108 protein-coding genes and 1 pseudogene (2 of these 109 running past the window's edge) are annotated in these 112266 nt (G+C 68.7%); 39 read left to right on the top strand and 70 right to left on the bottom strand.

Going from position 1 to position 112266, the window contains the following annotated elements; genetic code table 11:
* The 4 genes from AB0E69_RS01095 to AB0E69_RS01080 all read right to left on the bottom strand — a co-directional run.
* Nucleotides 1–1542 carry the 5' portion of an IlvD/Edd family dehydratase gene (locus AB0E69_RS01095; protein ID WP_360137533.1) on the bottom strand. The gene continues 312 nt to the left of window position 1, outside the view, so 1542 of the gene's 1854 nt are visible here — the first part of the coding sequence; it begins with the start codon at nt 1540–1542; its stop codon lies off the left edge, out of view.
* A complete protein-coding gene (locus AB0E69_RS01090; RefSeq protein WP_360137530.1) occupies nt 1539–2987 on the bottom strand; it encodes an aldehyde dehydrogenase (NADP(+)) in 1449 nt (482 codons plus the stop codon). The genes AB0E69_RS01095 and AB0E69_RS01090 overlap by 4 nt, the downstream gene beginning before the upstream one ends.
* A 67-nt stretch (nt 2988–3054) precedes the next feature.
* Nucleotides 3055–3948, bottom strand: coding sequence for a fumarylacetoacetate hydrolase family protein (locus AB0E69_RS01085; protein WP_360137527.1), 894 nt, complete (start codon nt 3946–3948; stop codon nt 3055–3057).
* A gap of 11 nt (nt 3949–3959) precedes the next feature.
* The gene (locus tag AB0E69_RS01080; RefSeq protein ID WP_360137524.1) at nt 3960–6674 is read right to left on the bottom strand and encodes a UxaA family hydrolase; all 2715 of its coding nucleotides are present in this window, start codon (nt 6672–6674) and stop codon (nt 3960–3962) included.
* A gap of 121 nt (nt 6675–6795) precedes the next feature.
* Between AB0E69_RS01080 and AB0E69_RS01075 the strand changes: the two genes are divergently transcribed.
* Genes AB0E69_RS01075 through AB0E69_RS01065 form a run of 3 tightly spaced genes read left to right on the top strand, consistent with a single transcriptional unit; the run spans nt 6796 to nt 8658 of the window.
* Nucleotides 6796–7566 carry a GntR family transcriptional regulator gene (locus AB0E69_RS01075; RefSeq protein ID WP_360137521.1) on the top strand — a complete coding sequence of 257 codons (771 nt, stop codon included), beginning with the start codon at nt 6796–6798 and terminating at the stop codon, nt 7564–7566.
* Between the two features lie 30 nt (nt 7567–7596).
* A complete protein-coding gene (locus tag AB0E69_RS01070) occupies nt 7597–8028 on the top strand; it encodes a hypothetical protein (protein ID WP_360137518.1) in 432 nt (143 codons plus the stop codon).
* 36 nt (nt 8029–8064) lie between these two features.
* Nucleotides 8065–8658: a hypothetical protein gene (locus AB0E69_RS01065; protein WP_360137515.1), complete on the top strand. Its 594-nt coding sequence runs from the start codon at nt 8065–8067 to the stop codon at nt 8656–8658.
* Nucleotides 8659–8726: 68 nt separating this feature from the next.
* On the opposite strand, the gene AB0E69_RS01060 is transcribed toward AB0E69_RS01065, so the two are convergent.
* From AB0E69_RS01060 to AB0E69_RS01010, 11 genes are all read right to left on the bottom strand, one after another.
* Nucleotides 8727–9923: a Gfo/Idh/MocA family oxidoreductase gene (locus tag AB0E69_RS01060; protein ID WP_360137512.1), complete on the bottom strand. Its 1197-nt coding sequence runs from the start codon at nt 9921–9923 to the stop codon at nt 8727–8729.
* A 44-nt stretch (nt 9924–9967) separates the two neighbouring features.
* Nucleotides 9968–11383 carry an MFS transporter gene (locus AB0E69_RS01055; RefSeq protein WP_360137509.1) on the bottom strand — a complete coding sequence of 472 codons (1416 nt, stop codon included), beginning with the start codon at nt 11381–11383 and terminating at the stop codon, nt 9968–9970.
* Complete coding sequence (locus AB0E69_RS01050) at nt 11361–11816, bottom strand: MarR family winged helix-turn-helix transcriptional regulator (RefSeq protein WP_360137506.1); 456 nt, start codon at nt 11814–11816, stop codon at nt 11361–11363. Before AB0E69_RS01050 ends, AB0E69_RS01055 begins: the two co-directional genes overlap by 23 nt.
* Before the next feature lie 35 nt (nt 11817–11851).
* Complete coding sequence (locus tag AB0E69_RS01045) at nt 11852–12859, bottom strand: 2-hydroxyacid dehydrogenase (protein WP_360137503.1); 1008 nt, start codon at nt 12857–12859, stop codon at nt 11852–11854.
* Nucleotides 12856–14310, bottom strand: a complete 1455-nt coding sequence (locus AB0E69_RS01040; protein WP_360137500.1) for an FGGY-family carbohydrate kinase — start codon at nt 14308–14310, stop codon at nt 12856–12858. Before AB0E69_RS01040 ends, AB0E69_RS01045 begins: the two co-directional genes overlap by 4 nt.
* Nucleotides 14311–14318: 8 nt before the next feature.
* On the bottom strand, nt 14319–15119 hold the full coding sequence (locus AB0E69_RS01035; protein ID WP_360137497.1) for a DeoR/GlpR family DNA-binding transcription regulator: 801 nt from the start codon (nt 15117–15119) through the stop codon (nt 14319–14321).
* Nucleotides 15116–15733 (bottom strand): histidine phosphatase family protein, encoded by a 618-nt coding sequence (locus AB0E69_RS01030; protein WP_360137494.1) that lies wholly within the window; start codon nt 15731–15733, stop codon nt 15116–15118. The genes AB0E69_RS01035 and AB0E69_RS01030 overlap by 4 nt, the downstream gene beginning before the upstream one ends.
* Nucleotides 15730–17073, bottom strand: coding sequence for an FGGY-family carbohydrate kinase (locus AB0E69_RS01025; protein ID WP_360137491.1), 1344 nt, complete (start codon nt 17071–17073; stop codon nt 15730–15732). Before AB0E69_RS01025 ends, AB0E69_RS01030 begins: the two co-directional genes overlap by 4 nt.
* Before the next feature lie 123 nt (nt 17074–17196).
* Complete coding sequence (locus AB0E69_RS01020; RefSeq protein WP_360137488.1) at nt 17197–17430, bottom strand: hypothetical protein; 234 nt, start codon at nt 17428–17430, stop codon at nt 17197–17199.
* A gap of 310 nt (nt 17431–17740) precedes the next feature.
* Nucleotides 17741–18361, bottom strand: coding sequence for an excalibur calcium-binding domain-containing protein (locus tag AB0E69_RS01015; protein ID WP_360137485.1), 621 nt, complete (start codon nt 18359–18361; stop codon nt 17741–17743).
* A 59-nt stretch (nt 18362–18420) separates the two neighbouring features.
* On the bottom strand, nt 18421–18648 hold the full coding sequence (locus AB0E69_RS01010) for a hypothetical protein (protein ID WP_360137482.1): 228 nt from the start codon (nt 18646–18648) through the stop codon (nt 18421–18423).
* A gap of 140 nt (nt 18649–18788) precedes the next feature.
* On the opposite strand from AB0E69_RS01010, the gene AB0E69_RS01005 reads away from it, so the two are divergent.
* A complete protein-coding gene (locus AB0E69_RS01005) occupies nt 18789–20261 on the top strand; it encodes a glycoside hydrolase family 43 protein (RefSeq protein WP_360137479.1) in 1473 nt (490 codons plus the stop codon).
* Between the two features lie 3 nt (nt 20262–20264).
* Here the strand turns inward: AB0E69_RS01005 and AB0E69_RS01000 are convergent, their stop codons facing one another.
* The 4 genes from AB0E69_RS01000 to AB0E69_RS00985 are packed head-to-tail and all read right to left on the bottom strand — an operon-like array spanning nt 20265 to nt 24045.
* Nucleotides 20265–21050 (bottom strand): hypothetical protein, encoded by a 786-nt coding sequence (locus AB0E69_RS01000; RefSeq protein WP_360137476.1) that lies wholly within the window; start codon nt 21048–21050, stop codon nt 20265–20267.
* 27 nt (nt 21051–21077) lie between these two features.
* Nucleotides 21078–21899 (bottom strand): carbohydrate ABC transporter permease, encoded by an 822-nt coding sequence (locus AB0E69_RS00995; protein ID WP_360137473.1) that lies wholly within the window; start codon nt 21897–21899, stop codon nt 21078–21080.
* Nucleotides 21896–22774, bottom strand: a complete 879-nt coding sequence (locus AB0E69_RS00990; protein WP_360137470.1) for a sugar ABC transporter permease — start codon at nt 22772–22774, stop codon at nt 21896–21898. The genes AB0E69_RS00995 and AB0E69_RS00990 overlap by 4 nt, the downstream gene beginning before the upstream one ends.
* Nucleotides 22771–24045 (bottom strand): extracellular solute-binding protein, encoded by a 1275-nt coding sequence (locus AB0E69_RS00985; RefSeq protein WP_360137467.1) that lies wholly within the window; start codon nt 24043–24045, stop codon nt 22771–22773. Before AB0E69_RS00985 ends, AB0E69_RS00990 begins: the two co-directional genes overlap by 4 nt.
* Nucleotides 24046–24284: 239 nt before the next feature.
* Between AB0E69_RS00985 and AB0E69_RS00980 the strand changes: the two genes are divergently transcribed.
* A complete protein-coding gene (locus tag AB0E69_RS00980) occupies nt 24285–24986 on the top strand; it encodes a hypothetical protein (RefSeq protein WP_360137464.1) in 702 nt (233 codons plus the stop codon).
* 94 nt (nt 24987–25080) lie between these two features.
* On the top strand, nt 25081–25809 hold the full coding sequence (locus AB0E69_RS00975; RefSeq protein WP_360137461.1) for a hypothetical protein: 729 nt from the start codon (nt 25081–25083) through the stop codon (nt 25807–25809).
* On the opposite strand, the gene AB0E69_RS00970 is transcribed toward AB0E69_RS00975, so the two are convergent.
* Entirely contained in the window at nt 25806–26534 is a 729-nt protein-coding gene (locus AB0E69_RS00970; RefSeq protein ID WP_360137458.1) for a helix-turn-helix transcriptional regulator, read from the bottom strand. The two genes, AB0E69_RS00975 and AB0E69_RS00970, sit on opposite strands and share 4 nt — an antisense overlap.
* A 65-nt stretch (nt 26535–26599) precedes the next feature.
* Here AB0E69_RS00970 and AB0E69_RS00965 point away from each other — a divergent pair, with 65 nt between their 5' ends.
* Nucleotides 26600–27736, top strand: coding sequence for an MFS transporter (locus AB0E69_RS00965; protein ID WP_360137455.1), 1137 nt, complete (start codon nt 26600–26602; stop codon nt 27734–27736).
* Here the strand turns inward: AB0E69_RS00965 and AB0E69_RS00960 are convergent.
* Together AB0E69_RS00960 and AB0E69_RS00955 are read right to left on the bottom strand one after the other, a co-directional pair.
* Nucleotides 27701–28576 (bottom strand): alpha/beta hydrolase, encoded by an 876-nt coding sequence (locus AB0E69_RS00960; RefSeq protein WP_360137452.1) that lies wholly within the window; start codon nt 28574–28576, stop codon nt 27701–27703. The genes AB0E69_RS00965 and AB0E69_RS00960 overlap by 36 nt on opposite strands.
* Before the next feature lie 151 nt (nt 28577–28727).
* Nucleotides 28728–30314 carry a serine/threonine-protein kinase gene (locus tag AB0E69_RS00955; protein ID WP_360137449.1) on the bottom strand — a complete coding sequence of 529 codons (1587 nt, stop codon included), beginning with the start codon at nt 30312–30314 and terminating at the stop codon, nt 28728–28730.
* 61 nt (nt 30315–30375) lie between these two features.
* On the opposite strand from AB0E69_RS00955, the gene AB0E69_RS00950 reads away from it, so the two are divergent.
* From AB0E69_RS00950 to ptsP, 6 genes and pseudogenes are all read left to right on the top strand, one after another.
* Complete coding sequence (locus AB0E69_RS00950) at nt 30376–30936, top strand: sigma-70 family RNA polymerase sigma factor (protein WP_360137446.1); 561 nt, start codon at nt 30376–30378, stop codon at nt 30934–30936.
* Between the two features lie 65 nt (nt 30937–31001).
* Nucleotides 31002–32231 (top strand): MFS transporter, encoded by a 1230-nt coding sequence (locus AB0E69_RS00945; protein WP_360137443.1) that lies wholly within the window; start codon nt 31002–31004, stop codon nt 32229–32231.
* 43 nt (nt 32232–32274) lie between these two features.
* On the top strand, nt 32275–33279 hold the full coding sequence (gene dhaK / locus AB0E69_RS00940; RefSeq protein ID WP_360137440.1) for a dihydroxyacetone kinase subunit DhaK: 1005 nt from the start codon (nt 32275–32277) through the stop codon (nt 33277–33279).
* A 2-nt stretch (nt 33280–33281) separates the two neighbouring features.
* Nucleotides 33282–33896 carry a dihydroxyacetone kinase subunit DhaL gene (dhaL, locus tag AB0E69_RS00935; RefSeq protein WP_360140348.1) on the top strand — a complete coding sequence of 205 codons (615 nt, stop codon included), beginning with the start codon at nt 33282–33284 and terminating at the stop codon, nt 33894–33896.
* Nucleotides 33893–34267, top strand: a pseudogene (gene dhaM / locus AB0E69_RS00930) (dihydroxyacetone kinase phosphoryl donor subunit DhaM); the annotation flags it as partial. The gene dhaL and the pseudogene dhaM, both read left to right, overlap by 4 nt.
* Before the next feature lie 72 nt (nt 34268–34339).
* Nucleotides 34340–36274: a phosphoenolpyruvate--protein phosphotransferase gene (ptsP, locus tag AB0E69_RS00925; RefSeq protein WP_360140345.1), complete on the top strand. Its 1935-nt coding sequence runs from the start codon at nt 34340–34342 to the stop codon at nt 36272–36274.
* Here ptsP and AB0E69_RS00920 read toward each other — a convergent pair.
* Genes AB0E69_RS00920 through AB0E69_RS00905 form a run of 4 tightly spaced genes read right to left on the bottom strand, consistent with a single transcriptional unit; the run spans nt 36253 to nt 39924 of the window.
* On the bottom strand, nt 36253–36909 hold the full coding sequence (locus tag AB0E69_RS00920; protein WP_360137437.1) for a hypothetical protein: 657 nt from the start codon (nt 36907–36909) through the stop codon (nt 36253–36255). The genes ptsP and AB0E69_RS00920 overlap by 22 nt on opposite strands.
* Entirely contained in the window at nt 36906–37448 is a 543-nt protein-coding gene (locus tag AB0E69_RS00915) for a GNAT family N-acetyltransferase (RefSeq protein WP_360137434.1), read from the bottom strand. Before AB0E69_RS00915 ends, AB0E69_RS00920 begins: the two co-directional genes overlap by 4 nt.
* 42 nt (nt 37449–37490) lie before the next feature.
* Entirely contained in the window at nt 37491–39056 is a 1566-nt protein-coding gene (locus AB0E69_RS00910; RefSeq protein WP_360137431.1) for a beta-L-arabinofuranosidase domain-containing protein, read from the bottom strand.
* Nucleotides 38974–39924, bottom strand: a complete 951-nt coding sequence (locus AB0E69_RS00905) for a beta-L-arabinofuranosidase domain-containing protein (protein WP_360137428.1) — start codon at nt 39922–39924, stop codon at nt 38974–38976. Before AB0E69_RS00905 ends, AB0E69_RS00910 begins: the two co-directional genes overlap by 83 nt.
* A 174-nt stretch (nt 39925–40098) precedes the next feature.
* Between AB0E69_RS00905 and AB0E69_RS00900 the strand changes: the two genes are divergently transcribed.
* Together AB0E69_RS00900 and AB0E69_RS00895 are read left to right on the top strand one after the other, a co-directional pair.
* On the top strand, nt 40099–41061 hold the full coding sequence (locus AB0E69_RS00900; RefSeq protein ID WP_360137425.1) for a LacI family DNA-binding transcriptional regulator: 963 nt from the start codon (nt 40099–40101) through the stop codon (nt 41059–41061).
* 46 nt (nt 41062–41107) lie between these two features.
* Nucleotides 41108–41788 (top strand): SDR family oxidoreductase, encoded by a 681-nt coding sequence (locus AB0E69_RS00895; protein ID WP_360137422.1) that lies wholly within the window; start codon nt 41108–41110, stop codon nt 41786–41788.
* On the opposite strand, the gene AB0E69_RS00890 is transcribed toward AB0E69_RS00895, so the two are convergent.
* The 6 genes from AB0E69_RS00890 to purS are packed head-to-tail and all read right to left on the bottom strand — an operon-like array spanning nt 41785 to nt 51604.
* Entirely contained in the window at nt 41785–42261 is a 477-nt protein-coding gene (locus AB0E69_RS00890; protein ID WP_360140342.1) for a DUF1707 domain-containing protein, read from the bottom strand. The genes AB0E69_RS00895 and AB0E69_RS00890 overlap by 4 nt on opposite strands.
* Before the next feature lie 10 nt (nt 42262–42271).
* The gene (locus tag AB0E69_RS00885; protein ID WP_360137419.1) at nt 42272–46336 is read right to left on the bottom strand and encodes a hypothetical protein; all 4065 of its coding nucleotides are present in this window, start codon (nt 46334–46336) and stop codon (nt 42272–42274) included.
* A 55-nt stretch (nt 46337–46391) separates the two neighbouring features.
* Nucleotides 46392–48665, bottom strand: coding sequence for a phosphoribosylformylglycinamidine synthase subunit PurL (gene purL / locus AB0E69_RS00880; RefSeq protein ID WP_360137416.1), 2274 nt, complete (start codon nt 48663–48665; stop codon nt 46392–46394).
* Between the two features lies 1 nt (nt 48666).
* Nucleotides 48667–50640 (bottom strand): hypothetical protein, encoded by a 1974-nt coding sequence (locus tag AB0E69_RS00875; protein WP_360137413.1) that lies wholly within the window; start codon nt 50638–50640, stop codon nt 48667–48669.
* Nucleotides 50641–50684: 44 nt separating this feature from the next.
* A complete protein-coding gene (purQ, locus tag AB0E69_RS00870) occupies nt 50685–51356 on the bottom strand; it encodes a phosphoribosylformylglycinamidine synthase subunit PurQ (RefSeq protein WP_360137410.1) in 672 nt (223 codons plus the stop codon).
* Nucleotides 51353–51604 (bottom strand): phosphoribosylformylglycinamidine synthase subunit PurS, encoded by a 252-nt coding sequence (purS, locus tag AB0E69_RS00865; protein ID WP_360137407.1) that lies wholly within the window; start codon nt 51602–51604, stop codon nt 51353–51355. The genes purQ and purS overlap by 4 nt, the downstream gene beginning before the upstream one ends.
* Nucleotides 51605–51768: 164 nt before the next feature.
* Between purS and AB0E69_RS00860 the strand changes: the two genes are divergently transcribed.
* The gene (locus tag AB0E69_RS00860) at nt 51769–52257 is read left to right on the top strand and encodes a hypothetical protein (protein WP_360137404.1); all 489 of its coding nucleotides are present in this window, start codon (nt 51769–51771) and stop codon (nt 52255–52257) included.
* Here AB0E69_RS00860 and AB0E69_RS00855 read toward each other — a convergent pair.
* Together AB0E69_RS00855 and AB0E69_RS00850 are read right to left on the bottom strand one after the other, a co-directional pair.
* On the bottom strand, nt 52254–53129 hold the full coding sequence (locus AB0E69_RS00855; RefSeq protein ID WP_360137401.1) for a phosphoribosylaminoimidazolesuccinocarboxamide synthase: 876 nt from the start codon (nt 53127–53129) through the stop codon (nt 52254–52256). The two genes, AB0E69_RS00860 and AB0E69_RS00855, sit on opposite strands and share 4 nt — an antisense overlap.
* Nucleotides 53104–54210, bottom strand: coding sequence for an FAD-dependent monooxygenase (locus tag AB0E69_RS00850; RefSeq protein WP_360137398.1), 1107 nt, complete (start codon nt 54208–54210; stop codon nt 53104–53106). Before AB0E69_RS00850 ends, AB0E69_RS00855 begins: the two co-directional genes overlap by 26 nt.
* A 52-nt stretch (nt 54211–54262) precedes the next feature.
* On the opposite strand from AB0E69_RS00850, the gene AB0E69_RS00845 reads away from it, so the two are divergent.
* The gene (locus tag AB0E69_RS00845) at nt 54263–54880 is read left to right on the top strand and encodes a TetR family transcriptional regulator C-terminal domain-containing protein (protein ID WP_360137395.1); all 618 of its coding nucleotides are present in this window, start codon (nt 54263–54265) and stop codon (nt 54878–54880) included.
* Here the strand turns inward: AB0E69_RS00845 and AB0E69_RS00840 are convergent.
* The 10 genes from AB0E69_RS00840 to AB0E69_RS00795 all read right to left on the bottom strand — a co-directional run bounded on the left by AB0E69_RS00840 (nt 54844) and on the right by AB0E69_RS00795 (nt 63776).
* Complete coding sequence (locus AB0E69_RS00840) at nt 54844–55266, bottom strand: hypothetical protein (RefSeq protein WP_360137392.1); 423 nt, start codon at nt 55264–55266, stop codon at nt 54844–54846. The two genes, AB0E69_RS00845 and AB0E69_RS00840, sit on opposite strands and share 37 nt — an antisense overlap.
* A 515-nt stretch (nt 55267–55781) precedes the next feature.
* Nucleotides 55782–57773, bottom strand: a complete 1992-nt coding sequence (locus AB0E69_RS00835; protein ID WP_360137389.1) for a glycosyltransferase family 39 protein — start codon at nt 57771–57773, stop codon at nt 55782–55784.
* A gap of 1 nt (nt 57774) precedes the next feature.
* Nucleotides 57775–58995 (bottom strand): bifunctional glycosyltransferase family 2/GtrA family protein, encoded by a 1221-nt coding sequence (locus AB0E69_RS00830; RefSeq protein WP_360137386.1) that lies wholly within the window; start codon nt 58993–58995, stop codon nt 57775–57777.
* A 75-nt stretch (nt 58996–59070) separates the two neighbouring features.
* Complete coding sequence (locus AB0E69_RS00825; RefSeq protein WP_360137383.1) at nt 59071–59475, bottom strand: hypothetical protein; 405 nt, start codon at nt 59473–59475, stop codon at nt 59071–59073.
* A 1-nt stretch (nt 59476) separates the two neighbouring features.
* Nucleotides 59477–59833 (bottom strand): hypothetical protein, encoded by a 357-nt coding sequence (locus tag AB0E69_RS00820; RefSeq protein ID WP_360137380.1) that lies wholly within the window; start codon nt 59831–59833, stop codon nt 59477–59479.
* Between the two features lie 13 nt (nt 59834–59846).
* The gene (locus tag AB0E69_RS00815; RefSeq protein ID WP_360137377.1) at nt 59847–60755 is read right to left on the bottom strand and encodes an LLM class flavin-dependent oxidoreductase; all 909 of its coding nucleotides are present in this window, start codon (nt 60753–60755) and stop codon (nt 59847–59849) included.
* Nucleotides 60756–60825: 70 nt separating this feature from the next.
* On the bottom strand, nt 60826–62256 hold the full coding sequence (gene purB / locus AB0E69_RS00810; RefSeq protein ID WP_360137374.1) for an adenylosuccinate lyase: 1431 nt from the start codon (nt 62254–62256) through the stop codon (nt 60826–60828).
* Nucleotides 62257–62274: 18 nt separating this feature from the next.
* Nucleotides 62275–62829 (bottom strand): hypothetical protein, encoded by a 555-nt coding sequence (locus AB0E69_RS00805; protein WP_360137372.1) that lies wholly within the window; start codon nt 62827–62829, stop codon nt 62275–62277.
* The gene (locus tag AB0E69_RS00800) at nt 62822–63304 is read right to left on the bottom strand and encodes a SigE family RNA polymerase sigma factor (protein WP_360137369.1); all 483 of its coding nucleotides are present in this window, start codon (nt 63302–63304) and stop codon (nt 62822–62824) included. Before AB0E69_RS00800 ends, AB0E69_RS00805 begins: the two co-directional genes overlap by 8 nt.
* A gap of 52 nt (nt 63305–63356) precedes the next feature.
* A complete protein-coding gene (locus AB0E69_RS00795) occupies nt 63357–63776 on the bottom strand; it encodes a glutaredoxin domain-containing protein (RefSeq protein WP_360137366.1) in 420 nt (139 codons plus the stop codon).
* A 39-nt stretch (nt 63777–63815) separates the two neighbouring features.
* On the opposite strand from AB0E69_RS00795, the gene AB0E69_RS00790 reads away from it, so the two are divergent.
* A complete protein-coding gene (locus tag AB0E69_RS00790) occupies nt 63816–64361 on the top strand; it encodes a TIGR04222 domain-containing membrane protein (RefSeq protein WP_360137363.1) in 546 nt (181 codons plus the stop codon).
* On the opposite strand, the gene purD is transcribed toward AB0E69_RS00790, so the two are convergent.
* Together purD and AB0E69_RS00780 are read right to left on the bottom strand one after the other, a co-directional pair.
* Complete coding sequence (gene purD, locus AB0E69_RS00785) at nt 64362–65645, bottom strand: phosphoribosylamine--glycine ligase (RefSeq protein ID WP_360137360.1); 1284 nt, start codon at nt 65643–65645, stop codon at nt 64362–64364. It abuts the gene before it with no gap.
* Between the two features lie 27 nt (nt 65646–65672).
* Nucleotides 65673–66470 (bottom strand): hypothetical protein, encoded by a 798-nt coding sequence (locus AB0E69_RS00780; protein ID WP_360137357.1) that lies wholly within the window; start codon nt 66468–66470, stop codon nt 65673–65675.
* Between the two features lie 169 nt (nt 66471–66639).
* Between AB0E69_RS00780 and AB0E69_RS00775 the strand changes: the two genes are divergently transcribed.
* The 5 genes from AB0E69_RS00775 to AB0E69_RS00755 all read left to right on the top strand — a co-directional run bounded on the left by AB0E69_RS00775 (nt 66640) and on the right by AB0E69_RS00755 (nt 71530).
* The gene (locus tag AB0E69_RS00775; RefSeq protein ID WP_360137354.1) at nt 66640–67503 is read left to right on the top strand and encodes an alpha/beta hydrolase; all 864 of its coding nucleotides are present in this window, start codon (nt 66640–66642) and stop codon (nt 67501–67503) included.
* Nucleotides 67504–67987: 484 nt separating this feature from the next.
* Complete coding sequence (locus AB0E69_RS00770) at nt 67988–68836, top strand: GNAT family N-acetyltransferase (protein WP_360137351.1); 849 nt, start codon at nt 67988–67990, stop codon at nt 68834–68836.
* Nucleotides 68837–69444: 608 nt separating this feature from the next.
* A complete protein-coding gene (locus AB0E69_RS00765; protein WP_360137348.1) occupies nt 69445–69816 on the top strand; it encodes an FKBP-type peptidyl-prolyl cis-trans isomerase in 372 nt (123 codons plus the stop codon).
* 419 nt (nt 69817–70235) lie between these two features.
* Entirely contained in the window at nt 70236–70859 is a 624-nt protein-coding gene (locus AB0E69_RS00760; RefSeq protein ID WP_360137345.1) for a hypothetical protein, read from the top strand.
* A gap of 329 nt (nt 70860–71188) precedes the next feature.
* Nucleotides 71189–71530, top strand: a complete 342-nt coding sequence (locus AB0E69_RS00755) for a hypothetical protein (RefSeq protein ID WP_360137342.1) — start codon at nt 71189–71191, stop codon at nt 71528–71530.
* A gap of 32 nt (nt 71531–71562) precedes the next feature.
* Here the strand turns inward: AB0E69_RS00755 and AB0E69_RS00750 are convergent, their stop codons facing one another.
* From AB0E69_RS00750 to AB0E69_RS00730, 5 genes are all read right to left on the bottom strand, one after another.
* Entirely contained in the window at nt 71563–76557 is a 4995-nt protein-coding gene (locus AB0E69_RS00750; RefSeq protein ID WP_360137339.1) for an AAA domain-containing protein, read from the bottom strand.
* Nucleotides 76547–77692: a M48 family metalloprotease gene (locus AB0E69_RS00745; RefSeq protein ID WP_360137336.1), complete on the bottom strand. Its 1146-nt coding sequence runs from the start codon at nt 77690–77692 to the stop codon at nt 76547–76549. The genes AB0E69_RS00750 and AB0E69_RS00745 overlap by 11 nt, the downstream gene beginning before the upstream one ends.
* A gap of 66 nt (nt 77693–77758) precedes the next feature.
* Nucleotides 77759–78637: an ABC transporter ATP-binding protein gene (locus tag AB0E69_RS00740; protein ID WP_360137333.1), complete on the bottom strand. Its 879-nt coding sequence runs from the start codon at nt 78635–78637 to the stop codon at nt 77759–77761.
* Nucleotides 78638–78640: 3 nt separating this feature from the next.
* Nucleotides 78641–79684 (bottom strand): iron chelate uptake ABC transporter family permease subunit, encoded by a 1044-nt coding sequence (locus tag AB0E69_RS00735; RefSeq protein ID WP_360137330.1) that lies wholly within the window; start codon nt 79682–79684, stop codon nt 78641–78643.
* Entirely contained in the window at nt 79681–80754 is a 1074-nt protein-coding gene (locus AB0E69_RS00730) for an iron chelate uptake ABC transporter family permease subunit (RefSeq protein ID WP_360137327.1), read from the bottom strand. The genes AB0E69_RS00735 and AB0E69_RS00730 overlap by 4 nt, the downstream gene beginning before the upstream one ends.
* A 115-nt stretch (nt 80755–80869) precedes the next feature.
* Here AB0E69_RS00730 and AB0E69_RS00725 point away from each other — a divergent pair, with 115 nt between their 5' ends.
* The gene (locus tag AB0E69_RS00725) at nt 80870–81670 is read left to right on the top strand and encodes a siderophore-interacting protein (RefSeq protein WP_360137324.1); all 801 of its coding nucleotides are present in this window, start codon (nt 80870–80872) and stop codon (nt 81668–81670) included.
* 47 nt (nt 81671–81717) lie between these two features.
* Here the strand turns inward: AB0E69_RS00725 and AB0E69_RS00720 are convergent, their stop codons facing one another.
* From AB0E69_RS00720 to AB0E69_RS00710, 3 genes are all read right to left on the bottom strand, one after another.
* On the bottom strand, nt 81718–82917 hold the full coding sequence (locus AB0E69_RS00720) for an alginate lyase family protein (RefSeq protein WP_360137321.1): 1200 nt from the start codon (nt 82915–82917) through the stop codon (nt 81718–81720).
* 247 nt (nt 82918–83164) lie between these two features.
* Nucleotides 83165–83560, bottom strand: a complete 396-nt coding sequence (locus AB0E69_RS00715) for a PPOX class F420-dependent oxidoreductase (RefSeq protein ID WP_360137318.1) — start codon at nt 83558–83560, stop codon at nt 83165–83167.
* A gap of 16 nt (nt 83561–83576) precedes the next feature.
* Entirely contained in the window at nt 83577–84161 is a 585-nt protein-coding gene (locus AB0E69_RS00710; RefSeq protein ID WP_360137315.1) for a TetR/AcrR family transcriptional regulator, read from the bottom strand.
* Between the two features lie 88 nt (nt 84162–84249).
* On the opposite strand from AB0E69_RS00710, the gene AB0E69_RS00705 reads away from it, so the two are divergent.
* On the top strand, nt 84250–84954 hold the full coding sequence (locus AB0E69_RS00705) for an SDR family oxidoreductase (protein WP_360137312.1): 705 nt from the start codon (nt 84250–84252) through the stop codon (nt 84952–84954).
* On the opposite strand, the gene AB0E69_RS00700 is transcribed toward AB0E69_RS00705, so the two are convergent.
* Nucleotides 84930–85532, bottom strand: a complete 603-nt coding sequence (locus tag AB0E69_RS00700) for a DJ-1/PfpI family protein (RefSeq protein WP_360137309.1) — start codon at nt 85530–85532, stop codon at nt 84930–84932. The two genes, AB0E69_RS00705 and AB0E69_RS00700, sit on opposite strands and share 25 nt — an antisense overlap.
* Before the next feature lie 127 nt (nt 85533–85659).
* Between AB0E69_RS00700 and AB0E69_RS00695 the strand changes: the two genes are divergently transcribed.
* Nucleotides 85660–87528: a protein kinase gene (locus AB0E69_RS00695; protein ID WP_360137306.1), complete on the top strand. Its 1869-nt coding sequence runs from the start codon at nt 85660–85662 to the stop codon at nt 87526–87528.
* A gap of 30 nt (nt 87529–87558) precedes the next feature.
* On the opposite strand, the gene AB0E69_RS00690 is transcribed toward AB0E69_RS00695, so the two are convergent.
* Complete coding sequence (locus AB0E69_RS00690; protein ID WP_360137303.1) at nt 87559–88839, bottom strand: adenylosuccinate synthase; 1281 nt, start codon at nt 88837–88839, stop codon at nt 87559–87561.
* 310 nt (nt 88840–89149) lie between these two features.
* The gene (locus AB0E69_RS00685) at nt 89150–89518 is read right to left on the bottom strand and encodes a VOC family protein (RefSeq protein ID WP_360137300.1); all 369 of its coding nucleotides are present in this window, start codon (nt 89516–89518) and stop codon (nt 89150–89152) included.
* 175 nt (nt 89519–89693) lie between these two features.
* Here AB0E69_RS00685 and AB0E69_RS00680 point away from each other — a divergent pair, with 175 nt between their 5' ends.
* Entirely contained in the window at nt 89694–90512 is an 819-nt protein-coding gene (locus AB0E69_RS00680; protein WP_360137297.1) for a helix-turn-helix transcriptional regulator, read from the top strand.
* Here the strand turns inward: AB0E69_RS00680 and AB0E69_RS00675 are convergent.
* The 3 genes from AB0E69_RS00675 to AB0E69_RS00665 form a co-directional block, all read right to left on the bottom strand.
* On the bottom strand, nt 90499–91701 hold the full coding sequence (locus AB0E69_RS00675; protein ID WP_360137294.1) for an MFS transporter: 1203 nt from the start codon (nt 91699–91701) through the stop codon (nt 90499–90501). The genes AB0E69_RS00680 and AB0E69_RS00675 overlap by 14 nt on opposite strands.
* 150 nt (nt 91702–91851) lie before the next feature.
* On the bottom strand, nt 91852–92583 hold the full coding sequence (locus AB0E69_RS00670; RefSeq protein ID WP_360137291.1) for a 2-phosphosulfolactate phosphatase: 732 nt from the start codon (nt 92581–92583) through the stop codon (nt 91852–91854).
* Between the two features lie 42 nt (nt 92584–92625).
* Complete coding sequence (locus AB0E69_RS00665) at nt 92626–93033, bottom strand: DUF3151 domain-containing protein (protein ID WP_360137288.1); 408 nt, start codon at nt 93031–93033, stop codon at nt 92626–92628.
* 143 nt (nt 93034–93176) lie between these two features.
* Between AB0E69_RS00665 and AB0E69_RS00660 the strand changes: the two genes are divergently transcribed.
* From AB0E69_RS00660 to AB0E69_RS00650, 3 genes are read left to right on the top strand one after another with little or no spacing between them, the layout of a single operon-like run.
* The gene (locus tag AB0E69_RS00660) at nt 93177–93626 is read left to right on the top strand and encodes an HNH endonuclease (protein WP_360137286.1); all 450 of its coding nucleotides are present in this window, start codon (nt 93177–93179) and stop codon (nt 93624–93626) included.
* A gap of 12 nt (nt 93627–93638) precedes the next feature.
* A complete protein-coding gene (locus AB0E69_RS00655; RefSeq protein ID WP_360137283.1) occupies nt 93639–94406 on the top strand; it encodes an N-acetyltransferase in 768 nt (255 codons plus the stop codon).
* A 45-nt stretch (nt 94407–94451) separates the two neighbouring features.
* Complete coding sequence (locus AB0E69_RS00650; RefSeq protein WP_360137280.1) at nt 94452–95429, top strand: type IV toxin-antitoxin system AbiEi family antitoxin domain-containing protein; 978 nt, start codon at nt 94452–94454, stop codon at nt 95427–95429.
* A gap of 61 nt (nt 95430–95490) precedes the next feature.
* Here AB0E69_RS00650 and fbaA read toward each other — a convergent pair whose 3' ends face one another.
* Both fbaA and AB0E69_RS00640 read right to left on the bottom strand, forming a co-directional pair.
* Nucleotides 95491–96516 (bottom strand): class II fructose-bisphosphate aldolase, encoded by a 1026-nt coding sequence (gene fbaA / locus AB0E69_RS00645; RefSeq protein ID WP_360137277.1) that lies wholly within the window; start codon nt 96514–96516, stop codon nt 95491–95493.
* A 213-nt stretch (nt 96517–96729) separates the two neighbouring features.
* Complete coding sequence (locus tag AB0E69_RS00640) at nt 96730–97449, bottom strand: GntR family transcriptional regulator (RefSeq protein ID WP_360137274.1); 720 nt, start codon at nt 97447–97449, stop codon at nt 96730–96732.
* Nucleotides 97450–97588: 139 nt separating this feature from the next.
* Here AB0E69_RS00640 and AB0E69_RS00635 point away from each other — a divergent pair, with 139 nt between their 5' ends.
* Nucleotides 97589–98608 carry an SIS domain-containing protein gene (locus AB0E69_RS00635; RefSeq protein ID WP_360137271.1) on the top strand — a complete coding sequence of 340 codons (1020 nt, stop codon included), beginning with the start codon at nt 97589–97591 and terminating at the stop codon, nt 98606–98608.
* A 5-nt stretch (nt 98609–98613) separates the two neighbouring features.
* Here the strand turns inward: AB0E69_RS00635 and AB0E69_RS00630 are convergent, their stop codons facing one another.
* Nucleotides 98614–99123, bottom strand: a complete 510-nt coding sequence (locus AB0E69_RS00630; protein ID WP_360137268.1) for a hypothetical protein — start codon at nt 99121–99123, stop codon at nt 98614–98616.
* A gap of 74 nt (nt 99124–99197) precedes the next feature.
* On the opposite strand from AB0E69_RS00630, the gene AB0E69_RS00625 reads away from it, so the two are divergent.
* Together AB0E69_RS00625 and AB0E69_RS00620 are read left to right on the top strand one after the other, a co-directional pair.
* On the top strand, nt 99198–99683 hold the full coding sequence (locus tag AB0E69_RS00625) for a VOC family protein (protein ID WP_360137265.1): 486 nt from the start codon (nt 99198–99200) through the stop codon (nt 99681–99683).
* 41 nt (nt 99684–99724) lie between these two features.
* Nucleotides 99725–100360, top strand: coding sequence for a hypothetical protein (locus AB0E69_RS00620; protein WP_360137262.1), 636 nt, complete (start codon nt 99725–99727; stop codon nt 100358–100360).
* A gap of 36 nt (nt 100361–100396) precedes the next feature.
* Here AB0E69_RS00620 and AB0E69_RS00615 read toward each other — a convergent pair whose 3' ends face one another.
* On the bottom strand, nt 100397–101179 hold the full coding sequence (locus AB0E69_RS00615; protein WP_360137259.1) for an IclR family transcriptional regulator C-terminal domain-containing protein: 783 nt from the start codon (nt 101177–101179) through the stop codon (nt 100397–100399).
* 122 nt (nt 101180–101301) lie between these two features.
* On the opposite strand from AB0E69_RS00615, the gene AB0E69_RS00610 reads away from it, so the two are divergent.
* From AB0E69_RS00610 to AB0E69_RS00600, 3 genes are read left to right on the top strand one after another with little or no spacing between them, the layout of a single operon-like run.
* Nucleotides 101302–102351, top strand: coding sequence for a maleylacetate reductase (locus AB0E69_RS00610; protein ID WP_360137256.1), 1050 nt, complete (start codon nt 101302–101304; stop codon nt 102349–102351).
* A gap of 33 nt (nt 102352–102384) precedes the next feature.
* Nucleotides 102385–103257: an intradiol ring-cleavage dioxygenase gene (locus AB0E69_RS00605; RefSeq protein ID WP_360137253.1), complete on the top strand. Its 873-nt coding sequence runs from the start codon at nt 102385–102387 to the stop codon at nt 103255–103257.
* The gene (locus AB0E69_RS00600; RefSeq protein ID WP_360137250.1) at nt 103254–104984 is read left to right on the top strand and encodes an FAD-dependent monooxygenase; all 1731 of its coding nucleotides are present in this window, start codon (nt 103254–103256) and stop codon (nt 104982–104984) included. Before AB0E69_RS00605 ends, AB0E69_RS00600 begins: the two co-directional genes overlap by 4 nt.
* Here AB0E69_RS00600 and AB0E69_RS00595 read toward each other — a convergent pair.
* From AB0E69_RS00595 to AB0E69_RS00585, 3 genes are all read right to left on the bottom strand, one after another.
* A complete protein-coding gene (locus AB0E69_RS00595; protein ID WP_360137247.1) occupies nt 104973–105161 on the bottom strand; it encodes a hypothetical protein in 189 nt (62 codons plus the stop codon). The genes AB0E69_RS00600 and AB0E69_RS00595 overlap by 12 nt on opposite strands.
* 620 nt (nt 105162–105781) lie before the next feature.
* Nucleotides 105782–106981 (bottom strand): alpha-amylase family protein, encoded by a 1200-nt coding sequence (locus tag AB0E69_RS00590; RefSeq protein WP_360137244.1) that lies wholly within the window; start codon nt 106979–106981, stop codon nt 105782–105784.
* Nucleotides 106971–107972, bottom strand: coding sequence for an FUSC family protein (locus AB0E69_RS00585; protein ID WP_360137241.1), 1002 nt, complete (start codon nt 107970–107972; stop codon nt 106971–106973). Before AB0E69_RS00585 ends, AB0E69_RS00590 begins: the two co-directional genes overlap by 11 nt.
* A 49-nt stretch (nt 107973–108021) precedes the next feature.
* Between AB0E69_RS00585 and AB0E69_RS00580 the strand changes: the two genes are divergently transcribed.
* Complete coding sequence (locus AB0E69_RS00580) at nt 108022–108444, top strand: MarR family transcriptional regulator (RefSeq protein ID WP_360137238.1); 423 nt, start codon at nt 108022–108024, stop codon at nt 108442–108444.
* 18 nt (nt 108445–108462) lie between these two features.
* On the opposite strand, the gene AB0E69_RS00575 is transcribed toward AB0E69_RS00580, so the two are convergent.
* Nucleotides 108463–109122: a TrmH family RNA methyltransferase gene (locus AB0E69_RS00575; protein ID WP_360137235.1), complete on the bottom strand. Its 660-nt coding sequence runs from the start codon at nt 109120–109122 to the stop codon at nt 108463–108465.
* A gap of 24 nt (nt 109123–109146) precedes the next feature.
* On the opposite strand from AB0E69_RS00575, the gene AB0E69_RS00570 reads away from it, so the two are divergent.
* Together AB0E69_RS00570 and AB0E69_RS00565 are read left to right on the top strand one after the other, a co-directional pair.
* Nucleotides 109147–109842: a DedA family protein gene (locus AB0E69_RS00570; protein WP_360137232.1), complete on the top strand. Its 696-nt coding sequence runs from the start codon at nt 109147–109149 to the stop codon at nt 109840–109842.
* 4 nt (nt 109843–109846) lie between these two features.
* The gene (locus AB0E69_RS00565) at nt 109847–110593 is read left to right on the top strand and encodes a nucleoside phosphorylase (RefSeq protein ID WP_360137229.1); all 747 of its coding nucleotides are present in this window, start codon (nt 109847–109849) and stop codon (nt 110591–110593) included.
* A gap of 13 nt (nt 110594–110606) precedes the next feature.
* Here AB0E69_RS00565 and AB0E69_RS00560 read toward each other — a convergent pair whose 3' ends face one another.
* Together AB0E69_RS00560 and AB0E69_RS00555 are read right to left on the bottom strand one after the other, a co-directional pair.
* Nucleotides 110607–111017, bottom strand: a complete 411-nt coding sequence (locus AB0E69_RS00560) for a hypothetical protein (RefSeq protein WP_360137226.1) — start codon at nt 111015–111017, stop codon at nt 110607–110609.
* A gap of 93 nt (nt 111018–111110) precedes the next feature.
* Nucleotides 111111–112266 carry the end of a BTAD domain-containing putative transcriptional regulator gene (locus AB0E69_RS00555; protein WP_360137223.1) on the bottom strand. It continues 1826 nt past the right edge of the window, so 1156 of the gene's 2982 nt are visible here — the last part of the coding sequence; the start codon falls outside the window, past its right edge; it ends in the stop codon at nt 111111–111113.

The following is a 112266-nucleotide window of genomic DNA, read 5'->3' as shown; positions in this document are numbered from 1 at the left end:
GTCCGAGATCCGTACCATGTCGTCGACGCCGATCTCCGCCAGCTTGCGCGGGATCGTCATGTTGCCGACCTCCGGCATCCCCGGGTACCCGCGCGGCCCCGAGTTCTGCAGCACGAGCACCGTGTCCTCGTCGACATCCAGGTCCGGATCGTCGACCGCCTTGTCATACTCCTCGATGCTGCTGAAGACCAGCGCCTTCCCGCGGTGCTGCATGAAACGTTCCGATGCCGCCGACTGCTTGATCACAGCGCCGTCCGGCGCCAGGTTCCCCTTCAGGACCGCCGTACCCGCGCCGCTCCCCAGCGGGTCGCCAACCGGTCGAATCACCGCAGCACCCGGCTCGTCTTCCCGGCCGCGCCAGTCGGTCCGCTCCGCGCGCGCGACGTTCTCGCCGATGGTCTTGCCTGTGACGGTGATCGCGTCAGCCTTCAGCAGAGGCAGGATCTCGCGAAGCACCGCCGGCAGACCACCCGCGTAGTAGAAGTCCTCCATCAGGTACCGACCGGACGGCTGCAGGTCGACCAGCCACGGTACGCCGCGCGCCCACTCGTCCATGTCGTCCAGCGTGAGCTCGACCCCGACCCGGCCGGCAATCGCGAGCAGGTGGATGACAGCGTTGGTCGACCCACCGATCGCCGCGTTGGCCCGCACCGCGTTGGCGAACGCGTCGCGGGTGAGGATGTCGCTCGGCTTCAAGTCTTCGTGAACCATCTGCACGATCCGCTGCCCGGCCTGCTGCGCGATCGAGTACCGCCGCGAGTCGACGGCAGGAATGGCCGCCGATCCCGTCAGCTGAAGCCCCAGCGCCTCGGCCATGCAGGCCATCGTCGACGCCGTACCCATCGTCATGCAGTGCCCGTTGCTCCGGGACATGCCGGACTCGGCGGCCGCGTAATCCTCCTCGGACATCCGCCCGGCGTTGCGGTCCTGGGTGAACCGCCAGACCGCCGTACCGGATCCGATGTCGCAGCCGCGGAACTTCCCGTTCAGCATCGGCCCGCCGGTCACCACTAGCGTCGGCAGGTCAACGCTCGCGGCGCCCATGATCGAGCCGGGCGTGGTCTTGTCGCAACCGGTCAGCAGTACGGCGCCGTCGATCGGGTTGCCGCGCAGCGACTCCTCGACGTCCATGCTGAGCAGGTTGCGGAACAGCATTGCCGTCGGCCGCAGCATCGTTTCACCGAGTGACATCACCGGGAACTCGAGCGGGAACCCGCCGGCCTGCCACACCCCGCGCTTGACCGACTCGGCCAGCCGCCGCAGGTGGGCGTTGCACGGGGTGAGCTCGGACCAGGTGTTGCAGATGCCGATCACCGGCCGCCCGTCGAACACCTCCTCGGTGAATCCCTGCGCCCGCATCCAGGACCGGTGGATGAATCCGTTCCGGTCCTTCTCGCCGAACCAGTGGTCGAAGCTGCGCCGCCCGATCGGCGCCTCGGGGCGACCGCTACCGGTGGTCTTCTCCGGCGTCGGCTCGCCTGTCGACGGCGGTACGTCGAGATCTGCGTCGACCGGGTCGTTGGTCGGCGGTAGGTCAGTCATCGCGACACCTCACCTGTGGTCACGGTCCCGTTCACCCGGCGGCTGATACCGGCCGGGTTCGAATCCTTGAGTACGTCGGGCAGCACCGCGTCGGGCGTGTCCTGATACGCGACCGGGCGCTGGAACCGGCGGGCCGCGGTCACCCCGACGCTGGTATGAATCGATCCAACGGTCGACGGGAACGGGCCGCCGTGGTGCTGGGCCCAGGAGACAGCGACTCCGGTCGGCCAGCCGTTCCACAGCACTCGGCCTGCCCGCGCGGTCAGCAGCGGCAGCAGCTCCCGCGCCAACGGAGCGTCCGTCTGCTCCGCGTGCAGCGTCGCGGTCAGGTTGCCCTCGAAGGCTTCGACGGCCTGTACGAGCTGCTCGATACCGTCGTACTCGACCACGATGGAGACCGGGCCGAAGCACTCCTCGAGGATCTCGTCGCGGCGGGCGAGCAACTCACGGACCGACGTCTGCAGCAGCGTCGCGCCGCCGGACGACCAGACGCGGAGGCCTTCGACCTTCTCCAGCCGGTCGAGACCGGAGCTGAAGCCTTGCTTGATCCGGTCGTTGAGCATCGGGGCTTCGGCGACACCGCCGACCGCCTCGATCAGCTGCTCCCGCAGGCCGTGTCCCACCGGCAGGAAGAGCAGGCCGGGCTTGGTACAGAACTGGCCGACGCCGAGTGTGAACGAGCCGACGTACCCGCTCGCGATCTCCTTGCCGCGGGCATCGACCGCGGCCTGCGTGACGAACACTGGGTTGAGGCTGCCGAGCTCGCCGTAGAACGGGATCGGCTCCGGACGCGTGACCGCGATCTCGTGCAGCGCCTTTCCGGCCGGCACCGATCCGGTGAAGCCGGCGGCGGTGATCCGCGGGTCTTTCAGCGCGGTCACACCGACATCGAAGCCAGTGATCAGCCCGAACGATCCAGCTGGGGCGCCCGCCGCTTGTAACGCTTCAATCATGATCGAGGCCGTCCGCTCGGACAGCTCCGGGTGACCTGGGTGAGCCTTGACGATCACCGGGCACCCGACCGCGAGCGCGGACGCCGAGTCACCGCCGCACACGCTGAAGGCGAACGGGAAGTTGCTCGCGGCGAACACCAGCACCGGTCCGAGCGGGACGAGCACGCGCCGGAGGTCCGGCCGGGGCACCGGCTTGGCCTGGGCGTCGGCAGTGTCGATCACGACCTCGAGCAACGAACCCTCTTCGAGGACGTCGGCGAACATCCGAAGCTGTCCGGTACTGCGGGCAACCTCGCCGCGCAGCCGTGGTTCCGGGAGCGACGTCTCGCGTATCGCGATCGGCACCAGCTCGTCCGCGGCCGCGTCCAGCGCATCGGCGACCGCCCGGATCCACCCGGCCCGGACCGCGGGCTCGGCGGCCCCCAGCGCCGGAGCGGCCGCCGTCGCGGCGGCGAGCGCCTGCTCGAGCTGGGCGGGCGTGGTGTCGGTCATCGCGTGTCCTCCAGGTTGTCAGCGGCGAGAAAGGCGAACGGCTCCCGGCCGGAGCCGGTGTCCGGAGTCATCGCTTCCCCTCCAGGTTGTCGTCGGCGAGGAACGCAAACGGTTCCCGGCCGGTGGCGACGGTATTCGTCAGGGTTCCGACCTCTTCGATGGTGATCGTGATGACGTCACCCTCCGCGAGCGCGAAGTCCAGCTCCGGCACGATCCCGGTGCCGGTCGCGAGGATCACGCCGTCGGGGAAGTCGTTCGGCAGGAACAGCACGTCGATCAGGTCCTGGAGCTCGCGCACCAGCTTCGCGGTCGACGTCGTACCGGTGAAGACCTCGTCGCCGCCGCGGCGGATGACCAGGTCGATGTTCAGGTCCTTCGGATCCGCGACCTCCCAGACCGGACGGATCCCGGCGGCGAGCGCGCAGCCGCCGACGAAGAGTTTGGCCTGCGGGACGTACAGCGGGTTGACGCCCTCGATCGAGCGCGAGCTCATGTCGTTGCAGACTGTGAACCCGACGATCTCACCGTGGCTGTTGGCGACGACCGCGAGCTCGGGCTCGGGTACGTCGTGGCCCGAGTCGGACCGGATGCCGACCGGCTCGCCGTCGACCACGACCCGCCAGGCGGGCGCCTTCTGGAACAGCTCCGGTCGCGCGGCCGAGTAGACCTTGTCGTAAACGGACTGCTCGGTGCTCTCCTCCATCCGCGCACCCCGCGACCGCTCGTAGGTGACGCCCGCGCACCAGACCTCGCCACGGCCGTCGAGCGGCGGCAGGTACTTGAGATCCGCGGCCACTTCCTCCTCGCCGACCTTGCTGACGGCCTCCTGCAGCTCGCTGAGGGGCAGCCGGAGCAGCTCGGCGAAGGTGTTGATGCCGGCGAGTGGGGCCACCGTATCGCCGCTGCGAACGCCGGGAACCGGTCGACCGTCGATCGGAGAGATGTAGCGAACCAGGTGCATCTTGGAACCTTTCACATCGAGGTGCCGAGCAGACCGCGGGTGATCTGGAAACCTACGTTGCCAGAAGCAACTGCCTTGGGGACGAGCTGGCGACTGGCGACGGCCGCGATGGTGTCGATCCCGGTCCGCGCCTGGTCGGCCGCGTCGCCGGTGGCGACCGCGTCGAGGTCGTCGCCGTACGTCGCGACCGTCTCGGGATCGTTGCTGAACTCAACGACCGGGACGAATCGTTGGGCCGACAAAGTGCCACCGGCAACATGCGCGAGGATCTGCTGTACGCCGGACGCCCCGAACCCGGTCGCCGTCTCCATCCAGTCGGTCCCCGGCATCCGCATCACGTGCCAGCCCGGCGCCTCGAACCGCTGCCCGTGCGCGATCGTCGGTCCGACCTCGGCTGCCGATCCGAAGGCCGCCGTACGGAAGCCGTCGTGCTGGAGCAGCGCGCCCCGCGAGGAGAGTACGACGGAGCCACCGGAGCCGACGATCTCCCGACCGACCAGGCCAAGCGCCTCGGCGGTCTGGTTGCTCAACCGGCCGCGCGCTTCGAGGCCGACGGTGAGCGCGCCGAGGTTGCCGCGCTGCTCGACCGGGGTCTTCAGGTCGAAGCTGCTGAACCAGTCCTTGACCCTGCCGCCGACGGCCTCCAGACCGCCATCCGCCTGGATGCTGGCCCAACCGAACCGGGCCGGATCCGCGCCGGCCTCGACCAGCCGCGAGCGGAAGTAGTCGTTGTGGGTCTTCTCGCAGCCGTGCTCGAGGAGGAGCGCCATCCGCGTGTTCGGGTGCAGGAGGTAGCCGAGCATGATCCGGGCGAAGGTCTCCTCGGACGCGCCGCCGCTGCTGCCGCAGCCTTCGGTGTGCGGGAGGGCGACCATTCGGGTGACCGCGTCACCGGCCCATTTCTCCACCTCGGCCTGGGCCGCGAGCCGCAGCGCGATCTGGCCCGAGCACAGGCTGGTCGGCAGGATCAGCCCGACCGCCTCGGGTACCTGCCGGCCGTCGACGCCGAGCAGACGCGCCGCTGTCCGGGTGTCGGAGGTGAGACCCGGAAGCGGTTGGCCGTCGAGCGGAGCGTCGCGGTCCTCGGCCGGGAGGTCGGTGAGCCGGCGGCTCATCCGGCCGTCGGTGGCGATCGAGATGCCCTCGCGTGGTCCGACCTGCTTCCAGTTCCGCCAGATCGAGACCTGGCTGTGGCCGGCGCGCTCGCCCGCGGTGCGTTCGCCGGACGCCACCCGGACGGTCAGCTGGAACGTTTCAGCGGTGAGCTCGGCCATCGGTGTACCGGTCAGGTACTTCCCGGCGTCGACGTCCATCTCGGCGTGCAACCTTTCAAACCGCGCGCTCGTCGTGACGAACTTGAGCGTCGGCACGAACGGGAAGTTGGTGATCGAGCCGTTCCCGGTGGTGAAGAAGATCAGGTTGCAGCCGCTGCCGATCTGGCCGGCCACGGACTCGAGGTCGTTGCCGGGGCTGTCCATGAAGACGTAGCCGGTGCCGGGCAGCGGTTCGCCGTACTCGATGACGTGGTCGAGACGGACCTCGCGCGGGAGCTTGCGGGCCGCGCCGATCGACTTGAGCACGATGTTGTAGAGACCGCGGTACACGTTGCCGCCGGACGGGTTGCCTTCGGCCGTGTGCCCGTGCCAGCCGACGCGCTCTTTGAACGATTTAATGACGCTGAGGAAGCGCTTGGCCGTGGCGAGGTCGCGGACGTTGTTCAGGACGTACGGCTCGGCGCCGATCAGCTCGTCGGTCTCGGCGAGTACTGCGGTGCCGCCGTGGCGGATCAGCTCGGCGCTAACCTGACCGGCGAGCGGATTGGCGGAGATCCCGGAGAACGCGTCCGAGCCGCCGCACTGCAGGGCGATCCGGAGATCGGCGAGCGGAACCTCTTCGCGTTGCTGGGCGTCGACGATCGGCAACCACGGCTCGACCAGGGCGCCGGCCGTGGTCAGGTCGTGCTCGAAACCGGCCGAACGGGTGAAGAACGCGTGCGGGACCGTGATCGACGGGTAGTCGTGCTCGGCCATGAAGTCCTGGATCGCCCGGCCGGAGACGACATCGCCGTCGGTGTCGACGATCAGGACCGCGCCGACGTTCGGGTTCAGGGTGAAGCCGGCCAGGGTGGCGAGCAGGAAGTGCAGGTTGTTCGGGACCTCGTCCTCGCCGCCCTCGGTGTGCGCGACGGGTACGACGCCATCGCCGGCAGCCGCGCCGTCGAAGCGGCGGGCGAGCTCGGTGACGAAGCCGGAGCTGCGCGAACTGGTGGCCATCAGGACGACGTGGTTGCGGGTGCCGGCCGGGCCTTGTTCGCGGGGGTAGCCGAGGAAGGTGCCGGGCTGCTCGACGCCGGCGACCTGCTGGCCGAAGTGCAGCGCGTTCTCGTCGAGCTCGTACGGATCGAGGGGCTCGTTGGTCGCAGACGGCTCGGTCGGGAGACCTTCGACTCCGCGGGCGGTGACCGCGGCGAGGCTGGTCGGCGTACAAACGTAGTCGCCGGGTTCGAGATCGCGAGAGGCGCGGGCGAACGGGGTGTTCCAGGAGGTCAGGGCGGCGCCGGTCGGGATCGGGGTGACCACGAAGCGGTGCCCTTCGAGCACGGTGTGGGGCAGCGTGATCGTCGTACCGTCGAGCTCGAGTTCGGTGCCGGCCTCGAGCCGGCGGGAGGCGATCGCGACGTTGTCGCCGGGCTCCGGCCGGACCCCGATCTGTTCGAACCTCACCATCGTTCGCGCCTTCCCATAGCTAGCTCGGGCGGAAATCGTGCATGATGCATGATTACCAGTGTCACCCTGCCGAAACCAGACCGGTGGGGTCAAGGGCGCGACCGGATCCGGAGACGATGCGATGGGTGAGCCGACAGCGGAGGTCGGTACCGCGACGGGGGAGGTCGGCGCGGCGATGGAGGTCGGCACGGCGGCGGAGGTCGGCGCGGCGGGGGTGGTCGGCGCGGCGGGGGTGGAACGGCGGGTGTTGCGGCGGCAGATGCTTGCTGATGACGTCTATGAGGCGATCAAGACCGAGCTGATGGACCACGTCATCCGGCCGGGGGCGCGGATTTCGATCGACGGGCTGGCGCGGGAGTTTCAGGTGTCGTCGACGCCGGTCCGGGAGGCGCTCGCGCGGCTGGAGTCGGAAGGGCTGGCGGTCAAGGAGCCGCTCAAGGGGTACCGCGCGACGCCGCTGTTGACGCTGGCGGAGTTCGACGACTTGTACCGTTTCAGGCTGTTGCTCGAACCGTGGGCCGCGCGTCGCGCCGCCGAGCGGATCTCCGATGACGGTCGTGCGAGGTTGCGCTCCGAGCTGGCCACCGCCGTCGAGCCGACGTCGGCCGACTACGCGGGCTACAAGTCACTCACCGCGCACGACAACCGCTTCCACACGCTGATCGCTGCACTCTCCGGCAGCGAACAGGTCCGTCTGGCCTTCGAACGCACCCACTGTCACCTGCACATCTTCCGCCTACACTACGACCGCGACATCGGCCCCGAAGTCCTCACCGAACACCGCTTCCTGGTCCAGGCCATCACCTCCGGCGACCCCGCCGCCGCCGAAGCCGCAATGACCCGCCACATCGAAAACTCCATGAACCTCCGCCTCCGCCACGTCTACGAATGACCCGTCGCCACGAATGACCCGCCGCTACGAATGACCCGCCGCCCCTTCCCGCTGGCAGATCTCGTCCCACCCGCACTTAAGCCGTACCTGCTCGACTTCCACTGGGATGTCGGCCTACTCCACTCGCTGGAGCTGCCAACGGTCGAGCTGCACGTCAGCGAGCTGGCTCACCACCTCGACCTGCCGTTCTGGGCGTACGCCGGCCGGCCGTTTCAGGTCACGCCGCGTCAGGTCGCGGCAGATCCGGCTCGCTACGCGGATCAGTGGGCGCGGACGCTGGCCGCTGACCTCCGGCACTCGCTGGACGTCGTACGCCGGCCGGATCAACGGATCACCGTGCTCGACGGGGTGCACCGGCTACTGCGGGCCGAGCTGGAAGGGCATTGGAGCGTTTCAGTGCGGATTCTGGCGTGGGAGGAGCTCGACCGGATTGCGGTTCGTGGGGCTGGGCACCGGGCGTGAATGGACCTGGTGGAGCCTCGGCCGGTGGTTTGGCCGTTGCGGGGGCTTGAGTCGGCGTCGGTCTGTACTTCGTCGGACGACAGCCGGACGCTGGTGACCATCGCGCACGCGCCGCTCGAGCAGGTGACACCGGAGATGCTCGCGTGGTGGTACACGCACGTGTCGGGGACGATGTCGTACGCCGGCAGGACCTGGCCGCGGTACCTCGTCTGGCATCCGCTGGACCACATCGCGTACGACGTGACGTCACCGGGTGAGGTCAGCGCGGGGACCCGGCTGCACGTGACCGAGGCGCTCGGCCGGGACCCGGAGATGCTGCTGGATCTGCACCTCACCGTGGAGACAGTCGACGACGAGGCCGCGATCTTCACCAAGCGGGTGCTCGGCAGCTCGGTCGTGCGGCTCGTGTACGAGTTCACCGCCATCCGGGCCGGCTGCCAGTACACGACCCATCTCACCATCGGCGACACGAAGCCGCTGGGTCAGCTGTTCCTCAACAGCCACGCGCACCGAAAGCTGTTCCCGCCCGCTAAGCTCGCCGCCTGGATCCGCCACCACGTCGAGGAGATCGGCAACCTGGAGAACTTCCTCCCGGACCTCTTCACGTACCGCGCCCCCCACGAGCCCTAGCCGCCCAGAGCACGGCCAGCACCAACCCCGACGATCCCCGTCAACCGTTCCTCGAAGGCGCTCCTGACTCAGGCCGGGGCGTCGCCGTGGTCGGGGATTTCTAGTTGGACGCCGCCTTGGAGGGCGGACTGGTGGGCGTAGATGCCGGGGAGGGTGTAGCGGGCGGCGACCCAGGCGTTGATGGGTGGCAGGGTCTTGTCGGCAACGGCCCGGGCGAAATCGTCGGCGAGGAAGTGGTGGGAGCCTTCGTGGCCGTTGTGGAGGCCGGCGAACTCGGCGGGCAGGCGGGTGCGGTCGTGGACCGGGGACAGGCCGGACATGAAGGCGTCGCGGAGGGCCGGGTCGACGTTCGCGAGGTCGTCGGACTCGAGGGAGCCGCTGGGCTCGGTGCGCATCAGGTCGGTGATGTCCTCCACGCCCTCCTTCGTCTGCCAGAGCGTGGTCGTGGCGAGCTGCTCGAAGCTGCCTTCGGTACCGAAGACGCGCAGGCGCGACTCGCGGATGTGCGACGGATACCCGACGCGACGCATCTCGTTGGTCCGCATCACTCCGCCGTCGGCGAGCTTGAACAGCGCCGTCGCGTTCGAGAAGTCGTTGTCGAACTGGCTGATCTCCTTGTCGAAGACCCCGTCGCCGCGGTCGTCCGCGACCCCGATGCAGGACACGTGCGTGGCGTGCTGCCCGGTCACCGAGAGAACGTTGCCCACGGCATGCGTCGGGTACAGCATCGGCGGGAAGGACGCGGTCTTCTTCCAGTCGTCGCCACCGGAGTACTGGTACGCCGCGTAGAACCCGAGATCCATGTCGTGGACGTAGTCGCCCTCGCAGTAGAACACCCGGCCGAAGTCACCGGCGGCGAGGCGCTGCCGGCAGTACACCGACGACGGGTAGTAGAAGCTGGTCTCGCCCATCATGTAGGTGAGCCCGGTCTCCTTGACCAGCTCGATGATGCGCGCGATCTGGTCCGCTTCGATCGCCATCGGCACGGTCGAGTACACGTGCTTGCCGGCCTCGAGCGCCTTGATCGCCATCTCGCCGTGCAGCCAGCGCTGGGTGAAGATCGCGACCGCGTCGACGTCCGACTCGAGCATCTCCTCGAACGACGCCGGCGTGACCGCGATCCCGTGCTTCGCCGCGAGCTCGGCGGTCCGCTCGGGGCGGACGTCGGTCAGCCGCACCTCCGAGACGTCCGGATGCGCGGACCACAGCCGCAGGAACGAGGGGGCGAACTGGCCCGCGCCGACCATACCGATGCTGATTCCCATGCGGGCTAGGCAATCACACATTTATGTTCTACGGAAGAACAAATTCAGACGTTGGAACGTGAGCGGTCCCGCCGCGGTGCCAGCACGTCGACCAGCAGCACCACCGCGATCCCCGCGACCAGCAGCCCGAGCCGGTGCAGGCCCAGGTCCGTCGCCGGGCCGGCGAAAACCAGCGCGATCGCGGCGGCGGCGAGGTTGGCTCCGACGTACTGCGAGGTCCGGAACAGCCCGGCCGCGGCGCCGGCGACCTCGGGCGGGGCGGCGCTGTAGACGGCGAGCTGGTTGCCGAGCCCGTTGAAGCCGTTCGGTACGCCGAGCAACGCGCTGATCAGGACGAGTACGACGATCGGCGTACCGGCGTGGACTCCGAACGCCAGCGCGGAACCGCCCGCAAGGAGACCACAGGATCCAATCACGAGCAGCAGGCGATGGCCGTGGCGGCGGGCGAGGCGGGTGGCGAGGGCGACGGTGATCGCGCCGAGGGTGGCGATCGGGAGTACGACGAGGCCGACCTCGGTGGGGTGGAGGCCGCGGCCCTGTTCGAGCCAGCCGGGGAGGCCGTAGAAGATCGCGTAGAAGGCGACGTACGTGAGCATCGTGCGGAGGTAGCCGAGCGAGAGCGGCGCGCTGCGGGCGAGGAGGCGTACGTCGACGAACGGAGTGGCGGTACGGCGCTCCCAGGCGATGAACGCGATGGCGAGTGGGACCGCCACGGTGAGCAGCCACCAGGCCGGGTGGTCGGCGAGCGACAGCAGGATCAACATCAGCGCGGTCATCGCGAGGGTGAACAGGACGAGTCCAGGCAGGTCGATCTCCTGCAGGAGCCGCCGACCGTCGGCTGGACGAGGCGGGTCTTTCGGCACGAGCCGCAGTACGCAGATCCCCGCGATCAAGGAGACCGGGAGGTTGACGAGGAAGATCGCCTGCCAGCCGAAGCTGCCCACGAGGAACCCGCCGACGCTCGGACCGAGGGCCGCGGAGGTCTGCGCGAAGACGGAGAGCAGCCCGAGCGCGCCGACCGCGGAGGCCTTCCGGTGGTCCGCGATCCGGCGGATCATCGCGACGCCGGACGGGAACTGCGCGCCGGTGCCGATCCCGAGCAGCACCCGCGCGACGATCAGCCAGCCGAGGCCGGGCGCGAACGGCGCCGCGACCGAAACGATCGCCACCAGCATCAGCCCGGCCAGGAACACCCGGCGCGCACCGAGCAGATCCGCTAGCCGTCCGGCGGTCGGCGCTGACACCGCAGTCGCCAGGTAGAGCCCGGAGACCAGCCACTGCGTCTCGGTCCCGGAGTGAAAGTCCGCCGCGATCGCCACCAGCGCGACCGCGATCATCGACGAGTTGAGCGGCTGCAGCAGCGTGCCGAGCCCTACGGACGCGGCGTACCGGGCCCGCAATCCGGGCAGCCCAGGCAGTACGTCCTGTCGTTCCTTCTCAGCGGTTGTCGTCGGACCCACCTACTTCCGCGAGTTTGTTCATCAGGCCCGCGGTGAGGCGGAGGAGTTCTTGTTCGGTGGGGGTCAGGGTGGTCGTCATCGCTTGGGCCAGGAAGGTGTCTCGGCGGCGGCGGTCGTCGCGGACCAGCGTGGTGCCGGTGGGCGTGATCTCCAGAAGGATCTGGCGGCGGTCGGCCGGATTATCAGCCTTGCTGATGAACCCGGCAGCGACCAGGTCGGCGGTGGCGCGCATCATCGTCTGCGGGGTGACGCGTTCGGCGGCGGCCAGGTCGGCGTTGGTCATGGAGCCTTCACGTTCCAGCCAGCCCAGGACATTCAGCTGGGAGTAGCTGAGCTCGCCCTCAGGGCGCTCCTGCCGCAGCCGGCGGACCAGCCGGAAGAGCGCAGTCCGGATCTCGTGTGCGGCGTCATCGGCCGGGGAAGAGTTCGTCACACCATCAGCTTAGCTGATGATCGCGATCTCCGCTATCAGCGCGCGACCAGGCCCGCCGGCTCCTTCCCGGCGAGGAACGCAGCGACCGCTTCGGCCGCGAGCGACGCGGCTCGATGCGCGGTCTGCCTGGTAGCGCCCGCGAGGTGTGGCGTCATCACGACGTTCGGCGCGGTCAACAGCCGCGCCTCCGCCGGCAGTGGCTCGGCCGGAAAGACATCGAAGGCGGCCGCACCCAACTGACCCGACTCCAGCGCATCGACGGTCGCCTCGTAGTCGAGCAGCCCGCCACGCGCCGTGTTCACCAGTACGGCGCCACGTGGCATCAGCGCGAGCTGCGCGGCCCCGATCATCCCCCGCGTGTCCTCGGTCAGCCGCGCATGCAGACTGACCACGTCCGACCGCCGCAGCAACTCGTCGAGCGAGACCAGCTCGATCCCCGATGGCGCCTTGTCGACAAAAGGATCCGCGACCAGTACCCGCGCCCCGAAGGCGAGCATCACCCGCGCGACCCGTTGCCCGATCGCGCCGTACCCGACCAGCCCGACCGTTGACCCGTCCAGCTCCACCCCGCACTCGTCGTACGCGTAGAGGTCCGAGCGCCACTCGCCGTCCTCGAGCGTTCGTTGCAGCCGCGGAAGGTTGCGCAAGGCCCCCATCGTCAACGCGATCGCGTGCTCGGCCGCGGCGACCGCGTTCCGACCCGGTGTCGACGCGACCTGTACACCCCGTTTGATGGCCTCACCAACGTTGACGTTCACCGGTCCGCCACGACAGACGACGAGGTAGCGAAGCTCCGGCGCCGCCTCCAGCACGCGGGATGTGAACGGCCCCATCTGCGTGACCGCCAGCTCCACTCCGGACAGCGCCGAGATCAGCTCGTCCTCGACGTCCGACGCCTCGTCGACCTCCGCGACCCGCCCGTACGGCGTCAGCGGCCACGGCAAGGTCAGCTCGCGGAACTCGAAGTCGAAGGGCAGCGCGCTCAAGGCCGCGGCGAGCAACTCGTTGCGGACGAAGTGATCGCCGGCGAGCAAGGTCTTCATCGAACTCCCGTGCTGAAGGTCGGCGCCGGGTCGGACCACCGCGCCCGGGCGGCCTCGATCCGGCGCAGGTAGTGGTCGTACCCCTCGGCATAGAACGCGACGCGCCCCGGATCCGGATCGACCTGCCGGGTCTCCGCGATCCACTCCGGTCCTACGCTCGAAGCATCGGAGGCCCGCCGGGCGCAGATGACCGCACCGCGCGCGGCGACCTGCTCAGCCTCGGCCGTGTGCAGCGGCGCGTTCAGTACGTCGGCGAGGATCTGCGTCCATTCGGTACTGCGAGCGCCGCCGCCGCAGACCGTCACGCGCCCGGTCCACCCAGCCGCCTCGAGACAGTGCCGCGCCGCATAAGCGATCCCCTCACAGGTCGCGCGGACGAGGTCGCCGGTGGTCGTGGCGAGCGAGATCCCGTCGAAGGTCCCACGGGCCGCGGTGTCGACAAAGGGTGCGCGCTCGCCTGCTTCCGAAAGGTAAGGAAGTAAGGTCACGCCGCTCGAACCTGGTGGAGAGTCCGCGAGCAAGGCCGGTAGCCGGGCGACGTCGGCACCGACCAGGGCGAGCACGTGGTCGAGGGCCGCGGTACCGACCATCGCGGGCATCGCGCGCAGCCAAACGCCAGGCGTCCACGTACCCAGGAAGAGTCCAGCGGGTTCGCCGTCGACGGGCAACTCGCGGGTCACCACCTGGCAGGCCAACGTGGTCCCGACCGTCAGCAGCGCGTCGCCGACCTCGGTCACGCCGGCACCGGCGGCCGCCGCGGGGAGGTCGTAAGGCCCCGCAGACACTCGAATCCCCCGTCGCAGCCCAGTCGAGTCGGCACGCAACTCCCCCACCGGCCCAGCTGCAGCAACCGGCGCCAGCAACTCACGCAACTCGGTCAGCCCGGTCGCCGCCAACGCAACGTCGTCATACGACCCAGTCCTGGGATCGAGGAAGGGTGCCGAGGCATCGGAGACATCCGTCGCGCGTACTCCGGTCAACGCCTGCATCACCACGTCCTTGCAGTAGGCCGCCGTACCAGCCTGCTCAAGAGTCAAGGGCTCCTCGGCAAGAACAGCCGCCAGCAGCGGACCTGACGCGCCGGGGAACATCCGGTTGCCCGAGCGCCGGAAGACCTGCTCGGCAACCCCCGACTCGGTCCACTCCGCCAGAACCCCACTGCTCCGGGCATCAAGCCACGAGATCGCAGGCCGGACCGGCGTACCGGCGTCGTCAAGGAGCCACAGGCCGTCGCCCTGAGCGGTGATCGCGAGGACACCGACGTCGTCCACCCCGAGCTCACGCACTACCTCGACGGCCGAATCGACGATCTCAGCAGTCTCGTGTTCGAAACGTCCAGGTCCGGGTCGCAACAAGCGGGTCGGCCGCGAAGCCTCCGCCACAGCAACGCCGTGGGAGTCGAACAGAACTGCCTTGGTGACGGTGGTGCCTACGTCGACGCCGATGTCCAACGCCCCTCCTAGAGTTTGGCGACCTCCACGGTCGCGCCGTGGTCGCGCAAGGGCTGGATCAGGTCTTCGGGGGTCTTCTCGTCGACCACCACGACGTCGAAGTCGGACAGTGGCGCGAGCCGGTGCAGCGCGGTGCGCTGGAGCTTGGCGTGGTCGACGAGCAGGACCTTGGTCCGGGCCGCGCGGAGCATCGCGCGCTTCACCAGCACGATCTCCTCCTCCTGGTGGAACGCGTGCGTCGGCGACACCGCGGACACCGAGCAGAACAGCAGGTCGGTGTGCAGCGCCTCGACCGCCTCGGCGCACGGCATACCGCCGAACGAGTCGTGCGTCGCGGAGTAGATCCCGCCGAGCGCGAGCAGCGTGATGTCGCGCAGCTGGGTCAGCTTGCCGATCGCCGGCAGGAAGTTCGTTGCCACGGTCAACGGGGTGATGTCCTCGAACAGGTCGATCAGCGCCAGCGCGCTGGTCGAGTCGTCGAGCATCACCGACATGCCCGGCTCGATCATCGCCCGCGCGTGCCGGGCGATCGCGGCCTTCTCGGCCTGCGCGGTGTTCAGCCGGTAGGCGACGTTGCTCTCGAACACGCTGGTCGGCTGCGCGCTGACGCCGCCGCGGTACTTGCGCACCACGCCCTGCCGCTCGAGCTCGTCGAGGTCGCGGTGCACCGTCATCACGCTGACGCCGAACGCCTCGACCAGGTCGTTGGCCGAGACCGAGCCGTGCTCGACGACGTACGCCGCGATCTCGGCCTGCCGGCGCGCGGGCCGGCTCAGTTCGGTGGTGTCACCATCGACATCCGATGTCATGCCAGGGTCTCCAAAGGTAGTGCCGGAACGTTGTACGCCTCGAGACCCACTGTGCCGTCCTGCCACCGGAAGCGCACGAGCGCCGCGGGTCCGAGCGCAGGTAGCAGTCTGCGGTAGTCGTTCAGGCGGAGACCCAGCACCCTGCACACGAGCAGCCGGATGAGTGTGTTGTGCGCGACGACGAGCACCTTCCGTCCGCGGCCGGCGGCAGCGATCGCCAGGAAGGCTTCGTGCACCCGGTCGGCCGCGGCGGCAGGGTCCTCGCCACGTGGGAAGTGGTCGCGGACCGGGTCCAGCTCGAACGCCTTCGCCACGGCGTCCGGCAGTTCGCTGAGCATCTTGCCCTCGGCCGAGCCGAAGTCGACCTCACGCAACCGGGCGTCGATGGTCGGCTCGAGCCCAAGCGCTGTCGCGGTCGGCTGGATAGTCTGCCGGGCCCGCAGCATCGGCGACGACCACAGCACGTCCGGTGCGTACTCCGTCGCCCACCGGCGAAGCTGCTCCGCCTGCTGTACGCCGACCTCGTCGATCGGGAGGTCCGTCGAGCCGGTGTACCGGTTGCCGTGGTGCCAGGCGGTCCGGCCGTGCCGGGCGAACACGATCGTGGTCCTCATCCGCGGTACCCCCGGCGGTCCAGCTCGGCGACGAACTCGCCGTACAACTCGTCGAGGCAGTGTTGCCGCGGTTCGAGGACCGTCTGCACCCGAACCATTCTCAGCGCCGCGGCCGTCAGTTCGCCCTCGGCTGCCGCGAGGACGGCCATCCCGAACGCCGGATCGGGTACGGCGGGAAGCTCGACCGGTACGCCGAGGACGTCGGCGCGGAGCTGGTTCCAGTACTGGCTGCGGGTCGCGCCGCCGGTGAGCGAGACCGAGCGGACCGGTTCGGCGCCGAGCGACTCGAGATGCTCGAAGGCGAGGCGCTCGATGAACGCGACGCCTTGCAGAACAGCGACGTACACGTCCAGGTCGTCGGAGGTATCGCCGAGCGTGAAGCGCTCGGCCTGCGGCGCGACGAAGGGGAAGCGCTCGCCGGTCTTCGTCAGCGGATAGGTGACGGCGTTGACCGGGTGGGCTGCGTGGTCGAGGGCATCGAGATCCGATGTCGGGAGCAGCTCGGTCAGCAGGCCGGCGCCGGTGCTGGAGGCGCCGCCTGGGAGCCAGCCGCCGTCGGGGTGGCGGTGGCTGTAGACCGCGCCGGTCGGGTCGTCGAGGAGGTGTTCGCTGACGCCTTTCAGGACGAGGGTCGTGCCGAGGACCGAGTTCCAGGCGCCGGGGGTGAGGGCGCCGGCGGCGATCTGGGCGGCGCAGCCGTCGGTCATGCCGGCGTACACCGGGGTGCCTGCGGGTGTACGGCCGAGCTCGGTGCCGGGGAGGACGACGTCGGGGAAGGCTTGGAGCGGGAGGCCAAGGCCGGCGAACGCGGCCGGCCAGCGCTCGGCGACGAGGTCGTAGCCGGTCTTGAGGGCGTGGCTGGTGTCGGTCGCGACCGGGTGGCCGACGAGGTGCGCGGCCACGAAGTCGGCGCTGTGGACGACGCGATGCTTGGTCAGGTCATAACCGTCCGCGACCAGGTCGAGGATCTTCGGCAGGGCCCAGGTGGGTTGCATGCTGGTCGCCCAGCGGACCGGGTCGGCGTCCACGATGTGGACTCGGCGGAAGGCGGCGCGGGCGTCGTCGTACATCAACGCGGGGGTGACCGGGTGTCCGTCGAGGTCGGTCAGAAGGAACGTGCCGGAGGTCGAGCAGATCGCGATGCCGTCCGCGACGGGCTGGTCGAGCTCGGCGAGTACGGCGTCGACCGCGTCGAGCCACTGCTGCGGGTCCTGCTCGTGGCGGACGCCCGAACGGTGACTGGTGAGCGGGCGGGACGCCTGGGCGAGGACGTGGCCGGAGGCATCGGCGGCGAGGGCGCGCACGCTCTGCGTACCGAGGTCGAGACCGATCCAGGCCACGGCGTACTCCTCCAGGGAATGTTATCTAGGTTGATAACATAACACTCTGGAGCGATAAGAGGCAGCTATGCGTCGGCTCCCGCCAGCCGGTCAGCAGGACGGGAGCCGGGCTCAAGACAGTGGTCAGGCGTGCATCAGCACCAGGGCCGGGTCGGCGGTCGCGAGCTCGAGGCGACCGGCGTCGACGGCGCCGTACGCTCCGATCGGGCCGATGCTGCGGCGGCCGTTGCGGTTCACCCAGAAACCCCAGCCGGCCGGGGCGTCGGGCCAGGCGGGATCGGGCTCCCAGCCCAGCGGTGGGCGCCAGGTGTCACTCGGTGGTTCGGGCCAATCAGGCGGCGGGTTGAATCTGTGCACGAGCGGGCTCCTCCGGATTCCCCAGCGATCCGCTGATCGCGAACTGTCTGACAGATCAACGATCTGACGCGCCGGATGTCACGGATAAATCTTCGTAAAGTTTCACCCAGCACACGGTCACCTATCGAAGCACCGGAGCTCCGGCACAGCAACCGTGCTCTCACTCCCCGGACTGCATGTGCATCGGCACCCGCATTGGTTGCCCAATCCACAGCTGATCCCCCGGTTGTCCACAGCAACCGCTCCACGATCCACAGCTCGACCCACTTATCCACAGGCATTTCTGTGGACACACACTGTTGCGATCGCGTCACTCGCAGGCCACGCCGTCGTGATCCCGGTCGAGCTTGGACGAGTAGCCGGGTTCGCCCGCGTACAAAGGTGCGGCACCCGCGGCCCGCGCCTCGGCACAGCTGGCGTAGTAGACCGCTGTCGGCGCTTCGGTGGTCCTGGTCGCCGACGGCTTGGTCGACTTTGTGGACTGGGCGAACGGGCCCGGCGCGGTCGTCCGAGTGGTTGCCTGTGGCGCCTTGGCCGTGACGGTCACCGCCGGCAACGGTGCCGCGGTAACAGTTGCCGTCGGCCCAGGAATTGTGACGGTCGGTCCACCGACAGTCACCGTCGGGCCGGCCACCGTCACCGTCGCAGCAGGCGTGGACGATGCGGCCGGCGCGCTGTTGCTGCCACCGATCGCGGCCAGCAGGACGATGAACGCAACTCCGCCGGCCACCCATCCCGCGACCAGCTTCGTCGGCGGCTCAGCGCCGTACAGCCCGTTCGGCCCTCGAGCTCGCAGCCCGCGAGCGTTCAGCCAGAACGCCCAGCCGGGCGGCGCCGGCGGCCAGGACGGGTCCGGCTTCCAGCCGGCTTGTGGTCTCCAGTCGGGCGTCGGTGGTTCCGGCCAGCCTGGTGGTGAATTGAATGTCGCCATGGTGAGTCCCCCCTCGGGGGTTACATCCCGTCACCGTGACGCAGTGTTACAGCGGATCGCTAGGCAACCTGGGTGCGGATCTCGCTGAGGCGGCACGGAGGTGCGCCGGCGGCCGCCGCTTGATCGAAGGCGGCGAGCTGGGCGCAGGCCTGGGCGAGGGCCTCGGCGTGCGTGCGACAGCCGGCGACGTACCAGAACGGGTCGTCGGGCTGGCGGTCGTCGGCGTCGTCGATGTCGGCGTACCAGCAGTCGGGGTGGTAGTGGACGACGCGGACCTTGAGCTTCATGTGCGGTTCGACGCCGGCCGGGGGCAGAAGGTTCCGGACCGGAGTTGCACCGTGGTGTAAAGGGTTTACAACGTTGGAAGCCTGGATTAGAACAAAAGACGAGACCGGTCCGCCCCCCACAAGGTTTCGAGGAGTGTGCCATGAGGTTCGTCCGACCCGCGCTCGGCGCGACGCTCGCCGTACTGCTCACCGGGCTGCTGGCCGGGCCCGCGCCCGCCGCCCAACCCCAGGCCGCCCGGTCCCAGGCCGCCCAACCTCAGGCCGCCCGATCTCAGGCCGCCCGGTCTCAGGAGCGAGCGACGATGTCGCAGACCTTCCGCAACCCGCTGAACGCCTCGGCCGACCCGTCGCTGATGTTCTACAACGGCAAGTACTACGTCGCGACCACCCGGGGTGACCGGATCGGCATCTGGTCGTCGTCCAGCCTCGCGACGCTGCTGGTCCAGCCCGAGCAGGTCGTCTGGCGCGACACCGACACCAGCCGCAACACGCAGATGTGGGCGCCCGCGTTCCGCCACGTCGGCAGCCGTTGGTACATCTACTACACGGCCTCCGACGGCGTCGACGCCAACCACCGGATGTACGTCCTCGAGTCGTCCGGCAACGACCCGCTCGGCCCGTACCGCTTCAAGGCGAAGATCGCCGACTTCGGTGAGTACGCGATCGACGGCGAGCCGATCACGGTCAGCGGCCGGCAGTACTTCGTCTGGACCGGCCCGGGCCGCGGTCAGGGCGGACCCGCGCAGCTCTACATCGTCCGGATGAGCAACGCCTGGACCGCGACCGGCGCCCGGGTCGCGATCCCGGCCGACGGTGGCTGCGCCGAAGTACGCGAGGGTCCGACCCCGCTGTACGGCCCCACCCGTACCTTCCTCACCTACTCGACCTGCGACACCGGCAAGCCGGACTACCAACTGTGGATGAAGAGCATCGCGAACTACGCCGACCCGATGGTCGCCTCGAACTGGCAGCAGCACCCCGGCCCGATCTTCTCCCGCAACGACGAGACCGGCGTCTGGGGCCCCGGCCACCACTCGTTCTTCAAGTCGCCGGACGGCTCCGAGGACTGGATCGCCTACCACGGCAAGAACACCAGCACCTACACGTACGCGTTCCGCACCACCCGCGCGCAGAAGATCAGCTGGAACGCGGACGGTACGCCGAACCTCGGCCGCCCGCTCGCCGCCGGCGCGACCCAGAGCCTGCCCTCCGGTGACCCCGGCTCGTCGAACTACTGGATCAACGACACCGGCACTGCGGTCACGTACGCCGGGAACTGGAGCTCCGGATCCGGCTGCGGCAACCAGTGCTTCTGGGGCAACGACCACTGGAGCGGTGAGACCGACGCGAGCGCGACCATCAGCTTCACCGGTACTCGCGCGGCCCTGCTCAGCGTCGCCGACACCGGCAACGGGATCGCCGCGATCTCGGTCGACGGCGGGCCGGAGCAGCTGATCGACTACTACAGCTCGATCCGGGTCGGCGAGCAGCTGATGTACATCAGCCCGGCCCTCCCGGCCGGTGCCCACACCCTGAAGGTGCGGGTCACCGGCGACAAGAACCCGGCCTCGTCGAGCTCGGTCATCAGCCTCGACCGGATCGAGGTCTACTGACGGTCAGTGGAACTTCTTCACGACGGTCTTCCCGTTGATCAGCAGGAAACTGCCGTCGTCGCGGACCTGCGCGACCGTGCCCGGCCGCCAGGTGTCGAAGATCCAGGTCTCGTCGTTGGACTCGTTGTAGGTGTTGAGGGAGCCGTTCTGCCGAATCACTGCCCACGACTTCGGGAAACCGGTCTTGCCGGTGCTCCACAGCACGGTCCTGCTGTTCTTCAGCAGGACGAGGTTGCCGGTGTCCAGCACCTGGAGCGTGTACACGTGCGAAACGGAGTACAGGATCACTTCCCGGCCCGGCGCCACGTTCGGCGCGACCAGACGGACGCCCGGTGTCAGCGTGCCGATCACCATGTGCCGGTTCCAGACGGCCTTGCCGCGGGTGTTGTACGTCGCCAGCAGCCCGGTGTTCGGCAGCACGAGCTTGGCACCGGCGCTCGCAGCCCCGATCGCCAAGATCTGGGTCCGGCCGTAGATGATCCGCAGCATCCCGTCCTGGCCCATCACCAGCACCGCCCCGGGCCGGTAGGTCTCGGTCTGCCAGAGCGGCTGCCTGTCGCCGCGCTGCAGCAGCGTGACGACGCCGCTGCGCTGCATCGTGAGCGTGAACACGCCACTCTTCGACTTGATCGACTGCAGCGCCATCAGCTTCTGCCCCGGCAGCAACGTGTCCGACACCGCAACCGACGCCGCGACCGGCTGCGCGCCGGCCGGAGTACTCCCCAGGACCGCCATCCCGCCGGCCAGCGACGTGGCGGCCAGTAGCCCAGCCCAGATCCTTCGCAGCATTCCACTCCCCTTTGTTGTTCGGAGTGGTCATCCTTTCAGGCCGGAGGCGAAACCGCGGATGACATAGCGTTGCAGGAAGAGGAAAAGCAGCAGGATCGGGAGCGCGGCGAGGATCAGCCCGGCGGCGACCAAACCGTAGTTCGAGGTGTACTGGTTCACGAACGCGAACACCCGCACCGGCACGGTCTCGTGGCCCGAGCCGCCGAGGTACAGCAGCGGTGTGAAGAAGTCGTTCCAGATCTGTACCGCGTTGAGGATCAGCACCGTGCCCGTGATCGGGCGGAGCAGCGGGAAGATCACGTGTGTGAACGCCTGCAGGTGTGACGCGCCGTCGATCAGGGCCGCGCTGGTGTAGTCCGACGGCAGCGAGCGGATGAAGCCGGTGTAGAGGAAGACTGTGAACGGCAGCTGGATCCCGGTGTAGAAGAGGATCATCCCCTGGTACGTCCCGAGCAGGCCGAGCTGGTCGACGAGCCGGTACAGCGGGATCATCCCGAGCTGGAACGGCAGGATGATCCCGACCAGAAACAGGATGTAGAGGCTGTAGCTCAGCCGGGTCGCCGTACGGGCCAGGAAGTACGCCGCGAGCGAGCCGATCGCGATCAGCAGCAGCACACTGACCACGGTGATCACGGTGCTGTTGATCAGCGCCGAGCCGAGGCCGCCGGCCCGCCACGCTTCGCCGAAGCTCCCGAAGGTGGGCGGCGAGGGGAACGACAGCGGATGGTTGGCGACCTGTTGCGGATCCTTGAAGGCCAGCGTCACCAGCGCGTACACGGGGAAGAGGAACGCGACGGCCGCCGCGATCATCACGAGCTCGAGCACGAAGGTGCGTGGGCGGTACTTCATGCCGTGGTCTCCCGGGAGCGCAGGTACCCGATCTGCAGGAACGACACCGCCGCGACGAACAGCGCGAGGACGAGCGCGACCGCCGTGCTGTATCCGAACTTGCCGTACACGAAGGCCTGTTTGTAGAGCACCGTCGACAAGGTGTCCGTCGCGTACCCCGGGCCGCCGTTCGTCATCGCGATGATCTGGGTGAACAGCGTCAGACCGCCCACGGTCGACAGCATCACGTTGATCGTCACGGCCGGCGCCAGCAACGGCCAGGTGATGTGCCGGAACCGCGCCACCGTCCCGGCGCCGTCCATCACCGCAGCCTCGCTCAGCTCGGCCGGCACGCCCTGCAATCCGGCGAGAAAGATCACCATCGAATACCCGGCGCACTGCCAGATCACCGTGAAGGCCACCGACCAGATCGCCAGCGACGGGTTCCCGAGCCAGTCCTGCCGCAAGGCACCGAGCCCGACCGCACCCAGCGCCGCGTTGAGCCCGGCGTCCGGCGCCGGGTTGTACACGTACTTCCACAGGAACGACACCATCACCGGGCTCACCACGACCGGCGCGAAGAAGATCAACCGGAGCAGGAGCCGGCTCTTGATCTGCGTGTGGACGCCGAGCGCGAGCAACAACCCGAGCACGTTCTGTACGACGACGATCGCGACCGTCAGCAGCAACGTGTTGCGCAGCGCGCCGAGCGCCTGGTCGTCGTGCAGCAGCTGCGTGAAGTTGTCGACCCCGACGAAGGTTCGCGCCGCCCCCACGCCGGACCAGTCGGTGAACGCGGAGCCGGCGCCGGCGATCGCCGGGTAGAGCACAATCACCGAGTAGACAGCCACCGCGGGCGCCGCGAACCACCACGGCGGTCGGTTGGCGATCCTCATGCGCCCTTCCGGTAGGCCTCGTCCATCTTCTTCAGCGCGGCGTCGACCGTGGTCTTCCCGCCCAGCAACTGCTGGACGACGGCGAAGTGCGTCGGCTGTACCTCGGCGTTCGGCCAGCGCTGGTCCATGAACGGGACCGCCTTGTTCGCCTTGAGCGCCGGCAGGAACGACGACAGCACGGGATCGACCTTGCCGTCGCCGTACAGCGGGACGCACGAGACGGCCTCGGCCCAGGTGTTGAGGTTCTCCTGCTGACCGCAGTACTCCAGGAAGCTCTTGGCCTGGTCGGCCTTCTTGCTCTTCGCACTCACCGCAATACCGACCACGACTCCGGCCGGGATCCAGTTGTCGGCGGCAACATCCGTCGACGGGAACGGGAACATGCTCAGGTCGTCGGGCGACGGCGCGGCGGCCCGGAACGCGGACAGCACCGCGGACACCTGGACCGCCATCCCGGCCTTGCCGGTGGCAACCATCGAGGTGGCCTGCTCGTACGTCGTCCCGTTCGGGTTGTCGTTGAAGAATCCGCGCTTCTGCAGCTCGAGGTACTTCGTCATCGCGTCGGCCCAGCCGGAGTCCGCGAAGGACGCCGTACCGGCCTGCATCTTGTCGTCGAAGTCCGGGGTCTTGGCGTAGACCGTGCCGGGAACCAGCGCGTACGGGATCAGCTGGGTGATCCATGGCGTCTGCGCGCCGAGCGCGATCGGGACGATGCCCTTCGCCTTCAGCTTCGTGCAGACGGCCAGCAACTCCGACCAGGTTGTCGGCGGCTCGACGCCCGCGGTCGCGAAGGCCTTCTTGTTGTAGATCGCGCCGAGCATGCTGCTCCCCGGCGAGAAGATGTACGTCTTGCCGTCGCTCTGGAATGCGCCCTTGAAGCCGGACGGAATCTTCTGCGTCCAGGACTGTGCGTTGAGGTCGGTGAGCAGGTTGGCCTTGGCCAGCTGGGCCATCGACATCGCACTGCCGTTGCCCGGGTAGACCACGTGCACGTCCGGCGCGTTGCCGCCGCCGAGCTGGGTGCGGAGCGCGGTCTGCACCTGGTCGGCGGGCGCGAACGACAGGTTGAAGTCGAAGTCCGAGTGGGCCTTCTTGTAGGCGTCGAGCACCTTCCGCAGGCCGGCCTCCTGGTCGCCGACGCCGATCACCTTGAGGGTGCCGCCGGAGGACGAGCCGTTGCCACCACCGCAGGCGGCCAGTGTGCCCGCGACCGCAGTACCTCCGATCAGCTGCAGGAGCCGCCGCCGGCTGACGGACCGTTCGAGTGCCATGGTTCCTCCTGCGTGCCGAGATATCGCTGATGCGTGTGAAGTAACCGCAATATTCTGTTACTTCTGTCACGCGGGACGCTACGGATGGCCGCAGAAGGTGTCAAGGGGTCATTGAAAGGATTCAGAGCGGCCGGTCCGAAAACGCTTCCACCACCGTTTGGGCCGGTGCCCGCCTGGCCTGAGAAGATGGCGCCGTGCTCGCGACCATCACCCTGCTGACCACCGGACCGGTGTGACGGGTGAGACGTGTCCTTCTGGTCGGTGCCGTACTGCTGGCCCTCGCACTGGGCGTCGCCGGTGGCTACTACACCGGCGACCGGCTGGAGTCGCCCGAGCCCCGCGCGTCGGGTGACGCGGAGCCGCTCGGCACGCCGACGACACCGACCACTCCGACGCCGTCACTGCCGGTGAAGACCCCCAAGCCGGACGACACGCCGAAGCTCCAGCCCGGACTGGTCTACCAGAAGCACATCTTCACCGTGCACCCCGGCGGCCAGACCGTCCAGCTGTCGATCAAGGTGCCCGCGGACTGGCAGCTGACCCGGCAGAACGACCGTCCTCAGGAGGTCAAGTACCTCGACCCGCTGCACGAACGCGGCGTCCGGGTGGAGGCGGTCCGGCCGGTCGCGAAGACCCCGTCGGAAGCGCGCAAGCAGCTGGTCATCGACCTGCAGAAGAGCCAGCCACCGGAGAACGACCTGAAGATCCTCAGGCAGGACGACCAGCAGCTCGTGAGCGACGACGGAACGGCCCGGCCGGTCTCGACCCTCTTCTACACCTACATCCCGGGCGACACCCGCCGGTACGTGATGGTGCGTTGGGTGGCGACGGAGGGGGAGCTCGCCGATGTGGCGATGAGCATCACCGGTCTGCCCCAGGACACGGAGGGACTGCTCGAGGTCCTGGCCGCGGCGACCAAGACCGTGCACGAGATCGGTTGACCGGCGCTTTCACGGAATTGTTACCTGGGGGATGCAACCTTCCTGAGGGCTGGGCGGTCTCTTGATAAGTAAAACCTGGGGAGGAGGGGCAGGCGTGGCTAGTCGGGGGACGGTAAGCACCTTGCTGGGGTCCGGGCTGGTCGTGATCACCGCGCTCGGCGGCGTCGGCGGGTACGGCGTTGGCCTGCTCACCACCAACGAGTCCGCAGCGGCCAGTGGTACGGCGGCTCCGCTCGGTGCGCTCAACACGTCGCCGACGACGCCTGTGAGCACGCCGTCGCAGTCGGCTCCGCCGCCCAAGGTCAGGTACGACACATCGCCGGCGCTGAACGTCGACGACCTCTACTACAAGACCCGCACGCTGACGGTGAAGGGCACGTACCGCTCGGTCGTGACAGTCCGGGTGCCGTCGGGCTGGAACCTCACCCAACCGGACCCGCCGAAGACCGGCCGGTACACCGATCCGACCAGCAAGCGCTGGATCCGGATCGAGTCCGGCTTCAGCATCACCCGGCCGCCCGCCGAATCGATGCGGCTCCGGATCCTCCAGCTGCGCGAGCAGGTGCCGGCCGACCAGGCGCTGACGATCATCTCGCAGAAGGTGGACAAGGCCTACGCGACGCTGGCCTATACCTACGTGCCGCCGAAGGAGCAGTCGCCGGAGCAGTTCCTCCGGTACGTCATCGTGCGGTGGGTCGCCGACGACAGCGGCAACTGCGCGGTAGAGATGAGTTCGACGGGTCTGCCGCAGGACAAGGACGCGCTGATGGACGTCCTCGACCACGCCAGCTCTAGCGTCGAGCGGCGGGACAGCCCGCTCTAGAGCAGCTCTGCCAATGCTTCTTGGCCGGCTTCGGTCAGGTCTACAGCCCGTTGGCGCGGGCGTCGGCGTACCCAGCCGCGGTCCAGCAGGCTGTTGGCGACCGATGCGCCGAGCTGGCCGGCCAGGTGGTGCCGTTGCTCACTCCAGTCAACACAGAACCGCAGGAGCTTCCGTCGCGAGGTCTGCTCGGCCAGGTCGACACCGAGGTCGGCGAACACCTCTGTGGCCTTGGATCCCAATACATACGGGCCGTCCGGCAGTTGCTGGGCCAGCGGGTCGTCCGGTCGACGCTCTGCGCCGCTGCCGCCGTCCGTGCGCTTCAGAGCGTCCCGTCGTACCAGGCCTTCGAGGAGACTCACACCGAGGCGGCCGGCCAGGTGGTCGTAGCAGGTGCGGGCCTCGCGGAGTGCCGCAGCTCGCGTGCTCTGCCGGAGCGACTTGATCGGTTGGGGTTTCGCTATCCGCGCTATTGCCTCCACGGCCTCGGCTACCTCGGGTCCAGCAAGCCTGTAGTACCTGTGGCGGCCAGAGCGTTCTACTGCGAGCAGTCCACCGGCCAGGAGCTTGTGCAGGTGCGCGCTGACCGTCTGGGCTGACACCCCGGCCTCGTCGGCGAGCAGGGACGCAGGTAGCGCTCTGCCGTCGGCCAGTGCGATCAGTACCTTCGCGCGGGCGGGCTCGGCCAGCAGGGCGGCCGCCCGTGCGACATCGGCGTCTCCGTCCATGTCTCCATGGTTGCACCGGCATGCTTCGGGCTGCGTCGAAGTGTCGCGGTGACAGCGTAGGAGACATGCTGCTCGCTTTGCTGTGCGTTGGAATCTTCCTGGTCCAGCTGGACGTCACCGTGGTCAACGTGGCGCTGCCGACGATCCGGACCGGTCTCGACACGTCGGCTGCTGGGCAGCAGTGGGTCATCAGCAGCTACATGATCGTGCTGGCCGCGCTGCTGCTGGTTGGTGGCGCACTGGGCGACCGAATCGGCCACCGGCGGATCGTGCTGGCCGGGCTGACGGTCTTCGGCCTTGCGTCGTTGGCGTGTGGGGTCGCGCCGAGCATCTCCGTGCTCATCGCGGCCCGCGCAGCCCAAGGAGTCGGCGCAGCGCTACTCCTGCCGGGCACCCTGGCCGTCATCACGGACCAGTACGTCGACAAAGCCGCGCGCGCCCGGGCGGTGGGCATCTGGGCGGGAGCTGGTGCATTGGCACTGGTTGCCGGCCCGCTGCTCGGTGGCGTGTTGGTCAGTGGACTCGGATGGCGTGCGGTGTTCCTCATCAACCTGCCGATCGTCGCCGTAGTCCTAGCGCTGAGCTGGCGGGCTGTCCCGCGGCATCAGAACGCCCAACGGGACAAGGGCGTCCGCCTCCGGATCGGTGCAGACTTCGTCGGAGCCAACGTGGTGGCCGGCCTGATGAACTTCGTCGGCCTGGGGACCCTGCTGGTGCTCACGCTCTACCTCCAGGAGCACCTGCACCACAGCGCCTTGCGCGCCGGTCTGGAGATCATCCCGGCCATGCTGCCGCTGGCGGTTCTCGGCCCGGTCTCCGGCCGGGTGACGGCCCGCTACGGCCACCGGGTGCCGATGACGTTCGGCCTGGTGCTGGGCGCGATCGGCTCGCTCTGCCTGCTCTCCGTCGACCAGGACAGCGGCTACCTGGCGATCCTCCCGCTGGAGCTCTGCCTGGGCATCGGCATGGGATCGCTGACCGCTGCCGTCGTACATGCAGCCATCGCCGCACTACCGCCGGACCGGGCCGGTCTGGCCAGTGGTGTCAACAACACCTCCCGGCAGGCCGTCGGCGCACTGGGCGTCAGCACGTACGGCGCGATCGTCAGTCACACCGGGATCATCCACGGCCTCCACAGTGTCGGCTGGCTGGGCGCTGCGCTGTGGCTAGCGGCTGTCGCGATCACCTGGCTCACCACGTAGGAAGGGGACCAGCCACTCGAGCGTCTCGGTCGGCGCCTCCTCCGGGGCGAAGTGACCGGCCGGGATCGTGCCGCCGGTGACGTCGTCGGCCCACTGCCGCCAGAGGGCGAGCGGATCGCCGTACCACTGGGCCACGGCGCCGGACGGGTCCCAGAGGGCCAGCAGTGGGCAGCTGATCCGTCGTACGCCGCGGTCGGCCGCGTCGTGGTCGCAGTCCGTCGTGGCGGCGGCGCGGTACTCCTCGCAGATGGCGTGGACCGTGTCCGGGTCGCGGAAGTGGCGGACGTACTCGGCGCGGATGTGCGGCGGGAAGGCGTCCGAGTCGGCCCAGGTGTCGATGAGATGGTTGACGAACTCGTCGGGCGCCCTGCCGATGAGCGTCTCCGCGATCGGCGCGGTCAGGAACGACCAGACCCAGTAGCCGAGCGCAAAGTCCTTGTCCGCCCGGTCGAACGCGTCGCCGGTCGGTACGACGTCCAGTACAGCGAGCCTGGTGACGACATCCGGGTGGTCCAGGGCCATGCGGTACGCGCACCGCGCCCCACGATCGTGGCCGACGACAGCGATGTCGTCGTACCCGAGGTGGTGCATCGCCTGCACCTGGTGCCGGGCGAGCGCGCGCATCGACTGGTCGCCGGAGGAGGTGCTGTCACCGAAGCCGCTGAGGTCAGTGGCGACAACGGTGAACTCCTGCGCGAGCTGTGGGGCGACCCGGTGCCACATGACGTGGGACTCCGGGAAACCGTGCAGCAGCAGGACCGGTGGGCCGGTACCGCCGCGGCGCCCGTGGATGGTTGCGTCTGGCACCGGTACGTCGAACTCTTCGAAGTCGTCGATCACGACGTACTCCGTACCCCGTGGGGCGCTGGTTCAGTCGATCGGCCAGATGGTCCGGAAGATCGTGCTGCGGAGGCGGTAGAAGCGGCGGCGGGCAGACTGCAGGAAAGCCGGGGACGGCCGCAGTCGCTCGGTCGGAAATGCCATGAGCGTCCTAGCTGGAGGGGTAGGTCACCGAGTTGGCGATCTCGCCGGCGCGGTTCTGCTCGTCACGCGGCACGATCACCTGCACTAGCAACGAGCCGGCGTCCCCACGATCGACGACTCGTTCGAAGAGCACCATATCCGTACTCCCGCAGCCCATCGAAAGACGGTCTGTGGTCGGGAGGTTCCCTACCCTGTTCGCCGACGGGCTGCCCTCGTCGCAGCCGAACTGCTTGCTGTCCGGAAGCATCAGCTTGGTCCCGGCGACGCCGACGAACACTCCTGGGGTGGTTGCGGACCAGACGGGCTCCTTGCTGACCCGGAAGGCCGGCGACGGCTCCGTGCTGCCCGGCACGAGCCAGTCAGATTGGGCCTTCGAGTGGGCCCAGCCACGGGGCAGGGACACCGAGAAGCCGCCCTGCTGCACCACAACCGTCTGACGGTTCGCCAGGTACCACTGGCCCGCGTAGCCGCCACCGCCGCCGATGAGCAGCGCCAGCACTGCAGCAACGACCCAGCGGCCCCGCCGCCGCTTGCGTGGCGCTGCTGGAGCCGCCGACGCGACCGGTGCGGTCTCTGCCTCCGCACGCGTCTCCTTGACAGCTACCGTCTCTGCGGAAGCTTCACCAGGCTCTGTGGCCTCTGTTGTCTGGGTCGACTCGGTCGGCTCGACCGGCTTCAGGATGGTCGGCTTGTTCTCGTCGCTGAACGCAGTGTTCTCGCCGTCGTCGTCGGCCGGAAGCACCGTGACCGTCGGCTTGATGGACAGCGGGAAGTCGTGCGTGGTCTCGTCCAGCGCACCGACCAGCTCCCGGGTGAACGAGGCCACGTCCGGCCACCGCTTCTCCCGGTCCGGGTCCAGCGCGCGCACGATCGCAGCGTCGACCTGGTCCGGCAGCTCGAAGCCGAGCGAGCTCGGCGGCGCCGGGGCCTCGACCCGTCCGGCCGCGCCCAGCCCGTCGACCTGGTGCGGCGAACGTCCGGTCAGAGCGGCGTACGCGACCGCGCCCAGCGAGTACTGGTCCGCGCGCTGGTCCAGCCGCTCCCCCATCGCCTGCTCGGGAGCGACGTACGACGGAGTACCGCCGGGCATTGTGATTCGCGACACCTCGTCGAGCGACTTGCCCAGACCGAGGTCGGACAGGACCGCCCGCTCGCCGTCGTCCGTACTGCGGAACAGGACGTTGGCCGGTTTCACGTCGCGGTGCAGCAGACCGCGCCGGTGCAGCGCCTGCAGGCCACGGCCGACCTGGACGATCACGTCGACGGCCACCGGCAGCGCCAGCGGCTCCTTCTTCAGGCGGTCGGCCAGCGTGCCGCGGTCGGCGTACGTCAGCACCAGGAACGGGCGGCCGTCCTCCAGCTCACCGACGTCGTGCACCTGGACCACATGCTCCGACTCCACCCGGCGCAGGAACCGGCCCTCCTCGAGGAACCGCTGCCGGACCGAGTCGTCGTGACCCCAGTTGTCCGCGAGCACCTTGATCGCCACTTCGGCGTCCAGCTGCTCGTCGTGGGCCAGCCAGACCGTGGCGAAACCGCCAGAGCCCAGGCGTCGGCGCACGACGTACCTGCCAAGCCTGGTCGGGACCCCCATAGGAGGCATTATGTAATACCGGGAGTCCCATGCCGGGGGCCGACTGAGAGCAAAGGCGCAGATGACCGAGAGCACGAGCCCGACCGACGACCTCGCCACGCTCGCGGAGCAGGCTCAGGCGGGCGACAAGAACGCGATGGACGACCTGTTGCGTCAGGTCTATCCGCGCGTCCTGCGGATCTGCCGCAGCGTCCTGCCGTACTCCGCCGACGCGGAGGACGCCGCCCAGGAGGCGTTGCTGAACATCGCCACCAAGATCGGCACGTACTCCGGCCGCAGCAGCTTCTCCACCTGGGTCCACTCGGTCGCGGCCAACTCCGCGCGCTCGACGTACCGCAAGCTGAAGCGCTCCGCGCAGGCCGCGCACAACCCCGAGCAGATGGAGAAGCCGGACCCGCGGACCACCTCGGTCATCGCCGGCACCCGCCTGGACCTGCTGGAGGCCCTCGAGACGCTCGAGCGCGACCGCCCGCAGATGGTCACCCCGCTGGTGCTGCGCGACGTCTACGGCCTGTCCTACGAGGAGATCGCGGCCGAGGTCGGCGCACCGCTCGGCACGGTCAAGTCCCGCATCCACGACGCCCGCGAGGTCGTCCGGCCGCTGCTGCGACCCAAGGACTGAGATTGCAACAAGCTGCAATGCACTGCGCCTGAGATGTGGCCTCGGGCAGGCATACTCTCGCGGTTATGTCTGCTCGGGGGTTGCTGCACAACGCTGACTACCTGAAGCTGCTCACCGGGCAGACGGTCAGCTCGCTCGGCTCCGCGATGAGCTCGTTCGTGTTCACCCTGCTGGGCCTGGCTATCACCGGCTCCCCGGTGCAGGCCGGCCTGGTCGGTACGGCGGGCGCGCTCGGCACGATCCTCGCCGCGCTGCCCGGTGGGGCACTGGCGGACCGCTGGAGCCGCCGCCGGATCCTGATCGGCTACAGCTTCCTGGGCTCTGTCCTGTTCGGCTCGGTCGCCGTCACCGGCTGGCTCGGCCACCTGACCCTCCCGCACCTGATGGCCGTCGCCCTGGTCAACGGCGCTGGGTACGCCCTGTTCATGCCGGCCGAGTCCGGCGCGCTCCGAGAGATCGTGGAGCCTCAGGACATCGGTACTGCGCTCGCCGCCGCCCACGGCCGGGAGAACCTGGCCGGCCTGGCCGGGGCGCCGCTCGGCGGCCTGCTGTACTCGATCGGACGCGCCATCCCGATCGCCGCGGACGCGGTCTCGTACCTGGTGATGGCGGTCATGCTCACCACGATCAAGCACCCGCTGCCCGCCGCGAAGCCCGAGGGCGACGCGCACGAGCCGATGCTGAAGGCGATCCGGTCCGGGCTGACGTGGCTGCTGCGGCAGCGCGACCTGCGCACGATCGCCGTCTGCGCGACGCTGCTCAACTTCGCCGCGAACGGGACCATCCTGGTGCTGATCCTGAGCATGCAGCAGCGCGGTGTCCGGCCGTCGGTGATCGGCCTGCTGGAGACCGCGATGGGGATCGGCGGTCTGGCCGGCGCGTTCGCGGCGCCCCGGCTGCTCGCGAAGTACAGCGCCGGCAGGATCACGATCACCGGGGCCTGGGTAGTCACCGTCGCGTTCGCGTCGACGGCCTTGAGCACGCGCCCCGCCGTACTGATCGTCGTGCCCGCGCTCGCGGTCTTCCTGCTGCCGGCGCTGAACTCCGGCCTGTTCGGCTACCAGATGCTGATCACGCCGAACCACCTGCAAGGGCGGGCGCAGAGCGCGTTCATGTTCATGGCGAACACCGCGGCGCCGCTGGCGCCGTTCCTCGGTGGCGTGTTCCTGGGGACGCTGGGGGCGCGGACCGCGCTGCTGCTGTTCGGCGCGCTGCTCGCCGTCGGTGCTGTCCTGCTCACGGTCAGCCGGTCGATCCGGTCGATCCCGCTCCTGTCCGACGTCGAAGCGGCCTGACTGAGGGCTCCCGTTCCGGGCGGCCGTGTGCTCAGATGGGGGCATGAAGAAGCTCATCAACGACCCTGCTGATGTTGTGAGTGAAGCGCTGCAAGGGATGGCGGCAGCGCACCCGGACCGGCTCCGCGTGGACCTGGAGAACCGGATCGTCTACCGCAAGGACGCACCGCGCCAGGGGAAGGTCGGCCTGATCTCCGGCGGCGGCTCCGGGCACGAACCGATGCACGGCGGGTTCGTCGGGCTCGGGATGCTGGACGCCGCCTGCGCGGGCGAGGTGTTCACCTCGCCGGTCCCGGACCAGATGATGGCCGCGACCAAGGCGGTCGACGCCGGCGCCGGCGTTCTGCACATCGTGAAGAACTACACCGGCGACGTGATGAACTTCGAGATGGCTGCCGAACTGGCCGCCGCGGACGCCGGCACCGAGGTGCTGTCGGTCGTCACCAACGACGACGTCGCCGTCCAGGACAGCCTGTACACGGCCGGTCGTCGCGGTGTCGGCGTGACCGTGTTGCTGGAGAAGATCGTCGGAGCCGCCGCCGAGGAGGGCCGGTCGCTGCAGGAGGTCGCCGACCTGGCTCGCACCGTGAACGACAACGGCCGCAGCATGGGGATGGCGCTGACTTCGTGCACGGTCCCGGCCGCGGGCAAGCCGACGTTCGAGCTGGCCGAGAACGAGATGGAGGTCGGTATCGGCATCCACGGCGAGCCCGGCCGCCAGCGGTTGCCGTTGGCACCGGCCCGCGACATTGCCGCGATGCTCGTCGATCCGGTCGTCTCCGACCTGCCGTACAACTCGGGCGACTCGGTGATCGCGTTCGTGAACGGCATGGGTGGTACGCCGCTGATCGAGCTCTACCTGATGTACAACGAGGTCGCGCAGCTGCTCGATCGCGCCGGCATCACTGTCGCGCGCTCGCTGGTCGGCAACTACATCACCTCGCTGGAGATGGCCGGCTGCTCGGTCACGCTACTCAAGGCGGACGACGAACTGGTACGTCTCTGGGACGCACCGGTCAACACCCCCGGCCTACGCTGGGGCGCGTGAGCATGGATGTCGATTCCTTCGTCAAGTGGCTTCGCGACGCCGCGGCGGTCTTCCACGAGAACGCGGCGTACCTGACCGAGCTGGACTCCGCGATCGGGGACGCGGATCACGGCGCCAACCTCGACCGCGGGTTCCACGCCATCGTGGAGGTGCTGGACTCGTCGTCGTTCACCTCGGTGGACGAGCTGCTGAAGAAGGCGGGGATGACGCTGGTCAGCAAGGTCGGCGGGGCGAGCGGGCCGCTGTACGGCACGTTCTTCCTGCGGTTCGGGGCGGCGCTGGCCGGGGCCACGCTCGATGCTCCGGCGCTCGGGAAGGCGCTGCACGCCGGGGTCGAGGGCGTGCTCGCGCGCGGGAAGGCCGAGCTCGGGGACAAGACGATGTACGACGCCTGGGCGCCGGCGCTGGAGGCGTACGACGCTGCCGTGGATGGCGGGGTTGCCGCTGCTTTGAAGGCCGCTGCTGAGGCGGCAGCGAAGGGGCGGGACGCTACCGTGCCGCTGGTCGCGCGGAAGGGGCGGGCGAGCTATCTGGGTGAGCGGAGCGCTGGTCACCAGGATCCGGGCGCTACGAGCACGACGCTGCTGCTGGAGTCAGCTGCCCGAACTCTCGCATGATCGGGATCGTGGTGGTGTCGCACAGCCGTGCGCTGGCTGAGGCGGCGGTCGGCCTTGCGTCGGAGATGGTTGCTGATGGCAACTTGCCGGTGATCGCGGTGGCGGCGGGGTTGGATGCTACGACGTTCGGGACGGATGCGGTGGCGGTCTCGGAGGCGCTTACCGCCGCGGACAGTCCGGATGGTGTCCTTGTTCTGCTGGACCTGGGGAGCGCGATTCTGTCGGCCGAGATGGCGTTGGAGTTTGTCTCGCCTGCTGGTCAGGTGAAGATTTCCAGTGCGCCGTTGGTGGAGGGGTTGGTCGCTGCTGTAGTCACTGCATCGACCGGCGCCTCGCTTGACGCTGTTGCGGCCGAGGCTGAGCGTGGGCTGCTTGGTAAGCAGGACCATCTTGGTGAGCCTCCGACTGGTGAGGCTGCGCCGGCGGTTGCAGCTGATCAGTTCGTGGATGTTGTTGTGAGCAACGAGCATGGGTTGCATGCGCGGCCTGCTGCTCGGCTCGTTGGGTTGGTCAACGGGTTTGATGCGGCGGTGACGCTGACGGATCTGGACACGGGGCGGGGGCCGGTGGATGCCGGCAGTCTCAGTATGGTCGCGACGCTGAATGCTGTGCAGGGTCATCGGCTCCGGGTAGGTGCCAGTGGTGTGCAAGCCGCTGAGGTGCTGGCTGCCATCGAATCACTCGCAGCCGACAACTTCGGTGACAGCACAGGACTGAGGGACGGGATCGGGGCCGATGCGTCAGGGGCCGGGGAGCCTGGAGCTGGTGGGACTGGGGGCGGTGGGCCTGCGGCTGGTGGGACTGGGGCTGGTGGGTCTGGGTTGGATGTGGCGATTGGGTCGGCGGTGGTGGCTGGTGGGCCGGTGGAGTTGGGAGGTTATGTTGCTGGTGACAACGAATCTGAGCGCCTGCAGATCGCCCTCGCCAAGGCAACCGCAGACCTGACCCAGCTCCGGAGCACGAGCCCGGAGCACGCAGACATCTTCGCTGCGCATCTTGCATTCCTGGGGGATCGAAAGCTCCTCGCTGAGGTAGATGATTCGATTGCCCAGGGGTCGACAGCACCAGAGGCTTGGAAGAGTGCGTACGACCGGCTGGCGGGGGCCTTTGAAGAGCTTGAGGATGACTATCAGCGGGAGCGAGCGCAAGACGTTCGTGCGGTGCGGGATCGCGTGCTGCGGGCGCTGACGGGAGTTGAAGAAGATGCGCCGGCGGACGGGATTCTCGTCGTACCGGAGTTGGATGCTGCGACCGCGGCGACGATCGACGCCGGCCGGATCGCGGGCATCGCGGTGCGGGCGGCGGGGACGACCGGGCACGGGGTGATTGTTGCGCGGTCGCGCGGGATTCCGCTGATCACGGGGATCGGGGACGTCGAGGTACCTGCCGGGGTGACGGTGGCCTTTGACGCGCGCGCCGGATCGTTCGAGGTGCGCCCGGACGCGGCCGCAGTACGTGCGACGATCGCCGCCCGGCAGAGCGAGCGCGATGACGCGCTGGCAAAGGCTGACGAACCGGCGACCACCCGCGACGGCCAGACGGTCGACGTGCTGGTGAACGTCGGCGGGGTGCAGGACGCCCGGGACGCGCGAGGAGCCGACGGGTCCGGGCTGGTGCGGACCGAGGTGTTGTTCGGGGACCGGCGTACTGCGCCGAGCGTCGACGAGCAGGTGGAGACGTTCCGCGCGATCGCGCAAGCGCTGAAGGGTAAGCCGATCACGATCCGGACCTGGGACATCGGCGGCGACAAGCCGTTGCCCTTCCTCTCGCAGGCCAAGGAAGCAAACCCGTTCCTCGGCGAACGCGGGCTGCGGGTGTTCCGGCGGCGTCCGGAGCTGCTCCTCGACCAACTGCAAGCGGTACGGCGAGTCGCTGCTGAGACACCGGTCCACGTCATGTTCCCGATGGTGACGACCGCCGACGAGGTGACCTGGGCACTCGACCAGCTCGGCGCACGCGATGGCCTGGAGGTCGGCATCATGGTCGAGGTGCCGGCCGCCGCGCTGCGCATCGGTAGCCTCACCACTGACCTCGACTTCGTCAGCATCGGCACGAACGACCTCACGCAGTACACAACCGCCGCGGACCGCACCAACGCAGCAGTGGCCCCGCTTGCAGACGGCCTGGACCCCGCGGTGCTTCAGCTGATCGACCACGTCGTCCGCAACGCGCACGTGCGGGTCGCCGTGTGCGGCGACCTGGCCAGCGACCCACAAGCCGCAGTACTGCTCGCTGCACTCGGTGTGACTGAGCTAAGCGCCGTCGGACCGCAGGTACCGCTGGTGAAAGCACGACTGCGGCAGGCCGACCTCAGTCAGGTCAACACTGCCGCAGTGCTTGCCGCAAGGGACGCGGATCAGGTGCGCGGGTTGCTGTAGTACCGCAGCTCGACCAGGTTGAAGCCGGACGTCCGCTCCGGCTTGGCCGGCAGCGTGTAGGACTCGCCGGGCTCCAGGTACGTCACGTCGCGGTTGTCCAGGTCCAGGTCGACCACGAGCGCTGGATACGCACCGGTGTGCCACGTGTAGGACTCGCCGGCCTCTGGTGTCACGTGCTGCACGCGTACATCGTCCTCGTCGACCACGACCTTTGCCGGGATCTCCCCGGCCTCCTCGAAGCCGGCATCGGCGGGGATGCCCGCGACGGCGAAGTACGGGTCGCCGGACGCCTCCTCGCCCAGGTCGAGCACCTCGATCAGCCGGTTGAGGTAGAGCGCGTCGCCGTCGTTGGTGAGCATGTGCACCGGGGAGACCGGCCGGTAGACCGATCCGCCGACCGTCTCGTTCAGCTGCCGCGCCGGGCTACCGTCGAGCCAGTCCATGTGGCATGGGGACGTCGAGAGGCACAGGACGACGTAGGGGTTGTGATGCAGGTGCCAGCCCTGGGCCTCACCGGCCTGCAGCTCCACCTCCCAGACCCGGACGCGGGAGTTCTTCAGCAGCACCCGGGTGCCGATCTCACCGAGAACAACCTCGGTCCCGTCCGGTGCGGTCACAGTGGTGCCTGCAGTCATGCCTTCTCCTCGATTGCTCGTTCCATGGCGACGCCGGCCAGCATGACACCGTCCGGCATCGGCAGCTCGGCCGTCCCCACTTGAGTGAAGCCAAAAGCCTTATAAAGCGGCACGCCGGGCAGCGTGGCCATCAGTGCGAGCCGCGTGAACCCCTCTGCCCGCGCTGCCTCCGTGCAGGCGTTGAGAATCGCTCGTCCGAGTCCGCGGCGGGTCCAGTCGGCCCGCACGAACATGGCGCGGATCCGGGCCGGCTCGGTCGCCGGGTCCAGCAGCCGCGCGTCGGCTCCCGCCGTACTCGCGTTGAACAGCTTGTTACGCCTGCTCCAGCCACCACACGCGACGATCTCCCCTCCCGCCTCGTGCACGTAGTAGGTCCCGTCGTCGATCAGCGCGGTGTCCAGCTCTGTGAGGTGCTCGGCAGCACTGGCCGTCTCCCGAGCCCCGTAGTACGCCGGAAACAGCGCCAGGACCGACCCGCGAGCCAGCTCAGCCACCGCAGGCCCGTCATCAGCCACCGCCACCCGCAACACAGCCTCCACGCCCCGACACTACTTCGCCCGAGGCCCTTGCCGAGGGTTCGTTTACCCCGGTCCGGAGAAGTACACCTGCAGCAGGCCTCCGGAGTACGTCGGACGCAGTACGGCCTCCACCCGGACGAGCTGCGCCCGTACCGGGGTGAATGTGGTGGTGTTGACCCGGTCGAGACTCACGTCGTACGGCGTGCTGTTCTCGACCGCTCGCCACGTCTCGCCGTCTAGCCACAGCACCCGCCACGACGCCGGCACGCGGCACTGCCCGGAGCCGGTGTCGTCGAACCAGTACGCCGATACCTGTGAGACCTCCCGCGGCGCCCGGAGGTCGTACTCGATCCACTCGGTCGTCCCGCGCCGGTCCCACCAGGTGAAGCGCGGGATCGACATGTCCGCAGAGGATGCGGGCACCCGGCCAGAGTCAGGCGCCTCGAGCGAGTCGCCGTCATTGACGTGTGACGCGGTGATGCGGGTCCGATAGCGCCACTGCTTCCCGCGCGGCGACACCTGCGGGAAGGCGGCGATCCGCAGCCGCGCTGCGCCCATCGGGATCAGGGTGACCGTCTCGACGGGCTCCGACGAGCGAGCTGGGCTTGGCTGCAGCAGTCCGACCACGTCCTCGGTGTCGGTCTCCCACTCCGGGATGCGTCGAGCTTGTGTCGTCAGCGCGAGCGGTGTCCCCTCCGGTGTGAACGGGTTGGCGCCGGCGTCCCGCCGTACGACGTCGAAGCCGGCACCGGCGACCAGGCCGTAGTTCCAGGGGGACTCGGGGTAGACAGCGAGCTCGGGCCAGTCGTCGGTGCCACCGATGCGCTCGTCGCGCTCGTCGATCTGCAGCGAGTAGCTCAGCGGGCCACGGTTGACTGCCATCGAGTTCTGGTTGTCCGCATAGGTGAGGGTCCTCGTCTGCATCGGCAGTACGAGCTCTACGCGGTCACCGGACCGCCAGGTGCGGTCGAGCTTGATCCACTCGCCTCTGGCGGGCGCCGGCTGACCGTTCACGCGCAGCTGCACCTCATGTGCCCAGCCTGGACGCCTTAGGTACAAGGGGAATCGCACACTATGCGGAGTCTGCACGGTGAAGCGGATGGTCTCGCTGAACGGATAGTCGGTGTCCTGCACGATGCTGACGGTCTCGCCAGCAGCTACCCGAGCGGTGACCTTGCTGGCCGCGTACATGGACGCGGCGAGGCCGTTGTCGGTGGTGGCCAGCCAGAGCTCCTGTGCGTAGTACGGCCAGCCCATGCCGTAGTTGTGCGGGCAGCACCGGTACTGATGCACGCCGTACTTGTAGGCCTGCATAGCAAAGGGGTTCTGGAACTGTCCGTGCTTGCGATGGTCGTCCAACTGCACGCTGTTGGCACAGGTGATGTAGTGCATGACCTTCTGCTGCGCGTCGTACGACGCCGGCAGCGAGTTGAACGCCAGCTCCTCACACCTGTCCGTCCACGACCTGTCCCCGGTGAAGCGCGTCAGAAGCTCGCAGCTGTGCATCAGCTCGACGATGCCGCACGTCTCGAACCCCTGCCGCGGGTCACCGAACCCAGGCCGCGAGTTCTCGTCGCCGGCGAACCCCCCCGCCGGGAAACTGGCCGTAGAGACCCATGACCGTCGCATAGTTCCGGTACGTCGCTGCGCGGTGCGCGTCGTCACCGGACAGCAGCCAGTACTGCAGTGGCTCGCGGAACCCCTGCGCCAGGTTGACGTTGTGCCAAGTAGGGATGCCGTTGACGTAGTCCGCCGACCCGCTGTGCATCTTCTGCACCAGGTCGAGCAGCCACGCGTCACCAGTCCGGTTGTAGAGCCAGTACGCGCTGTCGATGTTGTCGCCCCACCGGAACGCACCCCATGAGCGGTTGAACACCTCAGGCGGCCGAGCATTCTGGAACTGCAGGTACTTCGTCATGAACGGGACGACCCGCTCGTCTCCGGAGTACTCGTACCACGACCGGAAGGCGGCCAACAACGGCATCCCCGGCCAGAAGTCCGGACCCTGCTCCAGCGACGTGCGCAGCCGCTCCGGACCGAACCAGCCGTCGGCTGCCTGCGTCTGGATGATCCCGCTCAGCCAGCGCTCGGTCCGGGTGAGTACTCCGGTGTCGCCGGTGACGTAGCCGAGGTCGCCGAGGCCGCGCAGCCAGTACGGCAACTCCTCCCAGGCATCCTTGGCTGCATCGACCCAGCCGTTGTTCTCGTAGACGAGGAAGTCGGAGATCTCGTCGTACCGGCCACAGAGTCCGTCGACCTGCAGCTGGAGCTGTTGCGCCAGCCAGCCACGAGGCTCGATCGCACCGGGTGGAAGCTTCTGGAACGGCACCGGCCTCAGCGGCGCTCGCTGCGGAACGTACTGGCCACCGCGGGTAGCAGGTGGTCCCGACTGCGGCGCAGCGTCGGCCCGTGCCGGGTCGAGGGCCGTCACGGCAGCAGCCGCCGCGAGGGAGACACCAAGGAAGTCACGTCGGGGCATTCCTTCGGAGGAGGGCATGGCAAGACCTTTCGGGTGACGGGGGCGGGCATCACGCCAGACGGAAATTCCGCACACGTTTTCCGTCCCTGACAACGTAGGACCGCCGGACGCCTCGGTCAAGATCAAAGCGCAGGTCAGCTAGGTCCTGATGAGATCCTGATACGCTGCCCGCGGCGAGCAGGAGGAAACGCGATGAAGGTGCGGATCACGGACGTCGCGGCCCTGGCCGGCGTCTCCGCCGGTACGGCGTCCAAGGCGCTGAACAACACCGGTCAGCTCAGCCAGGCGACCCGCGACCGGGTACGGCGGGCCGCCGCACAGCTGGGCTTCACTCCGGACAGCCGCGGCCGTGCGCTCTCGTCCGGGCGGACGTACACGGTGGCGCTGCTGACCACTGACAGCTCGGGCCGGTTCAGCATCCCGATCATGCGCGGGGTCGAGGACGTGCTGAGCGCAGGTGAGCTGTCGACGGTCCTCTGCGACACCAGGGAGGATCCGCTGCGCGAGCGGACGTACCTGCGGTCGCTGGTCGCTCGTGGCGTCGACGGGATTGTGGTGACTGGCCGCCGTACCGAGCCGCGCGCGCCGATCGACGTACCGCTGCCTGTGGTCTACGCACTGGCGGCGTCAACGGATCCGGCGGACGCGTCGGTCATCGTCGACGACTCAGCCGGGGCTGCTGCAGCTGTTGCGCATCTGCGCGGCCTGGGGCGGACCCGGATCGCCCACATCACCGGTCCGGCCCACCACCGGTCCGCGGTCGAGCGCGCTGAGGCCGTGGCGGACCACCTCTGCACCGAGCCACTCTTCGGCGAGTGGAGCGAACGCTGGGGCCGCCAGGCCACCGATCTGGTACTGCGTGAGCACCCGGACGCGATCAGCTGTGGCAGCGACCAGATCGCCCGCGGCGTGTGCGACCGGCTCCGCGAGCTCGGGCGCGACGTACCAACTGACATCGCGGTGACCGGCTACGACAACTGGCTGGTGATGGCGCTGGCGAGCCGGCCGCCGTTGACGACGGTCGACCTTCGGCTCGAGGACCTCGGACGACGGGCCGCTCACCTGCTGCTGGACGCGATCGGCGGCTCGCCGCATCACGGCGTACTCGAGCTGCCTGCGCAGCTGGTCACCCGGGAATCAACGCTTGGGGCGTGATGTTGACGCCCACTGTCTGATTCACCCTGGTTGCGAGGAGATCGTTGTGTCGTCTGTGCTGGTCGTCGGTGGAAGTGGTGGCCTGGGCCGGGAGATCGCCCGGTTCTATGCCCAGCGTGACGACGACGTGGTGGTGACCAGTCGGTCGGCCGAGCGGGCGGAGGAAGTGGCGTCCGAGCTCGGGGCGCGCGGGCTGGCCGTCGATCTCGCCGCGCCGGAGACGATCGAGAAGGCGCTCACGGACATCGGTGAGCTGGACTACCTCGTGATCACGGCGATCGAGCAGTCCGGCCAGACGGTCAAGTCCTTCAGCATCGCGGACGCGGTGAAGGCGTCGACGGTGAAGCTGGTCGGCTACACCGAGGTCGCGCGGGTCCTGCACGACCGGTTCCGGCCCGGTGCCGGGATCGTGCTGTTCGGTGGGCTCGGGAAGGTTCGGCCGTACCCGGGCTCGACGATGATCACCGCGACCAACAGCGCGGTGTCCGGTGTCATGCGCACGCTGGCCGTCGAGCTCGCTCCGGTTCGCGTGAACGCGCTGCACCCGGGCGTCATCGGCGACAGCCCCGCCTGGCAGGACCGTGACATCTCCCCGATCGAGACCCGTACTCCGATCGGCCGCACGGCCACGACCGCCGAGGTCGTCGACGCGACCGACTTCCTGCTCCGCAACGGCGCCGCGAACGCGATCGACCTGCACCTCGACGGCGGCGTCCGGGTCGTCTAGCTGCCGGCTTGCCCGCGTTTGGCCCAGCGGTAGGTGAAGAACACCCAGGCCAGCGCGGGCAATCCGAAGATCGCGGCGGCAATCTCACGCCCGAACACCAGCAACATCAGCCCGGTCAGCGCGAACGGCAACGCCAGCCACACGGCGCCCACGAACGCCGCCCACCGCCACCTACCCGGCTTCCGCGGCTCGACCTTGTAGAGCGAGGGCGCCGGCAACCCAGCGAAGATCGGCTGCAGGTCTCCATGGGTCACCGCATCGTTCAGCCGATCCACCCGCCGATGCAGCTCGGCCTCGTCCAACCGGCCGACGGCAAACTGCTCGGCGAGGTCATCGGTGGCGATCCGTCGCTCCTCATCGGTCAGCCGCAACGCAGCCATCCGCCGCCGCGCAGCAACCTGGCGAGCCTCCTGCCCGGCCGCAGCCGCCATCCCCACCCACTCAGAAGCCTTGACCGGCCGCCGCTCCACCATCCGCCTCACCTCACTCTCCTCCGAGTGTGCCAGACCCCCGTTCACGGGTACGGCTCTCAACCAGGCCGATCACCAGGTCAGCGAACTCGCGGAACTGCTCGTGGTCCACCTGAGCCATCGCGGCCACCGGCTCGTACCAGTTCCCCTCGACAAACGCCTGCGCGAGGAGCCGGCGCGCCCGCGGTGGATCCGCGACGTCGGCGATGCGGGTCAGGGACCGGGCCCGGTTCTCGGCCGTTCGCTCGCGGTCGACGGCTTCCTCGGCCCGCTCGAACCACACCGGTTGAGCCGGCTCGCCCGCGGTACGGATCAACACGCTCCACAGCTCGACCTGGTCACTCGCCGGAATCCGGCGGTCGATGACCGCCTCGGCAAACGCGAAGTCTCCCGCTCTGACTGCTGCTTCGACAATCGGACCCAGCACGTAGCGATTGGTGTCGCCGTTCGTCAGCTCGAGAGCCCGCCGGTACTCACCACGGCGAGCGAGCTCGGCCGCCAGTGGCTGACCGGTCCAGCGATTCTCCTCCGGGTCCACCAGCACCTCGATCAGCCGCTCGACGAGCGTCGTGTCCCCGGCCTCCACCGCGGCTCGCGCCAGCAGTGGCATTGCCTCGGAGCGGTCGAGGCCTGCTGCCATCTCCCGATAGGTCAGTTCCGCGTCGTCCCAGCGGCCCAGCTCGAGATAGAGCGAAACCAGCAGCCCCCGAGCACGATCGCGCCCGTCCGACGGCCAGCTCTCGGCCACGTCGTGCTCGGAGACGAGCGCGGCCAGTGTCCGCTCGAGGCGGTCGACGACCTCATGCACGCGGGTCTCAAGCCCGGCCGCGATCGCCGCCTCCCCCACCTGTCCCCAAGCGGTCATCCGGCTGCCTGCGGTGTCCAACGCATCGGCACTGTCGAGAGCCAGAGCAGCCAGCTCGTCGGCGCGATCCCGTTCGCCGCGACCAGCTGCGGTCGACATCATGGCGGTCAGCACCGATGGCTGCATGATCGGCGCAAGGTGCTCGAACAGGCTGATCGCCAGGTCGTCACGACCTGCTTCGGCCGCCAGCCGACAGACCTCGGCCAGCGCGCGCCGGCGCAGGCCAGGATCCAGGATGCGGCCGCCCAGCTCCGCGGCTGCTTCGAAGTCACCGCCGCTCGCCAGCGCATCGACTGCCCGCGTTCGCTTCACGGGCTGGTACACATCGGCACTCTCGTTGCTCGAGACCAGCGGCTGACAGAGCTCTTCGGCCAGCGTCCGGCCGTCCAGGCCGCTTCGGGTGCGGGCCTCGACCAGCTCCACCAGCAGACCGAGCTGGGTCTCGGCGTCGGCGGTACGACGGGCGACGGCTTCAGCCAGCTGGTCGTCACCGGCCTCCACGAGGCGCCGTACCACGTCAGTCAGCAGCGAACGGCGTACGTCGTCCGCGGACAGCCTGGGCAGGATCACCGCTGCACGCGCCGCCTCCCCGGCCTCCGAGAGCGCCCTGGCCAGCGTCCGCAAGCCGTCGCCGGACGGATGCTCCACCATGCCGGCCGCGCTCCGCTGAACCAGGTTCGCCAGGTCGGCTGCGTCATCCGTTCGTCCGAGCTCGACGCACACGTCCGCCAACCGAACCATCGACTCGTACACGACGCGGTCGGCGAACCGTCCTGTCAGCGTTGGGCCCTCCAGCACCCTGTCGGCGACCCGCCGGCCCTCCTCGACGACGCCATGCGCACCGGCCTCGTCCCCCGCCCGCAACAGCGCTCGCGCCAGCTCTGGGGACGCCGCCAGCCGGTGCTCGTCCTCCACCAATCGAGTCATCAGGGCCCGAGCACGGGGCAGATCCCCGTGCTGCGCCACCCGCTCTGTCAGGTCGGCCAGGACTTGCTGACTGATCTTGTCGTCGTCGAGGCGGTTCAGGAACTCCTCGGCAGCCGCAGTGTGGCTTTTCCACGCCAAGGCGAGGGCAAGCGACCCGACTTGCCGGGCCAGGTCCCGGTTGGCCGATTGTCGCGTCGCCAGCTCCCAGAGCCGGTCGAGATCCGTTGGCTGAGCAACCAGCTCGTCCACCTCGCGCGCGTACGGATCCTCGTCGTCACGTTGCTTCAGCCGAGCCTCGCTCGCTCCTGGGTCCTCCGCTCGTGGGTGCAGTTCGGTCAACAGGTTGCCGAGCCAGTAGCCCTGGAGGAGCTCGACCACCGAATCGGCCTCCCGGGTGAGGCGTGCGACCAACGCATCGTCGCCGCGGGCGCGGGCCGCCTCGACCCGGCCCACGGCGGCGACCAGCTTCAGGTACGGGCTGTCGATCGCGTCCTGCACCGGCGCCGCCAGGGTGTCGTCGACGGCCGCGAGCGTTGTTGCCAGCGGTCGCAGCTCCAGCTCATCCGTTGCCATAGGCACCCATCTCAGCGCGTCCGCGGCGAGCCGGTCGACCCGGGTCCGGTCGCCGGCCGCGGCGGCGTCGCCCAGGAACCGGCGGAGTACCCGGAGAATCTGGTCGGCGTCGTCCGCGGAACGTACGAACCACTCGAGGCGGCGCTCGTCGCCGGTCTCCAGCAGAGCTGCTGTCAGGGCCTGCATCGCGCTCCGCCGGTCGTGCTCGGAGCTCAGGCCGCGGGCGAGGGCAAGAGCCCGGTCGTCGTCGCCGAGCCGCACCCAGAGGGCGGGGAGCTGTGTGGGGAGGTGGGAGTTCCGTGCGTCGACGTACTCGCGGTGGAGAGCCACCTGGGCGAGCAGGGAGAGGTTCGGCCGTTCCGCGGCGACCAGGGCTTGAGAGAGTTCAGCGATCTCCAGGCGGGCTACGTGGTCGCCGCCGGTCGTGGCGAGCATCCGTTCCCGGCGTACGTCGTCCGTGACCAGGGCGACCGCGTCGGCGAGGTCACCGGCCTCGATGAGTTGGCTGAGGTGGCCGCGGAGAAGGTACTCCGGAGTTGTGGCGGGCCAGCCGTCGGCCGCGATCTCGTCGGACCAAGTCTGCAGGGACGCGCGGTGGTTGGCGAGCTCGCTGGGGTCCAGGGTGCGCAGAGTTTCCTGGCGGAGCTCTTCGTGGGCCAGTCCGAGAGTGTGCTGGTCGGCGTGCCAGCGGGCTGGGCGAGTGATGAAGGTACGGCCGGCCAAGGACTCGATCAGGCGGCTGACCTGGTCGCGGGGGTGCTGAGTGAGGGTCGCGAGGTCGGTGGCGGTGAGACCACCGCCAGCTGCGACCAGGAGGCCCAGCACTCGACGGCCGAGTGGGTCGTCGAGGAGGCGGCGAAGCTCGCGCTGGGCGGTTGCCTCGTTCGCTTGGGCGTGGCGTGACGCCGGCAACTGGTGGACAGCGTGCCGGAGCGGATGGCTTGGACCGATCTCGGCGGGGAGCGGTGGGTGCGGGCGGCCGGCGACGATGATCTTCAGGCCGGGGACAGGTTCCGCGGGCAGCAGGGACGCGATGGTGTAGGTCTCGGCGTCCACTACGGTGCCACGGTCCTCGTCCAGGCCGTCGACAACCAGGATCAGGTGGCGGCCGGCGGCGCGGCTGTGTTCGGCGGCCTCGGCCAACCGCGCCTGGAGATGACGAGTCCGGATCGGCGCGCGGTCGTCGTACGCCGGTCTCGAGCCGAGGAGCGCATCGAGTTGCTCGGTCACCGCCTCGATGAACGCGTCGCGGTTGTTGTGCGGGTTGAAGCGGGTCGTGATGAAGAAGGACACGACATCGCAGTCAGCCGGCGGGTGCAGCACGAACCAGGCGAGCAGCGCGGTCTTCCCGGACCACGCGTCCGCCACCCAGCGCCAATAGGACTCCGACGAAGCACAGAACTCGGCCAGCTGAGCCAGCTCGGCTTCACGGTCGAGCAGCACGGGCGGCTTCAGTTGTCGCACGTCCTCGAGGTACGCCGTACCTCGCACCGGCTCCACCAGCTGCTCCGGCTCGACAGGTGACGCAGTACGCCGACGGAACAGCGGGCCGAGCAGCACCGCGACAGCGACCAGCAGGCTGAGCGCGCTGGCCAGCTTGTCCGCCTTGTCGAGGCCGACGGCGTACAGGTAGGTCGCCACGCCCGCGAGGACCAGCACCGCGGCGGCGCGCACCAGCCAGATGCCGATACCGACGCGACGTCGAGCCGTCAACCTGCCTCCCGGATAGCCTGGCATCGCAGACTATCCGAGCCGGCAGGCCGACGAGCTAGTTGAGAACCGACGGCAGCGTCTGCGTCCAAGCGCTGCGCAGCTCGCTCAGCGAGACCTCGAACTGGTCCTGGACGTCCAGGGTCTCGCCGGTGATCACACCGATCTTCGCGTGCGGGAAGCGGCGGGCGGTGCACATGTCCGTGAACCGCACCTCCTCGGTGCGCGGTACGGCGACCACCGCGCGCCCGGCCGACTCCGCGAACAGGAACAGGAACGGGTCGATACCTTCCGGCGCCCACACCCGCGCGCCGACGCCGCCGCGCAGCGCCGACTCGACCAGGGTCTGCGCGACGCCGCCGTCGCTGACGTCGTGCGCCGCGTCGATCAGACCGTCGCGGGACGCGTTGATGAGGATGTCAGCGAGCTGCTTCTCCGCCTCGAGGTCGACCGCCGGCGGCCGCCCGCCGAGGTGACCGTGGACGACGTGCGCCCACTCGGAGCCGGACAGCTCCTCCTCGGTCTCGCCGAGCAGGTAGAGCTGGTGGCCCTCCATCTCGCCGGTGAAGCCGATCGGGGTACGGCGGGTGACGTCGTCGATGACGCCCAGCACACCGACGACGGGCGTCGGCAGGATCGGGGTCTCACCGGTCTGGTTGTAGAACGACACGTTGCCGCCGGTGACCGGGATGCCGAGCTCCTTGCACCCGTCGACCAGGCCCCGAATCGCCTCCGCGAACTGCCACATCACCGCCGGGTCCTCGGGCGAGCCGAAGTTCAGGCAGTCGGTGACCGCAGCCGGGCGGGCGCCCGTGGTCGCGACGTTCCGGTAGGACTCGGCCAGCGCCAGCTTCGCACCGGTGTACGGGTCGAGCTTGGCGAACCGCCCGTTGCAGTCGGTCGACACCGCGACGCCGAGGCCGCTGGTCTCGTCGACCCGGATCATCCCGCTGTCCTCGGGCTGCGCGAGCACCGAGTTGCCGAGCACGTACCGGTCGTACTGGTCCGTCACCCAGGACTTGTCACACAGGTTGGGCGAGGCAACGAGCTTCAGCAGCGTGTCCCGCAGCTCCAGCCCACTGCTTGCCCGCGGCAACTTCTCGGCGCCGTCCGCCTGCAGCTCGTCCTGCCAGGCAGGCCGCGCGTACGGACGCTCGTACACCGGGCCCTCGTGCGCGACGGTCCGCGGCGGTACGTCGACCACGCGCTCACCGTGCCAGTCGATCTCCAGCCGGCCGGTGTCCGTGACCTCGCCGATCACGTCCGCCTGCACGTCCCACTTGGCGCAGATCTTCAGGAACGCCTCGACGTTGTCCGGCGTGACGACCGCCATCATCCGTTCCTGCGACTCGCTCATCAGGATCTCTTCCGGCGCGAGCGACGCGTCCCGGAGCGGCACCTTGTCGAGCGAGACGTGCATACCGCCGTCACCCGCGCTGGCCAGCTCCGAGGTCGCGCAGGACAGCCCGGCGCCGCCGAGGTCCTGGATGCCCTCGACAACCTTCGCCTGGAACAGCTCGAGCGTGCACTCGATCAGCAGCTTCTCCATGAACGGGTCGCCGACCTGGACCGCCGGCCGCTTGGTCGGGCCGCCGTCCGCGAACGTCTCGCTCGCCAGTACGGAGACCCCGCCGATCCCGTCGCCGCCGGTCTTGGCGCCGTACAGGATGATCAGGTTGCCGACGCCGCGAGCGTTCGCGAGGTGCAGGTCCTCATGCCGCATGACCCCGACGCAGAGCGCGTTGACCAGCGGGTTCCCGGCGTACGTCGGGTCGAAGACGACCTCGCCGCCGATGTTCGGCAGGCCGAGGCTGTTGCCGTAGCCGCCGACCCCGGACACGATCCCGGGCAGCACCCGCTTCGTGTCCGGCGCGTCCAGCGGTCCGAACCGCAGCGGGTCCATCACCGCGACCGGCCGGGCGCCCATCGCGAGGATGTCGCGGACGATGCCGCCGACCCCGGTCGCCGCGCCCTGGTACGGCTCGACGTACGACGGGTGGTTGTGCGACTCGACCTTGAACGTGACGGCGTACCCCTCGCCGATGTCGATCACGCCGGCGTTCTCGCCGATCCCGGCCAGCATCTTCCCGGCCGGCGTCTCCTGCGGGATCTCACCGAACCGCTTCAGGTGCACCTTGGACGACTTGTACGAGCAGTGCTCGCTCCACATCACGGAGTACATCGCCAGCTCGCAGCTGGTCGGGCGGCGGCCGAGGATGTCGCGGATCCGCTGGTACTCGTCCGGCTTCAGACCGAGCTCGGCCCAGGGCTGCTCGGTCTCGGGCGTGTTCGTGGCGTTGCTGACGGTGTCGGCATGCGTTTGCGGGGACACTTCAGGACTCCTGCATCAGAGGGGACTCAGGTGAAACGGTAGCGGGCTGCTGGGAAGCGACGAGATGAGCCACCAGCAGCGGGAAGGTGAAGCCGCCCATGATGGCGGGCAGCGCGACGCCGGCGTCGTTCAGGAGCATGCCGACCAGACCACAGGTCGACAGTGCGAGCAGAGTCGGCCGGACCATCGGCAGACTGGTGTAGAAGGTGCGGTACGCCGCGAACGGGACGCGCTCCGGCAGCACAGTCGCCAGCATGGCGAGCACCACCCCGACGAGCAAGGCCCAGCCTGCCGGACCGGTGAACCACTGAACAGCCATCTGCAGCTTGCGGATCAGTACGTCGCCGACCTCGCCGTCGAGCAGACGAGCGACAAAGGTACCGAAGTGGCTGCGCTGCTCCGGTGGACGCAGGTAGTCGAGGAACGCGACCGCAGAGACAGCCAGTACGCCGGCCACGCCCACGCCGATCAGTGCCCGCAGTGAGATGCTGCCGCGCCAGGTCAGCCAGGCCATGAGGAGCACGGCCGGAGTCAGCGCGACGATGCCGCCGAAGTCGGTCCCCCAGCCCGGCTTGCCGTCGACCACGATCGCAGCACCACCGATGACGAGCACGGCGAGCGCAGCCTGCACCCTGCTCTTGGCGATGAGCTTCTGCGCGACCCATCCGGCAGTGACGAGCGCACCGACCGCCAGCGTGGCGAAGGTCGAGTTACCGAAGCCGTAGAAGCGTCCGCCGATCACAGGTCCGTCAGTGAACATGCTGCCGAACTGCAACGGCGTACCGAGCACGCCGTCGACGAGCAAGATCAGGTACGCCGCCAGCGCGAACGCCAGGAACGCGTAGCGCTTCAGGAACACGTACGCCGCGACCGCCGCCAGCACGCTGATGCCAAGCACGACGAAGAACAAGGACACGCCTGGCGATGGCCAGCGCCACCACATCGTCGCCGTGGACAGGAAGACAGCGATGAAGAACCCCGCCTGGGTGAGCAGACCGAGGACGGCAGCATGTCGCGAGACAGGGCTCCTGCGGATCGCGAACCAGACGAGGGGCAGCACGGCCAGAGCTGCGATCAGCACACCGACCACCTTGAGCACCGGACGTGGCTGCTCGAACCGCTGGTTGGTGTCCAGCCGGTCGTCGATCACCGCATTCGCATCGGTGTGCCGGTCGCCAGTGAAGTGGATCTCGTTCCCGTCCAGCGGCCCAGCGGCTGCGTCGCCGGCCGGGTCGACCCGCTTGGCGTCACCGCGCAGGACAGTGGCCGTCACGTCGGTCAGCTGGATCAGACCGGGTCGCCTGGTCGAGTCACTGGTCAGCCACCGCGGCCCGTTGTCCGGCGGCAGCTGCATGGCAACCAGCGGCTCATGATGTTCGCCTGCGGTCTGCTGACTCACGCCAACCAGCAACACCCAGCCACCTGCGTCCCGCGCCTGGGCAACCAGCTCAGCGACCTGGGACAGCTGGACACCACCAGCATCGACGATCGCATCACCACACGTCGCCAGCTTCAAGCGGTCGAAGGAAGGCATCCAGTCGGCGACCGAACCATCTGTCGTCGCGATGGCAACCGCCGCTCCGGGACCGAACCCACACACGTTGTCCCGACTCACGCCAAGCCGGCCGATCGGTGCGCCGGTGTGGTGCTCGGCCTGGCGATCGATGTAGGTCTGCCAGCCTGCCACCTTGCCGTCGACAACGGCCGGCAGGTCACCGCACGCCTCGTCGGGGACGCTCCCCCACGCGCGGGTCCCCGCACTGATCGTCAGCCACCCGTCAATCGGACAGGTGTGCGGCCCAGCCGTCTTGACCGTGATCGACCCCACATGCGACTGGTTCACCAGGGCGGTCAGCTCCGGCGACGACTTCACGTCGTTCCAGCTCAGTCCTGGGACGCCGATGACGACGACCTTGGCCAGCAGGTCCGTCGGCTGCGCCACCGCAGTACCCGAGAAACCCACCACGGCAGCCACCCCGAGCAGAAGGGTGCGAAGTACCCGCACCCCGGAGGACTTCATCAGGAGGCGACGACGGCCTTCAGCACCGAGGTGAAGAAGCCCAGGCCGTCCGTGGTCGGGCCGGTGAGGGTCTCGACGCAGTGCTCGGGGTGCGGCATCAGGCCGACCACGTTGCCGCGCTCGTTGGTGATCCCCGCGATGTCGCGGTACGAGCCGTTCGGGTTCTCGCCCAGGTACCGGGCGACCACCCGGCCCTCGCCCTCCAGCCGGTCCAGCGTCGCCTCGTCCGCGACGAACGACCCGTCCTGGTTCTTCAGGACGATGGTGATGTCGTGGTTGGCGTCGTAGTCGCTGGTCCAGGCGGTGCGGTTGTTCTCGATCCGCAGCGGCTGGTCCTTGCAGACGAACTTGCGGTGGTGGTTCTTGATCAGCGCACCGGGCAGCAGGTGCGACTCGCAGAGCACCTGGAAGCCGTTGCAGATCCCGAGCACCGGGAGGCCTTCGGCGGCCTTCTTGATGATGGTGTCCATCACCGGCGCGAACCGGGAGATCGCACCGGCGCGCAGGTAGTCGCCGTACGAGAAGCCGCCGGGCAGGACGACCGCGTCCACACCCTTCAGGTCGGCGTCGCCGTGCCAGAGCGCGACCGGCTCGGCGCCGGCGACGGCGGCCGCGCGGCGGGCGTCGACGTCGTCGAGCGAACCCGGGAAGGTGACGACCCCGATCTTCACCGGCCGTCCTCGACGTGCAGCGTGTAGTCCTCGATCACCGGGTTGGCCAGCAGAGTGTCCGCGGCCTTGCGGATCTCCGCGACCCGCTCCTCGGTGGCCTCACCGTCCAGGGTGATCTCGAACCGCTTCCCCTGCCGGACGTCGGCCACGCCGTCGAAGCCGAGCCGGCCGAACGCGCCGTGCACCGCCTTGCCCTGCGGGTCGAGAATCTCGGGCTTGAGCATGACGTCGACGACAACGCGAGCCACTGACTACTCCAGGTTAGTTCCGGGGTGACGAGCGAATTCTACCGGCTGACCGCGACCGCTCCTGTCAAGGGGGTGAAGGAGCGGGTCCGGTGTGACCCTGATTGCGCCCCGGAGTGGTGCTGCCTTCCCCGTCAGAAGCTGCCGCCACACATACCCTCGGTGACATGTGGGTGTGGCAGCTCGTGCTGGCGGTCGGGATCGGCATCGGGTCCGCCGTCATCCCGGTCGTGAACGCGGAGGCCTACGTCCTGGGCGTCGGCGCCACGCACGCGCTGGACCCGGTCGTGGCCGCGATCGGCGTGGGCGTCGGGCAGACGCTCGGCAAGGTCGCGATGTTCCTCGCCGTCCGCTACCGGCCGGGGTACGCCGCCCGCAAGACCAAGGAGCCGAAGCCGGCCAACCTGGAGACCCGGTGGGGCCGGTTCGTGCAGTGGAACCGCGACGTCAGCAAGCGCTTGCTGGCAGCGATGAGCGACGCCCGCTGGGGCATCCCGGTCACCCTGCTCAGCTCGTTCGTCGGCATCCCACCGCTGTACGCCGTGGCGCTGATCGGCGGCGCCTCCCGGATGCGGGTCGTGGTCTTCTCACTGTCCGTCCTCGCCGGCCGGGTCGGGCGCTTCGTGCTGCTGGCGCTAGGTGTCGGCCTGTTCTAGGCCGAGAACTTCCGCCCGGTGAGCTGCTCGTACGCCCCGACGTACGCCGACCGCGTGCGCTCGACCACCTCGTCCGACAGCGGCGGCGGCGCCTCGCCGGAGGTCCGGTCCCACCCGGACTCGAACTGGAGCCAGTCGCGAACGATCTGCTTGTCGTACGACGGCTGCTGTTTGCCCGGCGCCCACTCCGCAGCCGGCCAGAACCGGCTCGAGTCCGGCGTCAGCACCTCGTCCGCGAGCACGATCGTCCCGTCCGCCCGGGTCCCGAACTCGAACTTCGTGTCGGCCAGGATGATCCCGCGCTCCTCTGCCATCCGCCACGCCTGCGTGTAAATCGCGAGCGTGGTGTCGCGGAGTGCGGCCGCCGTCTCCGCGCCGACGGTCCGCACGACCGCGTCGTACGACACGTTCTCGTCGTGCTCGCCGATGTCGGCCTTGGTCGCCGGCGTGAAGATCGGCTCGTCCAGGCGCGAGCCCTCAACCAGGCCGGGCGGCAGCGGGATGCCGCAGACCGCGCCGGTGGCGTTGTAGTCGAGCAGGCCGGAGCCGCTCAGGTACCCGCGGGCCACGCACTCCACCGGGAGCATCGTCAGCTTCTCGCACACCACAGCCCGACCCGCGACCTCGGCCGGGACGTCGGTAGAGATGATGTGGTTCGGTACGCCGAGCTGCTCGAACCACCACAGGCTCATCGCGGTCAGGACCTTGCCCTTGTCCGGGATCAGCGATTCAAGGATCCAGTCGAACGCGCTCATCCGGTCGCTCGCGACCATCAACAGCTCGCCGGACTCCAGCTCATACAGGTCGCGCACCTTGCCGGAGTGGACGTGCTTCGCACCGGGAATCTCAGGGGCCTGCGGGGGTGTGGTCACGCCGCGATTGTTCCACCTGCCCCTTCCGGCCCCGCAGAGCCACCAGCTTCCCGCCCAGTCCGAAGGCGCCGTCGCGAACGGCCCGCAGTACCGGGCTCTCGGTCTGCGCCAGGCGCCCGAGAGTTCGCGAGCGCCTGACCAGCTTGGTCGTGATCGGCCGCCGCTCGGCGTCGTACGCCGTCAGCGCCTGGGTGAGGTCGCTGGTCGCGGTGAGGTGGCGGGCGAGCGCACCGGCGTCCTCGATCGCCGAGCATGCGCCGCGGCCGAGGTTCGGCGTCATCGCGTAGGCTGCGTCACCGAGCAGGGCGATGCGGCCCTGGGCGAACGGGACCAGCGGGAGCGTCAGGTCGTAGATGTCGTTCTGCAGCACGGAGTCCGAGCCGGCGATCAGCCGCGGAATCGGGTCGTGCCAGGTCGCGAACTCCGTCGGCTCGCTCCGCTGACCGGGCGGCCGGTTTACGGTGGCGTACCAGTAGTACCGCCCGTCGATCAGCTGGACGAACCCGAACAGTTGCCCCCGGCCCCAGGTCTCACCGCCGCCGTCGTCGAGCTCCAGGTCCGCGATCCCCCGGTACGCCGAGAACCCGGAGTACCGCGGGCCCTGGTACTGCGGGTAAAGCGTGCCGCGGACCACGCTCCGGATCCCGTCGGCCGCGACGAGCAGGTCGGCCCGGAGGTCGTCGTTGACCGTGACGCCGTCCGGATCCTGGGCGAGCTTTGTCACCTCGTAGCCGGTCCGGACGGCGATGGCCGGTCCGAACTCGGATCGGATCAGCTCGTGCAACCGGGCCCGGTGGATCATCACCGGCAGCTCCAGACCCAGCTCGGCCGCCGCGACCACCCAACGTCCGTCCGGGCGGCGCATCCCGGCCGGTTTCGAGGGCTGGGACGACTTCTCCACCCCTTGGACGCCGAGCTCCGCGAGTACGGCGACCGCGGACGGCCAGAGCGAGATCCCGGCCCCTACCTCACCCAGCTCCGGAGCCCGCTCCAGAACCGTGACGCGCCACCCGCAGCGCTGTAGCGCGACGGCGGCGGTGACCCCACCGATACCTGCTCCGACCACGATCGCCGTACCCATGACTGCGACTCTACATCTGTAGAGTGCGGCTGGGAAGTGCGAAACTGACCGCGTGACGAAGCAGGTCCCGCTCGGGGCGGATCGCCGGGACGCGATCGCGGACGCCGCCATCCACCTGGTGGCGACCCGCGGGCTGCGCGGGCTGACGCACCGCGCGGTGGACGCTGAGGCGGGACTGCCGCCGGGGTCGACGTCGTACTACCTGCGGACGCGGAGCGCCCTGCTCACCGCCTGTGTTGAGCGGATGCTGTCGAAGGACGTCGGCGGGATGCCTACGGACGCGGCTGACCTACCGCCGGTCGACTTGCTGGCGTCGTTCGCGATTGGTCTGACCCGCGATCGCCGGGACGACCTGGTCGCTCGCTACGAGCTGTCGCTCGAGGCGGCTCGTCAGCCCGAGCTGCGAGCCGCTATTGACACAGGCGGTCGCCGGCTCCGCCTGATGCTGGCTCAGCTGCTCGAGCTGATCGGCGTACCCGATGCTGAAGCGGCGGCGTGGCCGGTGGCGGCGATGATGGACGGGCTGATGTACGACCGGGTCGCCGGGGCCGGGGCAACGCTCTCACCAGAAGCGTTCGAGACCGCCGTACGACGCTCGCTCACCGCCCTGCTCGACGGTCTGCTCGACAGGGGTCAGAGGCGCTCCGTCAACGTGACGAAGGTGAAGTAGCAGACACCGAGCAGCATGCCGACGTGGCCCAGGACGGACAGCCCGGCGCCGGAGCCCCAGGAGTCGCCCTGCCCGTCGTCGGAGTGTTTGCCGCCGCTGGGCAACCAGCGGGACAGCAGCAACAACCCGACGATCGTCAGCAGCCACCAGCCGGCCAGCATGACGACGGCGATCTCGCGCCGACCGGTGACGAGGGCAACGACCCAGCCGATCAGCGTGATCACCCCGATCACGGTATGCAGACGGAGCAGGACAGCTGAGTACCCGTGCCGCCCGGCGCCGTGACCGGTGCCGTCCACAACGGTTCCGCCGAGGCGGACGCGCGTGAGCAGTACAACAACCGCTCCGAGCGCGGTCAGGAACCAAGTGACGTTCGACCATTCCACGCACCGATCCTTACCCCACTGGCCCAGTGGGTGAACCATTCCGCGTGTCGTCTCGTCTCTGGACAGTCGTCCAGTACCGCGCCCGGCGGGCCAAGTGTCCGCTCGGACCCGCCGGGCTGCTCAGCTAATTACCCTGCGCCTGTCCCGGAACCTGCTGCTGACCAGGCAATTGCTGGTTGCCCGGTTGCTGCTGCTGGTTGCCCGGCTGTTGCTGCTGCCCTTGGAAGCCGGGGAACCCCCCACCACCTGGACCCCCGAATTGGTTCTGCTGACCACCGGATCCGTCCCACGAATGCCCTACCGCCATCCCACCCAAAAACGCAAGCACAGCAAGCAAAGAAGCCGCACCCGCCAACATCAGGTTGTTCGGCCGACCACTAACCTGAGGTGCGGCACCGGCTTGGGGTGTAAAGCCGGCGTGAGGTGTGGTAGTGGACTGGGGGGCTGGGCCGTTTTGCGGTTCTGGATGGGCGGTGCGGGCTGCTTGGTACTGGGATTCGGCTTGGTTCGGCATATCAGGCTCCTGTTCCGGTGGAGAGGTCGTAGATGGTGGTGTTGCCTACGTTCTGGGACTGGAAGTTCTGGGCAACCCAGGTAGCGATCTCGGACGAGGTCCCACCGCGGTTGCCGCCGAACCCACCCCCACCACTCCCGACGAAGTAGTGGATCTTGCCCTGAGCAACCAGTTCCTTGAACTGCGCCAACGTCGGCGCGGAGTCCGTCCCGTTGAACCCACCGATCGCCATCACCGGCTCCCCGGACGCGATCTGCAGCGGCGCAGCTCCGTTCGCGGTCACCGCCGCAGCAGCCCAGGTGTACCCCTTCGCCCCGTTCTGCAGCAGCTGCACCAACTCACTCGAGACCCCACTGGTTCCACCACCACCGAGGAACCCACCACCGCCACCGCGCATCCCGGTCGCACCCTGACCAGCCGTGCCCTGCCCCGGCGTACCGGTGCCGGTCTGTCCAGGCGGCATACCCATCCGTCCACCACCAAACCTGCCGCCCATCCCACCCATGCCAGTGGAAGGTCCAGCAGTAGGAATCGCCCCAGCATGCGCCGTAGCGATCGTGTCCACCGCGTACGCCGCCGGCCCGGCCAACGCACTGATCGCCAGCGCCACAGCCGCAACCATCCCGCCCCGCCGAGCCGCCGTACGACGCAACTGCAACTCAGGCAGCAGCATGATCAACCCAGCAGCAGCGACCCCGGCGATCAGCACCATCCACCGCAGCCACGGGTGCCACGTCGGGCTGTCGTTCAACAGCGAGAAGCTCCACCCAGCCGTCAGCAGCGCTCCACCGGCCAAAGTTGCCCGCGGCAACCACGCCGCCCGCCGCCGCCAGAGCACCATCATCGCCGCACCGATCACAGCACCGATCGCCGGCGCCAAGGCGACCATGTAGTACGGATGGATGATCCCCTGCATGTAGCTGAACACCAGCCCGGTCACGACCAGCCAGCCACCCCACAGCAACGCAAACGCCCGCGTCTTGTCCGTCCGCGGCGCCTTGCCCGCAGCAACCACCAGTACGACGGTCGATAGCAAGGCCGCCGGCAGCAACCAAGCGATCTGCGAGCCGAACTCCCCGCCGAACAACCGCTGCAACCCGGTCGCGCCACCCCAGCCGGGGTTTCCGACGCCACCGCCGACGGACCCACTCTCGTTCCCGCTCAACCGCCCGAGACCGTTGTACCCGAGCGTCAGCTGAAGAATGCTGTTCGTCGACGACCCACCGATGTACGGCCGCGCCGACGCCGGCACCAGTTCGACGATCGCGACCCACCAGCCGGCGCTCACGATCAGCGAGGCCGTTGCCAGCAAGAGATGCAGTAGCCGCTTCCCGAGTGCCGGCTTCCCGGCGACCAGGTACGCGATCCCGAACGCCGGCAGGATCAGGAACGCCTGCAGCATCTTCGTCAGGAACCCGAAGCCAACCAACGCGCCGGCCAGCATCATCCATCGCGCGGCATGCGCCGTCGAGTCGATGGCCCGAGTAACCGCCCACGCACCAGCGCACAGCAGCAGGATCAGCAACGCGTCAGGGTTGTTGAACCGGAACATCAGTACCGCGACCGGCGTCAGCGCGAGGATCGCACCCGCCAGCAGACCGGCGTTCGCCGAGAACCAACGCCGTACTGCGACGTAGACGAAACCGACGCTCGCTACGCCCATCAGCGCCTGCGGGACCAGCATGCTCCACGAGTTGAAGCCGAAGATCCGCGCCGACAGGCCCATCACCCACAGCGACCCCGGCGTCTTGTCCACGGTGATGAAGCTGGACGAGTCAAAGGATCCGAAGAACCAGGCCTTCCAGCTCGTCGACCCGGCCTGCACCGCGGCCGCGTAGTACTCGTTGGCGTAACCGTTCTTCGACAGCCCCCACAGGTACGCGATCGCGGTCAGCGCCAGGAGGCCGCCGTACAGGATCTTGTCCCGGCTGAGGGTGTACGCCGTCGTCAGCGTGCGTTCGCGAGCGGTGACCGGATCGGTCAACGTGGCCATGTCAGTTGCTCCGGGTGTGATCGAGAACCGGCTGTGGTTCGAAGGCGGGCAGGGTGGGCGCGTCGTCGTCGAACACCCAGGTCTGGAAGAGGCTGAACCGGACCACGGTCGCGGCCAGGTTCGCGATGGTCAGGACGGTGATTTCCACGGCTTGGTGCGGCGCGGAGACAGCCGTGTGCAGCAGCCACAGCGACGCGGCGGTGAGGCTCCAGCCGATGCCGAAGGTGACGAGGCCACGGAGCTGATGCCGCCAGCGGCCCTCGATCCCCCGGACACCGAAGGTGATCCGCCGGTTGAGCGTGGTGTTCGCAACCGCGGTGATCAGCAGCGCGAGCAGGTTCGCGACCTGAGCCGGCATCTCCTGGCGCAGTACGAGGTAGAGCAGCGCGTACGCCGCCGTACTCAGCACGCCGACGGCGCAGAACCGCAGTACCCGAGCCGCCAGGGCCGTCCGGGGATCGAGGATCCGCGGCCGCCCGTACTTCTGCCGGATCGGCTCCAGGTCGGTCCGGCTCCGCATCAGTCGAGCGATCCCCCGCAGATCCTCGCCGACCGTCTTCGCGATCGCGACCCGCGAGTCCAGGTCGTCGACCCAGTCCACCGGTACTTCGTGGATCCGCAGCCCGGCCTTCTCGGCCAGGATCAGCAGCTCGGTGTCGAAGAACCAGCTGGTGTCCTCGACCAGCGGCAGCAGCTCGCGGGCGACGTCGGCGCGAATCGCCTTGAACCCGCATTGCGCGTCCGAGAAATGCGCACTCAAGGTTGCCCGCAGCAACAGGTTGTACGAGCGCGAGATGAACTCCCGCTTCGGCCGCCGGACCACCCGGGAGCCGTTCGACAACCGCGTGCCGATGGCAACGTCGCTGTGTCCGGCCAGCAGTGGTGCGACCAACGGCAGCAGTGCGTTCAGATTGGTGGACAGGTCGACGTCCATGTACGCGAGCACCTCGGCGGGGCTCTCGGACCAGACCTGCTTCAGCGCCCGGCCACGTCCCGACTGCTCGAGCCGGACGACCCGGACCCCGGCCAGCTCGGTGGCCAGCAACATACCGATCTCATAGGTCGCGTCCGTACTTCCGTTGTCCGCGATGCAGACCTCGGCCGGAAACGGGAAGGCGGCGTCGAGAAACGCGCGCAGCCGCCGGATGTTCGGACCGAGGTCGTGTTCCTCGTTCTTGACGGGTACGACGATCTCGACCCGCGGATGCCCTGGAATCTCCATGCATCCGATGCTGTCCGGCGAACCTGTGCCGGCCCCTGCACGCGGCTGGCAGTTCGCTGGGAACTAGGACAGGTGCTAGCGGGTGCGGCGCAGCCAGAGCAGACCGAGCACCGGCAGGACCAGCGGCACGTAGCCGTAGCCCTGGCCGAAGTGCGACCACACGGTCTGGTCCGGGAAGTCGTCCGGCGCGGCGTAGCTGAAGATGCCGATGCCGATCACGCCGACCAGCTCGATGGCGATCGCCGCGGTCGCGACCTTCCGCGACACGGTCGTTGCCTTCGCCAACGCGAACGTGGCCGCGATGTAGATGACCGCGGCCAGGGCCGACAGCAGATATGCGATCGGTGCGTCGTGGAACTTGGTGGCGATCTGCACGCCGGCGCGGGCGGTCGCGGCCAGCGCGAAGACGCCGTACACCGCGATCAGGATCCGCCCCGGGCCATGCTTGGTGCGTGCCGGATCGTGTGCGGACTCGGTCATCTCAAGCCGTCCAGATGTCATACAGCCGGAGCTCAACGATCGGGATCACGACGCACGCGATTGCCAGCGCGCCCGCACCCCAGCGGCTGCTCTCGGCGAGCGCCCAGAACGCACCGATCGGCAGGATCAGCAGCGAGCCGATCAGGTAGCCGAAGAAGAACGGCCCGGACACGTCGCGCGTGGTGTGGGTGAAGTGGACGATCCCGGTGCCGAGCTGCGCGAGCAGCCCGAGCTCGATCACCCCGAGCAGCCCCAGCAGGGTCCAGTTGATCCGCTTGTCCCGCGCGGCCAGCACGACAGCGAAGACCGTCGCAGCCAGCGAGAGCGCGACCAGCACCCAGGTGAGCGGTTCCAACACGACGTAGAGAATGTCACAGGCGTGGCAGCACCTCGGAGGCAACCCGCTCGATCTGTTGGGTCAGCCGTTCCGGCGGAAACAACCACAGCCCAAGGGAGTCGGCCCCTGCCGCTCTGAGCGCCCGCAACCGCTCAGTTACGTGCTCTGGCGTCCCCGCGGCCGCATACTCGTCGATCCAGTGATCGGGCACCACACCGTCAGCTATCTCATCGGCGTACCGCGACTGCGTCACCAGCGCCGAGTGCCGCTCTGCCCGCAGGAAGAACCCGACCGCGTCCCGCACAGCATCGCGCGCAACGGCCGGGTCGTCGTCCACAGCGGTCAGCACGTACGCCGTCTTCGGCAGGGCCGTCAGCGACGAGGCCCAGCGGAGGTAGCTCTCTCCAGCCAGCACAGACAGCAGTACGCCGTCAGCAAACTCGCTGCTGGCCTTCAGAGCCTTCTCGTTGACCGCACCGACCCAGATCTCCGGCACCTCGGCCGGCGGCAGGTCCAGTGCGATCCCGTGGAACTCATGCGCCACGGTTGCCCGGTCCACGGTCTTCCCGCCGAGCAGGTCGCGCAGGACGCCCACGGTCTCCCGGACAGCAGTCAACGGCTTCGAAGGCATCAGGCCCATCTGCCGCACCCACGACTCGCTCCCGAGCCCCACGGCGACCCGCAACCGTCCTGGATGCATCCGCGCGAGGCCTGCGATCTCCATCGCCAGCACCGCCGGATGCCGAGCCACCACGCTGACCAGCCCGAGCCCTGCCTTCACGTCCGCTGTCGACGCCAGCAACTGCGCGACGCCGGACAGCCCACCACTGAAGAAGCAGTCCTCCGAGAACCACTGCTCGGTGAAGCCCGCCTGCTCAGCCGCCCGAGCCCCGGCCGCCAGCTCCTCCGCCGGCGTCAGACTCCCGAACACCACACCCACCATCTGCCCACACCTCACTAACCGGACTGTAGTTCCAGTTAAAGGTAGTGGACTACGGTCCGGTTAGCAACGGTCAGAGAATGTCTCCCGGGGTATAGGCGGCCGCCTCCGGGTGGCGCTTGGCCAGGGTGTCGATCTTCGCGACGACAGCGGCGACCTGGTCGACCGCAGCGCCGGTGAAGGACAGCGGCTCGCCGACGATGCCAACGATCTCGTCCTCGGTCAGGCCGAGGCGGCCATCGACGCCGAGGCGGTGGAAGAGGTCGTTGACGGTGAGGCCCTGGCGCAGGTCGAGTGCGGTCGCGACCGCATGCTCCTTGATCACCTCGTGCGCGGTCTCGCGGCCGACGCCCTTCTTCACCGCGGCCATCAGCACCTTGGTCGTGGTCAGGAACGGCAGGTACCGCTCCAGCTCACGCGCCACGACCGCGGGGTACACCCCGAACTCGTCCAGCACGGTCAGGAACGTCTCGAACAGCCCTTCCAGTGCGAAGAACGCGTCCGGCAGCGCGACCCGCCGTACGACGGAGCAGAAGACGTCGCCCTCGTTCCACTGGTTGCCGGCCAGCTCGCCCGCCATCGACGCGTAGCCGCGGAGGATCACCGCGAGACCGTTGACCCGCTCGCAGGACCGGGTGTTCATCTTGTGCGGCATCGCCGAGGAACCGACCTGGCCCTCCTTGAAGCCTTCAGTGACCAGCTCGTGCCCCGCCATCAGCCGGATCGTGGTCGCCAGGCTCGACGGACCGGCGGCGAGCTGGACCAGCGCGGAGACGACCTCGTAGTCCAGCGACCGCGGGTACACCTGCCCGACGCTGGTCAGCGTGTCGGTGAAGCCGAGGTGCTGGGCGATCGTGGTCTCCAGCGTCGCCAGCTTCGCCGCGTCGCCACCGAACAGGTCGAGCATGTCCTGCGACGTCCCGACCGGGCCTTTGATGCCACGCAGCGGGTACCGCTCGATCAGCTCCTCGATCCGCGCGATCGCGACCAGCAGCTCGTCCGCGGCGGAGGCGAATCGCTTGCCCAGCGTGGTCGCCTGCGCAGCGACGTTGTGCGAGCGGCCGGTCATCACCAGCGCGGCATGGTCGGCGGCCAGCTGGCCCAGCCGTACTGCGGTTGCCACCGCGCGGTCCCGGACCAGCTCCAGGCCGGCCCGGATCTGCAGCTGCTCGACGTTCTCGGTGAGGTCGCGACTCGTCATGCCCTTGTGGATGTGCTCGTGCCCGGCGAGCGCGCTGAACTCCTCGATCCGCGCCTTCACGTCGTGCCGCGTGACCCGCTCCCGTGCCGCGATCGACTCCAGGTCGACCTGGTCGATCACCCGCTCGTAGTCCTCGACCACCCCGTCCGGCACCGCGACGCCGAGCTCCTGCTGCGCCCGCAGTACCGCCACCCACAGCTTCCGCTCGAGCACGATCTTGTACTCCGGCGACCACAACTGAGCCATCGGGACACTCGCGTACCGCGCGGCAAGAACATTCGGGATCCGGGGTTTACTCACCACCCCATTCTCCCAGACCGCTCACCGTGCCACGGTCAGCAGTCCACAGACCTGTGGACGAGCGTTCGCCGTACACAACCGGTACCGCCCGTCCGCGATCGTCTCCGGCACGACCACTCGGTCCGGCCCGGGCCCGTTGATCCCGACGTCAGGCCAACCGAACCCATCAGCCGGTTTTGCCCAGGTGGGCCGGTGCCCGGCAGGCGGCTGACCCCAGTCCGAGCTGAGGTAGTACAGCACCGTGCTCGACTCACTCTCCTTCGCCAGCTGGAAGGCGACGCCTCGCGGGCTGGACCGCGGGAACGTCAGAGCGACTATTTGCCCGGGCTTGGCGGTCTCCGGCGTCACGACAATGGGGTCCTGAGGTCTTACGGCCGGTTGCGGCACGGCCGTGTGCCGTGGCGCGACGGTCGCGACTACACCGACCGCGACGGCAGCGGCCGCTACCGCAACCCAACTGCCGGTACGTCGGCGCCGCCGGGAGCTGGCCGTAGCGACGACGGCGTCGAAGTCGCCTGTCGACTCAGTGGCTTGCCGGTCCGCCAGTGACTGCAGGGCTTCCTTCAGGTCAGGCATGGTCGTCGCTCCTCAACCTCGTGGACAGCACTTCCCTTGCCCGCGACAAGCGCGATTTCACGGTGCCCTCGGCGATCCCGAGGGTCTCTGCGACCTGTGCGACGCTCAGGTCGCACACGTAGTGCAGGACGACGACCTGCCGCGTCGGCATCGGCAGCGCTGCCAGCGCGTGCTCAAGATCACCGCCGTACCCCTCCGCCGGGTCGGGCGCGGACTGAGCGGGCAGCCGGCGGAAGAGCTGCGCCAACCGGTTCCGGTCCCGGTGGCGGTTCGCAGCCAGCCGCACGGCCACCAGCCGTACCCAGGCCTCCGGGGCGTCGTACCGCGAGACCTTCTTCCATCGCGGCACCAGCCGGACGAACGCCTCCTGCACGATGTCCTCGGCCTCGGCCCGGGACCCGGTCAGCAGCGAGATGACACCGACCAACCGGGGCTGGCTGGCGGCGTAGAACTCACGCAGGCCGATCGTCTCCATGCTCGTACACACCCCCGACCCGCTGATCCGGTTCCATGACAGCGGAACCCGGCTAGCGGCGGCCCAACTGCTCCCGGACCCACCGCGGCGCCGGGTTCACGCGGGCTTCGCTGCCCGACACGACGGTAGGCACCGTCTCGTTACCGTCCGCGATCGCACGGACGGCCGCTGCCGCCTCGGGATCGGTCCAGATGTTCACCCAGGAGGCTTGGCCGGCTGAGCCCCGTAGTGCGACGCGTAGGCGCAGGCAGAACTGACACCCCGGCCGCCAGTAGACGATCGGCCTCCCGGCCTGCGAAGCCTCGGCCGCAGTCACTGACCGTGGAAAGGCCAGCGGCGAGAACACCAGACCGAGGACCACGCAGACGACGAGCTCGACAACCGCCGCTCCGCGCGACCCGTGTGCTGACGACCAGGCTGCGAACGCCAGACCCATCCCGGTGAAGAGGAGGGCGAACTTCCAGCTGCGCAACACATCTCCATCCAAGCAGACATGCGACCGTTACATTCCGTGACCTCATTGGTCGTCACCATGGAGGGCATGGACAAGCTGACGCCGTACGAGACCGCCTGGCTGGTCGGGGGTGCCGACCGGGTCGCGCTGGTTGTTTTCGTGGCCCTGGCTACCGACGGGCGGCTGGAGGTCGCGACAAAGCGGCAGCGGGTGAAGCTGGCGCGCGACGAGGCGGCGTACCCAGTCGAAGCGGCTGCGCTGGCCCTGGTGCCGGAGAGTGGGCTCGCTGTTCCCGAGTTCCTCCGGCAGCTCGCGGCGACTGATGAGGTGGCCGCGTTCGAGGCAGCTCTTCGCTCGAAGGGGCAGTTGCGCATCCTCCGCTGGTTCAGCCCGACCTACCGCGACCTGCTCGAGCACCCAGGCACGGGCCTCCGCCGGGTCGCCGCGCTAGGCGCAGCCGGAGTCGAGGACGCCGAGCTGCGCAAGATCCTCGAGCACCCGCTGCCACAGATGCCGAAGATCGACCCGATGCTGCCGGTCCGCGACAACACCTTCGACGGCTCGATCGGCCCGTCGCAGGGCACGTTCACCGCCGGGCCCTGATCAGCTCGAGACAGCGACCTCGCCGCGCGCGGCCTTGAGCGCGATGTCGGTACGGTGCTGGGAGCCCTTGATCCGGATCTGACCGACGCCGGCGTACGCACGCTGCCGGGCTTCGTCCAGGTCCTTGCCTACAGCGCTGACGGCGAGGACCCGGCCGCCGGCGGTGACGATCTCGTCGCCGTCGAGCGCAGTACCGGCGTGGAAGACCCGGACCGTGTCGCTCTCCGCCTGCTCGAGGCCGCTGATCACGTCACCCTTGCGCGGACTGGCCGGGTACTTCTTCGCGGCCACCACGACCGCGACCGACGCAGCGTCCCGCCAGCACAGCTCGCCGTGGTCGGCCAGCTTGCCGGTCGCGGCGGCGTACAGCAGGCCACCCAGCGGGTTCTTCAGCAGCGGCAGCAGGGCCTGCGTCTCCGGGTCGCCGAAGCGGCAGTTGAACTCGATCACCCGGACACCACGCGAAGTCAGCGCGAGACCGGCGTACAGCAGGCCGCTGAACGGCGTACCGCGGTGGCGCATCTCGTCGACCGTCGGCTGCAGCACCTTCTCGGTGATCTCGGCGACCAGATCATCCGGTGCCCAGGGCAACGGTGTGTAGGCGCCCATGCCGCCGGTGTTGGGGCCTTCGTCGTCGTCGCCGAGCCGCTTGAAGTCCTGCGCCGGCTGCATCGGCAGCACCGTCGTCCCGTCGGTGATCGCGAACAGCGACACCTCGGGCCCGTCCAGGAACTCCTCGACCAGCACCTGCTCGCACCCGGCCGCGTGCGCGAGCGCCGCCTCGCGGTCCGAGGTGACGACGACTCCCTTGCCCGCGGCGAGTCCGTCGTCCTTCACGACGTACGGCGCTCCGAACGCGTCGATCGCCGCCGCTGCCTGCTCGGGCGTCGTGCACACGTAGGCGCGACCGGTCGGCACGCTCGCCGCCGCCATCACATCCTTCGCGAACGCCTTCGAACCCTCGAGCTGAGCGGCTTCACCAGACGGCCCGAACACCGCGATCCCGGCGTCCCGCAACGGATCCGCCAGTCCGGCGACCAACGGCGCTTCGGGGCCGACGACAACCAGGTCGGAGCCGAGCTCCTGCGCCAGGGCGACGACCGCGTCGTGGTCCGAGATGTCCACAGCACGGCAAACGATCGTTTGCTCGTCGTGCGCCGGGCGCAGCGCGGCGATGCCAGGGTTGCCCGGAGCCGCCACCACCTGCTCGACGTCGGGGTCCTGGGCCAGAGCCCAGGCCAGAGCATGCTCGCGGCCACCTGAGCCGATCACCAAGACCTTCACAGGCGCTCAGCCTAGCGTGCCCCGCATTCAGTAGTGCCAGTAGTAGCGGCCGTCGGCGTTCCAGTTGACGGGGACTGTGGTGCGGTTGGTGAACGCAGGGCCCAGTCCCTTGGCGATTTCGAGGGTGCGGGAAAGTTGGAGCGAGTAGGGGTGCTGGTTGTCGTCCCACCACTGCTCGAACTGGGTGATGCAGGTCCGGCCGGAGACGTACTGGTTGGAGCAGGGGTGTGGTGGCAGCCACTTCTGCAGGTGGCGGAAGTGGACGGTGGTCGAGCCGTTGGGTGGCTTGATGGTGCCGGTGGCGTCCAGGCAGTAGCCCGCCGCCGGGATGTTCCACTTCACGTAGTGCTGGCGGCCTCCGCTGGAGGGGATGGTCTGCCGGTTGTTGCAGTTTGCATCGCCCTGGGTTTCGCTGGTGACGCGTTGGATCTGAGTGAGCGGGCGGCCGGCGCCGTTGTTGTAGCCGTCGAGCAGGACCCAGGCGCCGTCGTGGATGAAGTGCTCGGCGGACTTCGGCGGCCAGGTCTTCGGGTCGCCCCAGGAGATGTCGGACTCGGTGGCGTTGAGCGGGGTCCAGGCCCACTGGCCGGCCGCCGTACCGCCGGCGAAGTACTGCCCGGCGGCCTTCTCGAACATCAACGAGTACTGACCGTAGGTCTGCGTCGTCTGGATCGCACCGTCGGCAGCAGCCGGGTCGCTCGGCTGTGCCGCGGCCGAGGCGCTCGGCTGTGCGGCGTCCGCGTCCGCGACGCGCGGCGCGACGAGACCAACGACGCCCACCGCCAGTGCGACCAGGCCGATCACGACACCACGTTTCTTCACCACAGAGAGTGAGGCTAGCCCGGGGAGGGTCCAGCTGTGTGCTTGGGAACGGGCCGGAAAAGTGCTGATCGAGTTCCGGTTCGGTTCCTGGTCCGGGTGCGGCGGGCCGGTCTAGGCTCACGAACACGGACAGCCCAACCGGCGGGGATGGGCCGAAACTGAGGGAGTCTCCATGCCAGAGCCTGTGACCCAGACGCTCGACGTACCGGGCGCGACACTGACCTACGACGTGCGCGGTGACCTCACCAATCGGCCGGTGCTGCTGATGATCGGCTCACCGATGGCAGCGAGCGGATTCCCCACCCTGGCATCGCATTTCGCCGACCGGACCGTGGTGACGTACGACCCGCGCGGGGTCGAACGCAGCGTCCGCCACGGCGAGTTGAGCGAGCTTTCGCCGGAGGACCACGCTGCCGACCTGGCCGCGCTCATCGAGCATCTCGATGCCGGACCGGTGGACATCTTCGCCAGCAGCGGCGGGGCGGTGAACGCGCTTGCCCTCACCGCTCGGCGTCCGGACCTCATCAACACCCTCGTCGCCCACGAGCCACCGCTGGCCGCGATCCTGCCGGACAGCGAGAACGCCTTGGGCGCGGTGGCGGACATGTACGAGACCTACCAGCGCGACGGCATGGGCGCCGGGATGGCGAAGTTCATCGCGCTCGTCGGGTTCGACGGCGAGATCCCCGACGACTACACCCAGCAGCCGGCCCCGGACCCGGCGATGTTCGGCCTACCGACCGAGGACGACGGTTCGCGCAACGACGCCCTGCTCGGGCAGAACCTCCGCGGCTGTACGTCGTACCAGCCCGACTTCGACGCCCTGGCCAAGGCCAAGGACCGCATCATCATCGGCGTCGGCGAAGAGTCCACCAACCAACTAGCCGGCCGCGGCGGCCACGCAACAGCAGCCCGCCTAGGCCTCACCCCAGTAACCTTCCCCAGCGGCCACGGCGGCTTCCTAGGCAACGAATACGGCCAACCCGGCAAACCAGCAGAATTCGCCACCACCCTCCGCGCGGCCCTCACCCACTGACATGCCCCGCCTGGTAACCCCCACCCTCCCCCCAGGCACCCTCAACCACCTCCCCCAACCAGTCCTCCCCCTCCACAAACCCCGACCCAAGGGCTCAGGTTCAGAGCGGTGGCCGGGCTCAGGTCCAGAGCCGAGGCCGGGCTCAGGTCCGGAGCCGAGGCCGGGCTCAGGTTCACAGTCGAGACCAGTTTCAGGTCCGGAGCCAAGGCCGGGCTCAGGTTCACAGTCGAGACCAGTTTCAGGTCCGGAGCCAAGGCCGGGCTCAGGTCCGGAGCCGAGGCCGGGCTCAGGTCCGGAGCCGAGGCCGGGCTCAGGTCCGGAGCCGAGGCCGGGCTCAGGTCCGGAGCCGAGGCCGGGCTCAGGTCCGGAATCGGAGTCGAGGTCGGGCTCAGGTTCGGAGTCGGGCTCAGGTTCGGAGTCGTGGTCGTGGTCGGAGTCGGAGTCGATCGGCAGCTTGCGCCCGTGGCGGCTATCGGATGCGTCGGTGGTGTTGGAAGCGTTCAGCGACCCCGACATCCAGCACTGGCACGTCCGCCGCATCGACACCCTCCGCGAGGCCGAGGACTGGCTCACCCAATGGCCAACCCACTGGGCCACAGAACAAGCAACCAGCTGGGCCATCACCCAATCCCCACCACACCCCCCACCACACCCCCCAACCACCGCCCAACACCCCACCGCCGCAACCATCAGCCACCGCCCAGCCCCAGCAAACGCCCCTAGCACCGCATCCGACCTGACCGCAGGCCAGACCGGCCCGCCCGCCACTGACCTGACCGCGAAGCAGGCTCGTTTGCTCAGAACGGACCTGGCCTCGCTGGGGCGGATCGGCCCGCTCGGCACAGACCCGACCGCGGCCCATGCCGGCCCGCTCGGCACAGACCCGACCGCGGCCCAAGCCGGCCCGCTCGGCACTGACCTGACCGCGGCCCAAGCCGGCCCGCTCGGCACTGACCTGACCGCGAAGCAAGCCCGTTCGCTCGAGACAGACCTGGCCGTGCGGCAGACCGATTCGCTCGGTGCTGATCTGGCTGTGGGACAGATTGGTTTACGGGCGATTGATCTGGCCGACGGCACGGTCAGTCTTTCCTACTGGCTGCTCCCAGCAGCCCGTGGACGAGGGCTAGCCACCTCCGCCGTGGCTGCCTTGGAGACCTGGTGCTTTGCCCTCGGCTTTCAACGGCTGGTCATCCAGCACAGCACCCTCAACCACGCCTCCTGCCGCCTCGCCACGTCCTGCGGCTACCCCCTAGAAGGCACCCTACAAAACGCCTGGCTCCAAACCGACGGCCGCCACAACGTCCACCTCCACGCCAAAACCACCCAGACATAACCCTCACCCTCAGCCCCCTCCAACCAAGACCCTCCAACCGGCTCTGAGACGGGCCTCCTCTCCTGCCGCCGACGGCCGACTTCTTGAGATCCACTCCTCAGGTCGCGCCTCCAACCGCCCCGGAGATGGGCTCCTCCCCGCAACCCTCGGATGGGCTTCCACCCGCGCCGCCACGGCTGCGACTAGCCCATGAAGGCATCCACCAGAACGCCTGGCCCCAAACCGACGGCCGCCACGATCTCCACCTACACGCCAAAACCACCGAGACGTAGCCCTCGACCTCATCCGCGCCGACCACAACCCCTTCCGGGGACTTTCAGGTGGGCGCCTCCGGGCGACTCCGGCTAGCTTCGGCTTGGGGCGGCTCCGGGCAGCTTCGGGTTCGGGCGACTCCGGGCAGCTTCGACTCCCGGCGACTCCGGGCGACTCCGGGCAGCTTCAGCTTCGGCCGACTCCGGGCGACTCCGGCTTCGGGTGGCTTGGGGTGGGGCTTGCTGGTGACCGCCTGGCGGGACGGCCAGGCGTCATCGGCCCGGGGCGGGGTTGTGTTGTGGGGGAAGGGGTGGGCTGTGGGGAGTGGGGTGGGAGGGGTCTGCTTAGCTGTGGGTATGACTGAGAAGCCAGAGATCGACTTTCCGGACGGTCCGCCGCCGGCGGATCTCGAGATCACCGACATCACCGTGGGCGACGGCGACGAGGCCAAGGCCGGGTCGCGGGTGAACGTGCACTACGTGGGCGTGGCGCACTCCACCGGTGAAGAGTTCGACGCGTCGTACAACCGCGGCGCCCCGCTGGCCTTCCAGCTCGGCGTCGGCCAGGTCATCCAGGGCTGGGACACGGGCGTGCAGGGCATGAAGGTCGGCGGCCGCCGCAAGCTCGTCATCCCCCCGCACCTCGGGTACGGCGACCGCGGCGCCGGCGGCGCCATCAAGCCCGGCGAAACCCTGATCTTCGTCGTCGACCTGATCAGCGTCGCCTGACCCTCAACTCCACCCCGCCGGCCACCTGCCACCCGCCCACCCAGCATCACGCAGGCACCAGCCGACACACACCACCGAGAACCCCCGCACTCGTCCCAGACGAACCCGCCGGGGGTTCTCGCACATCCGCACCCCACCCACGGCGGTTCGCCTCCCCCGCCGTGGCGCTCATCTTTCCCCCACAACCTGCCTCGCATGGATGGGGCGGGAACGGGTGTCGGCCGGTCGGCCGGCGTGTCGGCGAGTCCGTGGACCGGCGGGCCGTTCGACCGGTGGGCCGAGGGGCTGGTGTCAAGGGCAGGGCGGTGGGTGGGGTTTGGTGGTTGGACCCTTGGGGTCGGTCACAATGACGGGAACGCCGGGGGCTTCGCGTAGTTGTACTCGTTCGCGGGGGGTGGCGGGGCGGTTTACTGGGAGGTATGGGGACGATGGGTGTGGCCGCGGTGCCGGGTGGGCGGGCTGGGTGGGTGCGGTATGGGGCGGTTGGTGCGAAGGTGGTGCTTTTTGGGTTGTTGCTGTCGGCATTGGTTTGGCCGGATTTGAGTGGGATCAAGGGGAAGGCGTCGACGGCTCGGCTGGTGGTTTATCCGCTGGGTGCGATGGTGTTGCCGCTGTGGTGGTGGGTGTACGGGCATGCGCGGAGCAAGTTGCACAGTCGGTTTCCGTGGCACGCTGATCTGCTGATGACGTTGCCTTGGTTGATCGATCTGATCGGGAACCGGCTCAATCTGTTCGACACGGTCGACTGGTGGGACGACGCGATGCACTTTGTCCTCTGGGGGTTTCTGACCGCCGGGGTCATGCTTGCGTTCGCGCCGCGCAACCTCTCCCGCGGCCTGACCGCCTTCGTGGCACTCGGGTTCGGCGCAACCGCGGCGGTCGTCTGGGAGCTCGGCGAGTACGTCGCCTTCGTCCGTAACTCCCCCGAACTCCAGACCGCGTATACCGACACCCTCGGCGACCTCGCACTCGGCACCCTAGGCGCCCTCCTAGCCGGCCTGATCATCTACCAAACCCGCCCCCGCCAGTCGCCCACCAGCTGACCCAGCGGACAGTTCGCCGACTGGCGGGATTGGCCGCAAAGTTTGCCTTCGACCAACTAGTCCCCAGCTATGACGAGTAGTCCCCAGCTATGAGAGGACGACGAGTGAACTCAAGTACACGACTGCCGATCGGAGGTAGGCCCGGCCTCGCCGGGGCCGTGGGGATCGCGGCGGTCCTGGTATCACTCGCAGGATGTGGCGGTTCTGAGCCAGACAGCGCGCCGCCCAAAACGGTGACAGTCTCAGCACAGCCAACGAGGACGAGCGCGACAACGCCATCAGTAACACCAAAGCCCGCGGTTCAGAACGCTGGACAGGTAGCAAACAAGATGAAGGCCGCCGTCAATGCCAAAGCGGTGAAGGTCTGGACGGCAGAGAACGACCCGAACAAGCTTCTGGGCAGGCCCGGGCAGTACACGAGTTCAGCCACCCTGATTGATAAGAGCCTGCCCTGTCACGACCCAGGTGTTGACTGCGGAGCAACCATCGAAGTGTTCGCAACAGCCGCTGAAACAACAAAGCGGGCTGCCTACATCGCGTCGCTGAGAACCGGGGGCATGTTGGGAACGGAATACCACACCATCGTTGGATCTACCCTCTTGCGGGTAACAGGAGAGCTGACTCCCAAGGTGAATGCCAAGTATGCCGCCGCCTTCAAAGCGTCTACCTGAGACAGCAACGGGTCGGAGATGGGTGGCGTGGGTTAGTTGTCGGTCGGGCGGTGGAGTGCCTCGAGGAGGTGTGCGAGGACCGTTTCCGGGGCGCGGGTCCAGTCGGTGGTGAGGACGTGGTGGACCTGCCAGCCGGTGGTCGTGAGGGCTCTGGGATGAGTGGTGAGGCGTTCCAGGAGGGTGTCGGCGGCCAGTCGGCCCGGGGTGTCGACGAGGACTGCCAGGCGGTGGCCGGTGTCTTCGGGGAGTTTGAGGGCCAGGTCGCACCGGAAGACCGATTCGCCGACGGTGGCGTCGACTTCTACACCGTGGGCTCTCAAAGCCGCGGCCAGTTGTTCGATGACCGGAGTGGTCTGCGCAGACCTGCTGGTCGGCACAGCGAACGGTCTGAGGGCGGACTTGGCGAGCGAGTAGTCGCCGCGGGACGTGGCGGATGCATAGGTGAGGAAACGGCGGAGGGTGTTGGCGCCGTCGTTGTAGGTGTTGGTGATGGCCTCGGGTTCGATGCTGGCGACAACGACCATGTGTTCCCGGGCCCGGCTGAAGATCACGTTCAAGCGTTTCTCGCCGCCTGACGTGTTGATCGGACCGAAGTTCATCAGCATCCGCCCGTCCGGGCCGGCGGCGTAGCAGACGCTCATGAGGACGATGTCGCGCTCGTCGCCCTGCACGTTCTCCAGGTTCTTCACGAACAATCCGGCGTCCTGCTCGCCCCGCGTCCGCACCTGCTCGGCTTCGTACAACGCCGCGAACTCCGCGTCGTCCTCCGCGAGCTCGTCCAGCGCCCGCTCGATCTCGCCCTGCTGCGCCTCGGAGAACGCGACGATCCCCAGGCTCTTCCCGGTCTGCCGCAACAGCAGTTCTCGCACCAGGGCGGCGATCCAGTGCGCCTCGGCCGGATTGGTACGCCGTACGTAGACGCCGTCGACCAGTCGTACCGACGTGATGCTTCCGGCCAGTACGCCGTCGCAGATCTCGTCGACCGGTGAGTCGGAGCGGACCGTCCACGGTGGCGCGGCGTGTGGCGGCATCCGGTCCGGCACCGTCGCCAGCCGCCCTTGATAGAACGCCGCGTTGCTGAACGAGATCAACGCCTCCGACCGACTCCGGTAGTGCCAGGTCAGCATCGTCGACGCGAGCCGCAACGCGCTGATCGACAAGAAGCTGTCCTCGGTCAACGCGATCCCGACCTGCTCGGCGGCAGCCTCGTCCTCGAGAGTCTCGGGCCCGAACTCCGCGTCCTGCCGCACCCGGAAGTACTGCGTCGGCGGCAGCTGCATCTGGTCACCGACCACGATCACCTGCGGCGCCCGATGCAACGCCGGAATCGCTTCCTCCACAGGGATCTGGCTGGCCTCGTCGTACACGACGACATCGAAGGAAGTGGTCAAAGGCAACGTGTCCGACACCGATGACGGACTCATCAGCCACACCGGTCGTAGCACCGACACAACCGCACCAGGAGCACCCGACGCCAGGTCACGGATCGACCGGTACCGCATCACCTTCCCGAACTCGTGCTCCAGCTCCCGGCGCCCGGCCGCGAACGCCTTCTTCCGCTCACGGTCCTCCGCGGACATCCCGGTCACGCTCTGCTCCGAGTGCGCGACCTCGGCGAGGAACCGGCGCCGCACCTGCGCCACTACGACCTCGGCGTTCAGCGACGTCAGGTCGTCGTACACCAGGCTCAGCTCGCCGACGATCGAGTCCACCCGCGCGGACGACAACTGCAGCGGTACGGCGGAACGCGCGCGCTCCCACTCCGCCGCGCACACGGCGTATTCGAGCTGATCAGGCGTCGAGTCCAACCGACGTACTGCGTCCACCACCGAAGCCGGCGCCTTCTCCAGGTCGCGCAACTGCGGGCCGAGCGTGTGTATGGCGGGAGCGGCCGAGGCCAGCCGATCCGCGAGCGCACGTAGTTCGTCGACGGTCAACCCAGCCCAATGCGGAGCGAGCAAGCGGTTCGACAACGCCTCGGCCCGGTCCAGAGCATCGGCCAGACGCGTCAGCTTGGCCGGCGCCTCGTCGTCGCTGAGTACGAACTGCCAGTCCGGTAGGTCCGGATCCTTGCGAAGCTCAGCCAGTCGATCGGCCAGTGAGCGCGGGTCATCGACGCCCCAGTCGTGGCGGGTCTGTTCGGTGTGCTCCGCCACGGCGGCCGAGGCGGACTGGGCGGCGACCAGGTCGGTCAGGATGTCGACCACCGATGGCTGAACCGCGCGAGCCGAGCCGTCGTACTGCGCACGGACCAGATTCTTCACCCGGCGCCAGTCACCGCTGAGAAAGGAAAGCACGCCGCCTTCCTTGCTCTGGGCAATCTTCAGCGCACTTCGGGCGTCGGCCGGGGCCAACGGCTGACGCCACCCGGCCGCTTCCTGCCAGGCAGCTCGCTCCGCGGCGACGAGGCGCTTGCGCTCGGCTCCGGCGGCCGACAGTTCCCGCGCGTCCGCCGACCGGGGCGCGAGAGCCTCGACCCGATCGCGACGAGCCAGCACCTCCACCACGCGCCCCAACCGCGCCAATGCACGGACCTGCGAGACAGAACGATCCGGATCCAGCGCCGACCAGGCGGCATGGAGAGTCCGAGCCTCGGCCGTCGGATCGGCGGTGGTGGTCCAGGCTGCAGGTTTGATGAAGGCAAGCGGACTGCGGGCCAGGGCGCCGCCCGTCGAAGGATCAGCCGCAGCTAGACCAGTAGCGAGGTCATGGACAGCGGTTCGACCGACCCACCAGTCAGCCGCGGTTGGTAGGACCGGCGTAGGTGCAGTCCACGAGTGATTCTGAAGCTCAGCCAGCCGCGTGACCAGCTCGCGGAGCGGCGGCGTGCCCACGGTCAGGTGCTGCTCGAAGGACGCGACGGTAGCCAGCAGGGTGTCGACGCGAGCGACCAACGACTCTCGGCGGGTGGTCAAGGCATCCAGATCATCCGAGGCGTCCAGCCACGACTCATAGGTGTCCCGCAGGCCGTGGACGAAAGCCTTCTTGTCGGACTGTGAGTCGTGAATCAAAGCGCACAACCCGTCAAGCCGACGACTCGCCAGGCGAGCGTGGACCACATCCAGCGCCGCACGCTTCTGGCAGACGAAGAGCACACGCTGACCGCGGGCCACGAAGTCCGCGATCAGGTTCGTGATCGTCTGCGACTTCCCGGTCCCCGGCGGCCCCTGGATGACAAAGCTCTCGCCCCGCCGAGCCCGAGCGATCGCCGAGACCTGCGACCCGTCCGCCGGCACGACCAGATGCCGGTCACCGACAGGAAGCTCCGGCGGTGCGCTCACCAACGGCCGCGGCCGATCCGAGAACAGCTGATCGAATGAGGGACACGATTCCCCGGACGTCAGCAACTCGTCGTAGTCACGCACCAGCCCGAGCGTCCGGTAGTTGAAGTTCGCCAGCGAGACCGCGCACAGGTCCACGTCCCACGAGTACGGACCGCCCTCGGTGTCCAACGAGTAGAGGTCAGTCTCGAGGGCTCCCGGCCGCCGCGGCTCCTCCCCCAACGCGATCCCCAGCGGCAGGCCCTGCTGAGCGATCTGCGTCCGGAAGATCTGCACCCCCAGCGGCTGGTAGTCACTGCGCCGGTACGAGTACGCGTACTGCTTCCCGCCGAACCCGTCCGCGACCACCCCACGCCGACGTCGCTGGTAGGTCCGCAGCCGGACCATCGCCCGCTGCCGCACCAGATCGATCCGCGGCTTCGACCGCAGGTGCAGCTGCAGCCCCGGCTCCGAAGCCTGGAGCTCCTTCAGCAACCGCTCGTGCAAGCCCTGCAACGCACCGGGCTCCGAGAGATCGATCGTCTCCGGCAAGGTGATCCCGTACAGCTGCCGCAGATGGTGCCGCAGCGTCGGATTGATCTCCGCGATCGGATCGGTCACCCGCAACGTGTACGAGTCGCGCACACCGCGCTTCTTCGTCAGCTCCACCTTTGCCAGCACCAGCGGCGACGCCAGCCGGGTATCTCGATCGTTCTTCAGGTCGTGCCACCGTAAGAACGCCGGCACCAGCCGCAGCTGGTCCTGCCCGTAGTCGGCTCGGTCCCGCCGCGCGGTCGAGATCAGCTTGTCCAACGTGTTCGCCGCGTACGGCGCTTCGTCGTACCGAATCCACTTCCCGAGCGGTTGCGCCTTCTGCAGCAGGGCTCCCGCCAGGTCGTCGCGCCACGTGAACAACTGCTCGGAGCGGATCGTCCGCACGTCGAGCATCAGCGGCACCGAGACCTCGGTGAGGTTCAGCGTCTGCCCGGTCGGGCGGAAGTTGATCAACCGGTTCCGCCGGGACAGGTCGAACAACCGGTCCCGGAGCGCGCCGAGCACCGCCGTACGCCGGTCGGCCGCGCCGCGAACGATCGCCGAGACGTCGAAGTCCAGCGGCTGGTCGCGGTAGTTCTCGAGCTGCTCGATCAACGAGTGCAGGTCCTGCGCCCGCCGATGCCGGTCCGGGTCGGCCATCTGAGCGGCGACCGAGACGATCACCGGATGCAGGTCCGGGTCCAATCGATAAAGGTTGCCCCGAGCATCGATGAGCGTGGCGACATCCGCAGTACGGGAGAAGTCGAGCCCGCACCCCAGCGCGAGCAGCAACTGTCCGAGGCTGAAGATGTCCGTGAGCTGGTCGTGGTGCCCGACCACGTGCTCCCAGCTCTGCCACCCCGCGACGTAAACCGGCGCAGTGATCTCAGCCGCCACCGGCGACGGTACGACGATGGTCTCCTGGCCGCCACCTTCGCCGAGGTCCAGCGAAGCCTGCCGGTGTGCGACCACTTCGACCGCCGTCGGCCGCGATCCCTGCCGGGCGTCAACCTCAACCGAAGCGAGCGTCGGCCGCGCGGCGTCCTCCGCCGCGAACCCGAGCCGGTTCTGCTCGTCAACCACGAGCAGGTCCAGCCCGCGCAGCGGCGCCACCAGCCCGCGCTCGTGCACTGCGGCCGTCTCGTGGAACAAGGGCAGGACAGCTGCCAGCAGTGCGTCGTTCCCGAGGCCGCCCTGGGAGACGGCCAGCGCGACGAGATCCTCAGCGCTCATCGGCCCTCCCGACCAGTCGGGCTCGCTCGCGAGGGCTCCACCCGAGCTCGTCGTCCGCCACGTCGACGTACTCGGGCAAGCCGACCCGGCTGGCAAGCGCCAGCGACGCCGCCAGCCCGTCGTCGCCTGTCTCTGGATCAGCCGTCGCCAGGTCGAGCAGCAGGTAGCAGAGGTACCGCTTGGTCGCCGCAGCGATCGGCCGTGGACGCGGCAACGGCGCCCCGTCCACTGGGCGAACCGTCAGCGGCTCGTCGAACCGCACCGCTCCACCGGGCACACCCAGAGGACCAGGCGGGTCAGCAAACCCCGCAGCAGCCGTCGCCACCGCATCAGTCGGTAAGGTCTGCGCAACCAGCGCAGCGAAGTCGCGGCTCACCTCCCGCAGCAACACTGCGTCGAGCACGTCGGGTGAGTCCACGTCGAGTGGACCGGTGACCAAGACCTCGACGTCCTCACCGGCCATCCAGTTCTGCAACGCCCACGCCCGGCCGACCGCCTCCGGGTGCGTCGTCCCGCGGCTGCCCGACCTGAGGTCCAGCGACTCCGCCTGGCGCAGGTACGCCGCGGCGTCGACCGAACTCAGCCCGGTCTCCAGCTTCAGCAACGCGCGGACCGCCGTACTGAGATCACCACAGGCCGTTAACGCACCACGGTCCGCGAAGAGTTCCGTCGCGAGCGACCACCGCCGGTGAGTCTCCAGGTACTGCGAGGGGGTCCGCGCGTCACCCGCCGCCGCATCGAGCAGCCGGTCCACCGCCAGGAACCCGCCGTCCTCGGCCTCCCACAACAGCCGGTGCGCCAACTCGTGCCCGATCACCGCAGCCAGCTCGTCCGCATCGAGCCGATCGAGCAGCGGCCCCTGGAAGACGATGACCGCCTTGCCGGCCTGATGCACGTACCCAGCGTTGGGCTCGCCACCAACCTGGTAGTAGTCGACCTCGCCGGAGACACCGAGAGCCGAGGCCGCCCGCCGACCCGCCTCGTGCACCTCTGGATGCCCCGCCGGCTCCAGCCGGTACGCGTTCTGCAGCGGTACGTCGTCGACCGGTCCGCCCAGCAAGGCCGTCCAGGCACGCTCGTCCACCCGGCGGACGTGCGCCAGGACCGAGCGGTGATAGGCCAGGACGGACAACATGCCGGCCACCATAACCACCCCGACCGACGAAATTCGACGCCGATCGGCCGGCCTGTGGACAAACGGTCAGCGATCGAGCGGCCGGCAGATCCCGTTCGCGGCGGCGGAAGCGGCCAAGGCCGCGACAGCAGGCGAGTCGGTACGCGTCGAGTGGCGCCCGATCGGCACCACCATCGGCGTCCCGGCGACCGGGTCCGGCACGACCTTCACGGCCAGCCCGAACACGTCCTGCACGACCGCCTCGGAGATCACCTCGGACGGGTTGCCCTCAGCAACGATTGCTCCGTCCTTCATCGCGATCAGGTGGTCGCCGAACCGGCAGGCCTGGTTGAGGTCGTGCAGCACCAGCACGATGGTTCGGTCCTCGGACTTGTTCAGATCGACCAGGAGGTCGAGCACCTCGAACTGGTGGGTCAGATCGAGGAAGGTGGTCGGCTCGTCCAGCAGCAGGATGTCCGTCTCCTGCGCCAGCGCCATCGCGATCCACACGCGCTGCCGCTGACCACCGGAGAGCTCGTCGATCGGCCGGTCCGCGATCGACAACACGTCGGTCGACGTCATGGCCTCCGCCACGGCCTCGTCGTCGGCCTTGGACCACTGCCGGATCCACCGGGTCCGTGGGTACCGCCCACGACCCACCAGGTCCGCAACAGTGATCCCCTCCGGCGCTGTAGGCGACTGAGGCAGCAGACCGAGCTTCGTCGCCACCTCACGCGTCGGAATCGACTGGATGCTCTTGCCGTCCAGCAGCACCGACCCACGCGACGGCTTCAGCAACCGGGCCAGGGTCTTGAGCAGCGTCGACTTGCCACACGCGTTCGCACCGACGATCACCGTGATCTTGCCGGTCGGGATGCGCACCGACAGGTCGTGGATGATCTCTCGCTGGTCATACCCGACGGCCAGCCCGGAAGCAGCCAACCTGTGTTCCACAGAGCTCTCCATCTCTCAGCCACCACTCCCGACTCGGTTGGCGCGCGCCAGCACGAACATGAGGTACGGCGCACCGACCACACCCGTCACCACACCCACTGGCAGCTGCGTGTCACCAAACAAGTGCTGCGCAATCAGGTCCGACACCGACACCACCAGCGCCCCCAGCAGAGCCGACGTGATCATGGCCGGCCCTGGTGAGCGCGTCAGTCGCCGTGCGATCGGCGGTGCGACGAATGCGACGAACCCGATCGGTCCAGCAGCCGCAGTAGCCACCGCCGCCAGCAGTACGGCGATCACGATCAACCCCAGCCGCGACCTCTCGACCCGCAGCCCCAGCCCGTACGCCGTCTCGTCACCAAGCTGCAGGATTCGCAGCTGATGCACCAGAAACACCAGGAAGGGCAGCAGGACCACCAACGTGACCGCCAGCGACCGTACGTTCGACCAGTCCCGGCCGTTGAGGCTCCCGGTCAGCCAGATCAGCGCCTGCTGGGCGATCTCAACCCGCGCCTTGGTCAGCAGGTACGACGTGAGGCTGGTAGCCATCGCACCGATGCCGATACCGATCAGGATGAGCCGGTAGCTGGACACACCGTGCCGCCAGGCGAGCACGTACATCAGGAAGGCCGTCAGCACCGCACCGACGATCGCCAGCCCCGACACCCACGCACCGGTCAGCCCCAGCGTCACGATGGCGAACACGGCGAACGCACTGGCCCCGTAGGTCACGCCAATGATGTCCGGCGAGGCCAGCGGGTTGCGGGCGATGCTCTGGAAGATCGCTCCGGACAGGCCGAGCGCAGTACCGACCAACAGACCGGTGAGAGCCCTAGGCAGCCGCAGGCGGTTGACGATGAACTCCGTCGCCCGGTCGCCACCACCGAAGAGCGTCTTCACCACGTCGATCACCGGGATCTTGAAGTCACCCAGCGACAACGAGACGCAGAAGGCCGCGAACACGAGCACCGCGAGTACGGCGATGACCGCGGCCGTCCGCGCCTGTCGTGCGGCCCGGGCGCGGGCGATGACGTGGACTGCCTCCGCTGTCGCCGTCACAGGTCCGCCAGCTTGCGTCGGCGTATCAGGACGATGAAGAAGGGCGCGCCGATCACAGCAGTCACGATGCCGACCTGCAGCTCACCCGGCAGGGCCACTACTCGACCGATGACATCCGAGCCGAGCAGGAGGATCGGTGCGAGCAGCATTGAGTACGGCAGGATCCACCGGTAGTCCGGTCCGGTCACCAGCCGCGCCACGTGCGGGATGGTGAGCCCGATGAAGCCGATCGGCCCGGCCGCCGCGGTCGCCGCACCGCACAGCAGTACGACGACCACGGCGACGAACAGGCGAGCCAGTCCGACCCGCTGACCGAGCGACTTCGCCACGTCGTCCCCGAGCGACAACGCGTTCAGCACTCGCCCGGACAGCAGCGCCAGCACGATCCCTACCAGGATGAACGGCGCCACCTGTGCGGCCACGTCCGGACCGCGGCCCGCGAACGATCCGACCGACCAGAACCGGAACTGGTCGAACGTGTCGACGTCACCGATCAGCAGCGCGGTCGTCAGCGACCCCAGCATCGCTGTCAGCGCCGCACCGGCCAGCGCGAGCTTCACCGGTGTCGCGCCCTCCCGTCCGAGCGACCCCAGCAGGTACACCGCGACCGATGCAGCGGCCGCACCGGCAAAGGCCAGCCAGACGTACGCCGTCAACGTCGACAGCCCGAGCCAGTAGATGCCGCCGACAACGAACAGGGCGGCACCACCGTTCACGCCGAGGATGCCCGGGTCGGCCAGCGGGTTCCTGGTCACGCCCTGCATCAGTGCGCCGGAGAGACCGAGCGCTGCGCCGACCATGAGTCCGATGAGGGTCCGCGGTACTCGCAGGGACCGCACGATCACGTGGTCGGTGTCGGCCTCGTTGTAGTGGCGCAGGGCATCGATGACGGTGGCCAACGGGATCTGCTTCGACCCGATCGCGATGCTGAGCAGGCAGACGAGGCACAGCAGAACCAGGCAGCCGACCAGCCCGAGAACGAGGGTCGACCGCCGTGTCCGCCGCCGCGGACGCGCGGGAACGGACGCCAGGTCGGGGTCGGCAGAAGCGACGGCGCTGGGCGGGGGCATTGGACTTTGGAGATCCTCTTAGGTAAGGCTAACCTCTAGACGCCTCAGAATAACCCGGCCGTCCGCGGGTCCGCACCTGAGACTCCCCCTGCCAAGTTGATGGAGAAACCACAGCATGACGACTGTGCTCGAGCGGCCGATCGTTTTCGACTCGCTGATGGCGACCGTGGCGGCCGTGGACGACCTCAGCCCGCACCTGCGCCGCGTGACCTTCGTCGCACCCCGGATCGCCGAGTCGGTGACGGCCGGACCGGACCAGCGGATCAAGGTGCTGCTCGCACCGCCCAACGGCACCAAGCTGGACCTGCCCTCCGGCCCGGAGTGGTACGCCGAGTGGTGCGCCCAGCCGGCCGACGAGCGTTTCGTCATGCGCACGTACACCGTCCGCGCATTGCGTCCGGAGGTGGCGGAGCTGGACGTCGAGTTCGTGCTGCACGGCATCAACGGACCGGCGTCCGCCTGGGTCAGCGAGGCGCAGCTGGGTGACGAGGTGGGGCTGCTCCTGCCGTTCGCGGTCGACACGACCAGCACCAAGGGCCTGCTGCACTCCGGTGTCGACTACGTGCCGCCGGCGACGAGCGTGGAGCGGGTCTTGGTCGCGGACGAGACCGCTCTGCCCGCGCTGGCCGGCATCCTGGAGCAGCTACCGGCCGGAGTACGCGCCACGGTGTTCGTCGCCGTACCGGATGCGGCTGACATCCGGCCGCTGCAGGGTGCTGCCGACGTCACCTGGGTGACTGAGGGGTCGCTGCTGGACGCGGTGAAGTCCAAGACGCTCGCCCCGGACTACGCGTGGGTCGCGGGCGAGTCCTCCATGATCAAGGCGGTCCGGCGGCACCTGGTCGACGTGGTCGGGATGCCGAAGGCGTCGATCTCGTTCCAGGGCTACTGGAAGCGCGGCGAAGCGCACTGCTGAAGTGATCCGGGAGGGCTGGAGGGCAGAAGTTCCAGCCCTCCCGGACGTCAGCTAGGACGGGTTCTCTGCGTGGTCAGGGTCTCCCAGGCCACGAAGAGGTTGTTGGACCCCGCCGGCCGGCGGGACTCGGTCAGCGCCTGGGTGTTCGCCATCGCGATCCCCAGCCGGGTGTGCAGTGCGTTGTAGCCGACCTCGGTGATCGGGCCGAGGCCGCGGTTGAGCGTGCCGTTGCAGAGCCATGACGGCACCGGCTCCAGATTGCGCTCCCAGCGGGACTGGAAGCCGAGGGCCTGGCGCAGCCGCTCACCGAACTCGGGGTACATGTCGATGCCCTGGATCCGGGCGGTCTCCAGCACGTGCGAGATCGACGAGATGCCGTAGCCGGTGTGGGTGAGGTCGCGGCAGGTCTCCTGAGTCACGCCTGTCACGAACGTCCCCTGGCCCTGCCAGTAGCCGACGATCTTGTCGCGGGTGTTGAGGTTCTGGCTCGGCACTGTCTTCGGCAGTGCACCGTCCGACTCCAGGTATACGTACGCCGGGACGCGCAGCCGGTACAGCGAGATGGCCTTGTCGTAGACGGTCTTGTCCTCCAGGAACACGCCGATGCCCTGCAGGGCCTCGGTCATGCTCAGCTCCCAGTTGCCGTTGGAGTTGGAGCCGTTGATGATCTTCGGCACGTAGACGTTGCGGAGCATGGTCGCGAAGCGGCCCGAGTTCGGCCAGTTCCCGTAGAGGTACTTGATGATCTCCGCGGCCTTCGGCCACGACGAGCCGGACCACGCGGTCTGCAGCGGCGCGTTGCTGTTGGTGTGGTCCGTGATGGTGGCGGACCACGCATCCATCAGCTGGATCGACTTCTGCGCGTAGGCGGTGTTGCCGGTGAGGTACCAGAGCAGCGCGTCGGTGTACGCCGCGATCGCGTCCTCACGCTCGTCGGTGCAGCCGTAGTTCGGGTTCGAGTACGGGCCGCACTCCACTACCGAGCGCGGCTTCGGCGTCCGGGACAGGGAGGCGTAGGCACTGCTCTTGGCTTGGTTGAACGCATTCGTCCAGGGCTGGGCACCCGCTTGCACCTTCGCCTTGACGAAGTCGAGCTGGGCCCGGCTCACACCGACACCAGGGTGGGTGAACGTGGCCGGCGCGTCGACCGCGGCAGGTGCGTCGGAGGATGCGGCGGCAGGACTGCTGAGTGTCCCGGTGACCAGTGCGGCGCAGGCCGCGGCCAGGACCAGGGGTTGTTTTCGCATGGGGCGGTGTCCTGTTCTTCGGGGGCGGTGGACACTGCGCTCCCCCGCGTGCCCAGGGCACTAGCGCAGGGTCTTTGCGAAAGTTTGACGACGGACGGTGAGCGCGTCAATATCCCAGTGGTCATGGAACTGGCACGCCGGTTTTCCCAGCTCAATGGAACAAAGTGAGAATCTGTCCCATTCGTGACACCAGTTGCCGAATCGTCGGTCACTACCCTCAGTCAACGCACACCGAAGTTGCGGAAGCCTAGTGACCGAGCTGGCTGGTGATGCGCTCGACGATGACGCTGGTCGTGTAGCGGACGGTGCCTGCCGGCTCCACGTCGCTCCAGTCGCCGGTGTACTTCCGGGCGATCGCCTGCTCCAGCGCCAGCTCCGGATCGGGTACCAGGTCGTCGATCCGGCCGCGCAGCTCGACGTAGTACGTCGGGCGGGCCGGGTCGACGACCACCAGCGAAATCAACGGGTTGCGCTGCAGGTTCCGCAGCTTCTGCCGTCCGTCGACGAGGCTGATGCGCACACGCTCGCCGTCCCAGAGGAACCACAGCGGCGTCACCTGCGGCTCGCCGCGCCGGCCGATCGTCCCTACCATGGCGACCGCCTTGGACGACAGCAGGTCGTGAAACTCCACCGGTATCTCCACCGTCGGAGGATAGGGCTCAGTGCAGGGCAAGCTCTCCCGCGTGAACGCCGGCCGCGTCCAGCAGGGCAGCTGCCGTGGCGGCACCGATGCCCCCGAGCGGCTGCGCCCGTACGACGGCCCGGGCGGCCGCGCCGTCGAAGATCATCGTCAGCTGGATCGCCAGCGTGGACGGGTCGTCCGCTCCGGCCTTCACCAACTCGCGGTGGAAGAAGTCGGTGAGCTGCTGCTTGAAGTGACGGGCCACCACCGACCCCGGGTGCTCCGGGTTCTTCAGCTCGACCGCGGTGGCGACGTACGGGCAACCGAGGTAGTTGCCGCCGGCCACGACGGCGTCCTGCCGCTCGAACACGTTGAGGATCCGGTCGCGGGCCGGCCGGTCGTCCTCCGGTCCCGGCTGCAGCAGCGCCTGGTACGCCGCACCGCGGCTGGCGAGGCTCTCGGCGATCAGCTCGTCCTTGGAGCGGAACAGCTGGTACATCGACTTCTTCGACACCCCGGCGGCCTTGCAGAGCGCGTCCACTCCGATGTTGACGCCGTCGCGGTAGAAGAGCTCGCCCGCGGCGTCGAGCAGTCGCTCGCGGGGGGTCGAAGAGGTGGTCATGAGACGAGGGTACCGGCTGAATTTGATTTCGGAAACCGATCGGTTTACAGTCGGCGAAACAGATCGGTTTCCACTAAGGAGTTTCCAGATGACCTCACTCGAAGGCGCCGTCGTCCTCGTCACCGGCGGACAGCGCGGCATCGGCAAGGCACTCGTCGACGACCTGCTCACCCGCGGCGTCGCGAAGGTGTACGCGACCGCCCGGAAGCCGCAACCGAGCACGGACCCGCGGGTCGTCCCGCTGTCGCTGGAGGTCACCGACCAAGCGTCGATCGACGCTCTGGCCGCGGCCGCGCCGGACGTCACCGTCCTGATCAACAACGCCGGGGCCAGCTCGCCGCAGACCTACCTGGACGCTCCGGCCGAGGCGGTCCGGGCGGTCTTCGACGCGAACTTCTTCGGCCCGCTCGAGCTCACCCGCGCGTTCGTCCCGATCATCGAGAAGAACGGCGGCGGCCACATCCTGAACGCCCACTCGGCGCTGTCCTGGGTCGCCCGGCACGGCGCGTACTCCGCGACCAAGGCCGCGTTCTGGCTGCAGACCAACGCGATCCGGCTCGAGGTGCTCGACCGCGGCATCGGCGTCACCGGCCTGCACATGGGGTACGTCGACACCGAGATGACCAGCGCGGTGACCGGGCCGAAGTCCCGGCCCGAGGACATCGCGAAGGCGGCCCTGGACGGTGTCGAGTCCGGCGCGTTCGAGGTCCTGGCCGACGACACCGCCCGCGGCGCCAAGGCCGCCCTGTCCGGCGACCTGACGAACTTCTACCCGGAGCTCGTGGCCAAGTAGACGTCCCGGTCACGGGTGTACTCCATCGAGGCGGCGATCCCGTCGGCCGGCTCCGCGCCGTACTCACGTTCGACAACGTGCAGCGCGAGGTCGATGCCGGCGGTGATACCGCCAGCGGTGACCAGGCTGCCGTCGTCCACCACCCGGTTGGTCCTGACGTCGGCGCCGTACTCCGCGAGCTCGGCCCAGGCGTTGCGGTTCGTGGTGGCCGGGCGACCCTTCACCAGCCCGGCCGCGGCGAGCAGCATCGACCCGGTGCAGACGGACCCGATCCACTGCAGCGCCGGTGCCAGCTCTGCGATGCGGGCGGTCATGACGCCGCGCTGAGCCTCGGCCCAGCTGCCCTTCTCGGCCCGGTTCATCCAGCCGCCACCGGGGACGAAGAGCGCGTCCGGCGTACCCAGCGCTTCGGTGGCGCGGAACTGCAGGCCGTTCATGCCGGTCACCTCAGTGGAGCCGTCGAGTCCGACCAGGGCCAGCTCCGTGTCGGTCCGGTTGGCTGCTCGCGTCCAGACCGCGTACGGACCCATCACGTCCATCTCGTCCACACCGTCGAACACCAGGATCTCGATTCGCATACCTCTACTCAACCGTGGTCACCTGACGTGTGCGAGTGGGCACGAGGGCGCTGTTCGCAAGGTTCTGGCCAGTGGAGGCAGACCAGCGGGGCGGTGGTTGGTCTGGTGCCGACGTACCGTAGATGGCATGTCAGTCTCAGGGGGGCCGCCTTCTTCACCTGTCGAGGAGGTGGAGGAGCGGGTTGGGCCGTACCGGTTGATCCGGCGGCTCGGGCAGGGCGGTATGGGTGTCGTCTACCTTGCCGAAGGGCCGGAGCACCAGGAGGTCGCGCTCAAGGTACTGCGTGCGCACGTGGCGCACGACGAGACCGCACGGGCCCGGTTGCAGCGTGAAGCGTCCACACTGCAGAAGGTGGACCACCCTGGAGTAGCAGGGATCCTGGACCACGACTTCTCGGGTGAACGGCCCTACCTGGTCACCCGCTTCGTGCCGGGCCGTCCGCTGGACGAGCAGGTCGACGAAAGAGGACCTCTGACCCCCCGCAAGTGGCTGCCGCTGGCCGGCTGCCTGGCGGAGTCGTTGCAGGCGATCCACGCGGCCGGAGTGATCCACCGCGACCTGAAGCCTGGCAACGTGATGATGTTCAACGGCAAGCCGGTGATGATCGACTTCGGTATCGCCCAGGCTGCTGACGACCTGCGCCTCACCCAGACCGGTCTGGTGATCGGTACGCCGGGTTACCTCGCCCCGGAGCTGATCGAGGGCGAGATGGTGTCCGAATCGGCGGACTGGTGGGGCTGGGCCGCCACTGCGGCGTTTGCTGCCACCGGACGCCGCCCATTCGGCAAGGGGCCCTTCGAGGTCGTGCTGGCGCGGGTGCACTCGGGTCAGGCCGACCTGGAGGGACTGGACCCGCGGCTGAAGCCGTTGCTCGCCGCGGCGTTGTCGCCGAAGAAGGGTGACCGGCCGACGCAGGACGAGATCATGACCGGTCTCAGCCGGTACGCCGAGGGCCGCGACGCGCTGCCGCACCGGGAGAGCCCGACGGTGGCCGCCGTACCGCAGACTCGGTTGCTGACGAAGACGCTGCCGGTCGAAGAGCCTAGTGGGCCCACACCGACTCAGGTGGCCGAACTGGTCCCGCAAGTGATTCCGCCGTTGTCGGCGTTCGCGCCGATCCGGGACAAGCTCCGGGAGGCGGCAGCTGCGAAGAAGGCCACCGCGCCGGTGCATCCGGCGACGTACAGCCCGGCACCGAACGCGGCCGCACCGGCGGCGATGCCCCTGCCGTACCAGGGCAACCCAGTAGCGGCTGCGCCCGGCGCTGTCATGCCCTACCAAGGCGCGCCGGCGCCCTATCAGAACGCGCCGGTACCGCAACAGCAGCCGAAGCCGGAGAAGGCCCCGCCGACTGGACGACGTACTGCGGTCGTAGTCGGCGCCATGGTCGCCTTGACCGGAGCCATCGCGCTCTACCCGGTCGCCGGATCGATTGCCGCCATACTGCTCCTCGTCCTGGCCCGCACAGTCGACCGGTCGAGCACCGCACTCATGCGCCGTCGCCAGATCCGAGGCCGGTCCGGCAAGTCGGACGGTGTAGTGGCCGCGGCTTCCAGCCCGATTCAGCTGGTCGTTGCAGGGCTGATCACCCTGCCCTGTCTGATCCTGCCGCTCATCATGGGCACGATCGTCGGCGGCGTCGTCACAGCCACCGCCGCGACGGCTTACGACCTGAGCTGGCGACCGTTGTCGGCTGTCGGCTTTGGCAGCGCAGCCCTGACCGCGCTGTTCACCGCATGGTGGGGACCAGGCGGCAGCTCGCTGCGCCGCGGCGCACACATCGCGGCCCGCAACACGTTCCGCTCGCATGCCCTGTCCGCGGCTGTCGCCGTGGTCCTGCTGGCGATCGGCATCTTCGGCTTCTACAAGGCCACGCAAGGCGCAGGCTCGGACTGGGCCCGCAAGACGATCGAGACCCCGCACATCGAGAGCCCGTCGCTCGGCGACCTCCGCCAGGCCCCGTTCATCCGGGACCTCCCCATCATCGGCAACTGACGGGGAGGCTGCCCGAAACCAGAGCTGGATTCAGAGCTGGACGATCTGGGAGCGCTCCGGGCCGACTCCGATGGCCGAGATGGGCGCTCCGCTGAGGGACTCGACCGCGCGGACGTAGCTCTGCGCCTGCTTTGGCAGGTCGTCGAAGGTCCGGCAGGTGGAGATGTCCTCGGTCCAGCCGTCGAACTCCTCGTAGACCGGGACCGCATGGTGGAAGTCGGTCTGGGTCATCGGCATCTCCTCGTGCCGGACACCGTGCACGTCGTACGCGACGCAGACCGGGATCTTCTCCCGGCCGGTGAGCACGTCCAGCTTGGTGAGGACGAAGTCGGAGACACCGTTGACGCGAGCGGCGTACCGCGCGATCACCGCGTCGTACCAGCCGCAGCGGCGCGGCCGGCCGGTGGTGACGCCGAATTCGGCGCCCTGCGACTGCAGCCACTCACCGTCGGCGTCCAGCAGCTCGGTCGGGAACGGCCCCTCGCCCACCCGGGTCGTGTAGGCCTTGACGACCGCCATCACCCGGTCGATCCGGGTCGGTGGGATGCCGGTGCCGGTGCAGGCGCCCGCAGAGATCGCGTTGGACGACGTGACGAACGGGTAGGTGCCGTGGTCGACGTCCAGCAGGGTCGCCTGACCCGCCTCCATCAGGACCGTCTTGCCGTCGTCCAGTGCCTTGTTGAGCAGCAGGCTGGTGTCGGCCACCATCGGCTTGAGCCGGTCGGCGTACCCGAGCAGCTCGTCCAGCACCTCGCGGATCTCCACCGCGCGCCGGTTGTACACCTTCACCAGCAGCTGGTTCTTCTGCTCCAGCGCGCCGGTGACCTTCTGCTCGAGGATCTTCTCGTCGTACAGGTCCTGGATCCGGATCCCGACCCGGTTCATCTTGTCGGCGTACGTCGGCCCGATCCCGCGGCCGGTGGTCCCGATCTTGCGGCTGCCGAGGAACCGCTCGGCGACCTTGTCGAGCGTCCGGTTGTACGGCGGGATCACGTGCGCGCTCGCGCTCACGACCAGGCGGGACGTGTCCATCCCGCGGGCCTCCAGCGCCTCGATCTCCTCGAACAGCACGCCGATGTCGACGACGACACCGTTGCCGATCACCGGGGTCACGCCCGGGGTCAGGATGCCGCTCGGCAGCAGGTGCAGCGCGTACTTCTCGCAGCCGATGACGACCGTGTGGCCGGCGTTGTTGCCGCCGTTGAACTTCACCACGTAGTCGATCACCTCGCCCGTGTTGCCGAGCAGATCGGTGGCCTTGCCTTTGCCCTCATCGCCCCACTGGGCGCCGACGAGCACGATTGCGGGCATCTCAGCCCTCCTCATTCACGCGCCGGCACTCACACCCCGTAGCGACCGGCACTGGAAACGGTGAAGCCCGGAGACGTTCACCGGACATTCATCCGGCAACGCATCCAGGCTCTTGCGACCAAAGCCTACCGGACCGGAGCCCAGGCGTTTCGGCCCTGTCCAGAACGCCGAAACGCCTATTTGAAGTGTCTGTTTCATCAGGTGACGGGTTGCCAAGCAGCGTGATCACGTGCACACTCTTAGTCAGCGGCCCGCCGAAACTGCCGCAGGGGACGGTTCCGGCGGGCCGCTGTCTTGCGTCTGGGCCCTGCTACTGCAGGTCTTCCGGGTTCGAGGCCAGCCACTCCTTCACCCTGCGGTCGGCCTCCTCGCGGGACACGTCCTCGACCTTCGTCAGGATCGCCCAGCGGTGGCCGAACGGGTCGATGACCGTGCCGAACCGGTCTCCGGTCATGAAGGTCTGCACCTCCTCCACCGGCTTCGCTCCCGCCGCGACCGCCTTCGCGTACGTCGCGTCCACGTCCGGCACGTAGTGCACCAGCGAGGAGTGCACCCACTCGCCATTCGGTGCCTGCAGCCCCAACTGCGGCATCTGGTCGCTGAGCTGCAGCATCGAGTCGCCGAACTTCAGCTCGGCCTGACCCACCCGCCCGTCCGGCAGGTCCTGCCGGCTGATCACCTCCGCCCCCGAACACCGACGTGTAGAACTCGATCGCCTTCGCGCCGTCGGCCACGGCGAGGTACGGGGTGAGCGAGTGATAACCGTCGGGGATGGGGTTTACCGTGTTCGTCGTCATGACTCTTAGTCAACCGACCGGCGGCCGGCCGGTCTTGTAAGAAAGCGACAGGGCACGTTGACCCAGCCTCCGGACAGTGAGAAGGGCATCCTGTACCCCCGCGAGCAGGCCCGGCACCGCTCGCTGCACCGGCTCGCGCCCGGCCCTTCCGCGGCGCGGTTCGTGGAGTGGTACTGGATCGTCGAGTGGGACCTGGAGACGCCGTACACGGCCGAGGTCCTGCCGTTCCCGAGCGTGAACGTGACGTTCGAGCAGCCGGGTGGTGCATTCGTGAACGGCGTGTCCACAGTGAAGTTCTCGCGCGAGCTCAGGGGTCGTGGACGGGTCTTCGGAGTGAAGTTCTGGGCCGGTGGGTTCGGGGCGATCACCGGCCTCGACGTGGGCTCGTTCCGGGACGAGGTGCTGCCGCTGACGGCGATCTTCCCAGACGGGGACAAGCTGTCCGACCTCATGTTCGAGGCACCCTCCGACGAGCGGCGCCGGGCGGTCTTCGAGGCCTTCCTGCGCGACCACCTGGTGCCGGTGGACCCGTCGTACGAGCTGGTCCGGGAGATCGTCACCACGATGGCGACCGACCGCTCGCTGGCCCGTGTGGACGAGATCACCTCGCGTTTCGACGTACCTGTGCGCACGCTGCAGCGCCTCTTCCGCCGGTACGTCGGCGTCGGCCCGAAGTGGGTCCTGCGCCGCTACCGCCTCCACGACGGCGCCGAACTCCTCGCCCAAGGCGAAGTAGCCGAGCTAGCAGAACTCTCCGCATCCCTCGGCTACTTCGACCAGGCCCACTTCTCCAAGGAGTTCAAGCAACAAATCGGCCTGACCCCGCTGGAGTACGCAACCCGCGCCGCGGCCGAACGTCAGATCACCTACCGCTGAGCTTGACCGCGACGGCTCCGGCTGTGGCTAATGCTGCGGCGGCTAGGGCTACTACGAAGCCGTAGTGGGCGGTGTGCGTGTCGACGAGGCGGCCGGCGAAGGCTGCGCCTAGGGCTATGCCCGCGGCACCGCCAGAGTTCAGCCAGGTGAAGGCTTGGGTTAGCACGGCAGGCTCGACCGTTGACTCAGCGAGCACGGCCGAGAGGGTCTGGAAGGGTGCGATCGCCAAGCCTGGAAGGGCCAGGGCGATACCAGCTGCCAGTGGAGACTGCACCGCGAGCAGCGGTACGCAGCTGACGGTCAGGCCGACCAGGACGAGGACGAACTGCGTCGGCGGGGCGGTGCGCCAGTGTCGGGCGCCGTACCCGAGGCCGGCGAACAGACTGACCAGGCTGGTGATGCTGTAGAGCGGACCGCCGAGCTCGGGTCGACCGCTTGCTCCGGCGAAGGCCGTGACCGACACCTGCATGCTGCCGAAGAACAGGCCGATGCCGATGTTCGTACCGACCAGTCCGACGAACCGCTTGTGCAGCAGGTGTTTGGCGCTCTGGTGCTCATGGCGCGCTGCTGGCGGAGCAGTGTGATGTTGTGCGGCCAGCAGCAGACCGCCGGCGAGCGCCAGGCTCGTGGCGAGCACCGAGCCGGCTACCGGACTGCCCAGCGAGCTGACGATGCCGACGACGCCCGGTCCGACCATGAAGGCGATGCCGATGCTGAGGGCCTCGAGGGCGAACGCTGACGAGAGCAGCGTGGTACCTCGGAGCGCGTATGACCACCGGGCCGCCGTCTGTGCGCCAACCTGCGGGAGCGTGCCGCCGGCCAGAACGCCGACGGCGACCAGGCCCCACAGTGGAGTCCCAGAGACGGTCAGCGTGATCAGCAGAGCGATCGCCGCAGCGTGGGCGAAGAGGGTGATCGGCAACATCCGGGTCTGACCGAAACGATCGATGAGTCGGCCGACCTGGGGTCCGGCGACCGCCTCGGCGACGGCGAACCCGCCCGTGACCGTTCCGGCGGCGCCGTACGAGCCGGTCGATCCGTGCACCAGGAAGACGATGCCGAGGCCGGTCATCGCGATCCCGATCCGGGCCGGCGCCGCCGCCAGGTAGAACTTCCAGGCGCCCGGAGTGCGCAGTACCGCTGCGTAGGTGTTTCTGGACGTGTCGATCCGTCCGGTGAGAGCCGGCACGGTAGTACCTTCCGCTGCCCGGAGGGGCGGGGCCTCGACCGTGGGCGTCCAGCTTCGCCGGTCTCGTCGATCCGCCTAGAACCGTCCATGTTCGACAAGAAGCGGGGACGCTCGCCGCTTGCCGGCACTGTCAACGGGCAGAAACGTGGTTCAGGTTGACCGGAACATCGTACCGTCCCGGAGCACGGGCACGCTGTGGCTTTGGTCGAGCTCCGCCGCGATCGCGACGTCCTCCGGATAGCCGTACTGCGTGAGCTCGCGGCCGCCGGCGCACTCGTGCAGCAGCGCGGGTAGGTCGTCCGCGACCGCGTCGTACGCCGCCACCGCGGCTCGCGCCTCCGGTGAGAGATCTGTACGTCGGAGCGCGCTCAGGAAGCCGCCGGCACCCCAGAGGTCCTCTACTGCTGGCCGGAGGGATCCGTCGGACCAACGCTCGCCGGCGGCGATCGCTACGACTCTGCCCGACTGCTGGTTGACCCAGTCGGCGGCGGCTTCCCGGTTACGGAGCGACACCGCGATCACTGTTGCGCCGGAGTCGCTGAGCTGCTTCGAGATGGTCGACCCGTTGGGCGAGGGAAGCACCAGCCGCTTGATGCCGGTGGCCTTTCGGACCGTGGCGGGCGACAGACTCACGTCGTCCGGCCCCGCGTCGGAGCGGCCCACGGCGAGCTTGGCGTCGTACTGCTCGGCGTAGACGACCGCGGTCTCGTCACGCCAGCGGTAGGGGTAGACGTCGATGCCCAGGTCTGCTGCCACGGTCACCGTGGTGGTGAACGACAGCACGTCGACGACCGCCACGATGTCCCCGGCAACAACCTGCGCTGCTGCCGGTCCCCAGTCGAAGCCGGCACCGAATCCACTTTGCGCGTAGGGGCTGGTCACCCGCGCATCCTCTCTGCGGGCGACCAGCTCCACAAGCGGGTTTCAGCTCAGCGCGTCGGCACCGGTGGGCGACGAGTCACGCAGGAACGTGGCGCAGCGCTCGGCTTCGTCCTTCTCGTCGATCAAAGCAGCGGCCTTGCCCAGCGCGGCCAGGGCGCGGAGGAAGCCGCGGTTCGGCTCGTGCTCCCACGGGACCGGCCCGTGGCCCTTCCAGCCGTTGCGCCGGAGCAGGTCCAGGGCACGGTGGTACCCGGTGCGCGCGAACGCGTACGCTTCGATCGTCCGGCCGTCCGCCAGCGCGCCCTCGGCCAGCACCGCCCAGGCGAGTGAGGAGGTCGGGTACTTCGCCGCGACGTCGGCCGGAGCGGCCCCGTCGGCGAGTTCCGCCGCGGCCGGGTCGACCGGTAGTAGTGTCTCGGGTGGGCCGGAGAGCAGATTGTTCAATTCCATAGGCACATCTTCGCCGATCACGCAGCCGCACCGGCACGTGACCGTCTGGCGAAATCCGTTGACCGTTCACCCACCGGCCACGGATGCTTGAGACCCTGCGTCAACCGCCGTGGTTCCCAGCTACGGCCGGAAGGAGGCACCGGATGAGCGTCATAGTCCTGAACGCGTCGTACGAACCGCTGCACACCGTCTCGATCCAGCACGCCATCCGGATGCTGGTCCGTGAGGTCGCAGTGGTGGAAGAGGCGCACGGCGAGCACACTATCGGCCCATTCCCGGTCCCTCGCGTCCTGCGCCTGGTCCGGTACGTCGTCACCCACTGGCGCTACGCCGCCGGCCGGATGAAGTACAGCAAGCACGGCGTGCTCCGGCGGGACAAGTTCCGCTGCGCGTACTGCGGCCTGGACAACGCCGACACCATGGACCACGTCCAACCCAGGTCCCGCGGCGGCCGCACCGAGTGGCTGAACGCGGTAGCCGCCCACGCTGCGTGCAACGAGCGCAAGGGCAACCGCACCCCCGCCGAGGCCAACATGCCCCTCCTCTGGCAACCCTGGATACCAACCCGCGCCGAGCTCGTCATAGAAAAATGACGAGCATTTTTTATGCCCGCACACAGGCTGAGGTCCGGGCAGCCGGTCGAGATCACCACGGTCGCTGAGCGTCCGCACCTCGCCCACGCCGACATCGACGTGGGCACCTGGCCAGAGTTCATGCGCCACAACCGGATCGCCGAGACCTACTTCGGGCAGACCGTCGAAACCTTCGGGACGACGTGCTTGATCGCGACCGTCGACGGCGTCCCGATCGCTGACGCCCACGCGGTCCAGCTGTCCTACGCCGGCCGACCTGCGTTCCCTTCCGGCGGATGGGAGCAGGTGGTCGTCTGGGCGTTCGCCGACGCTCGGCGTGGGGTTCGAGCTGACGCCACCTGTGCTCTCAACATCAGCGTGGCGCGGGATTTCCAGACCCAGGGCGCCGCGGCTCTCATGCTCTCGGCACTCCGGCAGGCGGTCGCGAGCGTTGGCCTTGGCATCCTCGACGCTCCGGTGCGTCCCACCCACAAGCAGTTCCAGCCACGCACCCCGATGACGACCTACGCCTCACGGATGCGGGCTGACGGCCTACCGGTCGATCCGTGGCTTCGTACCCATGTGGGCGCCGGCGGGCAGGTCGAGAGCGTGGCGGCGGCCTCCTGGGTCGTTGCTGGGTCGCTGGACGAGTGGCGGTCGTGGACTGGGCTGGCTTTCGATCGGAGTGGGCTGGTTGAGGTGCCGGGCGGGTTGGTGCCAGTGGAATGTGACGTGGCCGCCGACCGTGCCGTCTATGTGGAGCCGAACGTGTGGGTTCGGCACCGGTTCTCCACAGCTTGAAAATCGGCGGTCCGAGAGGGGGTTGATCGCGGCAGGTTCTAGGGCATGAATCCTCAACTTGCGGTGATGGCCTCGATTCGGGGTGGGGTGTTCCGGCGGACTGATGCTCGGGCCTGTGGGTATGCCGATGCTGATATTGATGCGTTGCTGGAGTCCGGATGCTGGCGCCGGATCCGGCACGGGATGTATGCGGCGCAGCGGTCGCTGATGCTGGTGACTGACGAAGTGCTGCATCTGCGGCGCGTGTACCGCGTGCTGCGTGCCAGCGGGCCCGATGTGTTTGCCAGCCACCAGTCGGCTGCGGCTCTGCATGCGCTGCCGGTGTGGGGCCTTGATCTCGCCCGGGTGCATGTGACTGCGCCGGACGGTCGGTCGGGTCGGCTGCGTGGGGGTGTGCACCGGCACATCCGCGATCCGGTCGGGCCAGGGCTTCAGGTCTGGAACGGGCTGCGGCTGGTCTCGCCGGCACGTGCAGTGGCCGAGGTGGCTGCGACCTCACCGGTGATGCCGGCTCTCGTGCTCGCCGACGCTGCCATGTACGCCGGTCTGGTCAGCCGACGCACCCTCCGGCATGCGCTCACTCTCCTTGACCACGGCAACAAGCGAGCCCACGCCGTCTTCGACCAGCTCACCGGAGCCACCTCGATCGCCGAGTCCCGTCTCCGCTTCATCCTCACCACCGAAGGACTGCCGACCCCCAGCCCGTCCCCACCGCCAGACCTCGAAACCCCCGACCCCGACCTCTCCGCCGCCAGTCTGTGGTTCCCGGACGAACGCACGATCGTCGAGTACGAACCTCGCTTCCCCTTCTGGTGCGACGCTTTCGAGCCCACCGAGCGCGACCCCCTCCCCGAACCGCCTGCCCCAGACCCCGACGATCCCCAGCCGGTAGCGCAGTGCTGGATCTCCTGGACCGACCTCAACGACCCCGCGACCGTGGCCGACCGCATCCGCACCACGTTCGCCCAAGCCGCCCGCCGTACCGGCATCCGCCAGTTCACCGCGGCCCGCGCCCGTAACTGACGAAGGGCCCACCGCACTCGGCGGTGAGCCCTTCCCACTCCCTCAGGAGGAACAGATGACCTCAGGCGTTCAGCGACGTACCCGTCGAGCGGAGGCTCTCGCAGGCCTCGCCGACGCGGTTGGCCATGCCCTGCTCCGCGGCCTTGCCCCAGGCGCGCGGGTCGTAGGCCTTCTTGTTGCCGACCTCGCCGTCCACCTTCAGCACGCCGTCGTAGTTCGTGAACATGTGCGCCGCCGCCGGCCGGGTGAACGCGTACTGCGTGTCGGTGTCGACGTTCATCTTGATCACGCCGTGGTCGACCGCGGCCCGGATCTCCTCGAGGGTCGAGCCCGACCCGCCGTGGAACACCAGGTCGAACGGGCGCTCCTTGCCGAGCTTCGCGCCGACCTGGTCCTGGATCTCCTTCAGGATCTCCGGCCGCAGCTTGACCGCACCCGGCTTGTAGACGCCGTGCACGTTGCCGAAGGTCAGCGCGGTGATGTACCGGCCGTTCTCACCGGTGCCGAGCGCCTCGACCGTGGCCAGGCCGTCCTCGACCGTGGTGTAGAGCTTCTCGTTGATCTCGTTGGCGACACCGTCCTCCTCGCCACCGACGACGCCGACCTCGATCTCCAGCACGATCTTCGCCGCCGCCGTCTTGGCCAGCAGCTCCTTGGCGATCTCCAGGTTCTCGGTCAGCGGCACCGCGGAGCCGTCCCACATGTGCGACTGGAACAGCGGGTTCTCACCGCGGGCGACGCGCTCGGCCGAGATCTCCAGCAGCGGCCGGACGAAGCCGTCCAGCTTGTCCTTCGGGCAGTGGTCGGTGTGCAGCGCGATGTTCACCGGGTAGTTCTTGGCGACCTCGTGCGCGTAGGCGGCCAGCGCGACGGCGCCGGACACCATGTTCTTCACGGTCGGGCCGGACAGGTACTCCGCGCCACCGGTGGAGACCTGGACGATTCCGTCCGAGCCCGCCTCGGCGAAACCGCGGATCGCGGCGTTCAGCGTCTGCGAGGAGCTGACATTGATGGCCGGGTAGGCGAAGCGGTTCTGCTTGGCCTTGTCCAGCATCTCGGCGTAGACCTCAGGGGTTGCAATAGGCATGTCTCGCGGTACTCCTCACAACACAGTTCTTGTGGGTTCGGTTCCAGTATTGCCGCCGGGCACCTCGTCGTGATCGGCGGCCCGCCTGCCGGGCCTCCCTGGTGGCCGGGGAGGGATCGGCAGGGATGCAGACCAGTTGGTGAACAGGACGGATCCAGTTCGTTGCGGCCGGACGACCTCCAGGGGCGCACCGGCCAGGTGTCAGCTCGAGGATCAGGCGGACCCGGACCGCGGGCCGCGCGGGGTCAGGGCCATGTGCAGCCGATAGCGGTCGGCGCGGTACGCCGACCAGGACAGCTCGACGACCTTCCGGCCGGCGAACGTGGTGCGCTCGAGGACCAGCAGGGGTGCCCGCCGGGCCACGCCGAGCACCCGGGCGACATGACCGTCGGCGTTGTCCGCCCGGACGGTCTGCTCACCGGAGGTGACGACGACGTCGTACTCACTGGCAAAGACGTCGTACAGGGTGCCGAGCTCGCGGCCGAGCAGGCCGGGGAAGAGCGCGGACGGGTAGTAGCCGATCTCGTACGCCATCGGCGAGGCGTCGGCGGTGCGCAGCCGCTCGACCCGGATCACCTTGGTGCCCTTGGCGACCCGCAGGCCCTTGGCGGTCTCGTCGGAGGCCTCGATCTCGCTGGCCGACAGCACGACCGTCCCGGGCTCGAGGCCCCGGGCCCGCATCTCACGGGAGAACGAGGTGAGGTGCAGCTGGGAGTCGACCTGCGGACCGGTGACGAAGGTCCCCTTGCCGTGCACCCGCTCCAGGGCGCCGGACTCGACCAGGTCGCTGATCGCCTGCCGGACCGTCACCCGGGAGACGTTCAGCTTGTCCACCAGGGCGCGCTCGGAAGGGATCGGGTCCCCGGGGTGCAGCTCGACGTCGATCAGCCGTTCGAGCACCGATCGGACCTGGGCCCGCTTGGTCGCCACCATCGAATCTCGATCCTCCAGACCTGGGCGAGCCACGGGGATGGCCCGCGGCGTCGCTCACTGCTATCGTGCGCAGCATACCTGTTAAGACCAGATAGGACCAGTGATCGCAGTGGTGTCTGTCCCCGCCCAGGAAACCCAGATGGCGCACGAGATTGCCGAGCAGCCGGCCGCCCTGGCCGCGACGTTCGAGCATGTCCTGCCCCTGCGGCACGACATCACGCGGCTCGCGGCCGGCCGCCGGCACGTCATCTTCGTGGCCCGGGGCTCGTCCGACAACGCGGGCGTGTACGGCCGCTACCTGACCGAGATCCACGCCGGCCGGCAGGCGTCGCTCGCCGCGCCGTCGGTGGCGACGCTGTACGGCGCCAACCTCGACCTCTCGAACTCACTGGTCGTCGCGGTCAGCCAGTCGGGCGCGACCCAGGAGATCGTCGACACGGCCGAGTGGGCGAAGCGGAACGGTGCCGCGATCGTCGGGATCACGAACGACGGCGACAGCCCGCTCGCATCGACGGCCGACGTCGCCCTGATCACCCAGGCCGGCAAGGAGCTCGCCGTACCGGCGACCAAGACGTACACGACGCAGCTCGCCGCGATCACGGTCGCGGTGGATGCGCTCGCGCAGCGGCCGGGGACGCTGGACGCGGACATCGCCCGGGTCCCGGACGCGGCGGCGAAGATGCTGTCCGGTTCGGTCGAGGCGGCGGCGGACCTGCTCGCCGGGGCGCACGACGTGCTCGCGAGCGGGCGTGGGCTGACGTTCGGTACGACGCTCGAGGTCGCTCTGAAGCTCGAAGAGACGTGCCTCCAGCCGGTGCGCGGACTCTCGTACGCCGACCTGAAGCACGGGCCGATCGCGGTCGTGGACGCAGACCTGGTGACGATCCTGGTCGCGGCTGGCGACGGTCCCGCGCTGCCCGGCATGACCGAGCTGGCCGGTCTCGTCCGCGAGAAGGGCAGCAAGATCCTCGGCATCGGCGGCGACCCGACCTTCGCGTCCCGCTGCGACGTGAACCTGGCCGGCCCGGAGCTCCCGGAGACCCTGGCACCGCTGGCCCTGGTCATCCCAGCGCAGCGCGCGATCGAGCTCTTGGCCCGCAAACTCGGCCTCGACCCCGACGCACCCCGCGGCCTCCGCAAGGTCACCCAAACCGACTGACCGGTTCAGGAGAGTTGGCGGAGACGATTGCGGAGGTGGCGGGGCCAGAGGTAGATGCCGAAGGTCAGGAGGGCGGCGGAGAGGGCGGCGAAGAAGACGATCACGCCATCGACGGGTGTGAACGTGCCGGTGCTGAGGACCAGAACGATCGGGCCGAGGGCCATGACGGGTAGCAGCCCGGCGACTCCGCGGGTGGGCGCGACGGACTGGTTCCGGGAGACGATCGCCAGGGCCGCGGCGCGGACCTCGGGATCGCTGGGCGCGGGACCGCGAAGGGCCGCGCGCGAGGCGGCGAGCAGAATCGCCGGCGGCAGGTCACCCGTTGCCGCGCGCAGCAGCGTCCGGCGTCGGGCCGTGAGCTCGGACATCAGGAGACCACCGAGTACGCCGACCACCGCGCCTGCCACGACCGCGGCGAACAAGCCCTGACCGGCGAGTCCGACGAGCCCGGCCGCGAGGACCGAGCAAGCGAAGCCGACCAGCACGGCCAAGATCCAGCGGGGCGTCGTCAGCATGTTCACACCCTCAGTGTGATCGCACCAAGGGTCTCCAGCCATCGTTCAGCTGTCTCGATCAAAGTGCTCAGTCCATGAGCACTTTGCCTGGGAAGGTGGTGCTCATCGAACCGGACGAACCAACGGGAAAGGCGACCACCATGATGCGAGGACTTGCGACCGTCAGCTTCTACGCCGAGGACGTGAAGGCGGCGCGGGACTGGTACGAGAAGGCGCTGGGGGTCGCGGCGTACTACGCGGTGCCGAGCGCGGAGGAGCCGGCGTACGTCGAGTTCCGGTTCGGGGATCTGCAGTGCGAGCTGGGGATCATCGACGCGCGGTACGCGACACAGCAGGTCCGCGGGGTACCGGCCGGCACGGTCGTCTACTGGCACGTGGACGATCTGGCCGGCGAGCTCGAGCACCTGACGAGCCTGGGCGCGACCGTCCACGAGCCGATCACCGAACGCGGCGAAGGCACGGGGTTCCGGACGGCCACGGTCGTGGATCCGTTCGGCAATCTGGTCGGGCTGATGAACAACCCGCACTACCTGCAGGTCCTCGCGGAGCTGAAGGGTTAGCTGTTCGGGGTGAGGTCCAGCGGCCGGGTTAGGGTGCGCGGGTGGCGACGGATGTTTCTGGGGGAATCGAATGCCGGCACCCCGCGTGGGATCCCGACCAGCTCAGCAACCAGCCGTGGGTGAAGGAGCTGGATCTGCATCCGCTGTACGTCGACCACGACTATGCCTCACTGGGGTTGCTGTTCGGGGTCGAGAACTCTGCGGGGTTCCAGCCGGTTGCTGAGGGGCGCGGGCTGCCGGATGACGTCTCGAGCGAGCTGAGGGACGAGCTGCAGCCGTGGCTCGACAAGGGCGAGATGTTCGGTGCGACGTGGATCAGTTGGGCTGAGCTCGCTGCCATCGACCCGAAGATGCGGGCGGAGAACTACGTCGGCCGGCTGAGCTGGCGGCAGGCGTTCGGCGCCTTGCTGACGCGCCAGATGGTTCAGGCGGAGTGGCCTGCTGAGGCGATCGAGGTGGTTGGTGCGCCGCCGGAAGGCTTCGACCCCTTGGTTCCATTTCCGGAGTGGACTGTCGGGGACACGCAGTGCGCGTACGAGCCGTTGACTGCCGAAGCCGTTCTGTTCGGATCTGTCTTCGGTGAGGTGTCCCACTGGCGGCACGTCTTTGCCGTCATGAAGGCTCTCGCGGGCCGCTACGGAGCTGACGGGGTACGCCTGGTAGTCGCCTTCGACTGAAGACCCGGGCCTCAACGGCCTGGATGGGTCGGTGGGTCAGAACGCGCCGCGGTGGGTTAGGGCGGTGGTGATTTGGGTGGCGGCTTGGACGAGGTACGGGAGGACCTCGGTGCGGAGCGAGGCCGGGGTGGAGCGGGAAGCGTGGGCGGAGACGTTGAGGGCGGCGATGATGCGGCCGCGGGAGTTGTGGATGGGGGCGGCGATGGAGCGGAGGCCCAGTTCGAGCTCCTGGTCGACCAGGGCGTAGCCGTCGGCGCGGGCCTTTTCGATCGTGGCGCGGAGGTCCGGGGCGGAGGTGAGCGTACGGGCGGTGAGCGGCTCAGCCTCGAGCGCATCGAGGTACGCCGTGAGCTCGTCGTCGGGGAGGCCTGACAGGAGGACGCGGCCCATCGACGTCGGGTACGCCGGGAGTCGCGCACCGACGCCGAGGGCGACCGTCATGATCCGGCTGGTCGGGACGCGGGCGACGTACACGATGTCGGGGAGGTCGAGCGTCGCGATCGAGCACGATTCGCGGGTCTTCGCGCTGAGGTCCTCCATGAACGGACCCGCGAGCTCGCCGAAGTCCAGTGACGACAGGTGGGCCCAGCCGAGGGCCAGCACCCGTGGCGTGAGGGAGAAGCGACGGCCGTCGCTGCGGACGTAGCCGAGCTCTTCGAGGGTCAGCAGGATCCGGCGGGCTGTTGCGGGGGTGATGCCGACCGAGCGCGCAACCTCGCTGAGCGTCTGGGACGGGGCCTCGGCCGAGAAGGCGCGGATCACGGCCAGACCACGTTCCAGCCCCTGGAGGAACGTGCCTGTAGACGGCTCACTCGTCATCGGCTAGCCTACTTTTCGTTGAAAGAAGAACTATTCGCTGAGCGAAATCCTATCGGAGCCCGGATGCGCCGTCCAGTTCTCACCACCCAGCCTGTGTGTACGACCGAGGGTCGGTGATGGGCGTGGAGGGTTTCGCACACGATTTCCTGCCGGGTCGGGTGGTGTTCGGCGCAGGATCGCTCGACCAGGTGGCCGGTGAGGTCGAGGGCCTCGGGGTACGGCGAGCGCTCGTGATCGCGACCCGGTCCGCGCGGGACGCGGCCGACGTGGTCGAGATCGCGCTGGGCAACTCGTTCGCGGGCCGGATCGACGGTGTCACTCAACACGTTCCGACCGAGCTCGCCGACCAAGCCCGCGCCAAAGCCCGGGAGGTCGACGCCGACGGAATCATCGCAATCGGCGGCGGCTCAGCCATCGGCCTGGCCAAGGCAATCGCACTCACCAACGCCGTGATGATTGTGGCGGTGCCTACGACCTATTCGGGGTCTGAGATGACGCCGGTTTGGGGGGAGACGGCGGGTGGGGGTAAGGCGACTGGGCGTGATCTGAGGGTGTTGCCGCGGGTGGTGGTGTATGACGCGGTGCTGAGTCAGGGGCTGCCGCTCGGGGTGACGGCGGCGAGTGTGGCCAATGCCGTTGCGCACTGTGTGGAGGCCGTCTGGACGCCGCGGGCGGATTCGATCACCGAGACGTTCGCAGTCGAAGGCCTTCGGAAGCTCACCGCCGGGCTGCAGTCAGTGTTGGTGGCACCAACGGATCTGGAGGCTCGGGGCGAGCTGCTGTACGGCGCGTGCCTGGCCGGCGTGGCGCTGGCCGCGGCGGGGACCGGGCTGCATCACAAGCTGTGTCACCTGCTGGGTGGGACGTACAACCTCCCGCACGCGGAGACACATGCGGCGGTGTTGCCCCAGGTGGCGCGCGTCAACGCACCCGCCGTACCGGAAGCCAAGCGGCGGCTGGAAGAGGCGCTGCAGACGGACGACCTGGCCGGTAGGTTGTTCGAGCTGTTCGAGGCCGCCGGAGTACCGACGAGCCTGCGAGCGCTCGGGCTGACCGAACAGCAGGCGGTCGAGGCGGCGCAGAAGTTCGAACCCACCGACAACCCGGTCCCCGTGACCGTGGAGTTGACGACCGAGATTCTCACCCGGGCCTGGGCCGGGACGCGACCGTGACCTTGACAGTGACCGTGACCGAGGAGCAAGTGGATGGACCTGCAAGGGGATGACCTGACCGAAGCGGTGGTGACCAGCTTCGACGGCAGCGCGAGCGAGCGGTACAGGACGGTGATGGCCACGCTCGTCAGGCACCTGCACGCGTTCGCGCGCGAGGTGGAGCTGACCGAGGACGAGTACTTCATCGCGATCGACTTCCTCACCCGGACCGGCCAGATCTCCACCGGGACCAGGCAGGAGTTCGTCCTGCTCGCCGACGTACTCGGGCTGTCGATGCTCACTGTCGGCCTCGGCAACCGGAAGCCGCCGGAGGCGACTCAGTCGACCGTGTTCGGCCCGTTCTTCGTCGAAGGGTCGCCCGAAGCGCAGCTAGGCGACGACATCGCGAACGGCGCCCCCGGCCAGCCGTGCCTGGTGAGCGGCAAGGTCCTGAACACCAAGGGAGAGCCGATCGCCAACGCGTTGGTCGAGACCTGGCAGGCCGACGAGGACGGTTTCTACGACGTCCAGAAGGATCTCGACGGTCCGCAGAACCGGGCCCACCTCACGACCGATGCCGAGGGCAACTACGCGTTCTGGGCGGTCAAGCCGGTCGCCTATCCGATCCCTGACGACGGCCCGGTCGGCGAGCTGCTTCGCGCCGGCGGTCGCGGCCCGATGCGGCCGGCCCACATCCACTTCATGGTCACGGCACCCGGCTACGCGCGCCTGATCACGCACGTGTTCGACGAGGGTGACCCGTACCTCGACAGCGACGCGGTCTTCGGCGTCAAGCAGTCCCTGATCGCCGGCTTCACCGAGCACGACGCCGGCACCAAGGCCCCGGACGGCAAGACGCCAGACCAGCCTTACTACACCGTCAGCTACGACCTGGTGCTCGCCACCACCGAGGAGACGCAGCAGTGATCACCACAGACGTCCTCATCGTCGGCAGCGGCCCCGCCGGCGGAGCCGCCTCACTGTTCCTCTCCACGTACGGCGTGGACAACATCGTCCTCACCCGCTACGGCTGGACCGCGAACACGCCCCGCGCGCACATCACCAACCAGCGCACGATCGAGCTGATGCGCGACATGGGTATCGAGGACCAGGTCAACGACAAGGGCACCGCGCATCACCTGATGGGCCAGACCGCCTTCTGTACCAGCCTGGCCGGCGAGGAGATCGGCCGGATCCGTACGTGGGGCACGCATCCGCGCCGGCTGGCCGACTACACCGAGGCCAGCCCCTGCCTGCCGATCGACCTTCCGCAGACGCTGTTCGAGCCGATCCTGGTCAGTACGGCGGCCGGCCGCGGCGCCCGCCTTCGCTTCAACACGGAGTACCTCTCGCTCGAGCAGGATGCCGACGGGGTCACCGCGACCGTCCGGGACCGGCTCAGCGACGAGACGTACCAGATCCGCGCGAAGTACCTGATCGGCGCCGACGGCGGCCGGAGCAAGGTGGCGCAGGACATCGACCTGCCGATGGCCGGCGCGATGGACATCGAGGGCTCGATGAACATCGTGTTCGAGGCCGACCTGAGCAAGTACGTCGCACACCGTCCGAGCGTCCTGTACTGGGTGCTCCAGCCGGGCGCCCAGATCGGTGGCATCGGCGCCGGCCTGGTCCGGATGGTCCGGCCGTGGAACGAGTGGCTGATCGTCTGGGGCTACGACATCAACCAGCCCGCGCCGGTGGTCGACGAGGCGATGGCGACCGAGATCGTGCACAACCTGGTGGGTGACGACACGATCGACGTGAAGCTGAAGGGGACGTCGGTCTGGAGCGTCAACCACATGTACGCCGAGAAGGTCTCCAGCGGCCGCGTGTTCTGCATGGGCGACGCGATCCACCGGCACCCGCCGAGCAACGGCCTCGGCTCGAACACGTCGATCCAGGATGCGTACAACCTGGCCTGGAAGCTCGCGCTCGTACTCAAAGGTCAGGCAGATCCCACGCTGCTCGACACGTACGACGCCGAGCGGGCCCCGATCGCGCAGCAGATCGTCGAGCGCGCCAACAAGAGCCGGAACCAGTTCGGCCAGATCTTCCACGCCCTCGGCATGACCCCGGACGCGCCGCCCGGCCGCACGATCGAGTCCCGCAAGGACGACACCCCGGAGGGTGCCGCCCAGCGTGAGGAGCTGCGGCAGGCGATCGAGCTCAAGGACTACGAGTTCAACGCGCACGGTGTCGAGCTCGGCCAGCGCTACCACTCGTCGGCCGTCATCCCCGACGGGACACCGGAGCCGCCGTACGAACAGGACGAGGAGCTCTACTTCCACCCGACGACGTGGCCCGGCGCCCGGATCCCGCACAGCTGGCTGACGCGCGGGTCCGAGACCGTCAGCACCCTCGACGTGGTCGGCAAGGGCCGGTTCACGCTGCTCACCGGCATCGGTGGCGACGCGTGGGTCAAGGCGGCGCGGTCCGTGTCCGAGCAGCTCGGCGTACCGATCGAGCCGTTCGTGATCGGGCCGGGCCGCGAGCTGGACGACCTGTACGGCGACTGGGCCCGGGCGCGCGAGATCCCGGACGAAGGCTGCCTGCTGGTCCGGCCGGACGCGCACATCGCCTATCGCTCGTTCGAGCAGCCGGCCGACCCGACGGAAGCCTTGAAACAGGCCGTCAGCGCGCTCCTAGGCCGCTGACGACGCGAGCTCCGAGCGCAGCAGCCGGTCGAGGATCGCCGAGATCTCCGCGGTCTCGGCATCCAGCAGCGTGATCAGCGCAACCCGGGAAGTCTCCGAGCGCGCCTCCAGAGCCGCCGCGCTCAAGGCGCGCACGGTCCCCAGCTCTTGGATCAGTTCGTCCCACAAAGCGTTCATGCAACCAACCCCCATGATTCCCGTCCGAACCCAGTACGACGTACTTGATGCACGTCGAGCCCCCCGAGTTGGGGCCTGACTTTGGTCGAGAAGCCTCACTTCTGTCGTACGGCACAACGCAGCGAGCGACCGGCAGGTTACGGATTCGTCAAGAATTCGTCCCAGCCGGACTGCAACAAGATCGGTCCGCGGTGGCTCTTATCCCTCCGACAGGCTGTTGCCGAACGGAAGGGTGCCCGTGACCACCGACCTCGACGAGTTCTCCGGCTTCGTCGCCGCCCGGGGCACTCAGTTGTTCCGGATGGCGTACCTGCTGGCCGGCGACCGGCATGCCGCCGAGGACCCGGTGGAGCGAAGATCAGGCTGCTCGACGAGACCGGCCTCCCCGGCGGCGACGGCGAGACGTACGCGCGACGGCAGGCGAACCTCACGCGTGCGGACGGGTTCAGCCTCAATCTCAGCGTCGCAAGCAAGTCCGCGCCAGCGCTCACGTTGCAGCAACTGAAGGCCATTGCGACCAGTCCCCGCTGGCAGAAGCAGCTTGACCAGGCGTACCTGGATCAGGCCACCCACCTCTTCACCCCGCGCCTCGTGACCCAGGCGAGCGTCCCGTACCTGCCCTACCCCACCAAGTGAAATCCGTCTGAGGCTGTCAGCGACCAGCTGTGCGGGGGGACAGCTGGTCTGTCCGGCAGGGGGAAGATCTGCTCCTCGTCCGAGACGTTGAGCAAAAGCAGGACCGAGGCGTCGTCGTGGGTGCTTCGGAGAGCGAGGGTCTGGTTGGTCAGGTGTTCGACGGTGGTTCGGGCTCGGGTCAGCCAGGCGTTGCGGCGGCGTAGACCGATCAGATCCTGGTGGAGGCGGTACGTCGGCCGGCCGTCGGGCGCGAGCTTGTCCGGCGTCGGTGGGAAGGCGGGACGGATCGCGTCGTCGCCGCCGGCGCGGTCCTCTTTCAGGCCGCGGAAGGCCTGCTCGTCGCCTGCATAGACGCTCGGGATGCCTGCCACCAGGAAGAGGATCGCCAGCGCGTGGCCGAGGTGGCGGTCGTCGGTCAGCTTGGTCGCGATGCGGGTGACGTCGTGGTTGCCGACGAAGGTCTGCGGGACGAAGGTGTCGAGGAGCGCGTTGTGCCGGCCAAGCGCGTAGGAGAGCTCGAAGAAGTTGCCGTCGTTGAGCGAGCTCCAGATCGCCTTCCACAGCTCGTACTGCGTGATGGAGTCGAGCCCGCTCTTCGCGACGTAGCCGGCGTAGTCGCCGTGGATCACTTCGCCGAAGTACCAGGCGTCCGGGTACTCCGCCCGAGGCAGGACAGAGCGCCAGAACTCGGCGGGTACGGCGTACGCCGCGTCGAGGCGCCACGCGTCGACACCGCGGGCGAGCCAGTGCTTCAGGACGTCGCCGACGTACTGCGCGACCTCGGGACGGCTGTGGTCGAGCGCCACCAGGTGCTCGTGGCCTTCGAAGGTGTCTGTCCCCCGGAACCACTCGTGCGGACCGGCGAACGAACGGGCGACATGGTTGAAGACGCCGTCGAGCGCGACCCTGATGCCGCGGGCGTGAGCCTTGGCCACCAGGCGGTCGAAGTCGGCATCGTCGCCCAGCCGCGGATCGATCTGGAAGTGGTCGATGGTGTCGTAGCCGTGCGTCTCGGAGGCGAACACCGGACCGAGGAGCAGACCGGAGCAGCCGAGCTCGACCAGGTAGTCCAACCAGTTCTCGAGTTGCGGCAGGCGCTGCGTGACGGCCCTTTGAGCAGTCGGTTCGGCGCCGGTGAAACCCAGCGGGTACACCTGCCACCAGATCGCGTGGTCAGCCCACATGGGTTCTCCTCAGGACGCTTGGCAGGATCGCGATCGTGCAGCCGATGATCGTGTCGACGAGTCGGTAGCCGACGGTTGAGAGGTGCGGAGTACGGCCCAGGTCCATCAGTAGCACGAGGAGTGGGGTCATCACGGTCGCGTACGCGGTGTAGTTGCGTTCCTTCAGGAGCGGGCGGATGCCGGCCAGGATTGCGACTACGGCGACCACGACCCACGAGGGTGGGACCCAGAGGATCAGGGCCGCGCCGAGGAGGACGCCCCCGCAGGTCCCGAGGCAGCGTTGCGTGGCTCTGAGCAACGAGTTGCCGCGGCGGCGGAGGACGATGACGACGGCCAAGGCGATCCAATGCACGTTTTGCTGGTGCCAGAGGACAGCGATCGCCTCAACGGGTGCCAGACAGGCGGCAAGGACGAGGGGGTAGCGCCAAGCCTCCCAGTGATGCAGCTTGCTCCACCAGCGGCGGACGAGGTACGCCGGGCTTGCTTTCTCGGGCTGGGTCCTTCGCTCGGTTGCCAGGATCAGCACGGTGGACCAGGCCGCACCCAGGGCGAACCACTTGGCTACTTCGAGCGGGTCGGCTGCGCCTAGACCTGAGGCGATCACGAGGAACATGACGAAGCGCGCGGTCGCGTCGGCCGCCCATCTGCTGAGCCCGCCGACCACGGCGGCCAGTGCAGCCAGCGCAACGATGGCTACGGCACTCGCCCAGCCATGTCCCCCCACCAGAGCGCCCAGGTAGGCCGCAGCCGTCACCACCAGCGCGGTCCCGACAAGCCTGACACCCGGCCGACCGTCTACCGCAGGGCCCGCAGGTCTGGCGGTGGTGGCCAGCGCGCCGAGGGCGGTGAGGGTTGCTTGTGGCAGGTGGTGGGTGGCGACGCCGTACGTGAGGGGGACGGCCATCGCGAGGGAGGCAGTGGCGAGACGCGGGAGACGGACGGGTACTTCTCGGGACCAGTGGACGAGGTGGTGAGCCTCGAAGAGTGTCATAGTAAGATCAACTTAGCATTTTCAAGCGGGTGAGGCGAGAGGTTAGTAAGTGGAAGCTTACGAAACGGCGATGGCGATCCGGCGGGCCAGCACGCGGTTGGCGTTGCGGTTGCGGGCCGAGCGCGTGGGCGACGGGCTGGGGAGTACGGCGGTCGCGGTGCTGGGGCAGCTGCATCGGCGGGGGCCGTTGACGGCTACCGAGATCGCGGCGGCCGAGCGGGTGCAGCCGCAGTCGTTGACCCGGGTGCTGGCGAGTCTTGAGGAGCAGGAGCTGATCAAGCGGGAGCAGGCGACGCAGGATCGGCGGCGGCACACGATCGAGCTCACCGACGCCGGACGCCGGCTGCTGACCGAGCATGTCACCAGCTCGGACGACTGGCTGGCGCAGGCGATCGTCGAGCGGCTCAATCCGACTGAGCAAGCCGTGCTGCAGCTCGCCGCCAACATCCTCGACCAACTCGTGGACGGCTGAGCCAGGAGCAGGCGAAGGTCAGCTTGCGGGCGGCTGGCCGAACGTGTGGCGGCGGATCCAGGCGTGCATCGCGATGGCGGCCGCAGCGCTGGCATTGATCGACCTGGTAGAGCCGAACTGGGCGATCGAGAGGACGGATGTGCAGACCTGGTGGGCCTCTGCTGTCAGCCCAGGACCCTCCTGACCGAAGAGCAGTACGCACTCGCGAGGGAGGGCGTACGTCTCGAGGGGCACCGACCCGGGCAGATTGTCGATGCCCAGGATCGGGAGTCCCCGGGCCGAGGCAAACTCAGCGAGGTCGGCGAGCGACGGCTGGTGGCGGACGTGCTGGTAGCGGTCGGTGACCATCGCGCCGCGGCGGTTCCACTTGCGGTTGCCGACGATGTGGACCTCGGCGGCCAGGAACGCGTTCGCGGTCCGGACGACCGAGCCGATGTTCAGGTCGTGCTGCCAGTTCTCGATCGCCACGTGGAACGGGTTCCGCTGCCGGTCGAGGTCCTCGACGATCGACTCCAGCTTCCAATACCGGTACTTGTCCACAACGTTGCGCCGGTCGCCCGCGGCGAGCAGTTCCGGATCGAGACGCGGGTCGTCCGGCCACTCGCCCGGCCACGGCCCGACGCCGACTTCGGACGGGGCGGCCAGGTCGGCCCCACGGAGATCGCTCAGCTCGTGCACAGGTCGGGACGCTACCCTGTCCGCGTGCTTTCTCTTGCCGTGATGCTGATGCCGAACTGGATGGACCCGGAGTACCTGCTGAACTGGCTGGGTGACTGGGCCCTCTGGGGGACGCTGCTGGTGGTGTTCATCGAGTGCGGGTTGCTGTTCCCGATCCTGCCCGGTGACTCGCTGCTGTTCGCGGTCGGCCTGTTCATCGCGCACGGCACGATCGACGTACCGCTCTGGCTGGCCTGCGTTCTGCTCACGGTGGCGGCGTTCCTCGGCAACGTCTCCGGCTACTACATCGGCCGCGGACTCGGTACGACGCTGTTCCGCAACCCGAACGCCCGGTTCCTGAAACCGAAGTACATCGAGCAGACGCACGACTTCTTCGAGCGGTACGGCCCGCGGGCGCTGGTGATGGCGCGGTTCGTGCCGATCGTCCGGACGTTCATCACGATCGTGGCCGGCGCCGGCAGGATGGACGCGAAGAAGTTCTTCCTCTGGACCGGGATCGGCGCGGTCATCTGGGCGCCGGGCATCACGCTGCTCGGGCATGCCCTCGGCAACGTGCAGTTCATCCACGACCACCTCGAGTCCGCGCTGATCCTGCTGGTCCTGGTCTCGCTGATCCCGATGGTCGTCGAGTACTTCCTGGCCCGGCGCCGCAACCGCAACAACCCGAGCTCGGAGGGCCCGAAGCACGCGGCCCCCAAGCACGCGGTCACCAACGACTGACCCGGTGCAGATCCCGCTCCTCGAGGACGACACCGACCAGCCCGGCATCCTCGAACCGGCCGAGCTCTACCGACCGAACGGCGCCCCGCCGCGCGCGGTGATGTGCTTCTTCAACGAGGTCGTGGAGTACGCGGGCGGCACCCTGCACGCCCGGTTCACCTCGCAGGAGCACCGGCCGGTCTACACCACGACCCGCAACGGCGTAGAGATCGCATACTTCTACCCCGGCATCGGTGCACCGTCCGCCTCCATCTCGATGGAGGAGGCGATCGTCATGGGCTGCCGTGACTTCGTCGCCGTCGGCGGAGCCGGTGCGCTGCTGCCGGAGCTCAAGCTGGGCGAGGTCCTGATCGCGGACCAGGCGCTGCGCGACGAAGGTACGTCGTACCACTACCTAGAGGCGTCGTCCCGGTTCGTCAGCGCGGACGAGGTGGTCAACGCAGCGATCGCCCAGGCATTGCAGGCGGCCGGCGTGCCCTACCGGCGCGGTACGACGTGGACGACCGACGCGATCTTCCGCGAACCGCGGTCGCGGCTCGAGCGGCGCGTTCTCGAAGGCTGCTCGACCGTGGAGATGGAAGCGGCGGCGTTCTTCGCGGTCGCGCAGTACCGCGGCGTGCGGGTCGGGCAGCTGCTGTACGCCGGTGACGCGCTGGCCGGCGACAAGTGGGACAGCCGGGACTGGATGCAGGCGACCGACGTCCGCACCGCACTCTTCGAGGTCGCCCTCGACGCGGCGTCCCGGCTCTGAGTCGTCAGAGACCTCAATGGCCGAAGGGAAAGTGCGGCTCCGACCAGACGCAGTCGGTGCTGACTGACGACAGGTCGGCCACCTCGACCACCCCGCTCAGCAGCGGACCGACCACCTGACCGGAGCCGAGCGCACAAGCCACCCGGATCCGGTCTGCCGCGTGGTACCAGACCAGCGCCCCCCGTGGCGCCACCCCCTCGTTGAGCAGGGCGTGTTGGTCGAGCCACCGGACCGCGTCGGTCGCGTCGTGCCACCCGCTGTCCTGTGCATAGCCGAACGCCATCCGCTGGAACTTCAGCGGCCAGTCCTCCCAGGCCGCCGAACCAACCCGCTCCAGCTGCCAGTTCAACGCCGCCTCCGTGTCCCGCGGGTTAGCCACCCGCGGGACGTTCCGGCGCTCCACGACAACCTCCCCCCAGGCCATAGGTACTCCCCCCGATTTCCCCCGAAGTCCTCGGCCTGTGCCGTGGCATGACAGAACTCTGCCGGAGACCGATACAGCCGCCGTACATTGGGCTCAGCCGGTTGCGGCTCCGGTCGAGGAGGTGGTCAGCAGCCGGCGGCACTCGGCGGCGCGGGCGTCGTTCGCGGCCTGCTGCCAGACCCGCGCGGCCCGCTCGAGGGTACGGCGGGCGCTGTCGACGTTGCCGCTGGACAGGTACAGCTGGCCGAGGTGCTGCGCCGCCTGGCCCTCCACGCTGCGATCACCGAGCCGATGGCCCAGATCGATTGCGTCGAGCAACATCTTGCGGGCCGCGGCCACCTCGCCACGCTCCGCGAGCGCCTGCCCCAGATCGGCCAGCGCGTACGCCGCGCAGTGGTCGTCGCCGATCCCGTTGAAGATCGCCAGCGACTTGCGCAGCTGCCGGATCGCCTGGTCGTGCCGGTCCTGACGGACCCGGAGCGCCGCGATCCGCCGCCGTACCTTGGCCTCGCGGTGGCTGTCGACCCGCCGCGCCGCGAGCAGGAACGCCTGCGCCAGGTAGCGGGCCGCGGCGTCTGTGTCGCCGCGGATCAGCAACGCGTTGGCCGTTGCGGTACGGGCCAGCGCCTCCGCGTTGGCGTTGCCTACCTCAACGAACGCTTCAATCGCCTTTTTGTACTGCGCCAGTCCCTCGTCGGGCCGTCCGCGCTCGCGCAACCACGTGCCCAGGCCGGTCGCCGCGATACCTTCGCCCAGCCGGTCCCCCGTCTCCGCGAACGCCTGCGCGGCCGCGTCGAAGTGCAGGTACGCCGGGTCCCAGTCGTCCTGGTAGAGCGCGAGCTGACCGAGGTTGCGGTGCATGATCGCCTCGCCCCACCGGTCGCCCACAGCGACTGCGCTGAGCAGGCCCTGCTGGTGCGAGCCGTTCCAGTCGTCGAACCCGGCGCGCATGTCCAGGTACGGTCCCCACGCGGCTGCGATGCGCCACGCGTACTCGTGCAGGCCGTTCTGCGCCGCGGCCCGGATGGCCGGCACGAAGGTACTGCGCTCGCTGTCGAACCACGCGATCGCGTCGGTTTCGGTGAACGGCGACGGGTCCGGTGCCGTCAGCGGGCCGCTGTGCTCGAGCACACCGAAGTACTCGAAGGTCAAGGCGTTGTTGGCCCGCCGGATCTTGTTGAGGATCGCGTCGAGCACGGTCTCGACGTCCCGGACCGCCTGTGCCTTCTGCTCGTCGTTGCCCACGCCA

Origin of the sequence: Kribbella sp. NPDC026611, from assembly GCF_040638345.1 — a bacterium.
In the GTDB taxonomy this organism is placed as follows: domain Bacteria; phylum Actinomycetota; class Actinomycetes; order Propionibacteriales; family Kribbellaceae; genus Kribbella.
The sequence above is the reverse complement of the archived record's forward strand: the minus strand, read 5'-3'. Positions and strand labels throughout refer to the sequence as shown.

Excerpts from the sequence above, each read along its gene's own strand:
- AB0E69_RS00890 (WP_360140342.1), bottom strand. The coding sequence starts at position 42,261 with ATGGTGGAGCGGCGGCCGGTCAAGGCTTCTGAGTGGGTGGGGATGGCG.
- AB0E69_RS00755 (WP_360137342.1), top strand. The coding sequence starts at position 71,189 with ATGAAGGCCGCCGTCAATGCCAAAGCGGTGAAGGTCTGGACGGCAGAG.
- AB0E69_RS00965 (WP_360137455.1), top strand. The coding sequence starts at position 26,600 with ATGCTGCTCGCTTTGCTGTGCGTTGGAATCTTCCTGGTCCAGCTGGAC.
- AB0E69_RS01085 (WP_360137527.1), bottom strand. The coding sequence starts at position 3,948 with ATGCACCTGGTTCGCTACATCTCTCCGATCGACGGTCGACCGGTTCCC.
- AB0E69_RS00725 (WP_360137324.1), top strand. The coding sequence starts at position 80,870 with ATGACGACTGTGCTCGAGCGGCCGATCGTTTTCGACTCGCTGATGGCG.
- AB0E69_RS00595 (WP_360137247.1), bottom strand. The coding sequence starts at position 105,161 with ATGAACGCTTTGTGGGACGAACTGATCCAAGAGCTGGGGACCGTGCGC.
- AB0E69_RS00695 (WP_360137306.1), top strand. The coding sequence starts at position 85,660 with ATGTCAGTCTCAGGGGGGCCGCCTTCTTCACCTGTCGAGGAGGTGGAG.
- AB0E69_RS01070 (WP_360137518.1), top strand. The coding sequence starts at position 7,597 with ATGACCCGCCGCCCCTTCCCGCTGGCAGATCTCGTCCCACCCGCACTT.
- AB0E69_RS00950 (WP_360137446.1), top strand. The coding sequence starts at position 30,376 with ATGACCGAGAGCACGAGCCCGACCGACGACCTCGCCACGCTCGCGGAG.
- AB0E69_RS00765 (WP_360137348.1), top strand. The coding sequence starts at position 69,445 with ATGACTGAGAAGCCAGAGATCGACTTTCCGGACGGTCCGCCGCCGGCG.
- fbaA (WP_360137277.1), bottom strand. The coding sequence starts at position 96,516 with ATGCCTATTGCAACCCCTGAGGTCTACGCCGAGATGCTGGACAAGGCC.
- AB0E69_RS00920 (WP_360137437.1), bottom strand. The coding sequence starts at position 36,909 with ATGACTGCAGGCACCACTGTGACCGCACCGGACGGGACCGAGGTTGTT.
- AB0E69_RS00985 (WP_360137467.1), bottom strand. The coding sequence starts at position 24,045 with ATGGCACTCGAACGGTCCGTCAGCCGGCGGCGGCTCCTGCAGCTGATC.
- AB0E69_RS00655 (WP_360137283.1), top strand. The coding sequence starts at position 93,639 with ATGCCCGCACACAGGCTGAGGTCCGGGCAGCCGGTCGAGATCACCACG.
- AB0E69_RS01045 (WP_360137503.1), bottom strand. The coding sequence starts at position 12,859 with ATGAAGACCTTGCTCGCCGGCGATCACTTCGTCCGCAACGAGTTGCTC.
- AB0E69_RS00910 (WP_360137431.1), bottom strand. The coding sequence starts at position 39,056 with ATGCGACGGTCATGGGTCTCTACGGCCAGTTTCCCGGCGGGGGGGTTC.
- AB0E69_RS00560 (WP_360137226.1), bottom strand. The coding sequence starts at position 111,017 with ATGGCCTGGGGGGAGGTTGTCGTGGAGCGCCGGAACGTCCCGCGGGTG.
- AB0E69_RS00750 (WP_360137339.1), bottom strand. The coding sequence starts at position 76,557 with ATGAGCGCTGAGGATCTCGTCGCGCTGGCCGTCTCCCAGGGCGGCCTC.
- dhaK (WP_360137440.1), top strand. The coding sequence starts at position 32,275 with ATGAAGAAGCTCATCAACGACCCTGCTGATGTTGTGAGTGAAGCGCTG.
- AB0E69_RS00650 (WP_360137280.1), top strand. The coding sequence starts at position 94,452 with ATGAATCCTCAACTTGCGGTGATGGCCTCGATTCGGGGTGGGGTGTTC.
- AB0E69_RS00945 (WP_360137443.1), top strand. The coding sequence starts at position 31,002 with ATGTCTGCTCGGGGGTTGCTGCACAACGCTGACTACCTGAAGCTGCTC.
- AB0E69_RS00805 (WP_360137372.1), bottom strand. The coding sequence starts at position 62,829 with ATGCCTGACCTGAAGGAAGCCCTGCAGTCACTGGCGGACCGGCAAGCC.
- AB0E69_RS00705 (WP_360137312.1), top strand. The coding sequence starts at position 84,250 with ATGACCTCACTCGAAGGCGCCGTCGTCCTCGTCACCGGCGGACAGCGC.
- AB0E69_RS00900 (WP_360137425.1), top strand. The coding sequence starts at position 40,099 with ATGAAGGTGCGGATCACGGACGTCGCGGCCCTGGCCGGCGTCTCCGCC.
- AB0E69_RS00740 (WP_360137333.1), bottom strand. The coding sequence starts at position 78,637 with ATGGAGAGCTCTGTGGAACACAGGTTGGCTGCTTCCGGGCTGGCCGTC.
- AB0E69_RS00630 (WP_360137268.1), bottom strand. The coding sequence starts at position 99,123 with ATGCTGACGACGCCCCGCTGGATCTTGGCCGTGCTGGTCGGCTTCGCT.
- AB0E69_RS00635 (WP_360137271.1), top strand. The coding sequence starts at position 97,589 with ATGGCGCACGAGATTGCCGAGCAGCCGGCCGCCCTGGCCGCGACGTTC.
- AB0E69_RS00640 (WP_360137274.1), bottom strand. The coding sequence starts at position 97,449 with ATGGTGGCGACCAAGCGGGCCCAGGTCCGATCGGTGCTCGAACGGCTG.
- AB0E69_RS00825 (WP_360137383.1), bottom strand. The coding sequence starts at position 59,475 with ATGACCGAGTCCGCACACGATCCGGCACGCACCAAGCATGGCCCGGGG.
- AB0E69_RS00710 (WP_360137315.1), bottom strand. The coding sequence starts at position 84,161 with ATGACCACCTCTTCGACCCCCCGCGAGCGACTGCTCGACGCCGCGGGC.
- AB0E69_RS00700 (WP_360137309.1), bottom strand. The coding sequence starts at position 85,532 with ATGCGAATCGAGATCCTGGTGTTCGACGGTGTGGACGAGATGGACGTG.
- AB0E69_RS00955 (WP_360137449.1), bottom strand. The coding sequence starts at position 30,314 with ATGGGGGTCCCGACCAGGCTTGGCAGGTACGTCGTGCGCCGACGCCTG.
- AB0E69_RS01015 (WP_360137485.1), bottom strand. The coding sequence starts at position 18,361 with ATGGCGACATTCAATTCACCACCAGGCTGGCCGGAACCACCGACGCCC.
- AB0E69_RS00590 (WP_360137244.1), bottom strand. The coding sequence starts at position 106,981 with ATGTGGGCTGACCACGCGATCTGGTGGCAGGTGTACCCGCTGGGTTTC.
- AB0E69_RS00995 (WP_360137473.1), bottom strand. The coding sequence starts at position 21,899 with ATGAAGTACCGCCCACGCACCTTCGTGCTCGAGCTCGTGATGATCGCG.
- AB0E69_RS00625 (WP_360137265.1), top strand. The coding sequence starts at position 99,198 with ATGAGCACTTTGCCTGGGAAGGTGGTGCTCATCGAACCGGACGAACCA.
- AB0E69_RS01005 (WP_360137479.1), top strand. The coding sequence starts at position 18,789 with ATGAGGTTCGTCCGACCCGCGCTCGGCGCGACGCTCGCCGTACTGCTC.
- AB0E69_RS00835 (WP_360137389.1), bottom strand. The coding sequence starts at position 57,773 with ATGGCCACGTTGACCGATCCGGTCACCGCTCGCGAACGCACGCTGACG.
- AB0E69_RS00690 (WP_360137303.1), bottom strand. The coding sequence starts at position 88,839 with ATGCCCGCAATCGTGCTCGTCGGCGCCCAGTGGGGCGATGAGGGCAAA.
- AB0E69_RS01010 (WP_360137482.1), bottom strand. The coding sequence starts at position 18,648 with ATGAAGCTCAAGGTCCGCGTCGTCCACTACCACCCCGACTGCTGGTAC.
- AB0E69_RS00830 (WP_360137386.1), bottom strand. The coding sequence starts at position 58,995 with ATGGAGATTCCAGGGCATCCGCGGGTCGAGATCGTCGTACCCGTCAAG.
- AB0E69_RS00730 (WP_360137327.1), bottom strand. The coding sequence starts at position 80,754 with ATGCCCCCGCCCAGCGCCGTCGCTTCTGCCGACCCCGACCTGGCGTCC.
- AB0E69_RS00970 (WP_360137458.1), bottom strand. The coding sequence starts at position 26,534 with ATGGACGGAGACGCCGATGTCGCACGGGCGGCCGCCCTGCTGGCCGAG.
- AB0E69_RS01075 (WP_360137521.1), top strand. The coding sequence starts at position 6,796 with ATGGGTGAGCCGACAGCGGAGGTCGGTACCGCGACGGGGGAGGTCGGC.
- AB0E69_RS00860 (WP_360137404.1), top strand. The coding sequence starts at position 51,769 with ATGTGGGTGTGGCAGCTCGTGCTGGCGGTCGGGATCGGCATCGGGTCC.
- AB0E69_RS00800 (WP_360137369.1), bottom strand. The coding sequence starts at position 63,304 with ATGGAGACGATCGGCCTGCGTGAGTTCTACGCCGCCAGCCAGCCCCGG.
- AB0E69_RS00990 (WP_360137470.1), bottom strand. The coding sequence starts at position 22,774 with ATGAGGATCGCCAACCGACCGCCGTGGTGGTTCGCGGCGCCCGCGGTG.
- AB0E69_RS00720 (WP_360137321.1), bottom strand. The coding sequence starts at position 82,917 with ATGCGAAAACAACCCCTGGTCCTGGCCGCGGCCTGCGCCGCACTGGTC.
- AB0E69_RS00760 (WP_360137345.1), top strand. The coding sequence starts at position 70,236 with ATGGGGACGATGGGTGTGGCCGCGGTGCCGGGTGGGCGGGCTGGGTGG.
- AB0E69_RS01000 (WP_360137476.1), bottom strand. The coding sequence starts at position 21,050 with ATGCTGCGAAGGATCTGGGCTGGGCTACTGGCCGCCACGTCGCTGGCC.
- AB0E69_RS00585 (WP_360137241.1), bottom strand. The coding sequence starts at position 107,972 with ATGACACTCTTCGAGGCTCACCACCTCGTCCACTGGTCCCGAGAAGTA.
- AB0E69_RS00615 (WP_360137259.1), bottom strand. The coding sequence starts at position 101,179 with ATGACGAGTGAGCCGTCTACAGGCACGTTCCTCCAGGGGCTGGAACGT.
- AB0E69_RS00850 (WP_360137398.1), bottom strand. The coding sequence starts at position 54,210 with ATGGGTACGGCGATCGTGGTCGGAGCAGGTATCGGTGGGGTCACCGCC.
- AB0E69_RS00605 (WP_360137253.1), top strand. The coding sequence starts at position 102,385 with ATGGACCTGCAAGGGGATGACCTGACCGAAGCGGTGGTGACCAGCTTC.
- AB0E69_RS00745 (WP_360137336.1), bottom strand. The coding sequence starts at position 77,692 with ATGTTGTCCGTCCTGGCCTATCACCGCTCGGTCCTGGCGCACGTCCGC.
- AB0E69_RS01060 (WP_360137512.1), bottom strand. The coding sequence starts at position 9,923 with ATGGGAATCAGCATCGGTATGGTCGGCGCGGGCCAGTTCGCCCCCTCG.
- AB0E69_RS01030 (WP_360137494.1), bottom strand. The coding sequence starts at position 15,733 with ATGAGGACCACGATCGTGTTCGCCCGGCACGGCCGGACCGCCTGGCAC.
- AB0E69_RS00775 (WP_360137354.1), top strand. The coding sequence starts at position 66,640 with ATGCCAGAGCCTGTGACCCAGACGCTCGACGTACCGGGCGCGACACTG.
- AB0E69_RS00815 (WP_360137377.1), bottom strand. The coding sequence starts at position 60,755 with ATGGTGGGTGTGGTGTTCGGGAGTCTGACGCCGGCGGAGGAGCTGGCG.
- AB0E69_RS00905 (WP_360137428.1), bottom strand. The coding sequence starts at position 39,924 with ATGCCCTCCTCCGAAGGAATGCCCCGACGTGACTTCCTTGGTGTCTCC.
- dhaL (WP_360140348.1), top strand. The coding sequence starts at position 33,282 with ATGGATGTCGATTCCTTCGTCAAGTGGCTTCGCGACGCCGCGGCGGTC.
- AB0E69_RS01080 (WP_360137524.1), bottom strand. The coding sequence starts at position 6,674 with ATGGTGAGGTTCGAACAGATCGGGGTCCGGCCGGAGCCCGGCGACAAC.
- AB0E69_RS01090 (WP_360137530.1), bottom strand. The coding sequence starts at position 2,987 with ATGACCGACACCACGCCCGCCCAGCTCGAGCAGGCGCTCGCCGCCGCG.
- AB0E69_RS00665 (WP_360137288.1), bottom strand. The coding sequence starts at position 93,033 with ATGGAATTGAACAATCTGCTCTCCGGCCCACCCGAGACACTACTACCG.
- AB0E69_RS00660 (WP_360137286.1), top strand. The coding sequence starts at position 93,177 with ATGAGCGTCATAGTCCTGAACGCGTCGTACGAACCGCTGCACACCGTC.
- AB0E69_RS01035 (WP_360137497.1), bottom strand. The coding sequence starts at position 15,119 with ATGACATCGGATGTCGATGGTGACACCACCGAACTGAGCCGGCCCGCG.